General features: G+C 46.0%; 95 protein-coding genes (1 of these 95 cut by a window edge). 38 read left to right on the top strand and 57 right to left on the bottom strand.

Going from position 1 to position 88,956, the window contains the following annotated elements:
* Positions 1 to 527: 527 nt before the first annotated feature.
* The 7 genes from L1D31_RS19485 to dusA all read right to left on the bottom strand — a co-directional run bounded on the left by L1D31_RS19485 (position 528) and on the right by dusA (position 7,543).
* Positions 528 to 1,304, bottom strand: coding sequence for a phosphoadenylyl-sulfate reductase (locus tag L1D31_RS19485; protein WP_239838679.1), 777 nt, complete (start codon positions 1,302 to 1,304; stop codon positions 528 to 530).
* Complete coding sequence (gene cysI / locus L1D31_RS19480) at positions 1,297 to 3,033, bottom strand: assimilatory sulfite reductase (NADPH) hemoprotein subunit (protein WP_239838678.1); 1,737 nt, start codon at positions 3,031 to 3,033, stop codon at positions 1,297 to 1,299. Before cysI ends, L1D31_RS19485 begins: the two co-directional genes overlap by 8 nt.
* Positions 3,033 to 4,892, bottom strand: coding sequence for an assimilatory sulfite reductase (NADPH) flavoprotein subunit (locus L1D31_RS19475; RefSeq protein ID WP_239838677.1), 1,860 nt, complete (start codon positions 4,890 to 4,892; stop codon positions 3,033 to 3,035). The genes cysI and L1D31_RS19475 overlap by 1 nt, the downstream gene beginning before the upstream one ends.
* Before the next feature lie 126 nt (positions 4,893 to 5,018).
* Complete coding sequence (locus L1D31_RS19470) at positions 5,019 to 5,249, bottom strand: hypothetical protein (protein WP_239838676.1); 231 nt, start codon at positions 5,247 to 5,249, stop codon at positions 5,019 to 5,021.
* A 146-nt stretch (positions 5,250 to 5,395) separates the two neighbouring features.
* Positions 5,396 to 6,070 (bottom strand): TIGR04219 family outer membrane beta-barrel protein, encoded by a 675-nt coding sequence (locus tag L1D31_RS19465; protein ID WP_239838675.1) that lies wholly within the window; start codon positions 6,068 to 6,070, stop codon positions 5,396 to 5,398.
* A gap of 90 nt (positions 6,071 to 6,160) precedes the next feature.
* Complete coding sequence (gene pspG / locus L1D31_RS19460) at positions 6,161 to 6,370, bottom strand: envelope stress response protein PspG (RefSeq protein ID WP_006963183.1); 210 nt, start codon at positions 6,368 to 6,370, stop codon at positions 6,161 to 6,163.
* Between the two features lie 171 nt (positions 6,371 to 6,541).
* Entirely contained in the window at positions 6,542 to 7,543 is a 1,002-nt protein-coding gene (dusA, locus tag L1D31_RS19455; protein WP_239838674.1) for a tRNA dihydrouridine(20/20a) synthase DusA, read from the bottom strand.
* 996 nt (positions 7,544 to 8,539) lie between these two features.
* On the opposite strand from dusA, the gene L1D31_RS19450 reads away from it, so the two are divergent.
* The 4 genes from L1D31_RS19450 (at position 8,540) to L1D31_RS19435 (ending at position 14,318) form a co-directional block, all read left to right on the top strand.
* A complete protein-coding gene (locus L1D31_RS19450; RefSeq protein ID WP_239838673.1) occupies positions 8,540 to 9,577 on the top strand; it encodes a two-component system response regulator in 1,038 nt (345 codons plus the stop codon).
* A 21-nt stretch (positions 9,578 to 9,598) separates the two neighbouring features.
* On the top strand, positions 9,599 to 13,216 hold the full coding sequence (locus tag L1D31_RS19445; protein WP_239838672.1) for a response regulator: 3,618 nt from the start codon (positions 9,599 to 9,601) through the stop codon (positions 13,214 to 13,216).
* Between the two features lie 166 nt (positions 13,217 to 13,382).
* Entirely contained in the window at positions 13,383 to 13,841 is a 459-nt protein-coding gene (zur, locus tag L1D31_RS19440) for a zinc uptake transcriptional repressor Zur (protein WP_239838671.1), read from the top strand.
* A 15-nt stretch (positions 13,842 to 13,856) separates the two neighbouring features.
* Positions 13,857 to 14,318, top strand: a complete 462-nt coding sequence (locus L1D31_RS19435) for a chemotaxis protein CheX (protein WP_006963190.1) — start codon at positions 13,857 to 13,859, stop codon at positions 14,316 to 14,318.
* A gap of 49 nt (positions 14,319 to 14,367) precedes the next feature.
* Here the strand turns inward: L1D31_RS19435 and cysC are convergent, their stop codons facing one another.
* From cysC to cobA, 5 genes are read right to left on the bottom strand one after another with little or no spacing between them, the layout of a single operon-like run.
* Positions 14,368 to 14,985, bottom strand: coding sequence for an adenylyl-sulfate kinase (gene cysC, locus L1D31_RS19430; protein ID WP_239838670.1), 618 nt, complete (start codon positions 14,983 to 14,985; stop codon positions 14,368 to 14,370).
* A gap of 10 nt (positions 14,986 to 14,995) precedes the next feature.
* Entirely contained in the window at positions 14,996 to 16,720 is a 1,725-nt protein-coding gene (locus L1D31_RS19425) for an SLC13 family permease (RefSeq protein WP_239838682.1), read from the bottom strand.
* 23 nt (positions 16,721 to 16,743) lie between these two features.
* Positions 16,744 to 18,156, bottom strand: a complete 1,413-nt coding sequence (gene cysN / locus L1D31_RS19420) for a sulfate adenylyltransferase subunit CysN (RefSeq protein ID WP_239838669.1) — start codon at positions 18,154 to 18,156, stop codon at positions 16,744 to 16,746.
* Positions 18,157 to 18,173: 17 nt separating this feature from the next.
* Positions 18,174 to 19,106, bottom strand: a complete 933-nt coding sequence (gene cysD, locus L1D31_RS19415) for a sulfate adenylyltransferase subunit CysD (protein WP_227495665.1) — start codon at positions 19,104 to 19,106, stop codon at positions 18,174 to 18,176.
* Between the two features lie 34 nt (positions 19,107 to 19,140).
* Positions 19,141 to 20,007, bottom strand: coding sequence for a uroporphyrinogen-III C-methyltransferase (cobA, locus tag L1D31_RS19410; RefSeq protein WP_239838681.1), 867 nt, complete (start codon positions 20,005 to 20,007; stop codon positions 19,141 to 19,143).
* A gap of 262 nt (positions 20,008 to 20,269) precedes the next feature.
* Here cobA and cpdB point away from each other — a divergent pair, with 262 nt between their 5' ends.
* The 4 genes from cpdB to L1D31_RS19390 all read left to right on the top strand — a co-directional run bounded on the left by cpdB (position 20,270) and on the right by L1D31_RS19390 (position 24,308).
* Positions 20,270 to 22,231, top strand: coding sequence for a 2',3'-cyclic-nucleotide 2'-phosphodiesterase (gene cpdB / locus L1D31_RS19405; RefSeq protein WP_239838668.1), 1,962 nt, complete (start codon positions 20,270 to 20,272; stop codon positions 22,229 to 22,231).
* Positions 22,232 to 22,370: 139 nt separating this feature from the next.
* Positions 22,371 to 22,919, top strand: coding sequence for a Crp/Fnr family transcriptional regulator (locus L1D31_RS19400; protein WP_086026975.1), 549 nt, complete (start codon positions 22,371 to 22,373; stop codon positions 22,917 to 22,919).
* A 70-nt stretch (positions 22,920 to 22,989) separates the two neighbouring features.
* Complete coding sequence (locus L1D31_RS19395) at positions 22,990 to 23,442, top strand: GNAT family N-acetyltransferase (protein ID WP_239838667.1); 453 nt, start codon at positions 22,990 to 22,992, stop codon at positions 23,440 to 23,442.
* A 2-nt stretch (positions 23,443 to 23,444) separates the two neighbouring features.
* Positions 23,445 to 24,308 carry a DMT family transporter gene (locus tag L1D31_RS19390; RefSeq protein ID WP_239838666.1) on the top strand — a complete coding sequence of 288 codons (864 nt, stop codon included), beginning with the start codon at positions 23,445 to 23,447 and terminating at the stop codon, positions 24,306 to 24,308.
* On the opposite strand, the gene L1D31_RS19385 is transcribed toward L1D31_RS19390, so the two are convergent.
* Positions 24,309 to 24,878, bottom strand: a complete 570-nt coding sequence (locus L1D31_RS19385) for a LysM-like peptidoglycan-binding domain-containing protein (protein WP_239838665.1) — start codon at positions 24,876 to 24,878, stop codon at positions 24,309 to 24,311.
* A gap of 234 nt (positions 24,879 to 25,112) precedes the next feature.
* On the opposite strand from L1D31_RS19385, the gene L1D31_RS19380 reads away from it, so the two are divergent.
* Positions 25,113 to 25,733: an FKBP-type peptidyl-prolyl cis-trans isomerase gene (locus tag L1D31_RS19380; RefSeq protein ID WP_239838664.1), complete on the top strand. Its 621-nt coding sequence runs from the start codon at positions 25,113 to 25,115 to the stop codon at positions 25,731 to 25,733.
* A gap of 96 nt (positions 25,734 to 25,829) precedes the next feature.
* Complete coding sequence (locus tag L1D31_RS19375) at positions 25,830 to 26,309, top strand: DUF2780 domain-containing protein (protein WP_239838663.1); 480 nt, start codon at positions 25,830 to 25,832, stop codon at positions 26,307 to 26,309.
* A gap of 71 nt (positions 26,310 to 26,380) precedes the next feature.
* Here L1D31_RS19375 and rplQ read toward each other — a convergent pair whose 3' ends face one another.
* The 30 genes from rplQ to rnr form a co-directional block, all read right to left on the bottom strand.
* Positions 26,381 to 26,761, bottom strand: coding sequence for a 50S ribosomal protein L17 (gene rplQ, locus L1D31_RS19370; protein ID WP_005383141.1), 381 nt, complete (start codon positions 26,759 to 26,761; stop codon positions 26,381 to 26,383).
* A gap of 26 nt (positions 26,762 to 26,787) precedes the next feature.
* Complete coding sequence (gene rpoA / locus L1D31_RS19365) at positions 26,788 to 27,780, bottom strand: DNA-directed RNA polymerase subunit alpha (protein WP_004410407.1); 993 nt, start codon at positions 27,778 to 27,780, stop codon at positions 26,788 to 26,790.
* A gap of 24 nt (positions 27,781 to 27,804) precedes the next feature.
* Complete coding sequence (rpsD, locus tag L1D31_RS19360; RefSeq protein WP_006963204.1) at positions 27,805 to 28,425, bottom strand: 30S ribosomal protein S4; 621 nt, start codon at positions 28,423 to 28,425, stop codon at positions 27,805 to 27,807.
* 27 nt (positions 28,426 to 28,452) lie between these two features.
* Entirely contained in the window at positions 28,453 to 28,842 is a 390-nt protein-coding gene (rpsK, locus tag L1D31_RS19355; protein WP_001118870.1) for a 30S ribosomal protein S11, read from the bottom strand.
* An 18-nt stretch (positions 28,843 to 28,860) separates the two neighbouring features.
* Complete coding sequence (rpsM, locus tag L1D31_RS19350; RefSeq protein WP_005383154.1) at positions 28,861 to 29,217, bottom strand: 30S ribosomal protein S13; 357 nt, start codon at positions 29,215 to 29,217, stop codon at positions 28,861 to 28,863.
* Positions 29,218 to 29,366: 149 nt separating this feature from the next.
* On the bottom strand, positions 29,367 to 29,480 hold the full coding sequence (gene rpmJ / locus L1D31_RS19345; protein ID WP_000868186.1) for a 50S ribosomal protein L36: 114 nt from the start codon (positions 29,478 to 29,480) through the stop codon (positions 29,367 to 29,369).
* A gap of 27 nt (positions 29,481 to 29,507) precedes the next feature.
* Entirely contained in the window at positions 29,508 to 30,842 is a 1,335-nt protein-coding gene (gene secY, locus L1D31_RS19340; RefSeq protein ID WP_239838662.1) for a preprotein translocase subunit SecY, read from the bottom strand.
* 20 nt (positions 30,843 to 30,862) lie between these two features.
* Positions 30,863 to 31,297, bottom strand: coding sequence for a 50S ribosomal protein L15 (gene rplO / locus L1D31_RS19335; RefSeq protein ID WP_006963206.1), 435 nt, complete (start codon positions 31,295 to 31,297; stop codon positions 30,863 to 30,865).
* 5 nt (positions 31,298 to 31,302) lie between these two features.
* Positions 31,303 to 31,479, bottom strand: a complete 177-nt coding sequence (gene rpmD / locus L1D31_RS19330; RefSeq protein ID WP_006963207.1) for a 50S ribosomal protein L30 — start codon at positions 31,477 to 31,479, stop codon at positions 31,303 to 31,305.
* A gap of 7 nt (positions 31,480 to 31,486) precedes the next feature.
* A complete protein-coding gene (rpsE, locus tag L1D31_RS19325; RefSeq protein WP_004745894.1) occupies positions 31,487 to 31,990 on the bottom strand; it encodes a 30S ribosomal protein S5 in 504 nt (167 codons plus the stop codon).
* Between the two features lie 14 nt (positions 31,991 to 32,004).
* The gene (gene rplR, locus L1D31_RS19320) at positions 32,005 to 32,358 is read right to left on the bottom strand and encodes a 50S ribosomal protein L18 (protein WP_045974706.1); all 354 of its coding nucleotides are present in this window, start codon (positions 32,356 to 32,358) and stop codon (positions 32,005 to 32,007) included.
* A 9-nt stretch (positions 32,359 to 32,367) separates the two neighbouring features.
* Entirely contained in the window at positions 32,368 to 32,901 is a 534-nt protein-coding gene (gene rplF / locus L1D31_RS19315; protein WP_045974707.1) for a 50S ribosomal protein L6, read from the bottom strand.
* Positions 32,902 to 32,913: 12 nt separating this feature from the next.
* On the bottom strand, positions 32,914 to 33,306 hold the full coding sequence (gene rpsH / locus L1D31_RS19310; protein WP_045974708.1) for a 30S ribosomal protein S8: 393 nt from the start codon (positions 33,304 to 33,306) through the stop codon (positions 32,914 to 32,916).
* A 29-nt stretch (positions 33,307 to 33,335) separates the two neighbouring features.
* On the bottom strand, positions 33,336 to 33,641 hold the full coding sequence (gene rpsN, locus L1D31_RS19305) for a 30S ribosomal protein S14 (protein WP_006963211.1): 306 nt from the start codon (positions 33,639 to 33,641) through the stop codon (positions 33,336 to 33,338).
* Positions 33,642 to 33,658: 17 nt separating this feature from the next.
* Positions 33,659 to 34,198: a 50S ribosomal protein L5 gene (gene rplE, locus L1D31_RS19300; RefSeq protein WP_008072340.1), complete on the bottom strand. Its 540-nt coding sequence runs from the start codon at positions 34,196 to 34,198 to the stop codon at positions 33,659 to 33,661.
* Positions 34,199 to 34,221: 23 nt separating this feature from the next.
* Complete coding sequence (gene rplX / locus L1D31_RS19295) at positions 34,222 to 34,539, bottom strand: 50S ribosomal protein L24 (RefSeq protein ID WP_239838661.1); 318 nt, start codon at positions 34,537 to 34,539, stop codon at positions 34,222 to 34,224.
* Positions 34,540 to 34,552: 13 nt separating this feature from the next.
* On the bottom strand, positions 34,553 to 34,924 hold the full coding sequence (rplN, locus tag L1D31_RS19290) for a 50S ribosomal protein L14 (protein ID WP_004745883.1): 372 nt from the start codon (positions 34,922 to 34,924) through the stop codon (positions 34,553 to 34,555).
* A gap of 164 nt (positions 34,925 to 35,088) precedes the next feature.
* Entirely contained in the window at positions 35,089 to 35,343 is a 255-nt protein-coding gene (gene rpsQ / locus L1D31_RS19285) for a 30S ribosomal protein S17 (RefSeq protein ID WP_206371606.1), read from the bottom strand.
* Entirely contained in the window at positions 35,343 to 35,534 is a 192-nt protein-coding gene (rpmC, locus tag L1D31_RS19280; protein WP_004410456.1) for a 50S ribosomal protein L29, read from the bottom strand. The genes rpsQ and rpmC overlap by 1 nt, the downstream gene beginning before the upstream one ends.
* Positions 35,534 to 35,944 (bottom strand): 50S ribosomal protein L16, encoded by a 411-nt coding sequence (gene rplP, locus L1D31_RS19275; RefSeq protein ID WP_004410459.1) that lies wholly within the window; start codon positions 35,942 to 35,944, stop codon positions 35,534 to 35,536. The genes rpmC and rplP overlap by 1 nt, the downstream gene beginning before the upstream one ends.
* 11 nt (positions 35,945 to 35,955) lie before the next feature.
* Complete coding sequence (gene rpsC / locus L1D31_RS19270; protein ID WP_005471060.1) at positions 35,956 to 36,654, bottom strand: 30S ribosomal protein S3; 699 nt, start codon at positions 36,652 to 36,654, stop codon at positions 35,956 to 35,958.
* Positions 36,655 to 36,673: 19 nt separating this feature from the next.
* Entirely contained in the window at positions 36,674 to 37,006 is a 333-nt protein-coding gene (rplV, locus tag L1D31_RS19265; protein WP_006963216.1) for a 50S ribosomal protein L22, read from the bottom strand.
* 10 nt (positions 37,007 to 37,016) lie between these two features.
* Positions 37,017 to 37,295, bottom strand: a complete 279-nt coding sequence (gene rpsS / locus L1D31_RS19260) for a 30S ribosomal protein S19 (protein WP_004745876.1) — start codon at positions 37,293 to 37,295, stop codon at positions 37,017 to 37,019.
* 21 nt (positions 37,296 to 37,316) lie between these two features.
* Complete coding sequence (gene rplB, locus L1D31_RS19255) at positions 37,317 to 38,141, bottom strand: 50S ribosomal protein L2 (protein ID WP_006963217.1); 825 nt, start codon at positions 38,139 to 38,141, stop codon at positions 37,317 to 37,319.
* A 16-nt stretch (positions 38,142 to 38,157) separates the two neighbouring features.
* Positions 38,158 to 38,460 (bottom strand): 50S ribosomal protein L23, encoded by a 303-nt coding sequence (rplW, locus tag L1D31_RS19250; RefSeq protein ID WP_093278415.1) that lies wholly within the window; start codon positions 38,458 to 38,460, stop codon positions 38,158 to 38,160.
* Entirely contained in the window at positions 38,457 to 39,059 is a 603-nt protein-coding gene (rplD, locus tag L1D31_RS19245; RefSeq protein WP_006963218.1) for a 50S ribosomal protein L4, read from the bottom strand. The genes rplW and rplD overlap by 4 nt, the downstream gene beginning before the upstream one ends.
* Positions 39,060 to 39,076: 17 nt before the next feature.
* On the bottom strand, positions 39,077 to 39,706 hold the full coding sequence (gene rplC / locus L1D31_RS19240) for a 50S ribosomal protein L3 (protein WP_006963219.1): 630 nt from the start codon (positions 39,704 to 39,706) through the stop codon (positions 39,077 to 39,079).
* 14 nt (positions 39,707 to 39,720) lie between these two features.
* Entirely contained in the window at positions 39,721 to 40,032 is a 312-nt protein-coding gene (gene rpsJ / locus L1D31_RS19235) for a 30S ribosomal protein S10 (protein WP_001181007.1), read from the bottom strand.
* A gap of 445 nt (positions 40,033 to 40,477) precedes the next feature.
* Positions 40,478 to 41,215: a 23S rRNA (guanosine(2251)-2'-O)-methyltransferase RlmB gene (rlmB, locus tag L1D31_RS19230; RefSeq protein WP_239838660.1), complete on the bottom strand. Its 738-nt coding sequence runs from the start codon at positions 41,213 to 41,215 to the stop codon at positions 40,478 to 40,480.
* Between the two features lie 12 nt (positions 41,216 to 41,227).
* A complete protein-coding gene (rnr, locus tag L1D31_RS19225) occupies positions 41,228 to 43,684 on the bottom strand; it encodes a ribonuclease R (protein WP_239838659.1) in 2,457 nt (818 codons plus the stop codon).
* Positions 43,685 to 43,937: 253 nt separating this feature from the next.
* On the opposite strand from rnr, the gene L1D31_RS19220 reads away from it, so the two are divergent.
* On the top strand, positions 43,938 to 45,341 hold the full coding sequence (locus tag L1D31_RS19220; protein WP_239838658.1) for an amidohydrolase: 1,404 nt from the start codon (positions 43,938 to 43,940) through the stop codon (positions 45,339 to 45,341).
* Positions 45,342 to 45,425: 84 nt separating this feature from the next.
* Here the strand turns inward: L1D31_RS19220 and L1D31_RS19215 are convergent, their stop codons facing one another.
* The 7 genes from L1D31_RS19215 to kefG form a co-directional block, all read right to left on the bottom strand.
* Complete coding sequence (locus L1D31_RS19215; RefSeq protein ID WP_239838657.1) at positions 45,426 to 46,064, bottom strand: tetratricopeptide repeat protein; 639 nt, start codon at positions 46,062 to 46,064, stop codon at positions 45,426 to 45,428.
* A gap of 271 nt (positions 46,065 to 46,335) precedes the next feature.
* Entirely contained in the window at positions 46,336 to 47,652 is a 1,317-nt protein-coding gene (locus tag L1D31_RS19210; RefSeq protein WP_239838656.1) for an adenylosuccinate synthase, read from the bottom strand.
* A 133-nt stretch (positions 47,653 to 47,785) separates the two neighbouring features.
* Entirely contained in the window at positions 47,786 to 48,727 is a 942-nt protein-coding gene (locus L1D31_RS19205; RefSeq protein WP_239838655.1) for an isoaspartyl peptidase/L-asparaginase, read from the bottom strand.
* A gap of 125 nt (positions 48,728 to 48,852) precedes the next feature.
* Complete coding sequence (gene slyD / locus L1D31_RS19200; RefSeq protein ID WP_239838654.1) at positions 48,853 to 49,419, bottom strand: peptidylprolyl isomerase; 567 nt, start codon at positions 49,417 to 49,419, stop codon at positions 48,853 to 48,855.
* A 96-nt stretch (positions 49,420 to 49,515) separates the two neighbouring features.
* The gene (locus L1D31_RS19195; RefSeq protein WP_239838653.1) at positions 49,516 to 49,710 is read right to left on the bottom strand and encodes a YheV family putative zinc ribbon protein; all 195 of its coding nucleotides are present in this window, start codon (positions 49,708 to 49,710) and stop codon (positions 49,516 to 49,518) included.
* A gap of 63 nt (positions 49,711 to 49,773) precedes the next feature.
* Positions 49,774 to 51,570, bottom strand: coding sequence for a glutathione-regulated potassium-efflux system protein KefB (gene kefB / locus L1D31_RS19190; protein WP_239838652.1), 1,797 nt, complete (start codon positions 51,568 to 51,570; stop codon positions 49,774 to 49,776).
* The gene (gene kefG, locus L1D31_RS19185; RefSeq protein WP_239838651.1) at positions 51,560 to 52,153 is read right to left on the bottom strand and encodes a glutathione-regulated potassium-efflux system ancillary protein KefG; all 594 of its coding nucleotides are present in this window, start codon (positions 52,151 to 52,153) and stop codon (positions 51,560 to 51,562) included. The genes kefB and kefG overlap by 11 nt, the downstream gene beginning before the upstream one ends.
* Positions 52,154 to 52,319: 166 nt before the next feature.
* Here kefG and L1D31_RS19180 point away from each other — a divergent pair, with 166 nt between their 5' ends.
* The 11 genes from L1D31_RS19180 (at position 52,320) to L1D31_RS19130 (ending at position 65,563) form a co-directional block, all read left to right on the top strand.
* Positions 52,320 to 54,242, top strand: a complete 1,923-nt coding sequence (locus tag L1D31_RS19180; protein WP_239838650.1) for an ABC transporter ATP-binding protein — start codon at positions 52,320 to 52,322, stop codon at positions 54,240 to 54,242.
* Complete coding sequence (locus L1D31_RS19175) at positions 54,239 to 54,715, top strand: TIGR02444 family protein (protein WP_239838649.1); 477 nt, start codon at positions 54,239 to 54,241, stop codon at positions 54,713 to 54,715. The genes L1D31_RS19180 and L1D31_RS19175 overlap by 4 nt, the downstream gene beginning before the upstream one ends.
* 11 nt (positions 54,716 to 54,726) lie before the next feature.
* Positions 54,727 to 55,704, top strand: a complete 978-nt coding sequence (locus L1D31_RS19170; protein WP_239838648.1) for a hydrolase — start codon at positions 54,727 to 54,729, stop codon at positions 55,702 to 55,704.
* Positions 55,705 to 55,743: 39 nt separating this feature from the next.
* Complete coding sequence (locus L1D31_RS19165) at positions 55,744 to 55,962, top strand: YheU family protein (RefSeq protein ID WP_239838647.1); 219 nt, start codon at positions 55,744 to 55,746, stop codon at positions 55,960 to 55,962.
* Positions 55,963 to 56,044: 82 nt separating this feature from the next.
* The gene (locus tag L1D31_RS19160; protein ID WP_019276788.1) at positions 56,045 to 56,914 is read left to right on the top strand and encodes a phosphoribulokinase; all 870 of its coding nucleotides are present in this window, start codon (positions 56,045 to 56,047) and stop codon (positions 56,912 to 56,914) included.
* A 242-nt stretch (positions 56,915 to 57,156) separates the two neighbouring features.
* The gene (gene crp / locus L1D31_RS19155; protein WP_004410522.1) at positions 57,157 to 57,789 is read left to right on the top strand and encodes a cAMP-activated global transcriptional regulator CRP; all 633 of its coding nucleotides are present in this window, start codon (positions 57,157 to 57,159) and stop codon (positions 57,787 to 57,789) included.
* Positions 57,790 to 57,969: 180 nt separating this feature from the next.
* Positions 57,970 to 59,385: an SLC13 family permease gene (locus L1D31_RS19150; RefSeq protein ID WP_239838646.1), complete on the top strand. Its 1,416-nt coding sequence runs from the start codon at positions 57,970 to 57,972 to the stop codon at positions 59,383 to 59,385.
* Between the two features lie 267 nt (positions 59,386 to 59,652).
* Positions 59,653 to 61,533, top strand: a complete 1,881-nt coding sequence (locus L1D31_RS19145) for a methyl-accepting chemotaxis protein (protein ID WP_239838645.1) — start codon at positions 59,653 to 59,655, stop codon at positions 61,531 to 61,533.
* A gap of 71 nt (positions 61,534 to 61,604) precedes the next feature.
* Positions 61,605 to 62,492, top strand: coding sequence for a DMT family transporter (locus L1D31_RS19140; protein ID WP_239838644.1), 888 nt, complete (start codon positions 61,605 to 61,607; stop codon positions 62,490 to 62,492).
* A 237-nt stretch (positions 62,493 to 62,729) separates the two neighbouring features.
* The gene (gpmM, locus tag L1D31_RS19135; RefSeq protein WP_239838643.1) at positions 62,730 to 64,262 is read left to right on the top strand and encodes a 2,3-bisphosphoglycerate-independent phosphoglycerate mutase; all 1,533 of its coding nucleotides are present in this window, start codon (positions 62,730 to 62,732) and stop codon (positions 64,260 to 64,262) included.
* Between the two features lie 155 nt (positions 64,263 to 64,417).
* A complete protein-coding gene (locus L1D31_RS19130) occupies positions 64,418 to 65,563 on the top strand; it encodes a peptidoglycan DD-metalloendopeptidase family protein (RefSeq protein ID WP_239838642.1) in 1,146 nt (381 codons plus the stop codon).
* A 28-nt stretch (positions 65,564 to 65,591) separates the two neighbouring features.
* Here L1D31_RS19130 and L1D31_RS19125 read toward each other — a convergent pair whose 3' ends face one another.
* The 4 genes from L1D31_RS19125 to nudC all read right to left on the bottom strand — a co-directional run bounded on the left by L1D31_RS19125 (position 65,592) and on the right by nudC (position 69,479).
* Entirely contained in the window at positions 65,592 to 66,548 is a 957-nt protein-coding gene (locus L1D31_RS19125) for a DHH family phosphoesterase (protein WP_239838641.1), read from the bottom strand.
* 74 nt (positions 66,549 to 66,622) lie between these two features.
* Positions 66,623 to 67,258, bottom strand: a complete 636-nt coding sequence (locus tag L1D31_RS19120) for a TetR/AcrR family transcriptional regulator (RefSeq protein ID WP_239838640.1) — start codon at positions 67,256 to 67,258, stop codon at positions 66,623 to 66,625.
* A 105-nt stretch (positions 67,259 to 67,363) separates the two neighbouring features.
* The gene (hemE, locus tag L1D31_RS19115) at positions 67,364 to 68,431 is read right to left on the bottom strand and encodes a uroporphyrinogen decarboxylase (protein ID WP_239838639.1); all 1,068 of its coding nucleotides are present in this window, start codon (positions 68,429 to 68,431) and stop codon (positions 67,364 to 67,366) included.
* Between the two features lie 271 nt (positions 68,432 to 68,702).
* The gene (gene nudC / locus L1D31_RS19110) at positions 68,703 to 69,479 is read right to left on the bottom strand and encodes an NAD(+) diphosphatase (protein ID WP_239838638.1); all 777 of its coding nucleotides are present in this window, start codon (positions 69,477 to 69,479) and stop codon (positions 68,703 to 68,705) included.
* Between the two features lie 178 nt (positions 69,480 to 69,657).
* On the opposite strand from nudC, the gene rsd reads away from it, so the two are divergent.
* The 14 genes from rsd (at position 69,658) to L1D31_RS19040 (ending at position 85,050) form a co-directional block, all read left to right on the top strand.
* Positions 69,658 to 70,152 (top strand): sigma D regulator, encoded by a 495-nt coding sequence (gene rsd, locus L1D31_RS19105; protein ID WP_239838637.1) that lies wholly within the window; start codon positions 69,658 to 69,660, stop codon positions 70,150 to 70,152.
* Between the two features lie 540 nt (positions 70,153 to 70,692).
* The gene (locus L1D31_RS19100) at positions 70,693 to 72,141 is read left to right on the top strand and encodes a YfcC family protein (RefSeq protein ID WP_239838636.1); all 1,449 of its coding nucleotides are present in this window, start codon (positions 70,693 to 70,695) and stop codon (positions 72,139 to 72,141) included.
* A 607-nt stretch (positions 72,142 to 72,748) separates the two neighbouring features.
* Positions 72,749 to 73,969 carry an arginine deiminase gene (arcA, locus tag L1D31_RS19095; protein ID WP_239838635.1) on the top strand — a complete coding sequence of 407 codons (1,221 nt, stop codon included), beginning with the start codon at positions 72,749 to 72,751 and terminating at the stop codon, positions 73,967 to 73,969.
* A 59-nt stretch (positions 73,970 to 74,028) separates the two neighbouring features.
* Positions 74,029 to 74,940 carry a carbamate kinase gene (gene arcC, locus L1D31_RS19090; RefSeq protein WP_239838634.1) on the top strand — a complete coding sequence of 304 codons (912 nt, stop codon included), beginning with the start codon at positions 74,029 to 74,031 and terminating at the stop codon, positions 74,938 to 74,940.
* 124 nt (positions 74,941 to 75,064) lie between these two features.
* Complete coding sequence (locus L1D31_RS19085; protein WP_006963254.1) at positions 75,065 to 76,075, top strand: ornithine carbamoyltransferase; 1,011 nt, start codon at positions 75,065 to 75,067, stop codon at positions 76,073 to 76,075.
* A 488-nt stretch (positions 76,076 to 76,563) separates the two neighbouring features.
* Positions 76,564 to 77,493 carry an aspartate carbamoyltransferase gene (gene pyrB / locus L1D31_RS19080; protein WP_239838633.1) on the top strand — a complete coding sequence of 310 codons (930 nt, stop codon included), beginning with the start codon at positions 76,564 to 76,566 and terminating at the stop codon, positions 77,491 to 77,493.
* Between the two features lie 16 nt (positions 77,494 to 77,509).
* Positions 77,510 to 77,974 (top strand): aspartate carbamoyltransferase regulatory subunit, encoded by a 465-nt coding sequence (gene pyrI / locus L1D31_RS19075; protein ID WP_239838632.1) that lies wholly within the window; start codon positions 77,510 to 77,512, stop codon positions 77,972 to 77,974.
* Positions 77,975 to 78,262: 288 nt separating this feature from the next.
* Positions 78,263 to 78,751: an arginine repressor gene (locus L1D31_RS19070; RefSeq protein WP_239838631.1), complete on the top strand. Its 489-nt coding sequence runs from the start codon at positions 78,263 to 78,265 to the stop codon at positions 78,749 to 78,751.
* 149 nt (positions 78,752 to 78,900) lie between these two features.
* Positions 78,901 to 80,691, top strand: a complete 1,791-nt coding sequence (locus L1D31_RS19065) for a protein-disulfide reductase DsbD (RefSeq protein WP_239838630.1) — start codon at positions 78,901 to 78,903, stop codon at positions 80,689 to 80,691.
* 177 nt (positions 80,692 to 80,868) lie between these two features.
* Positions 80,869 to 81,504, top strand: a complete 636-nt coding sequence (locus L1D31_RS19060) for a response regulator transcription factor (RefSeq protein WP_239838629.1) — start codon at positions 80,869 to 80,871, stop codon at positions 81,502 to 81,504.
* Positions 81,505 to 81,610: 106 nt separating this feature from the next.
* The gene (locus L1D31_RS19055) at positions 81,611 to 82,237 is read left to right on the top strand and encodes a MarC family protein (protein ID WP_006963262.1); all 627 of its coding nucleotides are present in this window, start codon (positions 81,611 to 81,613) and stop codon (positions 82,235 to 82,237) included.
* 219 nt (positions 82,238 to 82,456) lie between these two features.
* Positions 82,457 to 82,720, top strand: coding sequence for a DUF4212 domain-containing protein (locus tag L1D31_RS19050; protein WP_006963263.1), 264 nt, complete (start codon positions 82,457 to 82,459; stop codon positions 82,718 to 82,720).
* 12 nt (positions 82,721 to 82,732) lie between these two features.
* Complete coding sequence (locus tag L1D31_RS19045) at positions 82,733 to 84,460, top strand: sodium:solute symporter family protein (RefSeq protein WP_239838628.1); 1,728 nt, start codon at positions 82,733 to 82,735, stop codon at positions 84,458 to 84,460.
* 107 nt (positions 84,461 to 84,567) lie between these two features.
* Positions 84,568 to 85,050: a hypothetical protein gene (locus L1D31_RS19040; protein ID WP_239838627.1), complete on the top strand. Its 483-nt coding sequence runs from the start codon at positions 84,568 to 84,570 to the stop codon at positions 85,048 to 85,050.
* A 74-nt stretch (positions 85,051 to 85,124) separates the two neighbouring features.
* Here the strand turns inward: L1D31_RS19040 and L1D31_RS19035 are convergent, their stop codons facing one another.
* Positions 85,125 to 85,550, bottom strand: a complete 426-nt coding sequence (locus L1D31_RS19035) for a DUF805 domain-containing protein (protein ID WP_239838626.1) — start codon at positions 85,548 to 85,550, stop codon at positions 85,125 to 85,127.
* Positions 85,551 to 85,577: 27 nt separating this feature from the next.
* Positions 85,578 to 85,925, bottom strand: coding sequence for a 5-carboxymethyl-2-hydroxymuconate isomerase (locus L1D31_RS19030; protein ID WP_239838625.1), 348 nt, complete (start codon positions 85,923 to 85,925; stop codon positions 85,578 to 85,580).
* Positions 85,926 to 86,208: 283 nt separating this feature from the next.
* Between L1D31_RS19030 and tpiA the strand changes: the two genes are divergently transcribed.
* Positions 86,209 to 86,979: a triose-phosphate isomerase gene (gene tpiA / locus L1D31_RS19025; RefSeq protein WP_239838624.1), complete on the top strand. Its 771-nt coding sequence runs from the start codon at positions 86,209 to 86,211 to the stop codon at positions 86,977 to 86,979.
* A gap of 118 nt (positions 86,980 to 87,097) precedes the next feature.
* Complete coding sequence (locus L1D31_RS19020) at positions 87,098 to 88,441, top strand: MATE family efflux transporter (RefSeq protein WP_239838623.1); 1,344 nt, start codon at positions 87,098 to 87,100, stop codon at positions 88,439 to 88,441.
* Between the two features lie 38 nt (positions 88,442 to 88,479).
* Here L1D31_RS19020 and rraA read toward each other — a convergent pair whose 3' ends face one another.
* A protein-coding gene (rraA, locus tag L1D31_RS19015) for a ribonuclease E activity regulator RraA (protein WP_239838622.1) crosses the window boundary here: on the bottom strand, positions 88,480 to 88,956 show its 3' portion. 45 nt of this gene lie beyond the right edge of the window; only the last 477 of its 522 coding nucleotides appear in the window; its start codon lies off the right edge, out of view; the stop codon is at positions 88,480 to 88,482.

Genomic DNA, 88,956 nt, shown 5'->3' with positions numbered 1-88,956 from the left:
ATAACGTAATGTTTGAATTGACTGTGCTGAATCCGAAGATTCAATGGTCACTTCGTTTCATTGAAACCTAATTTGAAGCCGAAGCTTCTAATTGGATTATCATCAACGAGTGCCCACACAGATTGATAGGTTTATATTGTTAAAGAGCTTTTCTTCTTGTGGCTCTCACCACTTCGGAAGAGGCGGCTATTCTAGCGTTTTAAGTTTTAGTGTCAACCACTTTTTTTCAAACTTTTTTCTTAAGCGTTTCCGCTTGGCTAGTTAACCTGTCGATTTCGCTTGAACCCTTGTGAGCCCTTGCCCTGTCGACGAGGAGGCATTATAGAGATCGCGCTCACATTGGCAAGCGTTATTTTGAAAAAATTGCAAAAATAACGTTTAACAGGCTAACTTTCGCCCAAAGCCTTATTTATCCAACTTTACCCCAATTAAGCCAACAAAATATTCACAGAGTTATACACACTCTCTGTTTTTCACGCAAAAAAAGGCCGCTCTCGCGACCTTTTATCTATATATAGAAGGAAAAACTAAATCCCCGAACCATCTTGCTCACTATCGTCTTCGTGAAGACCACATTCACGCTTCAGTCCAAAGAAACGAGTTTCTTCTTCACTCATACCCGGCTCCCACTTTTTGCTTGTATGGGTATCACCAACAGATAGATAACCTTCATCTCTTAGGGGATGATAAGAAAGTCCATTTTGCTCTAGGTAATAATGAACGTCTTTATTCGTCCAATCGATCACAGGCAAGAACTTAAACACACCATTTTGAATCGATAAAATTGGCAAGCTTGCGCGTGATTTAGATTGCTCACGACGTAAACCTGAAAACCAAGTCCCTACCTCAAGCTCATCTAAAGCTCGCCTCATCGGTTCGACTTTATTTAGTTTGTTGTATTTCTCTATTCCCTCTATACCTTGTTCCCACAACTTGCCATAGCGCGCCTCCTGCCAGTTGGCACTTTCTTTTGCGCGATAGACCTTGAGGTTTAGCGTCAACTGCTCACTCAGCTGATCTATAAAACGATAGGTTTCTGGAAACAGATAGCCAGTATCAGTCAAGATAACGGGGATATCAGGCTTTTGCTCAGTAACTAGGTGCAACATAACCGCTGCCTGAATACCGAAACTAGAAGAAACAGCAAATTGACCTTCTAGGTTTTCAAGAGCCCAAGCTACTCTTTGCTGTGCAGTTAGCTGCTCTAACTCTGCATTAATTTGGCCAAGCTGGAGTACCTGTTCCGTCTTAGTTAATGAGAGAAGTTTCGCTAACTGAGGTTTAGAAGCGACAGAATCAAGCATGTAAATCCCTCATCGATACTTTTACCTCTTGGATGATTCCAGCACGAATTGCAAAATCACCAAACCCTTCACCCATTTCACGTTCTTGCGCCCAACGACCAACCAGTTGATCGATCTCTTCAAGAATCTGCTTATCGGTAATGTTCTCTTTGTACATCTTTGGAATGCGTGTACCCGCTCGGTTACCACCTAGGTGGAGGTTATAACGTCCGGGAGCTTTACCGACTAAACCAATTTCAGCCAACATAGCGCGGCCACAGCCATTTGGACAGCCCGTCACACGTAAAATGATGTTGTCTTCTTCTGGTAAACCGTGCTTTTCAAGGATAGCTTCTACATCAGTGACAAACTGAGGTAAAAAACGTTCGGCTTCAGCCATCGCAAGTGGGCAAGTTGGGAAAGCGACACACGCCATTGAGTTTTTGCGCTGTTCACTCACACTATCATCAATTAAACCGTGTTCGCGGGCAATCTTCTCGATCTTGGCTTTTTGGCTTTTAGCCACACCCGCAACAATTAAGTTTTGGTTGGCCGTCATGCGGAAGTCACCTTTATGGATCTTGGCAATTTCAGCAACCCCTGTCTTAAGAGGCTTACCCGGGAAGTCCAGTAGACGACCGTTTTCGATAAATAGTGCTAAGTGATGTTTACCATCGATACCTTCAACCCAACCGATACGATCGCCGCGGTCAGTAAATTCATAAGGTCTACTTTCAGCAAACTTAATACCAGCGCGCTTTTCTACTTCAGCTTTAAACACATCAATACCGACGCGATCTAAGGTGTACTTGGTTTTCGCATTCTTACGATTCGAACGGTTACCCCAGTCACGCTGAGTGGTAACGACTGCCGCTGCAACATCAAGCGTTTTGTCTAGCGGAACAAACCCAAAGTCATCGGCACGACGGGCATAAGTGGAAGTATCACCGTGGGTCATTGCAAGACCACCCCCAACTAACACATTAAAGCCCACCAGCTTGCCATTCTCACCAATCGCGACAAAGTTAAGATCATTTGCATGAACATCAACATCGTTCTGTGGAGGAATCACAACCGTGGTTTTGAACTTACGAGGAAGATAAGTCTTACCTAGGATTGGCTCGTCACCTTCTGTTGTCTCTACTTTCTCGCCATCCAGCCAAATTTCGGCGTATGCCTTAGTCTTAGGTAGTAAATGCTCACTGATTTTCTTCGCCCACTCATAGGCTTCTTGATGTAGCTCTGATTCAATAGGGTTTGTCGTACACAAGACGTTACGGTTAACATCACCCGCTGTGGCAATCGAATCAATACCAATACTGTTTAGAGTTTGGTGCATCAACTTAATATTCGGCTTAAGAACCCCGTGAAACTGAAAGGTTTGGCGAGTAGTCAGGCGAATACTGCCGTAAAGAGAGTGCTCAGTTGCGAACTTATCAATCGCTAGCCATTGATCCGGTTTGATAATGCCGCCCGGCATACGAGCACGCAGCATAACATTATGCAGAGGCTCAAGCTTTTGCTTTGCACGTTCATTACGAATGTCACGATCATCCTGCTGATACATACCGTGGAAACGAATCAGCTGAAAGTTGTCGGCAGTAAAACCACCTGTAATTCTGTCTTGTAGATCTTGCTCAATGGTACCGCGTAAGAAGTTGCTTTGCGTTTTTAGACGCTCGTTATCAGAAAGCTTTCCTAACTCTTCGCCTAATACAAGCTGCTTATTATTCTCAGTAGAAAAAGTCATTAGTACACATCCCTTTGATAACGTTTCGCTTTACGTAGTTCGTTGATAAATTCTTCCGCATCATCGCGTGATAGCTGGCCTTGTTGCTCCGCAACATGAATCAAGGCTTCGTGCACATCTTTCGCCATGCGTGTTGCATCGCCACACACATAGAGGTAAGCGCCTTCTTGGATCCACTGCCAAACTTGTTCAGCTTTTTCCAGAATACGATGTTGGACATAAACTTTCTCTGCTTGGTCACGACTGAATGCCACATCAAGACGATTTAGCACTCCAGACTTAAGGTACTTCTGCCACTCGACCTGATAAAGGAAATCTTGCGTAAAGGTACGGTCACCGAAGAACAGCCAATTTTTACCTTCAGCATCTCGGTTATCTCGTTCTTGAATAAAGCTGCGGAAAGGTGCGATACCTGTACCTGGGCCAATCATAATCATTGGGGTATTGCCATCTTGAGGTAGCTTGAAGTTATTGTTGTGCTCAACAAACACTTTCACTTCACCACCTTCTTCTAAACGATGAGAAAGGAAGCTAGACGCGCCACCAAAACGCTTTTCATCTCCCTTGTCATATTCAACAACGCCTACTGTAAGATGGACTTCTTCATCCACTTCACTTTGACTAGAAGCAATAGAATAGAGGCGAGGTGTCAATCGGCGCAGCAAGCCAACAAGTTCCTCAGCGGATAGTTTGGTTTTCTTTTCCGCCAGAACATCAACCACTTGAGTGTTAGTTGCGTATTCGCGTAACTTGTCTTTATCTTCCAATAATTTGAGTAATTTCTTGCTACCTGATAGCTCTGCAAACTTGCTCACAAGCTGGGGGTTTGCAGAAGTGATTTCGTACTTACTTACCAGCGCACTGTGGATGGAAATACTCTCACCATCAACATCAACACTTTCAACACCAGACAACCCAACTTTCGCCAAGATAGCATTTGCAAGAGCCGAGCTGTTTTCAAACCAAACCCCAAGGGCATCTCCGGGCTGATATGTTAAACCCGAGCCTTCAAGATCGATCTCTACGTGGCGTACATCTTTGCCTGAATCACGCCCTGTAATTTTTTGGTTCGTAAGCAGCGTCGCTGTATAAGGATGTTGCTTGTTATATGGAGAATGACCTAGTGCAGCCTGACCCACTGGAAGCTGTACAACTTCAGCCTCAGAATTAGAAGAGAGCGCTTCTTTGACCTTCTCTAGCGCTGATGCCCGCCACTCAGCAGCGAGCGCTTCATAGTCCACATCAAGATCGACTCGTTCAATAAACGATGTCGCGCCAAGTTTAGATAGGTAAGAATCGAAATCTTTACCCGTCTGACAGAAGAATTCATAACTCGAGTCACCCAGACCAATCACACCGTATTTCAGGTTGGGTAATTTAGGTGCCTTCTTAGACTGAAGGAATTCATGCAGCTCAATCGCATTATCTGGAGCTTCACCTTCACCGTTGGTGGAGGCAACAATAATGACGTGCGTTTCCTTCGCCAGATTTTTTCCTTTGTAATCACTAGCATCAAACATCTCGACAGCAATGCCTTGAGCTTTTGCTTCTTGCTCGAGCGCTTCAGCAACGCCCTTGGCGTTCCCCGTCTGAGAGGCAAAGATAATAGAAAGCTTGCCTGCTGGTTTTGCAGCTACAGCCGCAGCAGCCTGACTAATAGGTGCTGCAGCGCCTGCTGTTTGAGGTTGAACTTGTGATAGCCCCCAAAAATAACCACTGACCCACGCCAACTGTTGAGGTGACAGTTCTGAGACGGTTTGTTGTAGCGTATTCAGTTGTTGATCATTTAAAGGAGAAGCGACTGACGGTAATTCTTGTGGTGTGTTTCCTTGAGAGGACACGTTCTTGTTTAAAGACATGGTCTCGACATCCCTATTCATTGCGTGATGATAGATTAACCACTCCCTTTAATAACAAGAAAGAATAGAAATGAATGTTTTATAACTTTTGGAATTAAAGAAAGCCGAAAGTTTAAGCAGGCAAGTTTACTTCGCCTCAACGCGTACCTGTCTGAAACCGACAGCCATCGCAGACTTTGATGCTAGATCCAGATCCAAATAGTGACACTCTTCCCCATGGGAGTCGGTTAATAACACAAAGCCACCGCGAGCGTGGCGAAACTCGACAATCCACGTTCCTTCCTGAGCTGAAGGTTCAATGATGGCTTCAACTAACTGATTTTCTCGGTAAAGATTTCTAAGCTCATTGATAGTCATGAGAATCCTTCTCTAAAATTATTGATAAGAATCCTTAATAAGCATGGCCGAAAGACAAAAAACTGCTAAAAGAAAAGTGAAAATATAACTAATAGGCATAAAAAAACGCTGCGATATTACGCAGCGTTTTTAGAAAAATAATTCCGTTAGAAACTGTATTCAGCACCGACGAAGAAGCCGTTCGCCATCATGAAAGGTTTTCCTAAAGTACTCTCTTCCAACGTAGGTTTAAACTCATCGGACTCAAGATCAATAACACGATACCCTCCTCGGAAGGTGAGCGTGGAGTTATTCAATGGCATTCGATACTGCATACCCGCCATTAAGTCAGTACTTTTTACACCGCTACTATCACCGAAATTCATCTCACCGATAATATCAAAGTTCGTGTCTGGCACTGTAATTTCAGCGTAACCATAGAAGGCCCACAGCAACTCATTAAAATCTTTAGTTTGGCCTGTTTCTGCATTCTTGTACTTTGTATTACTCATATCACTGAACGTAATACCAGCATCAAAATGCATCAGCTCATGTTCCATCACTTGGTAATACAACGTGAGATCGAGCTTATCAAACGCCATAAACTCATTATCAACACTGGTGGTTCTGATTCGTGCATTCGGCACATATTTGATGTCGTGCTCGATCGCCGCATAAACGCTTGGAGTGACTTCTTTATCACGGCGGATTTCATTGACTTCTGTATCTACCCACCATGCTTCAGCCCCCACTTTTGCAACGACAGAACTTTCTGCCATTGCTGCTGAACTTGCCATCGATATCGCAGCGGCAGTGATCACTGCCAATGCAGATCTGTTCATCTATTTTAGCTCCCGAGCTCATTGAGGTTAGAGATATGAGAGCGATAGTAGCACACCCACACAACGGTTTATGTCAAATTACTGCGTGGATTAACGATGGCTGTACACGTAGTTTTTAAAGAACCAAATACCAACCGCGATAACAATCAACCACGGAATCAGTTTAATCACCGCACCGACCATACCGAGTAGCACCATGACCATCAAAGCAAACCCTGCCGCAGCAAAAACCGTGAACATGGTAAGACCTGTCACCAACAATGTTGCAATAAAGACCAATACAAAGATGAGTTCAAACATATCTTTCTCCTTAGTTAGCTTTCACTTAGCAGAAAGCAGGCCAAGTTAAAGAAAAACACATAAGCATCTGATTTTAATTAAAATAAAAAGAGACACCTCTTCAGGCGTCTCTTTTATTTGATTTTCTTAATTGGTGAAATAAACCAACTCAATACTATTAAGTGGTAAAATTTACACATTCAATTCTTTAGGAATTTTACTCAATGCTGTCTCAACAACCTCAATACCAGAGCCTGGCTTGTGAGCATTTTCACTGATATAACGACGCCATTGACGCGCCCCCGGCATATTCTGGAACAAACCCAACATATGACGAGTAATATGGCCAAGGTATGCCCCTTTCTCTAGCTGGCTTTCAATGTACGGGTACATCTCTTCCACAACTTGAGTGCGCTTCTTGACAGGCTTATCTAATCCAAAAATCTGCTGATCAACTTCCGCTAGAATATATGGATTCTGGTAAGCTTCACGGCCTACCATAACCCCATCAAGATGTGTCAAATGCTCCTTACTCTCTTCCAGTGTCTTAACACCGCCATTAATGGCAATCGTCAGGTGTGAAAAATCTTTCTTCAGCTGATAAGCACGTGGATAATCAAGCGGTGGGATCTCACGATTCTCTTTTGGGCTTAGACCAGAAAGCCAAGCTTTGCGCGCGTGAATAGTAAATTGCTCACAACCCCCCTTCTCGGAAACCATTGATACAAAATCGGTCAGAAACTCATAAGAGTCCTGATCATCAATACCAATACGAGTTTTTACCGTCACTGGCACATCCACGACATCGCGCATTGCAGCGACACATTCTGCCACCAGCTGTGGTTCTGCCATCAGACACGCACCAAAACGACCATTTTGCACACGATCAGACGGGCAACCAACGTTGAGGTTGATTTCATCGTAGCCGCGATCTTGCGCCAATTTCGCACACGTTGCCAAATCCTGAGGGTTTGAGCCACCTAACTGAAGTGCTACCGGATGTTCTTCCTGGTTATAGGCCAGAAAATCACCCTTACCATGAATAATCGCCCCCGTCGTCACCATCTCGGTATAAAGCAAAGTTTCGCTCGTTAGCAGTCGATGGAAGTAGCGACAATGTCTATCCGTCCAATCGAGCATGGGTGCAATGGAAAAGCGGTTAGCCGCGTATTTACTAGTATTGTCAGGTTTCATAAGGTGTTACTCGAAATCTTATACCACTGCTATGTATGAATATTCACTATCACAACTAATAGCAATTTTTGCCAGAGCGTGAGCTTCAAAGTGGCGTGGTCAAAAATAATCGGTGGATTATACACAGACAAGAAAAAACATTCAGGAAAAGAGTGTCTCAAAGTGAAGGGATAAGCGTTGTGCGGCGCTTTTCGGACTAGACGGTGACAGCATCAATATCGTTGAATTAATGTACCAGTTCTCATGATAAGGGGAAAACAAGTCAAGAATAGGAAGTAAACTTCAAAAAAAATGCTGGCTGAAAATGAATTGAAGGCCAGCACCGTTCCATGAAGCAAATGAAATGATTGACAAATTACCCATAGGGATCTTTATAGTAGTAAAATCAAATATGAGATCAATTTCATATTTGTTTTTTCGTTGTTCATCGCACGATTTTGCGTATTACACCTAGATTTAGAGTCGCGTCCCCACATAAACCACTTCGAATATGTGAATTCAATCATCTTGGATTACATAAGGTCCACGCAAAAAAAAGCTGACCCTTGGAGTTATCGGCCAGCATAAGTATCTGAATTAAATGAAAGATACATGAATGTTACAGTTTCATATCATCCCGTTCAGGGACGGAATCAACCATACGGTAAGAGAAATAAGAGCACAAGTGCATATATGGCTTAATTAAGCAAAAAGCTATGTTTTTACCTATTACACTACTCAGCACACAAATGAACACATATTAACTAACTGAAAACTCTAAACTAGTATTAATAAAACTACCTACATTTACATCTGAATACATCCCTTTAAGTTTATTTACCAGCAGGCTCACCATTCCTAACCCTGAGTCTGACTTTATCGGCAAACTTGTACATGCTTCACTGTTCATGAATTTGACTCATCTGATTGGTTAATTAACGCTGCAACTATTTATAAATATTCACTATTCTATCTATTGATACATATTAAGAGCGCATAGTAAAAGGATTTACTCTTATGACCTCTGAAGCATTAGACAAACCCATCATACTGGTGGTCGATGATATTCCAGACAATATCCATACTCTGTCTGGTATTCTTTCCGATGAATTTAAGATAAAGGCCGCCACCAGCGGTGCGAAAGCGCTCAAAATAGCCAATAGCTCTCCACGACCTCATTTGATCTTACTCGATATCATGATGCCAGAAATGGATGGCTATGAAGTGTGCTCGATTCTAAAGTCCAACCCACTCACTTGCGATATTCCCGTGATCTTTGTGACTGCTAAAGCGGAAGTGGTGGACGAGCAAAAAGGCTTTGAGATTGGTGCTGTTGACTACATTACCAAACCTGTCAGCCCGCCCATAGTCAAAGCTAGAGTAAAAACACACATCGCACTGTACGATCAAAATCTAGCGTTATCGGTTCAGGTGAAACAGCGGACCGAACAACTGGAGCGCAGTCGCCTTGAAATCATTCAACGCTTGGGCCGTGCCGCTGAATACAAAGACAATGAGACAGGCATGCACGTTGTCCGAATGAGTCATTACTCACGTATTCTGGCTGAGCAACTGGATGTCAGCAAACGCTGGGTAGAGCTGGTTTTTCAAGCTTCGCCAATGCACGACATCGGCAAAATTGGCATTCCTGATCATATTTTAGGTAAACCAGGGAAACTCGATGGTGATGAGTGGGCAGTCATGCAAAAGCACGTCAACTTCGGCGCTGACATTATTGGAGAGAGTGATTCGCTGTTGCTGCAAATGGCGAAAGAAATTGCCCTGTATCACCATGAGAAATGGGATGGCAGTGGTTACCCACATGGCACTCAAGGAGAAGCCATTCCTTTAAGTGCCCGAATTGTCGCGATTGCCGACGTGTTTGACGCTCTAACCAGTGAACGGCCCTACAAGAAAGCTTGGCCTGTTGAAGAGGCAGTGGCACTGCTTGAAGAAGGCGCTGGCGCGCATTTTGACCCCAATTTAGTGCCTATTTTCATCAGCCAACTAGATGAAATCCTAAAAATCAAAGAGTCCTTTAAAGACGAATTTTAAGCGCTTCGGCTAAGGTAGAGAATGAATCAAGTACAAGACTATGCGCTCGATTCTAAGCGCATTCTTACCGGTTTTGTCATTGCCTCTATCATGTTGCTGGTGGTCGGCAGCATTGGATGGATGAGCCTCAATCAACGCTTTGAGACCGTGGAGCAATATGCAGGTAATGCCCAGCTATTATCAACATTAGATAGCGTGAAAATGCTTGAACAGAGCTATATTCGCCTGCCTCAAGATGAGCTCTCTGATGATATTTACCACCAAGTAGATAAAGCACAGGCTTTATCAGAGAGCGCCATCGCCAATGGGATTGATGCACAAATTACAGATGCACTTGTCGATTATCGCCAAGATTTTACCCAGTACATCCAACTCAACCAAAGCGAAAACACCACACGTAAGGAAATGACAAGTGTCGCCGAGCAAGCAGCTGATGCCATCGATGCCCTGCAACAACTGCACGAAGAATTCGTAGAAAATGGCATCGTGAGTATTGAAGCGTTGCGCGATCAGGTCGATGAAGATTCTGATAACGCAATACGAGCACACTGGTTAGTCGGTTTAATTGCCAATTCACAAAACCATCAGAAGTCATACGTACTCAGTAAAGACCAGCAGGAGCTCAACCAAGCACAGTTTGAGCTGAAGAAGATCGACCAGCTTATTGCCCTACTGGAAGATAAACTGACCGAACAAACCAGTGTGAACAAACTAACACTGGTTAAAAACGCCAAAAACCGTTATTTAACGTCATTAGTCCAACTAAGAAGCTGGTCCAACATCGGCGACAAACTTCAACAAAGCATTCTCAGCCAAGTAAATCGCTCTGGTGATGAGATGGCGCGCTCAGCCACCGACTTGCGTAACCATCTTCAGGAGATCCTCAGAACATCGCAACAAGCGGTTTCTAGCACTCAAATAGCCATCAGTGAACGTCTGGCGGTGAGCTCTAATTTACTCGTTCTCCAGTCTTCGATCAGTGAAGCACAACAACTTGATCGCGACTATTCATTGTCACTTTCACCAGCACGTCAGCAAGCGATTGCTGACCAAGTGAATGATTATCTTGAGTATTCCCTGCATCTTCTCGATAACCTATCAGCTCAAATGCCGACCGATGAAGAAAAGATCAATATCGACCAGATACAAACACTGACTAACAGCTACTACACTCTGTTCAATCAATTAACTTCAGCGCGCAGTATTACCTCACAGCAAATCGCTCAGCTAGAAGAAACATACGAACGATTACAATCTTTCATTCAACCTGTCTATCAAGAGCAACTCAATACGGTGGAAAGTTCCGGTGCCATAGCCCGCTATCTGGCTATCGGTGGCGCTATCTTTGTAGTGACCTTACTGCTACTTGGCTTACTCGCCCACAAGTCGCATGCAGCACTAGAACGTTTCGCCGATAAATTGTCACTGGCAAGAGATGAAGCCGATGCGGCAAACAAAGCGAAATCGGACTTTCTCGCCAATATGAGTCACGAAATTCGCACACCCATGAATGCCATTATCGGAATGAGCTATCTCGCCCTGAAAACAGACCTTTCTAAAGCGCAACGTAACTATATCCAGAAAGTAAAACTTTCCGCTGATTCTCTTCTCGGTTTGATCAACGATATCTTGGACTTCTCAAAAATTGAAGCGGGTAAACTGGATATCGAAAACGTCGATTTCCATCTGGAAAATGTTCTCGACAATATTTCTAACCTCGTTGGTTTACGTGCCTCCGAGCGCGGACTGGAACTGTTAATCCATATTGATCGCGATGTGCCCACCGCCTTAGTGGGCGATCCTCTTCGTCTTGGGCAGATCCTGATTAATTTGGCTAACAACGCCGTCAAGTTTACCGAACAAGGTGAAATTAAAATCAGCATCACTCTAGCTAAAAAAGAGGGCGACAATATCACCCTCAAGTTCTCTGTGTCTGACAGTGGGATCGGCATGACATCGGAACAATGTAATAAACTGTTTAACAAGTTTACTCAGGCAGATAGCTCAACCACACGCAAATATGGAGGGACAGGTCTTGGCCTGGCTATCAGCAAAGAGCTTTGTCAGCTGATGGGCGGAGATATTGGTGTGGTCAGTGAGCAAGGTAAGGGCTCTACCTTCACCTTTACTGTCCAACTAGGCGTTAGTCATGCATTGAAGCAAGAACCATTATTAGTACCGAAAGAACTCGGCCAGTTGAAAATTCTGGTGGTTGATGACAATGCCAGCGCACGATTGATCGTAGAAGACATTCTTCAATCCCTTCAGTTTGAAGCCACCTGCGTCACCAATGTCGATAGCGCTCTGGATGAGTTAGAAACAGCGCTCACCAATGACCAACCTTATGATTTAGTGATTTCGGACTGGAAAATGCCTGTCAAGGACGGCATCGATTTAGCGGAAATCATGTGGGACAGACTAGCGGCGCCAGCTCAGCCAAAACTCTTAATGCTAACAGCCTATGGCCGCGAAGAGCTAACCGATGCTTTCATCCAGCGCCAGCTAACGCCACCATCAATTCTGGATAAACCAGTCACCTCCTCACATCTTTTCGATGCCATTGTGACGCTATACGGTGTTGAAGGCAGTCGTGTCAGCCGAAGCGATGTAGAAGAGCAGATACAGCTCGCCAATGCTCAACAACTGGCTGGAGCACAATTGCTGCTCGTCGAAGACAATGAGATTAACCAAGAGCTGGCCACTGAACTGCTTGAAGGCCAGCAAGTTCATGTCATGGTGGCTGAAAATGGGCAGGTTGCTGTCGATCTCTATAAGCGCCATAATTTCGATGGCATCCTGATGGATTGCCAAATGCCTGTGATGGATGGTTATGAAGCCACGGAGTTCATTCGTCAGAAGCTCGACGACCCACATATCCCCATTATCGCTATGACGGCTAACGTTATGGAGCGAGATAAAGAAAAAGCCAAAAATGCAGGCATGAATGACATTATCGCTAAACCTATCGATGTTGGCGCTATGTTCAGTACCCTAGCAAAATGGATTACACCTAAACATCCGCAACAGTTAGTGATGACAAAGGGGCAACCCACCAAGCAAGTCCCCGACATTACTGGACTCGATATAACATCGGGATTGACTCGTGCCAGCGGGAATGCAGATTTATACATCAGACTCATTCTGCGTTTTGCCAGTACTTATGCCGATCCCAAAGCGGTTGAAATTGCCATCTCTGATGCAGACAGCACGACACGACAACGCAATATTCATTCTTTGAAAGGCGTTGCTGGTAACATTGGAGCAACAACCCTGCATGAACTTTGTCAAGAACTCGAACAGGACAGCACAAATCGAGACTTACGCCAGCGTGTCATCAAAGTACTGGCTACCTTGGTCAACAATATCCATTCCAGCCAGCTAACAAGTGAAAAGCCAGCTCCCTCTTTAACTAAAGAGACGTTCAATGAATCACTATTTAACCAGCTCAAACAGGCCGTGGATGAAAACGACACCCACGCCCTTTCGATCATAAACGATATCACTTCAAGCTCATTAGTTGGGTTATCTGAATCTGATTTTACCCAGCTCAACAGTGCCTTGGAGGAGTTTGATTTCGAATTAGGACAGGAGATTTTATCCAACAGAGCGCACAAAGTCAGTAATGCCAATGCGCCGTAACAGTATCGTTTTATTAACAGATAAGGTAACTTATAGCACTTAAAGCAGATCCAGTTACCGTAACCGCAATTAGATAGGTTAACTCACTGACTGTATTATCAGAAAATGCCTCTTGATAAACGAAATCCGTCAAGAAATGGTATATTATTACTAAAGTCCAATGGTTATGGTGAAAGATTTGGACCACAAGCTAATAAAGCAGATTGAAGAAATGTGTGCATCACGAGGGGTTAGACTAACGCCTCAAAGAAAAAGGGTTTTTGAGCTCATTTGTTCAAGCCCCAAAGCATCAAGCGCATACGAGTTATTGGAAGAGCTAAAAAAGAGTGAACCGCAAGCGAAACCACCAACGGTGTATCGCGCACTCGACTTTCTTTTAGAGCAAGGGTTTATCCATCGTGTTGAATCGACCAATAGCTTTATTCAGTGCAGCTCTTGTAATGCTCATAAGCACTACTCACATTTACTGATTTGCGATAAATGCAGTAATGTTATTGAACTCCAAGATGAGAGCTTGATAGCTTTACTGGAAAATAACGCAGAAAAACATGGCTTTACGATCACAAACCACGTGATTGAATCTCATGGCATTTGTCAGTCATGTTCAAATGAACAGACGGAATAAGAATAGAAGAAGATTATGCGCGCTGAATTTGTAAACCCGTTTTTAGCTTCTCTGATGAACGTTCTAAAAACGATGGCTTCTCTGGAATTGAAGCCACAGAAACCTCGAGTAAAAAAAGATGAAATTGCTCGCGGTGATGTTTCAGGTTTAATTGGGATGGTAGGTCAGCAGACACGCGGTTCTATGTCTATCACATTTGATGAAAATCTGGCTCTAGAAATTATGCAAAACATGTTAGGTGAACGCCCTAACGGTTTGAATGACGAAATTACCGACATGGTGGGTGAAATCACTAACATGGTCGCTGGTGGTGCAAAACGTATCCTTTCCGAAAGCGGCTTCGATTTCGATATGGCAACACCAATCGTAGTATCAGGCAAGGGCCACACCATCCGCCACAAATGTGAAGGTGCGATCATCATCATGCCATTCACATCTCAATGGGGTAACGCGTTTATCGAAATTTGTTTCGAATAACTCACCCCTGACAGATAAAGAAAAAGCTTCCTTGGGAAGCTTTTTTGCTTTATGCAATGATGTTTCTCTGCTTAAGCGCGGTTAAGCAATCCTCTACCAGCGCATCGATGGATTTCTCACCCGAAAGCAAGTCAATCTCAGGGGCTAGTGGCGCTTCATACTCAGAATCAATCCCAGTGAAATTAGCGATCTCTCCCGCGCGAGCTTTTTTGTATAGTCCTTTAGGATCACGCTGTTCACACACTTCCAATGATGTATTGACGAAGACTTCCAGAAACTCTCCTTCTGGCAGTAAATCTCTTACCAATTGACGCTCAGCACGATGCGGGGAAATAAAAGCCGACAAAACAATTAAGCCCGCATCAGCCATCAGTTTGGCTAGCTCACCAATACGTCGGATGTTCTCACGGCGATCCTGCTCAGAGAAACCAAGATCACTACACAAACCATGACGCACATTGTCACCATCGAGTAGATAAGTGTGATAGCCCTGCTCTGCCAGTTTGTTTTCCAACGCTCCTGCAACCGTCGATTTCCCTGCGCCAGATAAACCTGTAAACCAAAGCACAACCGGTTTTTGTTGCTTTAGTTCGGCTCTGAAAGCCTTATCAATATTATGCTGATGCCAAACAATGTTTTCATCTTTGGTCGGCGTTTCCGTGATCATAATTCTGTCCTTAAAACGGGAAAAATTGAGGAATCAAAGCCAATACCAGCACCGAGTAAACGATGGAGACTGGAATACCGACTCTGATGTAATCTGCAAGCTTATAGTTGCCTACGCTGTAAACGAGTAAGTTGGTCTGATAACCATAAGGTGAAATAAAACTGGCACTGGCACCAAACAACACCGCCATAATGAATGGCATTGGGTCGACGCCATAGCCAATTGCCATACTGTAGCCAAGTGGAAACGCCAGTGCTGCAGCTGCATTATTGGTCACCAGCTCGGTCAGTATTAGAGTAAAGAGGTAAGTCGCTACCAAAGCGCCAAATGCCCCCCAACCATTGAAGGTTTCCATAAACATCGCGCCCAATGTGGCGGATAAGCCAGAGGACATCATCAGCTGGGCGATCGATAAAGCAGAGCCGACAATGACAACGATATCGACAGGAAAGCGACGTCTAAGCTCTCCCATCTGAATCACACCAAAAAACATCGCCGCAAGAAGAAATACCGACAAGCCTTTAATCAATGGAACAACATTCAGCAAAGCTGCACCAATCACGCCTGCAAACCCAAGTAGTACTAGGCTTGATTTATTCGCATCTAGACGAGCACTCGAATCCAGGTCATTGACTAAAACAAACTCTTTGCGGTGCGCCTTACGCTCCTGCTCGAAGCGTTTTCCCGGCGCTAACACCAAAGTATCACCGGCATTGAGTTCTATATTACCCAATCCACCCTGCAATCTTTCGTGGCCACGACGAATTGCGACGACAACCGCATCAAAGCGCTCACGAAAATGGCTGGACTTGAGAGTCTTATTGCAGAAGCTAGCCGAAGAACTCACCACCACTTCAACAAAGCTCTGGCCGTTGAGGTGATGTTGACCAAACAGCGTCAGGCCTTGAATTTCCTGAAGTGTCGCAACGCTTTCGATATCACCACAGAACAACAAGCGATCTTTGGCCTGTAAGACAAAATCCGGTTCCACTGATGCCATGGTTTTGCCACCACGTATCACTTCCGCTAGGAATAGTTTTCTCAATGCACGTAGGTTGTTTTCACTGATGCTCCGCCCAACCAAAGACGAACCTGGTTCAACAATCGTTTCCAGAAAATATGGCAACTCTTCCTGATGTTGATCTTCATAGTTTGGCAGTAAGTAACTCAACGGGATCAAGATCAACAAGCCCGCCACCAGTACAGATAGCCCGATCATGGTTGGCGTAAAAAAGCCAAGACTTGGCAATCCTGCATCTTCGACAAAGCTATTGATGATCAAGTTGGTTGACGTGCCGATCAAGGTCAGTGTGCCGCCAAGGATCGCCGCATAAGACAATGGGATAAGTAACTTTGATGGTGCATGAGTTTGATTGCGCTTGATGGCGCCGATCAAAGATACCACCACAGCGGTGTTGTTAGTAAACGACGAAAGCAATGCCGTCGATAAGCCCAACTTAGCGACAACAGCGCCAAGCTTACCTGTCGATAAGGAACGGCTGACCCAACTAATCAGCCGTGTTTTTTCCAACGCGCTGGAGGCAAGAATCAGCAACACCAGCGTTAACAGAGAGGAATTAGTAAAGTTAGTGGCAACATCGCCAAGTTCAATCATGCCAGCGAGAAACGCTATGAACGCCGCCCCTGCAAATATAAAACTTGGCTTAATTCGTGTTGTGATCAGGCACGTAACGATACCCAACAACACTGCCAACACGAATCCTTGCTGCCACATCATACTCTACCTGCTCCGCTCGGTTAGATTTTCGCATCCCACTCAGGGAAGTGCTTAAGAATCAGAGCTTTTAGCTCGTTTTCAAAAGCTCCCATTCGCTCCTGAGGAGAACGCTGACGCTCAGCCAGAGCATCACGCACCAAACCTGCACCTACGGTCACGTTAGTCAGGCGATCAATGATGATGAAACCACCGGTATCCTGCACGGCGTCGTAGTTGTCGATAGCGACCGACTCATTCAATGTCCACTCACACAAACCAATACCATTCAGCGGTAGCTCTTCTGCTTTGTGCATAGACAGGTTGTTGATGTCGTACTGGTGACGAATGGCTTCAACGCGACCTACAGTTTTCTTGCCCGCAATCTTCACATCGTAATCACGGCCGGCCTGCAATGGCTGTTCTGTCATCCACACCACATCAGCAAGCAGTCGGTTACTTGACTCAACTTGAGCATGTTCAAGTACGATCAAGTCACCACGACTGATATCGATCTCATCTTCCAATGTCAGCGTCACCGCTAGGCCCGCTTGGGCTTGAGCTAGGTCGCCATCAAAAGTCACAATACGCGCCACTTTCGAACTCTTACCTGAAGGCAGAGCTTTGATACGGTCGCCTACTTTGACATTGCCTGAAGCTATCGTGCCCGCAAAACCACGAAAGTCGAGGTTTGGACGATTCACATATTGAACAGGGAAACGGAAATCACCCTCTTCTTTGATCTGGTCAACATCGACATTTTCTAGAAGATCGAGTAGAGATGGCCCTTCAAACCAGCTCAGGTTATCACTCGCTTCCACCACATTGTCGCCCTCTAGCGCAGACAGTGGAATGATCTGAATATCGGTTTCACCTTGGAGGTTTTCTGAAAACGACAGGTACTCGTCACGGATCTCTTCAAAGCGTTGTTGCGAATACTCAACCAGATCCATCTTGTTGACTGCTACCACAAAATGCTTAAGGCCAAGCAAGTTTGAGATGAAAGAGTGACGGCGAGTTTGATCCAACACCCCTTTACGCGCATCAATCAAAATGACCGCAAGATCACAAGTCGAAGCGCCTGTCGCCATGTTGCGCGTGTACTGCTCATGCCCTGGCGTGTCGGCAATGATGAACTTACGCTTCTGGGTAGAGAAGTAGCGGTACGCGACATCAATCGTTATCCCCTGCTCACGCTCAGCTTGCAAGCCATCAACCAAAAGCGCTAGGTCTGGACGTTCACCGGTGGTACCGACACGCTGGCTATCCGAGTGAACGGCGGCCAACTGATCTTCATAAATTTGCTTTGAGTCGTGGAGTAGACGACCAATCAATGTACTTTTACCATCATCTACTGAACCACATGTGAGGAATCTAAGTAGCGATTTGTGTTGATGCTGAGTCAGGTAACCTTCGATACCAAGTTCAGCTAATTGAGCTTCAACTGCACTGTTCATAATCTTTCCTTAGATCCTTAGAAATAACCTTGTCGTTTCTTCAATTCCATCGAACCCGACTGATCGTGGTCGATCGCACGACCTTGTCGTTCACTCGATGTCGCAACCAGCATTTCTTCAATAATGCCCGTCAGTGTATTGGCGTCTGATTCGATCGCACCGGTCAGCGGGTAGCACCCTAAAGTACGGAAACGGACGTTTTTTTCTTCAATCACTTCACCTGGTTGTAGCTTCATTCGCTCATCGTCCACCATGATAAGCATGCCATCGCGCTCAACGACTGGGCGCTTATCAGCTAGGTAAAGCGGAACAATTTCGATGTTTTCCAAATAGATGTATTGCCAGATATCTAGCTCAGTCCAGTTGGATAGTGGGAACACACGGATGCTTTCACCTTTGTTGATCTGGCCGTTGTAAGTACGCCATAACTCAGGACGCTGATTCTTTGGATCCCATGTATGGTTCTTGTCACGGAAAGAATAGACACGCTCTTTCGCACGAGATTTCTCTTCATCGCGTCGCGCACCACCAAAAGCCGCATCAAAACCATACTTGTTCAACGCTTGTTTAAGACCTTGAGTTTTCATGATGTCAGTATGCTTGGACGAGCCATGTTCGAATGGGCTACATCCCATCGCAAGGCCTTCTGGGTTCTTATGAACCAAAAGCTCAAAGCCGTATTTTTCTGCTGTTTTGTCACGGAATTTGATCATCTCCTTAAACTTCCAGTCGGTATCGACGTGAAGTAGAGGAAACGGGATCTTACCTGGGTAAAAAGCCTTACGAGCAAGATGCAGCATGACTGAGGAGTCTTTACCGATGGAGTACATCATCACCGGATTATCAAACTCTGCGGCAACTTCGCGGATAATATGAATACTTTCCGCTTCTAGCTGCTTGAGATGGGTTAAACGTTCTTGGTCCATGTTAGTGCTTCCTTTGCGGCTCACTGGGAGCGTCTGACAAATTCTAAATAAATGGGCATTACGCGAATTGGCGCTGTTGTAATGGTTCTTGCTGTGTTCCAAACCACGTTAATTTTTCTGATAAAGACACGACTTCACCAATCACGATCAGTGACGGTGACTCAGCATCTTGAGCAAGGGTTGCCAACTGTGACAGCTGACCTTTAAAAACTTTCTGACAGGATTGTGTTCCGCGTTCGATGATCGCAATCGGAGTGTCTGGAGAGCGACCATGTTCAATCAACTGACCTTGAATGTATTCAGACTTCATCAGCCCCATATAAATCACCAAAGTCTGATTACCGCGAGCCAGCGTTGACCAATCCATTTGGTCACTTTCCGCTTTAAGGTGGCCTGTGATAAACATCGCCGTCTGCGCGTAATCACGATGCGTCAATGGGATGCCAGCATATGCGGTAGCACCAGCAGCAGCGGTAATGCCAGGCACAACGTGAAACGAAACGCCTGCATCGGCCAAGACTTCCAGTTCTTCACCACCACGGCCAAAGATAAATGGATCGCCACCTTTGATACGGACAACGCGATGTCCTTGTTGAGCGAAGTCCACCAGTAGCTGATTAGTTTTTTCTTGGGGAACACTATGATGTCCAGCACGCTTACCAACACAGACCAAAATCGTATCACTCGGTACCAATGCCATAATTTCATCGGAGACTAAATAGTCGTAGAGAACGACATCCGCCTGTTGTAAAAAGCGCAGCGCTTTAATGGTTAACAATTCGAGGTCACCCGGGCCAGCACCAATAAGCGCAACTTCACCTGAGTTCAATACACTCTTGCCAATACTCACTGAAGCAACAGCTTGGTCTTGCTCTGCTCGTGGGTTGTTGAGTGGAAATTGAGAAACTGTATCCTTGTTCGCCATCATGTAATTCCTTTCCTATCGCTGAAAGCATTATGGCGCTCTATATATATTACCTGAAATTCTAAAATTTCATTTTTTATACCTTTTTCTGATAAGACTAGAATGCAATATGGTTAATGCTGAGATACAGATGAGATCTACCAAGCAGAACGGCATAAAGTAATCGCTCTAGGTCACAGTTTATTAATGAGTGAAATATCCGTTGCACATCGTTTTGTTACATTATGCAGCGTCTCACAATAACGCTATCGGAGCTTATAAAATGAAAGTCGCAGTGAAACCTCTTTCGATTGCCGTACTGGGTGGCATGCTAACTATGGCTGGCCCTGCTATGGCTGAAACGATCAAATTACGCATCGTAGAAACCACGGATATTCACACTAACGTCATGGACTACGACTACTACAAAGATAAACCGACTCAGAAAACCGGTCTGACTCGTACAGCAACGCTGGTTAAGCAAGCTCAGGCCGAAGTAGAGAACAGCGTACTGGTTGATAATGGTGACCTTATCCAAGGCAGCCCTATGGGTGACTACATGGCCGACAAAGGCATCAAGCCAGGTGAAGTACACCCTGTTTACAAAGCGATGAACCAACTAAACTACGATGTCGGTAATATCGGCAACCACGAGTTTAACTATGGTCTTGAGTTCCTTGCAGAAACCATCAATGACGCTGACTTTCCTTACATCAGCGCAAACGTGTTTGATAAGACAACAGGCAAGCACTACTTCAAGCCTTACATCATCAAAACTCATGCTTTTAAAGATGTTGATGGCGTAGAACATGAAATCAAAGTGGGCTACATTGGTTTCGTCCCACCACAAATCATGGTTTGGGATAAGAAAAACCTAGAAGGCAAGGTATTTGCCAAGGACATCAAAGAGACTGCAGAAGAGCTTGTCCCTCAGATGAAAAAAGAAGGTGCGGATGTGATCGTTGCCATTCCACACTCTGGCGTCGCATCTGATCCTTACAAAGCAGGTGCAGAAAACTCAACTTACTACTTATCAGAAGTTGAAGGCATTGATGCGATCGCCTTTGGTCACTCGCATGCTGTCTTCCCAGGTAAAGGCTTTGACAACATCCAAGGTGTGGATAATCAACAAGGTACCATTAACGGCGTCGCTTCAGTCATGCCAGGCCGTTGGGGCAGCCACGTTGGCGTTATTGATTTAGAGTTAAAAGAAAAACAAGGAAAGTGGACCGTTGTTAAAGGTCAGTCTGAAGCTCGTCCTATCTATGACGAAGTGGCCAAAAAATCGCTGGCTAAAGCCGACCCTGACATGGTGAAAGCACTAGAAGCAGACCATAAAGGTACTCTGGGTTTCGTCAACCAGCCGATTGGTAAAGCTAATGATGTTATGTACAGCTTCCTAGCTCTGGTTCAAGATGACCCGACCGTACAAATTGTTAACCTAGCGCAAAAAGATTACGTTGAACGCTTCATTCAAGGCGACCCTGATCTTTCTGATATTCCAGTCCTTTCTGCCGCAGCGCCATTTAAAGCAGGTGGTCGTAAGAACGATCCAGCAAACTTTACTGAAGTCGAATCCGGCCAGCTGACCTTCCGTAATGCAGCAGACCTTTACCTTTACCCGAACACGCTTGTCGCAATGAAGGTCAAGGGTAAGGAAGTAAAAGAGTGGCTAGAGTGTACTGCTGGTCAATTCCAACAGATTGATGTTAACAGCACTGCACCACAGCAGCTGATCAATTGGGATGGCTTCCGTACTTATAACTTCGACGTCATTGACGGTGTTGAGTACCAGATTGATGTAACTCAGCCAGCGAAATACGATGGTGACTGTAAGCTAGTCAACGAAGGCGCTGAACGTATTGTTGGCTTAACTTACCAAGGTAAGCCAATCGATATGGAGCAAGACTTCCTAATCGCAACTAACAACTACCGAGCATACAGCAACAAATTCCCAGGTACTGGCAGTGAATTTGTCGCGTTTGATTCTCCGGATGAAAACCGCTCCGTTATTGCGTCTTACATTAGCCGAGTAAGTAAAGAAAAAGGCGAAGTCACACCAAGCGCAGACAACAACTGGACATTCGCTCCAATTAAGTCTGACAACAAACTGGACATCCGCTTTGAAACCTCACCAAGTGAGAAAGCTGCGGCCTTCATTGAGAAGAAAGGCCAGTACCCGATGAAACAAGTCGCAACTGACGATGTGGGTTTCGCGGTTTATCAGATCGACCTACAAAAGTAAGCATGTGATATAGCTTTTAAGCCGCGATGTCTATCGCGGCTTTTTTTCATCATAAGTTAGCGAATCACACTTGATCGGTTAGAATTCAAAGCATGTTTTAGTTGATGATAAAAAGTTCATGCAGCCCACCGAACGCTTTATGGAACAGCTCCAAGCCACAGGCTTCAATCACGATGAAATAGCCCAACTGCTTGACTCTGCTCAGCTTATTGAGCTCCCAACCCGACATATATTGCTTCATCAAGGTCAACTCGCCGACGAAATATTTTTCCTCATCGAAGGAATTTGCCATTCAGCCTACCTCACTGATAAAGGTAAAGAATTCAGCAAGGAATTTTACTGGGAACACGACTGGATCATCGGCTTTGAAAGTTTAATCAAGCAGCAACCTTCACCCTACCTGCTCGAGTCTCTGACCTCTTGTGTGCTCTTCTCACTTCCAGTAGAAACACTTCGTCAGTGGCGCAGTCAAAAACATAGCGTGTATCTCAAGCTGCTCGAAACTCAGTTGATGTACAAAGAGAACAAAGAACGCTTTATGTTGTTGTACACCCCAGAAGAACGTTATGAACTGTTCTGCCAGCATTACCCGCACTTACCTGAAAGGCTAACCGACTATCAGATAGCCGCGTACCTCGGTATTACGCCGATTAGCCTGAGCCGAATTAAAAAGCGAATGCAAAGTTAACATTTGTTAATGCTGCCGGGGTTCATCACTGTTAACTTAGGTCTTCATAAGAACCAAACCGAGCAACGTTATGATCACCTGGCAACTTCTTCCTTTTGACCAATTGTCTACCCCTCAGCTATACCAACTCCTCAAACTGCGTGTTGATGTGTTTGTCGTCGAACAAACCTGTCCCTACCCTGAACTGGATGGCAAAGATAGCTTAGAAAACGTGCATCATTTAATGGGCTACAAAGACGACGAACTGGTTGCTTACGCGCGACTTCTGCCGCAAAACGTCAGCTACCCTTCAGTTAGCATTGGGCGAGTGGCTACCGCGCAAGCCCATCGCGGTGACGGGTTAGGCCATCAGTTGCTCGAACAAGCGCTATTAGAGTGCGACAAGCTGTGGCCGGGACAAGATATTGAGATTGGTGCTCAGGAGCATCTAGAAACGTATTACAACCGCCATGGTTTTCAGCGCACCTCAGAAATGTACCTAGAGGACGATATTCCACACATCGACATGAAGTTTAGTCGGTAGTTATGACCGGGCTCTCTCCTCAAGCCATTGCTCTGTGGTTACTCATTGCAGGTAATCTCACTGCATCACTGTCAGATGTGATGGTCAAATTGCTTGATGGCAGCGTGAGCCCGTTTCAGTACATTTTTATTCGCCAGTTAATCTCAGTCGCGGTGATCTACCCGCTGTGGAGAAAAGAAACACAGGCCACACGCCAACTGCGCTCACCCGGCCTCAATATCTTTCGCGCTCATCTCGTTTTGATTGGCAGTGGTTGCATGGTGGTTGCCATTACTCATATGACATTAGCCAGTGCGAATGCCGTGTTCTATGCCGCACCTTTGTTAATGCTGCCCATCTCAGTGTTGATGATGAGCGAAAAGCCTTCTCGTTCCAAAGTGCTCGGCACACTATTAGGCTTTGTTGGTGTGCTGATTGTTCTCAGACCTTCACAATTTCATTGGGCTGCCTTTTTTGCACTCGGTACGGCAACCACGCTGGCGTTGTTTAATGTTTCAGCACGTAAACTGCCCGAGCAACAATCCATGATCAGTACCTTGTTTTGGACTTCACTGCTATCACTTCCCGTTGCGGGCATTCTGGCTGTTTGGTCATGGCAACCAATCAACGCCTCCCAGTTAGTATTAATCGCCGCCGGAGCACTTCTGATTCTTGTTTATAATGGTCTGGCTGTATTGGCTTACCGAAAAGCGCCAGCCGGGGAGATAGGTTTAGCAGAGTATTCTGGATTAGTGTTTGTCACTCTGTTTGGGATCTGGTGGTTTAACGAAATTCCGGATTGGATTACTACCATGGGTATCATGCTGATCATCGCCCCTTTATTACCAATAAGACGCCGATTTCGACAGCGTATTGTAAACAGTTAACTACTTACTACGTCCAAACCCACCATCAGACAAACGGAAGAACATCACCGACTTAGCGCTTTTCTCAAGTTGAAGAATGTCTAAGCTACCGTCATCTGCCAATTTAAAACGCACCAGTTGACCCGCTTTAATATAGCTCAGTGGCTTATCACTGCCTTCAACACGAACTAAAGCATTTAAATCCGCCATCGCTAAGTCATTATTGCGAAACACTTGAGCTAACGTATCACCTTTCTTAACCGTATATTCTTGCCAAACCTCAGACTTTAAGCTGTCCTGCTGCTTAGAAGACTGCTCACTCAAGCCTGTGGTATTGATATTCACTTGAACACGCTGTTTTGATGACGGCTCTGATTGTGGCTGATCAATTGTCGGCTCAGGAGTGGGAAGTATAAGCAAGAGGAAAACGACAGGGACCAAAATCATAAGCGCACGCTGGTGTAGTTTAGGCAAACGAGACCAAGCCTGCTTGGCTTGCTCAACCATACCTTTCCAATCCACCTGTGAGAATTTTTGCTGGATTATCTCAGCATAATCTACCTGTTTGGCTTTCTTCTTTCTGCGATTCACTGTACTAGGTCTCCCAAGATCTATGACTACAAGTATAAAAACGAAGCGCACTCTAGTATAGGAATTTTCAATGAGTTAGGTAATACGTAGGTTAAATTTGCCAATCTCAACCGAAAAGTAAGAGGTAAATCCCACATTGCAACACTTGTCGTTGCTTCAAAGCGAGCCCATTTCATCCCAGCACTAATGCTGGTATCCTGTGCCACCTTAATACATCAAAAATAGAGAGACATCATGTCTGAAGTTAAATTTGAAACTGTAGAACAGAAAGCAAGCTATGGCATTGGTCTACAGATGGGCCAACAACTGGCAGGTTCTGGTTTAGAAGGTCTTAATGTTGACGCTATCGCGGCAGGTATCGCAACGGCTCTAGTAGGCGACATGCCTGCAATTGAAATCGACGAGATCAACGCAGCACTTCAAGATCTGCATCAACGTGCTGAATCTGCTCGTCAAGAAGCAGCAAAAGCAGCAGCAGCTGATGGTGAAACCTTCCTAAAAGACAACGCTCTACGCCCAGAAGTCACGGTTCTAGAGTCAGGTCTACAGTATGAAATCCTTACAGAAGGTACTGGTGAAATCCCAACTTCAGACAAGCAAGTTCGTGTTCACTACCACGGTGAGCTAACAGACGGCACTGTATTCGACAGCTCTGTGTCTCGTGGTCAACCGGCTGAATTCCCAGTGACTGGCGTGATCAAAGGTTGGGTTGAAGCCCTGCAGCTAATGCCTGTTGGTTCTAAGTGGAAACTATACATCCCGCAAGACCTCGCATACGGAGAGCGTGGCGCTGGCGCAGCTATCCCTCCATTTGCTGCACTAGTATTCGAAGTAGAACTATTAGACATTCTGTAATTCAAAACGAATTCAGTATTCTTAATAAAGCGACGCATTGCGTCGCTTTTTTTGTCTACACTGGTAGTGTTTTGCTTTATCCCTCAAGGAATCACTATGAACAAAGCCTTAGTACTACTTCCAATTATCCTTTCAACAAGTTTCTCCAGTTACGCATTTCTCAATCTCGGAAAAGAAAACATCGACTCAAACGCGTTAACTGGCCTACTGAGCGAAAAAATGTCAGACACTCAAAGTCAATCACCATTGACTGACGCATTGGCAAGCAACCTATCGATCAGCGCAGAGCAAGCCGCAACAGGCTCGGCAGCGCTGCTATCTTTGGCTCAGAATCAACTGCCCACGAATCAAAGCGCTGAACTAACAGAATCTATACCAGGTCTATCGAGCTTGTCTTCGCTGGGCGGGATAACAGACCAAGTCCAATCAATAAGTGCAGTGAACGATATTTTTGCGAAAATAGGGCTAGATTCATCAATGATCAGCCAGTTCACGCCAATCATACTCGAGTACTTATCGGGACAAGGAGCCAGCTCCGGGTTAATGGCGTCTCTTGAAGAGCTGTGGAAAGAATAATAAGAGTCAAATAATCAGCAGATACAAAAAAGCCGAGCTAATGCTCGGCTTTTTCGTTCGTACGAACCTGATTACTCAGCAGCTTCTTCAGCAGCTGGGCGATCTACAAGCTCAATGTAAGCCATTGGAGCTTTATCACCAGCACGGAAACCAGCTTTTAGGATACGAGTGTAACCGCCCTGACGAGCAGCAAAACGTGGACCTAGTTCGTTAAATAGTTTTGCAACTACTTCGTTGTCACGAGTACGTGCAAACGCTAGACGACGGTTAGCAACACTGTCAGTCTTAGCTAGTGTAATCAAAGGCTCAACTACGCGACGTAGCTCTTTTGCTTTTGGCAATGTAGTCTTGATAACTTCATGACGTACTAGAGAGCTAGCCATATTGCTGAACATCGCTTTGCGATGTGAGCTGTTGCGGTTGAGTTGACGACCACTCTTACGATGGCGCATGACCTAATCCTTCTAACTAGTATCGATTAATCTTCAGCGATAGACGCTGGTGGCCAGTTCTCTAGGCGCATACCCAGAGACAGACCACGTGATGCAAGTACGTCTTTAATCTCAGTAAGAGATTTTTTACCAAGGTTAGGCGTTTTAAGTAACTCAACCTCAGTACGCTGTACAAGATCACCGATGTAGTGAATCGCTTCTGCTTTCAGACAGTTAGCAGAGCGAACTGTTAGTTCAAGATCGTCTACAGGACGCAGTAGGATCGGATCGAATTCTGGCTTCTCTTCCTTCTCCTCAGGTACACGTACATCGCGAAGATCTACGAACGCATCCAATTGCTCAGCTAGAATAGTAGCTGCGCGGCGGATTGCTTCCTCAGGGTCTAGAGTACCGTTCGTTTCCATGTCGATAACAAGCTTGTCTAGGTCTGTACGCTGCTCTACACGAGCCGCTTCTACAGAATAAGCAATTTTGTCTACTGGGCTGTACGTAGCGTCAACCAGTAGGCGACCAATTGGACGCTCATCTTCTTCAGTATGGATACGAGCGGAAGCTGGAACATAACCACGACCACGTTCAACTTTGATACGCATTGCGATCTCAGCATTGTCATCAGTAAGGTGACAAATAACGTGTTCAGGGTTAGCGATCTCTACATCACCATCATGGGTGATGTCACCTGCAACCACAGGGCCCGAGCCTGATTTGTTCAAAGTAATGAACACTTCATCTTTGCCTTCGGCAACACGTACAGCCAAACCTTTAAGGTTTAGTAGGATTTCAAGGATATCTTCTTGAACGCCTTCTTTTGTACTGTACTCATGAAGTACGCCCTCAATTTCTACTTCTGTTACAGCACAACCTGGCATAGAAGATAGAAGAATACGGCGAAGTGCATTACCAAGAGTATGGCCAAAACCACGCTCTAATGGCTCAAGAGTTACTTTTGCGTGAGTCGTGCTAACCTGTTCGATGTCAACAAGACGTGGCTTAAGAAATTCTGTTACAGAACCCTGCATTGTGTCCTCTCTTTAGTTTAAACCTTACTTAGAGTAAAGCTCGACGATCAATTGTTCGTTGATGTCAGCAGATAGATCTGAACGCTCAGGCAAACGCTTGAACGTACCTTCCATCTTACCACCATCTACTTCAATCCAAGTTGGTTTTTCACGTTGTTCTGCAACTTCTAGAGCCGCTTTGATACGAGACTGCTGTTTAGCTTTCTCGCGAATTGAAACAACGTCGTTAGCCGCAACTTTGAAAGAAGGAACGTTTACAACTTTACCGTTAACTAGGATAGCTTTGTGGCTAACTAGCTGACGTGCTTCTGCGCGAGTTGCACCAAAGCCCATGCGGTAAACTACGTTATCAAGACGACCTTCAAGAAGCTGAAGTAGGTTTTCACCAGTGTTGCCTTTAAGGCGAGCTGCTTCTTTGTAGTAGTTACGGAATTGTTTTTCTAGAACGCCGTACATACGACGAACTTTTTGCTTCTCACGAAGCTGAACGCCATACTCAGATAGACGACCGCGACGAGCGCCGTGTACACCTGGTGCGTTATCAATTTTACACTTGGTATCGATCGCGCGAACACCAGACTTAAGGAATAAGTCAGTGCCTTCACGACGGCTAAGCTTCAGCTTAGGACCCAAATATCTTGCCATGATCTTTCTCCAGTAATCTAAAAAACGTTATACGCGACGTTTCTTAGGTGGACGACAACCGTTATGAGGGATTGGTGTAGCATCAACGATGTTTGTGATGCGGAAACCAGCAGCGTTCAGTGCACGAACAGTAGATTCGCGACCTGGACCTGGACCCTTAACCATAACTTCCAAGTTCTTTAGACCGTACTCTTTAGCCATTTCAGCACAACGCTCAGCAGCAACCTGTGCAGCGAACGGAGTAGACTTACGAGAACCACGGAAACCTGAACCACCTGCAGTAGCCCACGCTAGAGCATTACCTTGACGGTCAGTAATAGTTACGATTGTGTTGTTGAAAGACGCATGGATGTGCGCAACGCCATCTGCAACTTGCTTGCGTACGCGCTTACGAGCGCGAGTTGGTTGTTTAGCCATTGTACTCTACCTTCCCGATTATTTTTTGATCGGCTTACGCGGACCCTTACGGGTGCGAGCATTGGTTTTAGTACGCTGTCCACGTAGTGGTAGACTGCGACGATGACGAAGACCACGGTAACAACCAAGGTCCATAAGACGCTTGATGTTCATTGATACTTCACGACGTAGATCACCTTCCACAGTGTACTTAGCTACACCATCACGCAGTTGATCGATCTGCTCTTCAGTTAGTTCACTGATCTTAACATTTTCAGCAATACCCACTTCAGCTAGGATAGCTTGAGAGCGAGTTTTACCAATACCGTAAATCGCTGTTAGAGCGATTACAGCATGCTTCTGATCAGGAATGTTAATGCCTGCTATACGGGCCATTATTCACTCCTAAGTGTTTCTATAAAAGAATTAGCCGCAGCAAAGCCCGTTATGGATACGCTGCGGAATACTACTTCTTTTGCACGCAAAAGGTAGGCCGAGGAATATACTCGACGCTACCTTATATTTCAAGTAAAAATTTCTGCTAATTAGCCTTGGCGCTGCTTGTGCTTTGGCTCACTGCAAATCACGCGAACAACACCGTTACGCTTGATAACTTTACAGTTACGGCAGATTTTTTTAACGGAAGCACGAACTTTCATTGCTAAACTCCGTAAATGAAACCTGAGTTATCGGCCGTAGCCTTTCAGGTTTGCCTTTTTCAACACAGAATCATACTGTTGAGACATCAGATGAGTCTGTACCTGTGCCATAAAGTCCATGATGACAACCACTACTATAAGTAGAGATGTACCGCCGAAGTAGAAACGTACGTTCCACGCGACCATCATAAACTCCGGAATCAGACAGATAAAGGTAATGTAAAGCGCACCAGCTAAGGTTAAACGCGTCATTACTTTATCAATATATTTCGCTGTCTGCTCACCTGGGCGGATGCCGGGTACGAATGCACCAGACTTCTTCAAGTTATCTGCTGTTTCACGCGGGTTGAATACCAACGCCGTGTAGAAGAAACAGAAGAAAATAATCGCTGCAGCATAAAGCATTACATACAGAGGTTGACCTGGGCTAAGAGCCAAAGACACGTCAGTTAACCAACCGAGCGCGCTGCTCTCACCATTCTGACCAAACCACTGCGCCAATGTTCCTGGGAACAAGATAATGCTTGACGCAAAGATTGCCGGAATAACACCTGCCATATTAATTTTAAGTGGCAAGTGAGTACTTTGTGCAGCAAATACTTTACGACCTTGTTGACGCTTCGCGTAGTTAACAACGATTCGACGTTGGCCACGCTCCATGAAAACAACGAAGTAAATTACTGCAAAAGCAAGTACAACAATCAACAGCAGAAGAAGTACATGCAATTCACCTTGACGCGCTTGCTCGATTGTTTGACCGATTGCTGAAGGCAATCCAGCAACAATACCTGCAAAAATCAGTAACGAAATACCGTTACCAATACCACGCTCTGTAATTTGTTCACCTAACCACATTAAGAACATGGTGCCGGTTACTAAACTTACGGTAGCAATTAGCGTAAACATGGTTTGGTTGATAACAACCAGATTGTCGACCATGTTTGGTAAGCCAGTTGCAATACCAATAGCCTGGAATGTTGCAAGTACAAGCGTGCCGTAGCGTGTATATTGGCTGATCTTACGACGGCCTGCTTCACCCTCTTTTTTGAGTTCAGCTAACGCTGGATGAACTACAGTTAGCAGTTGGACAACAATCGATGCCGAAATATACGGCATGATACCCAACGCTAATATAGATGCACGCTCAAGAGCACCACCGGAGAACATGTTAAACATTTCAACGATGGTACCTTTTTGCTGTTCGAACAAATCGGCAAGTACAGCTGCGTCAATACCAGGAATCGGCACAAAAGAGCCAGCTCGGAATACTAAAAGTGCACCAATTACGAATAACAAGCGCGACTTTAGTTCACTTAAGCCGCTCTGAGCACTACGAAAATCTTGTCCTGGTTTCTTAGCCATCTGTACCTCGTTCCTCGAGATTATTCCTCGATTTTACCGCCTGCAGCTTCGATTGCAGCTTTAGCGCCTTTAGTCACACGTAGACCTTTAACAGTCACTGCTTTGTTAATTTCACCAGATAGAACAACTTTTACAAATTCGATGTTCTTAGTGATAACGTTAGCAGCTTTAAGGCTGTTTAGGTCAACGACGTCACCAGTAACTTTCGCTAGCTCAGCTAGACGAACTTCAGCAGACACTAGGCTCTTACGAGAAGTGAAACCGAATTTTGGTAGACGTTGTTTCAGAGGCATTTGACCGCCTTCGAAACCTGGACGAACTGAACCGCCAGAACGTGACTTTTGACCTTTGTGGCCACGACCACCGGTTTTACCAAGGCCAGAACCGATACCACGACCTACGCGCTTCGCAGAAGGCTTAGAACCCGCAGCCGGTGATAGAGTATTCAAACGCATTCTGATTACTCCTCAACTTTAACCATGTAGAAAACCTTGTTGATCATGCCGCGTACACACGGAGTATCTTCAAGTTCTACAGTATGGTTGATTTTACGAAGGCCTAGCCCCTTTAAACACGCTTTGTGCTTAGGTAGACGACCGATTGAGCTTTTAGTTTGAGTAACTTTAATAGTTGCCATGGTGTTCTTACTCCGAAATAGATTCAACAGTTAGACCACGTTTAGCAGCAACCATTTCTGGCGACTTCATGCTACCTAGTGCATCGATCGTTGCACGAACGATGTTGATAGGGTTCGTAGAACCGTATGCTTTAGATAGTACGTTGTGTACACCTGCTACTTCTAGTACTGCACGCATCGCACCACCTGCGATTACACCCGTACCTTCAGCAGCTGGCTGCATGTAAACTTTAGAGCCCGAATGACGACCTTTCACCGGGTGGTGAAGAGTACCTTCGTTTAGAGCGATCGTAGTCATGTTACGACGCGCTTTTTCCATTGCTTTTTGGATCGCTGCAGGTACTTCACGTGCTTTGCCGTAACCGAAACCTACACGACCGTTACCGTCACCAACTACAGTTAGTGCAGTAAAGCTCATGATTCGACCACCTTTAACCGTTTTTGAAACACGGTTAACTGCGATTAGCTTTTCTTGCAAATCATTCGCTTGAACTTGTTGTTCTTTAGCCATCTTCCAACCCTACCTTAGAATTTCAGACCAGCTTCGCGAGCAGATTCTGCTAGCGCCGCCACTCGACCGTGGTATTGGAAACCAGAACGATCAAATGCAACTGAATCAACGCCTTTTTCAAGAGCGCGTTCTGCAACAGCTTTACCTACTGCTTTAGCTGCATCGATGTTACCAGTGTTCTTAATTTGCTCACGGATCGCTTTTTCTACAGTAGAAGCTGCTGCGATAACCTCAGAGCCGTTTGATGCGATAACCTGAGCGTACACGTGACGAGGAGTACGGTGTACTACTAGGCGAGTTGCACCCAGTTCTGCAATCTTACGACGTGCGCGTGTAGCACGACGGATGCGAGATGCTTTCTTATCCATAGTGTTACCTTACTTCTTCTTAGCTTCTTTAGTACGCACATTTTCATCTGCGTAACGAACACCTTTACCTTTATAAGGTTCAGGCTCACGGTAAGAACGAATGTCAGCCGCAACCTGACCAACAAGTTGTTTGTCACAACCAGTGATCACGATTTCAGTTTGGCTTGGACACTCAGCTTTAATACCCGCTGGCAATTCATGCTCAACTGGGTGAGAGAAGCCAAGAGTTAGGCCTACAGCGTTGCCTTTGATAGCAGCACGGTAACCAACACCCTTAAGAGTTAGCTTCTTAGTAAAGCCTTCAGTAACGCCAACAACCATGTTGTTAACTAGAGCGCGAGCAGTACCTGCTTGTGCCCATGCGTTAGCAACACCTTCGCGTGGACCGAAAGTAAGATTGTTTTCTTCCTGAGCAACAACTACCGCATCGTTAAGAACGCGAGATAGTTCGCCTTTAGCACCTTTTACAGTGATTTCTTGGCCGTTTAGTTTCACCTCTACGCCAGCTGGAATAGCGACAGGTGCTTTAGCAACACGAGACATAGTCTACTCCTATTAAGCTACGTAGCAGATGATTTCACCACCAAGACCTGCTTTACGTGCAGCGCGGTCTGACATAAGACCCTTGGAAGTTGAAACGATAGCAACACCAAGACCACCCATTACAGAAGGAAGTTCATCTTTCTTCTTGTAAACACGTAGACCTGGACGAGAAACACGTTTAAGTTGCTCGATTACTGGTTTAGCTTGGAAGTACTTAAGTGTAACTTCTAGCTCAGGTTTAGCTTCGCCTTCTACAGCGAAATCAGTGATGTAACCTTCAGCTTTTAGTAGTGCAGCAATTGCAACTTTAAGCTTTGAAGAAGGCATTTTAACAGCAACTTTGTTTGCTGCCTGACCGTTACGAACGCGGGTCAGCATATCCGAAATCGGATCTTGCATGCTCATATGATTTACTCCAAATGATTAAGTGGCAATTACCAGCTAGCCTTACGAAGTCCAGGAATCTCGCCTTTCATGCAAGCTTCACGAACTTTGATACGGCTTAGACCGAACTTACGTAGGTAACCGTGTGGACGACCAGTTTGGTTACAACGGTTGCGCTGACGTGATGCACTTGAATCACGTGGAAGAGATTGCAATTTAAGAACTGCGTTCCAACGATCTTCTTCAGATGCGTTTACATCGCTGATGATAGCTTTAAGCGCAGCGCGCTTTTCAGCGAACTTAGCTACTAGCTTCGCACGTTTTGCTTCACGTGCTTTCATTGAATTTTTAGCCATAACAGTAACCCTTCACCTTACTTACGGAATGGGAAGTTAAAGGCAGCCAGCAGAGCACGGCCTTCCTCATCAGTACCAGCAGACGTCGTAATAGTGATGTCTAGACCGCGTACTCGATCAACTTTATCAAAGTCGATTTCCGGGAAGATGATTTGCTCGCGAACGCCCATGCTGTAGTTACCGCGTCCGTCAAAAGACTTAGCGCTAACACCACGGAAGTCACGTACACGTGGAAGAGCGATGTTAATTAAACGCTCAAGAAAATCCCACATACGTTCGCCACGCAAGGTTACTTTACAACCGATAGGGTAGCCTTCGCGGATTTTGAAACCTGCAACAGATTTACGCGCTTTAGTGATAAGTGGCTTTTGACCTGAGATCGTTGCCATATCAGCAGCTGCGTTTTCTAGCAGTTTCTTATCGTTGATTGCTTCACCAACACCCATATTTAGGGTGATTTTCTCGATTCTAGGGACTTGCATGACGCTTGTGTAGCTGAACTCTTTGGTCAGTTCAGCGACTACAGACGACTTGTAGTAATCATGCAGTTTCGCCATAGTAGAACTCCAAATTACTTCTATTAGTTAGAAACGATTTCGTTGTTAGATTTAAAGAAACGTACTTTCTTACCATCTTCAAAACGGAAACCGATACGGTCAGCTTTACCAGTAGCTGAGTTAAAGATTGCAACGTTAGAAGCATCAATAGCTGCTTCTTGCTCAACGATGCCACCTTGTTGACCTAGAGCCGGAACCGGCTTTTGGTGCTTCTTAACAAGGTTGATACCTTCAACAACAACTTTACCAGTTGCTAGAACCTTAGTTACTTTACCTTTCTTGCCTTTGTCTTTACCAGCAAGAACGATTACTTCGTCGTTACGACGGATTTTAGCTGCCATTTCTACGTGCTCCTTACAGAACTTCTGGAGCCAGTGAAACGATCTTCATGAACTTATCGCCACGAAGTTCACGCGTCACAGGGCCAAAGATACGTGTACCGATTGGTTGCTCAGTGTTGTCGTTCAACAATACGCAAGCATTACGGTCGAAGCGAATGACAGAACCGTCTGGACGACGTACGCCTTTACGGGTGCGCACTACTACCGCCTTCAGAACGTCACCTTTCTTAACTTTACCGCGAGGAATTGCTTCCTTAACAGTAACTTTGATGACGTCACCGATATGTGCATAACGGCGGTGTGAGCCACCCAGGACCTTAATACACATTACCTTGCGCGCGCCAGAGTTATCAGCTGCGTCAAGTGTACTTTGCATTTGGATCATTGTTAGTGCTCCGCTAAATATTAATAACTAGACCCATCACGGGTCGGGCTGCCTCTTTAAAAGGGACGCGAATTGTACCACCCTTTTCTGTGATTGGGTAGTCAAAAAATAAACGGCCCCAAAATAATTTTGGAGCCGTTTTTTTGTTTATAGAATAGTGAAGATTAGATCTTCGCCTTTTCTACAACTTTAACCAAAGTCCAAGACTTAGTCTTAGACAGTGGACGACATTCACGAATTTCAACAGTATCGCCTAGGCCACACTCGTTGTTCTCGTCATGTGCGTGAACTTTAGTCGTGCGCTTTACGAACTTGCCGTAAATTGGGTGTTTAACCATGCGCTCGATAGCAACAGTGATAGACTTGTCTGCTTTGTTGCTAACTACACGACCAAATGAAGTACGAATTTTGTCGCTCATTATGCGCCTGCCTTCTCAGTCAATACGGTTTTCACACGTGCGATATCACGACGTACAGCTTTCAGAGTATGAGTTTGCTGTAGCTGACCAGTTGCAGCTTGCATGCGCAAGTTGAACTGTTCGCGTAGCAAATTCAATAGCTCAGCGTTAAGCTCTTCAACGCTTTTTTCGCGTAGATCTTGTGCTTTCATCACATCACCTGCTTAGTTACAAACGTAGTTTTGAATGGCAGTTTACGCGCCGCTAGACGGAACGCTTCACGAGCCAATTCTTCAGGTACACCACCCATTTCGTACATAACCTTACCAGGTTGGATTTGGGCTACCCAGTACTCAACGTTACCTTTACCCTTACCTTGACGAACTTCAAGTGGTTTTTCTGTGATAGGTTTGTCTGGGAACACACGGATCCAGATTTTACCTTGACGCTTAACGTGACGTGTCATTGCACGACGTGCCGCTTCGATTTGACGAGCAGTTAGACGGCCACGGCCAGTTGCTTTAAGACCGAATTCGCCGAAGCTTACATCAGTACCTTTAGCTAGACCACGGTTACGACCAGTCTGAACCTTACGGAACTTAGTACGTTTAGGTTGTAGCATCTGTCGACTCCTTACTTACGGCCTTTGCGCTGCTTCTTAGGCTTGTCGCCTTTAGGCTCTACAGCGTTAGCTGCTGGCATACCGCCTAGGATCTCACCTTTGAAGATCCAAACTTTAATGCCGATTACACCGTATTGAGTGTGAGCCGAAGAAGTTGCGTAATCAATGTCAGCACGTAGAGTGTGTAGAGGTACACGACCTTCACGGTACCACTCTGAACGTGCGATTTCAGCGCCGCCTAGACGACCACTTACTTCTACTTTGATACCTTTAGCACCTAGACGCATAGCGTTTTGTACCGCGCGCTTCATAGCACGACGGAACATCACACGACGCTCTAGCTGAGACGCGATGCTGTCACCAACAAGTTGCGCATCTAGTTCAGGCTTACGTACTTCAGCGATGTTAATTTGCGCTGGTACACCTGCAATTTTAGCTACTGCTGCGCGTAGCTTCTCAACGTCTTCACCTTTCTTACCGATAACAACGCCTGGACGAGCAGTGTGAATAGTCACACGGATACTCTTAGCAGGACGCTCGATAACGATGCGTGATAGAGACGCTTTTTTCAGTTCACTTGTAAGGAACTGACGTACCTTGAAGTCGCCGTCTAGGTTGTCAGCGAAATCTTTGGTGTTAGCAAACCATGTAGCATTCCAAGGCTTAACGATGCCAAGACGAATACCATTTGGATGTACTTTCTGACCCATTGCTTACTCTCCTAGTCTCTTAGCGATCTGCTACAACAACAGTGATGTGGCTTGAACGCTTCAAGATACGATCCGCACGACCTTTAGCACGAGGCATAATACGCTTCATGATAGGGCCTTCATCTACGAAGATCTTTGCGACACTTAGATCGTCAATATCTGCACCTTCGTTGTGCTCCGCGTTCGCGATAGCTGACTCAAGAACTTTCTTAACTAGGTCAGCAGCTTTTTTGTTGCTGAAAGTTAGGATTTCTAGAGCTTGGTCAACTGATTTACCACGGATTTGATCCGCAACTAAGCGAGCTTTCTGAGGCGAAATGCGAGCAAAGTTATGTTTAGCTAGTGCTTCCATCATCTACTCCTTAACGCTTCTTAGCTTTCTTATCCACGACGTGGCCGCGGTAAGTACGAGTTGGTGCAAATTCACCCAGTTTGTGACCGATCATTTCTTCGGTAACGAAAACTGGTACGTGCTGACGACCATTATGGACAGCGATGGTCAAACCGATCATCGTAGGGATGATCATTGAACGACGGGACCAAGTCTTAATAGGCTTTTTGTCTCCGCTTTCCACCGCTTTCTCTACCTTCTTCAGCAAGTGTAGGTCAATAAATGGACCTTTCTTGAGAGAACGTGGCATGGCGATTCCTCTTTATATAGATTACTTGTTACGACGACGTACGATGTACTTGTCGGTGCGTTTGTTCTTACGAGTCTTGAAGCCTTTAGTTGGCTGACCCCATGGTGAAACTGGGTGACGACCACCAGAAGTACGGCCTTCACCACCACCGTGTGGGTGGTCTACTGGGTTCATCACAACACCACGAACGGTTGGACGAACACCACGCCAGCGGCTAGCACCAGCTTTACCAAGTTCACGTAGCATGTGCTCAGAGTTACCAACTTCACCGATTGTTGCACGGCCTTCAGAAAGTACTTTGCGCATTTCGCCAGAACGTAGACGGATAGTTACGTATGCACCGTCGCGAGCAACGATTTGAGCATATGCACCAGCCGAACGAGCTAGCTGACCACCTTTACCAGGCTTAAGTTCAACGTTGTGTACAGTTGAACCTACTGGGATGTTACGCATTGGAAGTGCGTTACCAGCTTTGATTGGTGCGTCTGCACCAGACTGGATAGCATCACCAGCTTGAACACCTTTAGGTGCTAGGATGTAACGACGCTCACCGTCTGCATACAGAACTAGAGCGATGTTAGCGCTACGGTTTGGATCGTATTCTAGACGCTCAACTTTCGCTGGGATACCGTCTTTAGTACGTTTGAAGTCAATGACACGGTAGTGGTGCTTGTGACCACCGCCGATGTGACGTACTGTAATACGACCGTTGTTGTTACGACCACCGTTCTTAGAGTTTTTCTCTAGAAGAGGTGCGTATGGCTTGCCCTTGTGTAGGTCAGCGTTAACAACTTTAACAACGTGACGACGACCAGGGGAAGTCGGCTTACATTTAACAATAGCCATTTCTCAACTACTCCTGTTATTCCGCGCCGCCAACGAAGTCAAGATCTTGACCTTCTTTCAAAGTAACGTACGCTTTCTTAACGTCGCTGCGGCGACCTTGGCGTAGACCTTGACGTTTGGTCTTACCCTTATTGATAAGAGTATTTACAGACTTAACTTCAACTTCAAATAGCTTTTCTACAGCTGCTTTGATCTCTTTTTTAGTAGCATCTTTAGCTACTTTGAAAACGATAGTGTTCGCTTTCTCAGCTGCCATAGTTGCTTTTTCAGAGATGTGCGGTGCACGTAGAACTTTTAGGATACGCTCTTCAGTGATCATGCTAGCATCTCCTCTACTTGCTTAACTGCTTCAGCAGTAATTACAACCTTGTCAAACGCAATTAGCGATACTGGGTCGATACCAGCAACGTCACGTGCGTCAACTTTGTATAGGTTACGAGCAGCTAGGAATAGATTCTCATCTACTTCGCTAGTCACGATAAGCGCGTCAGTTAGCTCAAGCTCTTTAAGCTTAGCTACAAGCTCTTTAGTTTTAGGTGCTTCTACTGAGAAGTTATCAACAACGATTAGACGCTCTTGACGAACAAGCTCAGAAAGAATGCTCTTCATAGCACCACGGTACATTTTTTTGTTTACTTTTTGGCTGTGATCTTGTGGTTTCGCAGCAAAAGTAACACCACCTGTACGCCAGATTGGGCTACGGATTGTACCAGCACGTGCACGGCCAGTACCTTTTTGACGCCATGGCTTAGCGCCACCGCCTGCAACTTCTGAACGTGTTTTTTGAGCACGAGTACCTTGACGAGCACCTGCTGCATACGCAACAACTACTTGGTGTACAAGAGCTTCGTTAAACTCACGTCCGAAAGTAGTTTCGGAAACAGTTAGTGCATCAGCACCTTTAACCATTAGTTCCATTACTTACTCCTGAGACGTTATGCTTTAACAGCTGGTTTAACGATCACGTTACCGCCTGTTGCGCCAGGGACTGCACCTTTAATAAGAAGCAGGTTGCGCTCAGCGTCAACACGTACGATCTCTAGGTTTTGAGTCGTTACACGCTCAGCACCCATGTGACCTGCCATTTTCTTGCCTTTAAATACGCGACCTGGAGTCTGACATTGACCGATAGAACCAGGAGCACGGTGAGACAATGAGTTACCGTGAGTCATATCTTGAGTAGAGAAGTTCCAACGCTTAACAGCGCCTTGGAAGCCTTTACCTTTAGATGTACCAGTAACGTCTACTTTCTTAGTTTCGTTGAACAGTTCAACAGTTAGTTCAGCACCAACTTCAAACTCTTCACCGTTTTCCAAACGGAATTCCCAAAGACCGCGACCAGCTTCAACACCTGCTTTCGCAAAGTGGCCAGCTTCTGGCTTAGAAACACGGTTAGCTTTCTTAGCGCCAGTAGTTACCTGGATTGCTGCGTAGCCGTCAGTTTCAAGTGTACGCACTTGAGAAACACGGTTAGCTTCAACCTCAACAACTGTTACTGGGATAGAAACGCCTTCTTCAGTAAATACGCGGGTCATGCCCACTTTACGACCGATTAGACCAATCATTCTTCTAATCTCCCTTAACCTAGGCTAATTTGTACGTCAACGCCCGCAGCAAGGTCTAGACGCATCAGAGCATCAACAGTTTTGTCTGTTGGCTCAACGATGTCGATTAGACGTTTGTGAGTACGGATTTCGTACTGATCACGAGCATCTTTGTTAACGTGTGGAGAGATAAGAACTGTGAAACGCTCTTTACGAGTAGGTAGTGGGATTGGACCACGAACCTGTGCGCCAGTGCGCTTAGCTGTTTCAACGATTTCCGCTGTAGAAGCATCGATCAGTTTGTAATCGAAAGCTTTTAGGCGGATACGGATACGTTGGTTCTGCATGAGACAGAGCTCCAAAATTAAATATTACACAAACAATATCGCCACTCAAACTCGCAAAAGCGAGAGAATGTCGATTGATTTATGTGAAACCGTAGCATCCAAGATTAGGACGCATTGTCAGTTAATTTTCGATTAACTACCCCTACATGCCAAAGTCACCTTTGGGGATAGTTTTTCCGAAGAAAAGATAGCTAATTGTATTAACCGCGAACATAAGCTGAGTTTACATTACCTTGCAAATCAATCTGATTTGCTCGCTCCTCATTGCTCATTGGTTCACAACTGGCTTAACCAGTGCGACGCATTATACAGATCACAATTTTATGTGCAAGGGTTGTTTGAAAAATAAACTAGAACAGATATGAAGATGGATTTCAGAAGCAAAAACGCAGACGGTGCTAGCCGTCTGCGTTTTGTTATTAGGAAGGTAGTCCTATGGGTAAAGTCAAACGAGTCGTTGACGCACCGCTTCAAATAAACACACCCCAGAAGCAACAGAAACGTTCAAGCTCGACACACTGCCTGCCATTGGGATTTTAATCAGGTCATCACAGGTTTCACGTGTCAGGCGACGCATGCCATCACCTTCCGCTCCCATGACGATAGCAAGAGGCCCAGTTAACTTAGCTTGGTAGATGTCATGTGTCGCTTCCCCGGCCGTGCCGACAAACCAGATCCCCTGCTCTTGCAACGCACGCATAGTCCGAGCAAGGTTGGTTACGCGAACCAAAGGCACCGTTTCTGCTGCGCCACAAGCAACTTTGCTGACTGTCGCGTTAATGTTTGCTGATTTATCTTTAGGGACGATCACCGCAGCCACACCAGCCGCATCGGCATTTCGTAAACACGCGCCGAGGTTATGCGGATCGGTGACTCCATCCAGTACCAGCAATAATGGTGCAGAATGTTGGGCAAGGATGTCATCGAGATCATTTTCATTTAGCTGCTTGGCCGGCTTCACCTTGGCCATAATGCCCTGGTGGTTAGCGCCACGAGCTTTATCATCAAGAGTCTTACGTGTCATTTGTTGAATCGACACGCCACACATCTGGAGCTCATTTAGGATTGGCATTAAACGGTCATCTTGACGACCTTTTAATACAAAGGCTTCAACAAAGCGCTCTGGCTCTTTTGCCAATACCGCTTTTACTGCGTGAATCCCGTAAATAAATTCGTTACTCATTACTTTATCCGATTACTGTTTCTTGCTACGTGCTTTCTTAGCTTTATTACGTGGCTTTTTCTTACGTGCTTTATCTGACTGCTTCACGGCTTTTTTACCTTCTTCGGGGCCTGCGTCTGGGCGTTTGGTTGGTTCAACCAAAGGTTTGGCCTTATCAACTGAACGTCGACCAGTCGCAGCCGCATTCTTTTTCGCTTTGGCTTTTTTCTGCGCCTCAGCAGCACGCTTCTTAGCGGTTTTTCCTTTGCCGCGTAGCTTACGATTTGTTTCGATCAATTCAAAGTCTATTTGTCGATCATCGAGGTTGACGGAAAGTACTTTGACTTTAACAGCATCACCAAGCCGATAAATAGCGCCAAAGCTTTCACCAATAAGTCTTTGGCCAATAGGGTCAAATTGATAATAGTCATTAGCAAGCGTCGAAATATGCACCAATCCGTCAATATGTAACTCTGTCAGACGCACGAAGAAACCAAAACCGGTGACATTGGCTATAACACCATCCAGCTCTTCTCCGACATGATCTTGCATATATTCACACTTAAGCCAGTCAGACACTTCACGCGTCGCATCATCGGCACGACGCTCTGTCATCGAACACTGCTCACCATAGAAGTCCATATCATCAAAGGAGTAATGGAAGCCACCTGTAGGTGTCCAACGATCTTTCAGCGTGCCATTCTCTTTTGCAATCAGGTATTTGATTGCCCGATGAAGCAAGAGATCCGGATAGCGACGAATAGGGGAAGTAAAGTGCGCGTAGCGTTTTAATGCCAAACCAAAGTGACCACAGTTATCGGCGTTGTACACCGCCTGCTTCATTGAGCGAAGCAACATGGTTTGAATCAACTCTTTATCCGCACGTTCACCAATCTGCTTGACCAAATCTGCATAGTCTGTCGGTGAAGGCTCTAAACCACCATTGAGATGTAAACCTAATTCGCCTAAGAAGTCACGGAAACCTTGTAATCTCAGCTCACCCGGAGATTCGTGAATGCGATACAGTGCTGGCTCTTTTGCTTTTTCAACCAAGGAAGCAGAAGCAATATTGGCAAGAATCATACATTCTTCGATAATCTTATGCGCATCATTACGGATTACCGGTTCGATGCTGTCAATCTTACGCTCAGCATTAAAGATGAACTTAGTCTCGACCGTTTCAAACTCGATAGCGCCACGATTATCTCGAGCGTGCTTAAGCACTTTATACATCTTATGCAGCTCTTCCAAGTGCGGAACTAATGGCTCATATCTTTGACGCAGTTCCTCATCTCCTTCAAGGATATCGTTCACCTTGTTGTAAGTCAGACGAGCATGTGAGTTCATCACCGCTTCGTAGTGCTTATAGCCAGATAACTTACCCGTCTCAGAGATGGTCATCTCACACACCATACATAAGCGATCAACTTGCGGGTTAAGAGAACATAAGCCGTTAGACAATACTTCCGGAAGCATAGGCACCACTTGCGATGGGAAGTAAACCGAGTTACCGCGGTTAATCGCTTCTTTATCTAAAGCGCTATCGGGGCGGACATAATAACTCACATCGGCAATCGCCACCCATAGGCGCCAACCGCCACTTTTCTTTTTCTGACAGAAAACTGCATCATCGAAATCACGCGCGTCTTCACCATCGATAGTCACTAGTGGTAGTTCACGAAGATCAACACGGCCTTGTTTCGCCTCTTCTGGAACCTCTTCACCCAGTCCCTCAATTTGCTTGTCGACAGCTTCAGGCCACTCATGGGGAATTTGGTGAGTGCGGATTGCGATTTGTGTTTCCATACCTGGTGCCATATTTTCACCTAGCACCTCAATGACTTTCCCCATCATGCCGCGAGAGCGAGAGCCACGATCAGTGATTTCAATCACCACAACGTTCCCCATACGAGCCCCGGCACGCTGTTCATTTGGAATCAGAATATCTTGGCTGATACGTGAATCATCAGGAACAACGTATGAGTAGCCATACTCAAGGAAGAAACGACCCACAATCTGCGTTGCTCGCTCTTCTAAAACACGAACAAGTCGCCCTTCCTTTCGCCCTCGCTTAGAGTTGTCCGTTGGTTGCACCAGTACATAGTCACCATGAATGATGTTCTTCATCTGATGATGTGGCAACACTATGTCATTATCTTTACCAACACTGCCTTCTGGACGAACCCAACCGTGGCCGTCCTTGTGGCCAATCACGTAGCCTTTGACCATTTCGAGCTTTTCCGGCAAGGCGTAGCATTGACGACGCGTAAACACCAATTGACCATCACGCTCCATCGCTCTCAGTCTACGACGTAAACCTTCATACTGCTCTTCGCCCTCTAAATGTAGGGCTTCAAACAAGTCATTGCGATTCAAGGGGACACCCGCCTGTGCGAGAAACTCAAGAATGAACTCCCGGCTTGGAACAGGGTTTTCATAATTTTCTGATTCACGAGCTGCAAACGGATCGTTTGGTGTGCTTTCTGACATAGGCGCGCCTAATTAAACAAGGAAGGTAATTAAAGCTAGTATATCCGACTCACTTACTAAGCTACAGGATAGATAGATTAAAAAGCCAAATTCTATTGTGTTTTCATCTGTTAACATCTTTGATCACGATCTTTTACAACAAAATTCAAAGATCACACTTTTATGAAAATGACAAAGCAAACGATTGCAAAAGTGAAATTTCACTCTATTATCCAGTCAAATTTTACTTTTTATATTTTATTTAGGTTTCGTTATGAGTATTAAGCGTACTTTACTTTCCGCTGCAGTCGCAGGGTTATGTTCCTTATCCGTTTCTGCCGCCGAGAAAGTCGATCTGATGATCACAGATGCGATGGTATTAACCATGAATCATGACAAGCAGGTGTATGAAAAAGGCACCGTTGTGATCAAAGATAATAAAATTTTGGCCGTTGGTGACCAATCGCTTGAATCACAATACCAAGCTAAGAAAACACTCGATGTTGATGGTGATATCGTGATGCCAGGCCTGATTAACACGCACACTCACGTATCAATGACTGTCTTTCGTTCGCTAGCGGACGATGTTCCTGACCGACTACACCGTTATATCTTCCCGCTTGAAGCTAAGCTCGTCTCCCGTGATATGGTACGCATTGGTGCCAACCTAGGTAACGTCGAAATGGTCAAAGGGGGCGTGACGACTTATGCCGACATGTACTACTTTGAAGACGAAGTGGCTAAAACTGTCGATAAAATCGGCATGCGAGCCATTCTTGGCGAAACAGTGATTAAATTCCCAGTTGCTGATGCAGCCAATGCAGAAGAAGGTATTCAGTACGCGCTCAACTTTATTGAAGAGTACAAAGACCACCCTCGCATTACACCCGCATTCGCCCCGCATGCACCTTACACCAATACAACAGAAACTCTGCAGAAAATTGCCAAACTATCACTGGAGAAGGATGTTCCAGTCATGATTCACCTTGCAGAATCGCATCGTGAAGAAGAAAAAATCGCTGAGCGTGCTGAAGGAATGTCTCCCGTTGAGTACATGGATAGCATTGGCGCACTCAACAAAAACTTAGTTGGCGCACATATGATTCTCGTCGATGACAAAGACATTGAATTGGTCAAACAATCGGATATGGGCGTTGCCCATAACATGAGTGCCAACATTAAGTCAGCGAAAGGCGTATCACCAGCGCTTAAGATGTACGATCAAGGCGTTCGTATTGGTTTAGGCACTGATGGTCCAATGTCTGGTAACACACTAAGCACCATTGATGAATTCAATCAGGTCGCTAAAGTGCATAAGCTGGTTAACAAAGACCGTGCTGCTATGCCACCGATTAAAGTGATCGATATGGCGACCATGGGCGCAGCAAAAGCACTGCATATGGAAGACAAAATCGGCTCACTAGAGGAAGGAAAGCTAGCGGATATCATCGTTGTCGATACCAAAGCACCAAACATGGTGCCCGTATACAACCCATACTCTGCATTGGTTTATTCTGCAAATTCTGGCAACGTCCGCCATTCCATTGTTGACGGAAAAATCCTGATGGAAGATCGCAAGATGCTAACCGTAAATGAAGCAGCGATTCGTAAAGAAGCGCTTGAGTTTACAGAAGTCGTACGAGAGACCGTGATTGAATCAGGGGAAGTCGTACAATAATCCCCCTGTCTTAAAGCAGCAATGCCCAGCAAGTGCTGGGCATTTTCTTTTCATTCACGCTCTGAGTGCAGTCAGGTCGATGAGTTACCAGAAGGTATCGCGTTTTTTGGCTCTGGCAATAATATTTTGTGGCATTCTCCGCTCTAAGCCTTGGCGCAGAATCGAAATACGTTTGTGCGTGCGCTGATCAGCTGTCACTGAGTTGTATAGCCAGCGATAGGCATCTTCGTAATCCAGCGGACTGCCATAGTCACGCAGTAACAGCTCCGCTAAGTGAATACGTGCCTTAAGGTTACCCATTGCAGCCGCTTCACGCAAATAGGGGATCGCACGCTCTTTGTCCTGCTGAACTAAGGTACCGCGCGAATAATAACGCCCGAGCTGTTCCAGTGCTGCTGGCAAGCCCTGATGCGCTGCATTTTCCATATAGTACAAGCCCAGTTCGACATCCTGCTCGACACAGACACCCCACGCTAACATATCCCCATACAAAAATTCGTACGATGGCAGGCTGATCCTCGTTGCACGAGCAACAATGTCTTCAACCAATTGGCAACTGTCTGCTTTGACCTGTTCTAAATGTTTATTTTCGTTGATCAGTTTAATCAGTTCAGCTTCGGTATAGATGGGAATCGGCTCACCAATCTCAGTAAGTTCATTGGCATTAGCCATGGAGGCCCCAAACAAAAATACCATCGAAGCAGCTAACTTTCTTAGCTTCATTGTCTGCACTCTTTGACTTCGATAATGTCTCCACCTGTCTACTCACCACGACAGGCAATACAAGCTGGGTTCTTAGCAACCTGTATATTGAGGATTAACCGTACAAACGGCAATCTTGATACCTGTATCGGCAATGACTGCTAACTCTTTAATCAAAATTGCCGAAGACTGGCAAAAACTTGCCACTGTCTGTATAGATAATGCATAAATATTGAGCATAAAAAAACCAGCGTTTCCACGCTGGTTTTTAAATCACAGAAAGCGACCAGAATTAAGCTTTGTAAGGGTGAACCTTGATGATTGTCTCGTTACGGTCTGGACCTGTAGAGATAATGTCTACCGGAACACCCGTAAGTTCTTCAATACGCTTGATGTAATCCAGAGCTGCTTGTGGAAGCGCCTCTAAAGATTTAGCACCAAAGGTTGTCTCAGACCAACCTGGCATAGTTTCGTAGATTGGCGTTGCTTCTTCGAATGACTCTGCAGCCATTGGAGAAACTTCTAGGATAGAGCCATCTTTCATCTTGTAACCAGTACAGATCTTGATCTCTTTCAGACCATCAAGAACGTCTAGCTTAGTTAGGCACATACCTGTTAGCGAGTTGATTTGGATTGCGCGGCGCATTGCCACTGCATCGAACCAACCTGTACGACGTAGACGACCCGTTGTTGCGCCAAACTCATGACCGACATCACCTAGGTGCTTACCTACTGGGTCTTGCTTGTCTTGACCATCGTAAAGCTCAGTTGGGAATGGACCTGAACCAACACGAGTACAGTAAGCCTTAGTAATACCAAGGATGTAACCGATGTGACGAGGACCGAAACCAGAACCCGCAGCAACACCACCAGCCGTCGTGTTAGAAGACGTTACGTATGGGTAAGTACCGTGGTCGATATCAAGTAGCGTACCTTGAGCGCCTTCGAACATAATCTTGTCGCCGCGCTTACGTGCTGCGTCTAACTCGTCAGTGACGTCGATAACCATTGAAGTAAGAAGATTTGCGTAGCTCATGCATTGCTCAAGTACTTCTTCGTAGCTCACTGTTTCAGCTTTGTAGAAGTGCTCTAGCTGGAAGTTATGGAAGGCCATAACTTCTTTTAACTTCTCAGCAAACATCTCTTTATCGAACAGGTCACCAACGCGTAGACCACGACGAGCAACTTTGTCTTCGTAAGCAGGACCAATACCGCGACCTGTTGTACCAATAGCTTTCGCGCCACGAGCGATTTCACGCGCGTTGTCGATAGCGATGTGGTAAGGAAGAATTAGAGGACAAGCTTCAGACACGAAAAGACGCTCGCGTACTGGAATACCGCGCTCTTCAAGAGGCTTCATTTCTTTAAGGAGAGCTTCAGGCGATAGTACTACGCCATTACCGATAACACATTTTACGTTATCGCGAAGAATACCTGATGGAATTAAGTGAAGAACGGTTTTTTCACCGTCAATGACTAGAGTGTGACCTGCGTTGTGACCGCCTTGGTAGCGAACCACGTATTTTGCATCTTCAGTTAAAAGGTCTACGATTTTACCTTTACCTTCGTCACCCCATTGGGTGCCCAGAACGACTACGTTATTTCCCATCTTTCCAAGTCTGATTGCTAGTTAAAAATGGATTCTAGCACTGAATCACACTTCTTGCAGTCATTTTTTAATCATAGAAGTGTAATGAAGCACTAACCTCTTGTTAGTGCTACTATTAGGGGTCGTTTTGCCCCTAATCATCCGCATAAATCTTCACTAACAGGCTGCCATCTGTGCCAATACTCGCTCGATACATGCCGCTGCTGTTCATCGCAAAGTGAACACGTCCATCACCGTCAATGGCGATCAGACCACCTTCGCCTCCCATAGCCTTCAACTCGCCTTGAATTACAGTCTCGCAGGCCGTATGCACATCTTCCTTGAGATAACGCATTCGCGCTGCCACATCACTCGCGACAGTCTTGCGAATAAAGTATTCCCCCATTCCGGTAGTCGATACCGCCACATTACCATTTTCGGCAAACGTACCCGCACCAATGATGGAAGAGTCCCCCACTCGGCCGTACTTTTTGTTAGTCACACCACCAGTACTGGTGGCTGCCGCTAAATTGCCTTGCTTGTCTAGAGCAACAGCGCCGACTGTGCCGTATTTCTTGTCATCCGGATATTTCGACTCGGATAAGGCAAATAAGCCTTTCTCTTTCATCGACTGCAACTGGTCATAGCGTCGGTCAGTGAAGAAGTAATCTTGTTCGGTGTATTGATGACCCTGCTCAAAGGCAAACTCTTCGGCCCCATCTCCGATCAACAGTACATGGTTACTGTCTGTCATCACATCACGAGCCAACTCAATCGGGTTACGAATGTGGCGCACGCCAGCCACTGCTCCTGCATTTGCTTCTTTACCGTGCATGACAGAGGCATCCATCTCAACAATTTCCTTGTGCGTTAACACTGAGCCTCGACCAGCATTAAAGTTGACCGAATCCTCCAGCACCTTCACTGCGGCAACGACGGCATCCATAGCATCACCGCCACGAGCAAGAACCTCATGACCAGAACGAACGGACTTTTCTAAATCGTTGAGAATCTCCGCTTTTAGATCGTCACTCATCTGTTCACGTAAAATTGTCCCCGCACCGCCATGAATCGCGATTGAAAATGATTTACTCACGTCCTACTCCTTTGAGTGTGCTTTGCTCTCATCACACCTTAGATAAACAAAAAGCGCAAGCTAATCACTTAGCTTGCGCTTTAAAATCGACACCTGAGCACAATACTCAGGTGGTCTTTTCTCTGTTAGTGAGAACCGCAGCTACCGCCACCACAGCAGCCGTCTTTCTTCTCTTCAGCGTGGTCATGATCGCCGCCACAACAACCGCCTTCGTGATCGTGTGCACCAGCTTGGTGAACATGGCCGTGCTCAACTTCTTCTGCTGTTGCTTCACGTACCGCTACAACTTCAACGTCAAAAGTTAGCGTCTGACCAGCAAGCATATGGTTGCCGTCCACCACAACTTCGTCACCATCAACCTCAGTCACTTCAACTGGGATTGGACCTTGGTCAGTATCTGCTAGGAAACGCATACCCACTTCAATCTGATCAACACCTTGGAAAACATTTGCCGGTACACGTTGAACCAGTGCGTCGTTGTGCTCACCGTAAGCTTCTTCTGGAGAAACAGTTACAGAGAAGTTAGCGCCCGCTTCTTTACCTTCTAGTGCCGTTTCAAGACCTGTGATCAGGTTGTTGTTGCCGTGTAAGTAGTCAAGTGGTGCTTCTGCTGTTGACTGATCAACCACTGCGCCATCTTCCAGTTTCACCTGGTAGGCAAGGCTTACTACTACGTTCTTTTCAATTTTCATAATGACTCCAAGGAGATAAAGAAACGGAGCAAGTAGCTTGCTCCGAATAACTATTTTCTATGTAGGGTATTATGGGGATCAAACACAGAAACTCAATCAATCCGGCTTAAAAATACCAATCATCTCTTGCTGTGAGTGTTCAGTTTTCTCTACGGATTGCGGTTTGCGCTGATCCTGATAATGACATTCCACACACTCTACCAGCTCAATATTATTTTCTATCCACCAGCGCAGCGTATCTTGCTGGGAACATTTAGGACAGCTCGCTCCCGCGATAAATCTTTTTTTCATTTTTCATTCCACAACGTAAACCTTCCAAAACAGAATATGCTTCCTGATCTGGGAAGATTAGGTTTAATCCCAGAAGTTCTTTGATTGCTGATCTTTTTCCATCTCACGACCGAAGATTTCTTCCAGTTCTTTTCGGGCTTCTTTGGCTCTCATGGCCAATTGCTTGTCTTCGTGATGCTGAGGTAAGAGCTCTTTCAGCATCGCATTATCTAATTTTCGAAAGTGTGCTTCGGCACGCTTGGCCTGATACGGATGCATACCGAGCTCAGTTAACGCTTGACGGCCTAAGTCCAACGCTCCGAGGAAAGTTTCCCTTGAGTAGTTATCCACCCCATGACTTAAGAGCTGGTAAGCTTCAACCCGACTTCGGGCACGCGCTAGCAACTTAAGGTGTGGGAAGTGATACTGGCACAAATCGACAATTTTCATAATTTCATCAGGCGAATCGGTACAGATCACCATGGCTTCCGCTTTATCTGCTCCAGCGGCACGCAGCAAGTCTAGCTGAGTCGCATCACCATAAAAAACCTTATAGCCGTATTTCCTTAATAGCTGGATCTGGCTGGCATCACTTTCAAGGACAGTGACTCGAATTTTATTGGCGTACATTAAACGCCCAACAATCTGACCAAAACGACCGAATCCAGCAATAATGACTCTTGGCTCACGGTTAACAACGTCAGTATGGAGCACGCCTGATTCATCAAAGTTCAAACCACGGGCATACCACTTACTTTGTGCCATCAATAACAGCGGAGTGGTGACCATCGACAAACTCACCACCACGAGTAGGAAGGCAGTTTGATTCTGCGCCAGCAAACCTTCTGCACTCGCTGCCGTGAAGATAACAAAGGCAAATTCACCACCCTGACTAAGAATCGCTGCCATTTTACTTCGGGCTTTGGGCTTACTCCCTGCCAAACGGGCAAGGAAGTAAAGAATGACCGCCTTGACGGCCACTAAGCCAAACACCGCCATCAGTACATTCCATGGCTCCAGTGCCAGCAAGCCTAAGTTCACCGCCATCCCGACCGCAATAAAGAACAGGCCTAGTAGTAGCCCTTTAAATGGTTCGATGGCTATTTCCAGCTCATGGCGATACTCACTCTCTGCCAATAACACACCCGCGAGAAAAGTACCCAGTGCCATAGACAGCCCGAGTTGCTGCATTAACAACGCAATCCCAATGACCAATAGCAATGCCGCCACGGTAAACAACTCGCGAACCCCGCTGAGCACCACATAGCGGAACAAGGGGCGCAATAAGAAATGGCCACCGACCAAAAGGCCGATTACACCGCCGAGCATCCACATGGCATCGAGCCAGTCACCTGCGGTGTTTCCTGCCAGAACGGGCAGAATTGCCAACATGGGGATGACCGCAATATCCTGAAACAGCAACACAGCAAACCCAGACTGACCAGCTTCGCTGCCTGCCAGCCCCTGTTCTTCAATCACTTTCAGCGCAATCGCGGTCGATGACAACGCTAAGCCCATACCAATCACTAAACTGGTTTGCCAACTGACCCCAGCGAGATTAGTCACGCTGGCCAACACCGCCGTCGTAATCACAACTTGGGCGCCGCCGAGTCCAAGAATAGGCCCTTTCATCTGCAACAACTTTTTGGGGTTCAGCTCTAAGCCGATCAAAAACAGTAGTAACACGACACCAAATTCAGCGAAGTGCAGAATCGCTTCAACGTCGCTAATCAGACCCAACCCCCAAGGACCGATAGCAATACCCGCCAGCAGATAACCCAGCACTGAGCCGAGACCTAAGCGTTGGGCTAATGGCACTGCAACGACCGCGGCGGTAAGAAAGATCACGCTACTCTGAAGAAAGTCATTTTCAAGTGCCATGAATTTCTCCCGAGGTTGACGTCATGATCGGATTTTGCAACCACTGGCGATACTTCTCTGCGTGCTGGTAGCGATCCATATCTGAAACATTGCGTGCCCAGTAAAGCACCAGAGGTTCAATCCATGCCATTTGACACAAGGCTGCTGTTAACTCAAATGGCTGAAGAATCTCTGACAACGGGTACTTGTTGTAGCCTTCACTACCAAACGCCTCTTCATTACCGCCCGTGGTGATGACACTGCGCCAATATTTCCCTTTTAATTCCTCACCTTTACCGTAAGCAAACCCTTTACCCAACACTCGATCCATCCACTCTTTGAGTAACGCGGGACAAGAATACATGTATAGAGGGTGCTGAAAGACGATCACATCGTGATCAAGCAAACGCTGCTGCTCCGCGTCCACATCAATAAAAAAGTCGGGGTAATAGGCATAGAGATCATGCACAGTAACGTGATCAAGCGCGGTTATCTTCTTGATCATCACTTGGTTTGCGACAGAGCTTTGCGATTCAGGGTGAGCATAAATCACCAGCACTTTCGGTTTTTCAGGTGACTCAATATTTAAATCGTTTACAGCCATTCCGTAAGCAGCCATCCTTTTGTTTTCAATACCTAAGCTGGGCTTAGGTACAATTTTATCGTTATCAGTTTGTTATACGTTGTTGTTAAGCATAACGCAATGATCGACATTTTATCTCATTCCCCCTACTATTCGACGCGACACGAGCAAGAATAAGCACAAGATTATGATTACCTTTTCTGACATCCAGTTACTGCGTGGTGGCAAACCATTATTGGATCAAACCTCAGCAACGATTCACCCTGGCGACAAGGTCGGCCTAGTCGGTAAAAATGGCTGTGGCAAGTCGACCCTGTTTGCCTTAATTAAAGATGAGTTGTCAATTGATGCCGGTAACTTCAGTAAGCCTTCACATTGGGAGCTCGCTTGGGTTGCGCAGGAAACACCTGCACTAGAGTGTCCGGCACAGGAATACGTCATTGATGGTGATCGTGAATACCGAGCGTTAGAAGCTCAGCTTCTTCAAGCCGAACAAGCAGACAATGGTACTCTGGTTGCTGAACTGCATGGAAAGATTGAGACCATTGGCGGATACAGCATCCGCGCTCGTGCGGCTGAATTGCTTGATGGTTTAGGCTTTAGCCAAGACCAGATGAATTGGAACCTGACTCAGTTCTCAGGTGGTTGGCGTATGCGTCTCAACCTTGCCCAAGCCCTACTGTGCCGCTCAGACCTACTGCTACTCGATGAGCCAACCAACCACTTAGATCTGGATGCCGTGATGTGGTTAGAACGCTGGCTACAAAACTATCCGGGTACGCTGGTTTTGATCTCTCACGACCGTGATTTTCTTGATCCAATCGTTGGCCGTATCATTCACATTGAGAATCAGCAAATGAATGAATACACCGGCAACTACTCATCGTTCGAAGATCAACGGGCGCAAAAGCTGCTCCTACAACAAGCGCAATATCAGAAGCAGCAGAAACAGATGGCGCACATGCAGAAGTACATTGATCGCTTCCGTTATAAAGCCTCGAAAGCCCGTCAAGCACAAAGCCGAATCAAGGCATTGGATCGCATGGAAAAAGTGCTGCCTGCGCAATTTGATAACCCATTCAGCTTTGAGTTTCGTGATCCCGATGCGTTACCCAACCCAATTATTATGATGGATGAGGTCTCTGCAGGTTATGGTGGTAGCCTGATCTTAGAGAAAATTCGTCTCAATCTGGTCCCCGGTAGCCGTATAGGCCTACTTGGACGTAACGGCGCAGGTAAATCAACTCTGATCAAACTGCTTTCCCGTGAATTGAACTCTCAAGATGGCGAACTGACTTACTCGCAAGGCGTTAAAATCGGTTACTTTGCTCAGCACCAGCTTGAAACTTTGCACCCTGAAGAAACGCCTCTTCAGCACATGATGCAAATTGCGCCCGACAAGAACGAACTTGAACTACGCAACTATCTGGGTAGCTTTGGATTCCAAGGTGACAAAGCGCTAGAAAAAGTGGCTCCTTTCTCTGGGGGCGAGAAAGCTCGCCTCGTGTTGGCGTTGATTGTGTGGCAAAAACCCAACTTGCTGCTGCTCGACGAACCCACCAACCACTTGGACTTGGACATGCGCCAAGCCCTGACGCTGGCGCTACAAACATTCGAAGGCGCAATGGTGATTGTCTCGCACGACCGTTACTTGCTGCGAGCGACCACTGATGACCTCTATTTGGTGCATGATCGTCAGGTCGCACCGTTTGATGGCGATCTCAATGATTACTACAAGTGGCTGACAGAGCAGCAGAAAGCTGAACGCCGCGAAGCACAATCTGCGCAACCAGACAAGATCACTACCAACAGTGCTGCCGCCAAGAAAGAGCAGAAACGCCGTGAAGCAGAATTCCGTAAACAGACGGCACCTGTACGCAAAACACTCACCAAGCTTGAAGCTAAGATGGAGACCCTAGGTAATCAATTAGCGGAAGCAGAAACGCAATTATCTGATAACTCACTGTATGAAGCGGAAAATAAAGCTAAACTTAATCAGGTATTAACCGCTCAGAGTCAGGCTAAAGCCGAACTGGAAGAGGTCGAAATGGAATGGATGGCACTGCAGGAGAAGCTGGAGCAGATGGAACAGGAGTTTAACGGTCAATGAGCTCAAAGCACGTATCAGTTTCGCTAACCCTAGAACGCTTATGGCAGTTCAGCCTGCAATATTACAGTGTTCGAGAAGTGAAAGATGCGTGCCTCAATTTACAAAACCAGTTCAAAGGCAATGTAAACCTGCTGTTGCTGCTGAAATGGCTTGATGAGCAGCAGGCTGCCTTTCTCGATGAGGACTGGCACAAAGTTGAAGAGTGTTTAGGTCGTTCAGAAACCCTGTTACACAGCTATCGAGACCTACGCCGTAAACTCAAATCCCACGTCCCAGACACCCTCTACAGAGAATCCTTGCAATTCGAATTGCAACTCGAAAAACAGCAGCAGTCTGATCTGGTCGATTGCATCAACAGTATAGAATTACAGACTAACCAAGCTGAGCCGCTGACGTTGAGATATTGTCGTCAGCTTGGCGGAGAACATTTGCACGACATTTTTACCCATTCAATCGATGACCTCACCCACTGATAGGCGTTCTTATGACTCAATTTATTGCTGCCAAAGGATTAGCCAATCCGCATCTGCAAACTTTGGCACCGCGTTTCATTCGTAAGAAAGCACTGTTTGAACCGCTTTGGCAGACCCTGAATACTCCGGATGGTGATTTTCTCGATCTCGCTTGGAGTGAAGACTGGCAAACTGAGCAAGCTAAGAAAAAACCTGTTTTTGTCTTGTTTCATGGGCTAGAAGGCTGCTTTTACAGCCCTTATGCCAATGGCCTGATGCACGCATTTTCTCAACATGGCTGGCTATCTGTGATGATGCATTTTCGCGGTTGCAGCGGCAAACCGAACCACCGTGCGCGAGCCTATCACTCGGGGGAAGTAGAAGATGCACGCTTGTTCCTTGAGCAGCTACATCAACAACTACCAAATCAAACCAAAGTCGCGGTAGGGATTTCTCTTGGTGGCAACATGCTGGCCAACTATCTGGCCCAGTACAATCAAGAGCCCCTACTATCTGCGGCGACCATCGTCTCGGCACCGCTCGATCTATCAGCCTGTTCAGAGCGCATCGAGAAAGGCTTTTCCAAAGTGTACAAAACGTACCTGCTCTCATCTTTGAAGAAAAATGCTTTGCGTAAACATCACCTAATTAAAGGCGAGCTCGATGTCTCTTACCAGAGCATTAAGCGTGTCACTAAGCTGTTTGAATTTGACGATTTGATTACCGCTCCTTTACATGGCTTTAAAGACGCACAGGATTACTATCAAAGGTGCTCCGGTATTCATCGACTCAAAGACATTCGCATACCGACACAAATCATTCATGCCAAAGACGACCCTTTCATGACAGATGCCGTGATCCCTAAGTATGTCCTCCCTGACAACATCGACTATCGACTGTTCGAACAAGGCGGACATGTTGGCTTCTTAACCGGCAGCGCGTTCAAACCGAGATTCTGGCTAGAAGAAGCGTTACCAGCCTACTACCAAAGTCTGGTGGTTTCTGGATAATAGCCGTCAATTTTTCGAGCATAAAAGACAGAGGTATTTATGATCGTTCCATGGCAACAAATTGACCCAGACACACTGGACAACCTGATTCGTGAATTCGTCCTGCGCGAAGGCACAGACTACGGCGAACTAGAAATTTCCCTGCAAGACAAAGTCGATCAAATCAAAAACCAGCTCGAAACAGGTGAAGCTGTTGTGGTTTTTTCTGAGCTTCACGAGACCGTCGACATTCAGCTCAAACAAAAGTTTTCTTTTTAAAACACAGCATACAGTCTCTTCCCATTAAAGCGTGTTATAGTGGCATGCAACAAGGGACAGTTATTTACAGACAAGGTTTGTCATGTCAGCAAAACATCCGATTATTGCCGTCACTGGTTCATCTGGTGCAGGCACCACAACGACATCTGAAGCGTTCCGCAAAATGTTCAACATGATGAACGTCAAGCCCGCTTGGGTCGAAGGTGATAGTTTTCACCGCTTTACGCGCCCAGAGATGGATGTCGAAATTCGCAAAGCTCGCGAACAGGGGCGACACATCAGCTACTTTGGTCCACAAGCCAACGACTTCCCAGCACTCGCTGAGTTTTTCCGTAAATACGGAAATGAAGGAACAGGTCAGGTACGCCGTTATCTGCACACCTTTGATGAAGCCGTACCGTACAATCAGATGCCGGGTACCTTTACGCCATGGCAAGAACTGCCAGAGAACTCTGATGTATTGTTTTATGAAGGCTTGCACGGTGGCGTCGTTGATGGCGATGTTAACGTCGCTCAGCACGTCGACTTTCTGATTGGCATGGTCCCCATTGTTAACTTGGAATGGATCCAAAAGTTCGTTCGAGATACCCGAGATCGTGGCCACTCTCGAGAGGCCGTGATGGACTCTATTGTCCGTTCAATGGACGACTACCTAAACTACATTACTCCCCAGTTCTCGCGAACTCATATTAACTTCCAGCGTGTTCCGACCGTCGATACTTCTAACCCATTAAATGCCAAAGGTATACCAAGCTTAGATGAAAGCTTTGTCGTGATTCGTCTTCGTGGTATCAAAAACGTCGACTTCCCTTACCTACTGGCGATGATTGACGGCTCATTTATGTCACGTCATAACACGCTCGTGGTGCCTGGGGGGAAAATGAGTTTCGCGGTCGAGCTAATTGTGCGCCCTATTTTGCAACAACTGATCGAAACCGGAAAAATCGGTTAACAACCACCGGATAAGCACGATTACTTTTCATACCGTGATCATGTGCACATTTTTGCGTACAAAATCGTAAGGTGTACCCGATTAAAATCAAGAAATCGATTTCAAAAAAAGATACTATTTGAAACCGAAACAAAGATGGCTTGCAGCATTTGAAAAGTGCTCTTATCCTAGTAGGTCTTGATTCAAGGCTTAGCTAAAACATGGAAAGCAGCAAGCGTACCCTGCAGAGGAAGTGAGATATTATGGTTCTAGGTAAACCTCAAACCGATCCAACATTAGAGTGGTTCCTTTCACACTGTCATATTCATAAGTACCCATCAAAAAGCACGCTGATCCACGCGGGCGAAAAAGCAGAAACTCTTTATTACATTGTTAAAGGTTCTGTGGCAGTACTTATCAAAGACGAAGAAGGTAAGGAAATGATCCTTTCTTACCTAAACCAAGGCGACTTTATCGGTGAACTTGGTTTATTCGAAGAAGACCAAGAGCGTACGGCATGGGTTCGTGCCAAATCTCCTTGTGAAGTAGCAGAAATTTCATTCAAGAAATTCCGTCAGCTAATCCAAGTTAACCCTGACATCCTGATGCGTCTGTCCGCACAAATGGCAAGCCGTCTACAGGTCACTAGTCAGAAAGTGGGTGACTTGGCATTCCTAGACGTAACCGGCCGCATCGCACAAACCCTGCTTAATCTGGCGAAACAGCCAGATGCAATGACACACCCAGACGGTATGCAGATCAAGATCACTCGTCAGGAAATCGGTCAGATTGTTGGCTGTTCTCGTGAGACAGTAGGTCGTATCTTGAAGATGCTAGAAGAGCAGAACTTAATTTCTGCCCACGGTAAGACAATTGTTGTTTACGGTACTCGTTAATTACCGCGACATAAAAGATTGAACAAACCACCAATGGCAACATTGGTGGTTTTTTTTGACCAAAAACAACCTTGCTTAACATTTCTTGATTACATATAAAAACTTCCACCTTAGTCTAAGACCTTCATTTAGTTATTCTTTATTCTTATCCGCAGAGTTTCGCTTTGAGGTCAAGCCCTTATGCCCAACATTGATCGAACCATAGTCATTAAGTTACTGATTTGCTTTGGTTTGCCAATTGCCGTGTTGTTTATGCCAATTGATGCCATCCCCATTGATGATCTGACTTTAATTCAACATCGTTTACTGGCTATCTTTCTGCTCGCCGCCCTATTATGGGTACTGGAGCCTGTTCCCGTTTTCGCCACTTCGATTTTGATCATCGCACTTGAATTGGTCATGATTTCAAACAAAGGTCTGCATCTCTTTCGCACTCCTCCAGCAGGACATGACCTGGGAGAGTTGATGAAATACACCGATATCTTCAGCGCCTTCTCCTCACCCATTATTATTCTATTTATGGGTGGGTTTGCGCTGGCCATCGCTGCATCAAAATACGAACTCGATAACAACCTTGCTCGAGTTTTGCTGCGTCCTTTTGGCCACCAGCCAAAATTTATCATGCTCGGCTTAATGTTGATTACTGCAGTGTTTTCAATGTTTATGTCTAATACCGCAACAACAGTGATGATGCTGGCACTACTTGGCCCGATTGTAGCCTCAGCCCCCAAAGGCGATTTAGGGGTAAAAGCACTGGTTTTGTGTATTCCCATTGCCGCTAATACAGGGGGGATTGCCACTCCGATCGGAACCCCACCTAATGCCATCGCTCTACAATACTTAACGGGTGAAAACAGCATCGACTTTCTCAGCTGGATGATGATGGGTTTGCCTTTTGTGATAGTCCAACTCACCTTTGCTTGGTTCCTACTTCAAAAGCTGTTCCCTTCCTCGCATCAAACCATGACACTGAAGCTCGACGGCCAGTTTCAGCGTAGCTGGCGTGCCATGATAGTCTATATCACCTTCGCGGCTACCATATTGTTATGGATGACGACAAAGCTGCATGGAATGAACACCTACGTGGTATCCATTATCCCTCTCGCGGTCTTCACATTGACAGGTATCATGGGCAAAGCAGAGCTCAAACAGATCAACTGGGATGTGCTGTGGTTAGTCGCTGGGGGCATTGCAATAGGAATTGGCCTAGATAAAACCGGATTGGCCGCTGCGCTGGCACACGCGATTGATTACGAGGCCTTGTCCCCAGTTGCTGTGGTGCTCACCCTTTCTATGGTGTGTTGGTTAATGGCGAACTTCATGTCCAACACCGCAACGGCAAACTTATTGATGCCGATCGCTGCAGCGATTGGGGCATCGATGGACAGCCTAGCTTCAGTCGGAGGATTGCAAGGCTTACTGGTCGTGGTAGCTTTCTCAGCATCACTTGGCATGATATTGCCCGTTTCTACTCCCCCTAACTCCCTCGCCTACTCAACTGGGCTTATCGAAAGTAAAGACATGGCAAAAACAGGGGTCATTATTGGTCTCGTTGGTTTAGCGATTGTCTATATGGCAGCTCTATTTTTAACCTAGATATTAGGTTGTGGCTTCTTGTTTCATTAATGGGCAAGAAGTCACAATTCAGTCAAAAGGTCCCTCTTCATCGATATTCCACTTCCTGAATATCCATATAGATCAAATCTATATTTTAATAACTTCTATAACATCAGCCTGTTAAACCAATATTCATAGCTATTTCAGCAGTTCCTACGTGAACTTCCGCACTAACAGGGTGTAACCACTAATTCAAACTCACACACCCTGATTTTCGATAGGTTGTCTAAGTATTAAGGAAGGGCAATGAGAAACACAATTAAATTAAAGATTCAGATCGCCATCGCGATCATTATTGCAATTGTCTCAGGAGTCCAGGCATGGATCTCTGTCAGTCAATTAAAACAAGAAACCACTTCCGCACTGAATAGTGAAATGGCTAACGTCAGCCATGCCACCTCTCGTTATATCAGTGACTGGCTCTCCATTCGAAGCGATATGATGCTGGCAAATGAAGTGAGCATTCTCAACACTGACAATGCCGATAGAGAGATGCTTATCACTAAACGAGCCGGAGGGTTCTTGTCAGTCTATGCTGGTTTTGATGATGGTTCTATCGCTTATGGAGATAAAAGCGAGGATTGGCCTGCAGATTACGATCCTCGCACCCGACCTTGGTATAAAGATGCCATGGCAACCAATGGCCTGATCGTCACCGAGCCCTATCAAGACTTCGATGGCAGTATCGTGGTCAGCTTTGCTAAAGCATTTAGCGGCAGTAAAAATGGCGTCTTAGCCGCAGATTTGACCGTGACGAATATCATCGAAGAGGTGCTCAATGTCAGCTTAGACAACGAGGGTTTTTCGTTTTTGGTTGATGGTAATAACAACATTGTTGCTTACCAAGATGAGAAGCTGAGCCAGCAACCTCTGACTGAGCTCAATCCGGTCTTATCAGCCGATAAAGTTCATCAACTGGTTAATACCTCTTTCATTTCCACTATCAGCTGGCCACAGCAAGGCGATAAGCTGATCTTTGCGACTAATGTACCCAATACTGATTGGTCACTAGGCATTGTGGTAGATAAAGACATGGCGTACGCCTCGGTAGCCGAACAAATTCAATTCACCGCGATCGCATCGATTTTCCTCTACATTGTGATTGCTTCAATCAGCACTTATGTAATTACTCGCTTACTTCAGCCTCTACAAACCTTATCAGCAGCACTTTCACAGCTCTCTCAGGGTGAAGGGGATTTAACTCAACGAATAGACATTCGTCGTATGGATGAAATCGGAGAACTGGCGCAGCACGTCAATCAGTTCCTCAGTCAAATGCAATCTATGCTCAGCGGTATCATTCATCACAGTAGAGATCTGGCCGTCCAAGCTGAACAAGCGAACCTACTAGCACAACAATCTTCCCAGCAAGTCGAAGCACAGCAAAATGATGTTAATCAAATAGCGACTGCGATTCATGAAATGTCAGCAACAGCGGCTGAAGTAGCCAGTCACGCTGAGTTGACCGCGAACGCTTCTCAAGGTTCAGCATCCGCGTGTGAAGACGGCCAGCAAGTGATCGAAAAAAACCGCCAAGCTATTGTTGAGCTAGCCGATCAGGTGACCGCAGCCTCTGGGGTGATCTCAGAACTGGAGAGCAACACACAGAGCATCAATCAAATTCTCTCTACCATTCGCGAAATTGCAGAGCAAACCAATTTACTGGCCCTTAATGCTGCGATCGAAGCTGCTCGTGCGGGTGAGCAAGGCCGTGGTTTTGCCGTCGTAGCGGACGAAGTCAGAGTGTTGAGCCAACGCACACATGGCTCAACCGAAGAGATCCGCAATATGATTGAAACACTGCAGAACAATACCAAGCTCGCCGTCAACAGTATGGAAAGCAGCACGGCACTAGCAGGGACTAGTGTGGATTACGCTCAACAAGCATATCAGAGCCTGAATACCATCACCTCTGCGATTACAGAAATTAACGATATGGCGCTTCAGATAGCCAGTGCTGCGGAAGAGCAACGTGCCGTCAGCGAAGACATCAGTCGCAATACTCAAGGTATTAAAGATGCGTCAGATATTCTGTCAGAACAGGCGATGCGCAGTAGTGATAGTGCGACTAACATGTTTAACTCAGCCAACACGGTACGCGCTGAGGTAGAACGCTTTAAAGTTTAAGCTTTGTTTCCAACGCTATTTCATGCATATTGTCAGCCTATTGATTTCTTTGTTCACAGGACGAACAGCTTATGGGATTCGAATGGCTGGCACTGGCTGCAGCTTTTCTCTGGGCGGTAGCCAGTTTACTCTCTGTTGGACCAGCACAGCACCTTGGTACCTTTGCGTACAGCCGCTGGCGCATGGGATGCACCTCTGTCATTCTCGCCTCAATGGCATTGTTTACGGGCGGCTGGGCAACGGTTGAAACCAGCGCCATTTCAGCCATGGCCTTATCTGGTTTGATAGGCATTTTTGTTGGCGATACAGCTCTGTTCGCTTGCTTAAATCGGATGGGGCCTCGCCAAGCTGGCCTTCTGTTTTCTTGCCACGCTGTGTTTTCCGCCATACTGGGCTACTTCCTGTTTAGCGAAACCATGACAAACATTGAGCTTATAGGTTCAGCTTTGGTTTTTTCTGGGGTTCTCACTGCTATCTTTTTTGGCCGTAAAGGGCAAAGCACTAATCACTTGGAGTCGGTGAAAGGCAGTATCTGGTTTGGTATCTCCTTAGGACTGGTTGCGGCGCAGTGTCAGGCACTTGGTGGCATTATCGCTAAACCCGTAATGCAGACCGCTATCGACCCCGTGGCAGCATCAGCTATACGTATGATGGCAGCCTTTGCTGCACACTGCCTGTTTTTCTTAAGTGGTGCTAAGCTCGCGAAAGCAACACTACCCATGAATCTTCGCTTATTCGCCATCACCGCTCTCAACGGCTTTCTCGCGATGGCTGTTGGTATGACGCTTATCCTCTATGCACTTCAAGAAGGGAATGTCGGTATGGTTGCCCTACTTTCTTCTACCACGCCAATCATGTTGCTGCCTATACTTTGGATTTATACCAAAAAACGCCCCAATCGATTTGCATGGCTAGGCGCGATTTTGGCGGTGGTAGGTACTGGGCTGTTAGTCAGTTAACCGCTATTAGAACAATAGTTAATACCTGCTTTATCTTTCCTCTGTATGAGTGAAAATGAAGTCAACGAGACAGGAAATCTACCCCCATTCAGTCGTTACGCTCAATATGAGGTGAAATATAACAACGATATTTAGCCAACAATATTTGATCTTAGCCTACAGTTTTGGGTAAAAAGTGTAGTAAAATTACGCTAATTTTGTTTCTAAAGTTACTTTGAATTTGACGAGGACATCACTATGTCAGCTAAGAAGCCATTGGCTCTGGTTATTCTTGACGGTTACGGTCACCGTGAAGAGACAGCAAGCAACGCAATCGCAAATGCGAAAACGCCCGTAATCGACGGCCTGCTTGCCAACAATCCACACACTCTCATCTCAGCATCAGGCCTAGATGTGGGTCTGCCTGACGGCCAGATGGGTAACTCTGAAGTTGGCCACACGAACATTGGTGCAGGCCGTGTGGTCTATCAGGATCTGACTCGTATTACTAAATCCATCGCTGATGGTGAGTTTGCTGAGACACCAGCACTTGTCGAAGCGATTGACTCGGCGGTTAAAGCAGGTAAAGCGGTTCACCTAATGGGCCTGATGTCTCCAGGTGGCGTCCACTCTCACGAAGATCACATCTATGCCGCAGTTGAAATTGCAGCAGCACGTGGCGCAGAAAAGATTTACCTACACTGCTTCCTTGACGGTCGTGACACACCACCACGCAGCGCAGCAAACTCACTGCAGCGCTTCCAAGATCTCTTTGCGACATTAGGTAAAGGCCGTATCGCCTCTTTAGTGGGCCGTTATTATGCAATGGATCGTGACAACAACTGGGATCGCGTTCAAGTTGCTTACGATCTTCTCACTCAAGCCAAAGCTGAGTTCAGAGCAGAAACAGCAGTTGCAGGCCTAGAAGCCGCGTACGCGCGTGAAGAAAACGACGAGTTCGTTAAAGCGACAGCAATCCAAGCAGAAGGCCAAGAAGATGCCATCATGCAAGATGGCGATGCGGTTATCTTCATGAACTACCGTGCTGACCGTGCACGTCAAATCACTCGTGCATTCGTTCCTGCATTTGACGGCTTCGAGCGTGCTGCATTCCCAGCCATCAACTTCGTGATGCTGACTCAATACGCTGCTGATATCCCTCTAGCTATCGCCTTCCCACCTGCATCTCTAGAAAACACTTACGGTGAGTGGCTATCTAAACAAGGTCAAACTCAGCTACGTATCTCTGAAACAGAGAAATACGCGCACGTGACTTTCTTCTTCAACGGTGGGGTTGAAAGTGAATTTGAAGGCGAGGAGCGTCAACTTGTAGCGTCACCAAAAGTGGCCACATACGACCTTCAACCAGAGATGAGCTCCCCAGAGTTGACAGAGAAAATGGTTGCGGCGATCAAGTCGGGTAAATACGATGCCATCATCTGTAACTACCCAAATGCCGACATGGTTGGCCACACCGGTGTCTATGAAGCGGCAGAGAAAGCCATCGAAGCACTCGACGAAAGCGTTGGTAAGGTAGTGGAAGCCATCAAGGAAGTGGGTGGTCAGCTCCTTATCACAGCAGACCACGGTAACGCCGAAATGATGGTAGACCCAGAAACAGGCGGTACTCACACGGCACACACCAATCTGCCAGTACCACTAATTTATGTCGGTGAAAAAGCAGTGGAATTCAAAGAAGGCGGAAAACTGTCCGATCTTGCGCCAACCATGCTATCTCTGGCTGGCCTAGAAATTCCAGCAGAAATGTCAGGTGAAGTTCTAGTCAAATAGGCACGCTTGACGGCGACATCGCTTACATCGAAAAGCTCAGGTGAATACCTGAGCTTTTTTATTTCCTCATCAACAAGTTTTGACATTACTCTTTCTTCGAAGGAATGTGTTTGGGTATACTGACTTTCTCTCAAAGACTTAGGACAGATTCTTCGATGGCAACACAGCAACAAGGACGACTGATCGCCACCTCTACGCTCTCAGCATGGGTATTGATTGTTGCCTCAACCCTAGCCTTTCCTAGTTGGTCTGCCTCCCCCAATGAATTAAAAGGGGTCAGTAGTGAGATATCTCGTCAAAAGCAGGCATTAAGTTCTCAGCAAAAGAAACTCGACTCCCTGCAGAAGTCACTCAAGGCGCAAGAACTGAGTATTGTCCGTTTAGAGAAAGAGATTAAAGAGGCCAAAGAGGCCCTAAATAAAACCAACCACAGTATTGCCACGTTAGAAAAGCGCATTACTTCACTTCGACAGCAGAAACAACAACAAAGCGAAAAGCTCGCTGAGCTATTGCAAACCTATTACGTCACTCAACGAGCGAAATCATCCGCGAGCCTTCTTAATCAAGGAGTGGAAGAGGACAGGATCAGCCAATATTTCCAGCACTTGGCGAAACAACGTACCATCACGATTGAAAAGCTGGAAACAACCGTAGAACAGCTTTCAGAAAGTGAAAATCAACTCAAGCTTGAACAGCAACAAATCACTAAGCTCCTCGCTCAACAGAACCAAAAGCGTCAACAATTGAGTAAAGAACAATCGAAGCGTAAAGGTACCGTTACCAGCATTAAGAAAAGCATTTCCAGTGATAAGGTTTACCTGACTGAGCTACAGCGCAATGAAACACGCTTAAAAGCGGAAATAGCCAAGGCAGCCAAAGCCGCCAAGCTCAATGCCGTTCCTATGGATGGCTTAGCCAAACGCAAAGGTCGATTACCTTGGCCACTGAAAGGTAAAGTTTTACATAATTATGGCTCACGTCAGACAGGCCAGATCAACTGGAAAGGTATGGTCATTGATGCCAATTACGGCCAATCAGTGAAAGCCGTGTATTCGGGCACCGTTGTTTTTTCTGATTATTTAAGGGGCTATGGTTTGGTAATCCTGCTCGATCACGGTAAAGGTGATATGACCTTATACGGTTTTAATCAGAGCCTGTTGAAAAAAGAAGGGGATAAAGTCGCTGCAGGTGAAACCATTGCACTCGCAGGCGATACTGGTGGTCAACCTCAAGCTTCCCTGTACTTCGAAATCCGTAGAAACAGCAAAACACAAAATCCGAAGCGCTGGCTAACAAGGTAATCTCGTTACCTCATTAGCCGACGAGTATTTAAGCGTAATATGCTTCCACTGTCGTAATAAAGACGCCAACCTGCGCCTTATCGAGTGAATTAATTCCAGCGGCGGCAGCGCGTCCTCCCCCCGTTGCAAACTGTGAACAGATATCACCTGCTCCTTGCTTATTATTCAGCGGTGCCCGTAGTGAGACGGTATAACTCCCATCCGCATTTTCTGAAAGTACAGCATGTGCACAGTTCGGGGCTTGGTTCGCCAACCAGTTACCATAAACACCACTGATACGTCGTGAAGAAGCCTGATTAGGCAACTCAAACACAGCCAATACATCACTTTGATGAGAAGCCTTAATAGCGAGAGCTTTATCCAGATCACTTTGATACGCTGATGTAAGAGTGTGATAAGCCGAGTTTGGATCAGCAATAACTGCAAAAGGATCATCATAGGCCAAAAGGTGTTCAAACAGCAGAGCGGGGGCAAAATGTAAATCCGCCAACTCTGCCCCATAGCCATTGTAGTTAATGAGTATCCCCAGCTCTTTCAACTGTTCTTTCTGTTCATCGGTAAGGCCTGCTCTGTCAGCCAACTCATCCGCTTTTGCAATCAAGTTATCACCGTATGCAGCAGTAATAGCCCATAAGTGAAAACGACCTTGCAGCAGCTCATCCACAATCAAAGCGGTGCATGTATTGGCGTCTAAACAAATATGAGCATTAAGGTTTGAATGCTGTGGAATATCACCTGACTTGTGGTGATCGGCATAAAATACCTGAGCACCAGTGGCAAGAATCGCTTCTAAGCTCGCTTTATTTTTCTCCATCGAGATATCCAATACGGTCAGCGAGTCATCCGCTTGGCACTGGAGAGAAGTTAACAGTGCGATGTCACGTTTCACACCCGTAATCAATGTCGATTCTTTAGGTTCAGCTAAGCGAAGCTGAAGGAGAGAGATGATGCCATCCGCATCACCGTTGAACACATCGTAGTGCATAAACAAAACCCCTTAAAATATCTTTAGATACTTTAAGGGGTTAGAGAAAACTTCACAATCGCGTTTAGTTATGGCTAAGCATGAATGGCTTTAACACCATCTTCCAATAACTGCAGTTGTTCTAGCCCCTGCTCCGTCGCTTTCGGCTTGACGACCGCTATCATCTGCAGCATACCTTGATGAATGACCTGTTCGGTGATCTGAGTTTTTGGCGACATCGCCGCTTGGTAACCTAGCCAACTACATGCGATAAGATGTAGTGTTGTGACCAGTGACTTCATTTCGCTGTCTTCGACAGACACCAGCTCCAAATCAACAAATGCGCGCATAATGTTGATCAAGTTAGTCTGCAACTTTTCTTGCACCTGAATGTAATCGTCATGTAGCTGCTCATCACGTTGAAGAATCTCAGGCAGGTTGGCGTAGAAAAAGCGGTATTTCCACATCAAATTGAAAATTGAATCAAGGTAGTGCTTAAGCAATACCAAACTCTCTTGCTGACCATGAATAGGAGAGAACCTCTCCAATAACTCATTCGAATAGAGGGTAAAGATTTCGCGGACGATTTCTTGTTTGTTGCGGAAGTGGTAGTAAAGGTTGCCCGGACTTATGTCTATATGTGCAGCAATGTGGTTGGTGGTGATATTACGCTCACCATGTTCATTAAAGAGATCCAATGCGGCAAGCACTATTTTGTCGCGTGTCTTCATTCGTTTTCCATACCCTCTTCCATTAATATCATCAGTATAACTGAGTATATTAACCAATAACAAAAAAGCGCCTGATTAGACCAGGCGCTTTCATTGGTTTCTTAGTTATTTGTGGTATGGCTTAGATAACTCATGAACCGCTTCAACAAATACTCCCGCATTTTCAGGCGGCACATCAAGGTGAATACCATGGCCAAGGTTAAAGACATGACCTGTACCGGCATCACCATAGCCTTCTAGGATGGTCGCAACCTCCTCACGAATACGTTCTGGTGAAGCGTAAAGCATCGATGGATCCATATTGCCTTGCAGCGCCACTTTATCACCTACACGCTTAACGGCATCTTGAATGTTGATCGTCCAATCCAAACCAACAGCATCACAGCCAGTTGCCGCAATTTGCTCTAGCCACATGCCACCGTTCTTAGTAAACAGAGTCACAGGAACACGGCGGCCATTGTTCTCACGAATCAAGCCATCGACGATTTTGTGCATGTATTGTAAGGAGAACAGGTTGTAATCACGTGGCGTTAAAACACCACCCCATGTATCAAAGACCATCACAGATTGTGCACCTGCCTTGATTTGCGCATTTAGGTACTCAATCACACTGTCTGCAAGCTTATCCAACAACAAGTGTAGTGTTTGTGGCTCTGCGTACATCATCTTTTTGATCTTAGTGAATGCTTTAGAGCTACTACCTTCAACCATATAAGTTGCCAGAGTCCACGGGCTACCAGAGAAACCAATCAGTGGAACATCACCATTCAGATCTTTACGAATCTGGCGCACGGCATTCATCACATATTTCAGCTCACCTTCCGGATCAGGAATACCAATCTTTTCAACGTCAGCTTTACAAGTGATAGGCTTATCGAAAACCGGACCTTCACCTGCTGCAAAACGAAGCTCAAGTCCCATCGCATCAGGGATAGTTAAGATATCCGAAAACAGAATAGCAGCATCTAGAGGGAAACGACGAAGTGGTTGTAGCGTGACCTCTGACGCGAGTTCTGCGTTCTTACACAAAGACATGAAGTCGCCCGCTTCAGCACGGGTCGCTTTATACTCAGGTAGGTAACGCCCTGCCTGACGCATCATCCATACTGGCGTGTAATCTACAGGCTGCTTTAAAAGCGCACGTAGATAGCGATCATTTTTTAATTCAGTCATTCCGTCTTTCCAACTATTCGGCTTCTATTTAGGGGCGCTATTCTAACACTGTTTTCCATGCAAAAGCGGTGTGCTTTGCAACCTAGATCAAGTTATTAACTTTTAAATCAGTGCTTAATTTGCACCCAAACTACAAGAGTGTTAAAAATTTGTGTGCTAGCGAAAACAACAATTATAACCTGAGTACTCGCGACTCAGCATCTCATAACGACATCTTACTTACCCCCTCCTCTCGGAGGGTTTTTTTTATCTATCAAATCAAAATATTGCTTCATTGCATTTCATTGATTGTCCGTTCGATCAATGCTCTCGCAATCGTGCCTTGAGGAGCAACAGGAGGCATATTCTGCGCAGTGAACCACTGGGCATCACTCAGTTCGCTGTAATCAGGTTTTAACTCCCCACCTTGATAATCAGCCAAAAAGCCCATCATTAAACTGGAAGGGAATGCCCAAGGCTGACTGCCAAAATAACGAATGTTTGTCACATCAATACCTGTCTCTTCTTTGACCTCACGAGCTACACACTGCTCAAGCGTTTCCCCCACTTCCACAAACCCTGCAATGACGGTGTACATACCGTTACGATGACGCGGGTGCTGGGCCAATAGAATTTGCTCACCATGACGAACGGCAACAATGATACACGGAAAAATTCTCGGGTAATGTAAAGTACGACAATCACCACACTGCATAGCAACTTGATTGTGGTTGAGGTGGTTACGACCACCGCAAATTGGGCAAAAGCGCAGGGTCTGTGTCATGTGGCTATATTGCACCGCCTTGCTGATCAACAAAAACAGCGGCTCAGCCAATCCCAAACATTCTCGTAATGAAGTCAATGGCAACGTCTGTTCGACATCATGTGCGTTGAGCCACATAACTGGCAACCCATTGTAATCACCTATCTTTATCGCATTTTCCTCCGGTAGAGCAAATGCCTGGGCTGAACCACAAGGTAACGCATGCTCCTCCAGCCAAACCTCACTACCTGATACAACGCACCAGTAAGCATTGCTCGTACGGTTTGTGTCACTGTTCTTAAACATTCCCCTTCCTCTCTGCTTGCAGTTCATCCATTTTACTGGCAATCTAATTTCATACCAGAGTTTGTAGTGGAACAATTTTCTGGCTATAAATTCTAGTAAGGACAAGAGGTTAAACTCTAGAATGGCTTTGCACCGCAAAGCGTAATGATCACCGGAACTGTGATCCGATCATGAGGGCATGGTCATGCTAAATAAATTCAAACGAACGCAAGACCAGTGGGGTGGCTCCAGTGAAGTCATCGATCATTGGTTAGAGACTCGACAGGCACTGATTGTCGAATATTGTCGATTGGGCTCACTTCAGCCAGCGAATGGACACGCTAACGTTGTTGAACTTCCTTCCCCGAAACAAATCCGCTCTTTTTGTGACCATGTGGTTGATTACATTTCAGAAGGTCATTTCAAAATTTACGACATGGTAATGGAGAAATGGCAGGCCACTGGCTTTAAATCAAATAACGAGATCGATGCTACTTACGCAAAAATTGTGTTAACCACAGAGCCTTTGCTTGAGTTTAACGATAAATATATCAACGTAAGTGCCGATGATGAACTCCCCGATTTTGAGGTGGATATGTCAAAGGTTGGCGAACTACTCGAAGTGCGTTTTGAAGTCGAAGACCACCTGATACAGCTTATTGCTGATAGCTTGGCCATTCCTCCAGGCGCTTAGCCGACACGAGAAAATGTAAAGGCTGATGTGAGAATATCAGCCTTTTTGCTATTCATAATGACCAACACTCTTGGCTATACCAGACACACTCATCATGTATCTCTTTATCCTCCAAAGGGAAATGAACCTTCTATAGCATATTATTTTTGACTTTAATCAAAAGATCTGCCAAAAAAAATACCTGAATGAAAATCCGTATCAATGCATAAAATTCCTTGTTTTATTTCCACACAAGTAAATACTGTCTAAATAACTTACTCTTACCTATCACGAAAGAATAGAAATCCGTTTTATTTAAACAATTACCCTAGCTATTCATCGCCATTTAAAATCCAATTAAATAACACTGAATATTTTTGTGAAGATCAACAAAGTTAGATGCCCTATCAATAATTAAACTAACAACTAAGAGCTGTGATTAAGAAGCTCAAATTAATTATCACTATTCCAATAACTTAGTCTTTGTAAGTTTTATTTTATAACTCTAGTCGCGGATTCACTTTTATTTGTTATTCAGCAAGTAAAAGTAAGGAGAACACCATGACCACCCAAACTGTACCTACCGAAGAAAAAAAAGGCGGCTTCTTTGCCAACTTTAAATTCCCTTCCGCTTATACGATTCTGTTTATCCTCATTGCACTGGTTGCGATGCTGACTTGGATCGTACCTGCTGGCCAGTATCAGCGAACAATGAATGAAGATTTAGGGCGAGAAGTGCCTGTCACAGGCACTTACCAAGCTGTTGAAGGCAACCCTCAAGGTGTCATTGACGTACTACTAGCACCGATTGACGGCTTCTATGACCACAATAGCTATGAAGCCGCCGCAATTGACGTTTCTCTGTTTATCCTTGTCATTGGTGGATTCCTCGGGCTGGTGACAAAAACGGGGGCCATAGACGCTGGGATTGAACGCGTAACGCATCGCCTGCAAGGGCGAGAAGAAATGATGATTCCCATCCTAATGGCGCTGTTTGCTGCCGGGGGAACCGTCTACGGCATGGCCGAAGAATCCTTGCCATTCTACACCCTGTTAGTGCCAGTGATGATGGCTGCTCGCTTCGACCCATTGGTTGCCGCAGCGACCGTATTGCTCGGCGCTGGTATTGGCGTATTGGGATCCACCATCAACCCATTTGCGACTGTGATTGCCGCCAACGCTTCTGGCATTCCCTTTACGGATGGCATCATGCTGCGCGCGCTAATGCTGGTGATTGGCTGGGTCATTTGTGTTGCCTACGTGATGCGCTATGCTCGTATGGTGCGTGAAGACCAGAGCAAATCGATTGTTTACGATAAATACGAAGAGAACAAAGCGCATTTCCTTGGTAATCAAACTGGTGAATCTCTTGAGTTCACTACCACACGTAAAGTCATTTTAACCATCTTCGGCGGCTCATTCGGCGTGATGATCTACGGTGTTTCTGTCGCTGGCTGGTGGATGGCAGAAATCTCAGCCATGTTCTTAGCGGCAACGATTTTAGTCGGACTCGTGGCACGTATGAGCGAAGAAGAGTTTACTAACAGTTTTATTGATGGGGCTCGTGACCTACTCGGTGTAGCGCTGATCATTGGTATTGCGCGCGGGATTGTAGTGGTTATGGACCGCGGCATGATCACTGATACCATCTTGTACTCAGCAGAACAGATGGTAACCGGACTATCGTCGGTAGTATTCATTAACGTCATGTTCTTCCTTGAGATTTTGTTATCTTTCCTTGTGCCTTCAACCTCTGGTCTAGCGGTACTGACCATGCCAATTATGGCCCCACTCGCAGACTTTGCGGGGGTTGGACGCGACCTAGTCATCACGGCTTATCAATCGGCTTCTGGTTTAGTAAACCTCATCACTCCCACTTCGGCAGTCGTTATGGGCGGCCTTGCCATTGCCCGTGTGCCTTATGTGCGCTGGGTGAAATGGGTGGCACCATTGCTAGCCATTCTGACACTATTCTGTGTTGTGATGATCAGTATTGGCGCACTTATCTAACCTGCTCTTTTCCTTACACTCGCTCACAAGATGTGAGCCCCAAAAGCCGCCTTAGTGCGGCTTTTCTTTTATCTGCTCAGCTGAAAATTAGAAAAACTATTCCTATCTATCATCTTCATTTATCCAATATTAATTCTCTCAAACAATCCTAAGAATTTAATATGTGATCGACATTAAATTTATTATCAAAAGTTTTGTTATAAAACGAATAGTTAAACACTTAAAAGCAATTATCTAGAAAGTTAGAGTGCATAATTTCAATCTAATATACCCTTTGTAAATAATTTAAATTTGAATATTTTTCCTTCGTAATAATATTCATCAGACACTCAACCTCAACTTATGCATAAACTTCCCTCTTAAATGGTTAAATAGGAGGTTCACATACCAATAACAACTGCATAGATATTGTTAAAACCCTTGAAAACACTGGCTTTAGGCATAAAAAATGAACTGTGACTGACCTCTAAGATTCCTCCTCAGACAAGCGTAATATGAATTACAGAAACAAAATAAGTGAATAAATAAATTCGCTCTTCTATTCCCTACAAATTAAATATTAGTTTTCAAGTTTTAAACTAATTAAAAATATAAGAGAGATACGATCATGAGTAAGTTATACGTAGGTTCTGAAATCGGTCAATTACGTCGTGTTCTAGTTCATCGTCCAAGACGAGCACTGACTCACCTGACACCTTCCAACTGCCACGATCTGCTATTCGATGACGTCCTTGCTGTTGAGCGTGCAGGTAAAGAACACGATGTGTTCACTCAAACTCTGCGCGACCAAGGTGTGGAAGTCTTACTTCTGACGTCCTTGCTTGCAGATACGCTGGCGGTAGCAGAAGCTAAAGAGTGGCTGCTCAGCCGTCAAGTGTCGGATTACCGTTTGGGCAAAACCTTTGCTAATGATGTTCGCTGCTACCTAAGTGACTTACCTAATATAGAACTAGCTAAGATCCTTACCGGCGGCCTTTCTTACGCAGAAATGCCGATGAAGTCTTCATCAATGATGCAAGGACTTCATGCGCCAACTGATTTCATCATTGAACCATTACCTAACCACCTATTTACCCGCGATACCTCTTGCTGGGTCTATGGCGGCGTTTCTATCAACCCAATGGCCAAACCTGCTCGCCAACGTGAAACCAACCATGTTCGTGCAATCTACCGCTGGCATCCAAGCTTTGCTGGTCAGGATTTCATTAAGTACTTCGGTGATGAAGAGAAGCTCTACGACAACTCGACCATTGAAGGCGGCGATGTGTTAGTCATTGGTAAAGGTGCCGTGCTGATTGGTATGTCAGAGCGCACAACCGCTCAAGGTGTTGAACACCTTGCTGCTGGCTTGTTCAAACATGGTCAAGCGAAACAAGTGATTGCAATGGAGCTACCAAAACATCGCTCTTGCATGCACTTAGACACAGTCATGACTCATATGCGTGAAGACACCTTCTCTGTTTACCCAGAAGTCATGCGCAAAGATGTCAAGTGCTGGAGCCTGACTGGCGATGCGTCTGGCGCAGTGAATGTCAAAGAAGAAGGTTACTTTGTGACGGCTATCGAGAAAGCTCTTGGCGTCGACCAGCTCAACCTTATCACCACTGGCGGTGACAACTTCAACGCGGAACGTGAGCAGTGGAACGATGCTAACAACGTTCTCACCGTTAAGCCTGGTGTCGTGATCGGATACGAAGGCAACACCTACACCAACGAGAAGTACGACAAAGCGGGCATCACAGTATTGCCGATTCCTGGCGATGAATTGGGCCGTGGCCGCGGTGGTGCACGCTGCATGAGCTGCCCGATCGAACGTGATGGTATTTAACTAACGGATAAGTTGGCGAGAGCAACTTAGCTTTCGCCCTCAGCAGAGAGATAAAAGCAATGACAAAACAAACTGTAGTTGTCGCACTTGGCGGAAACGCCCTACTTCGCCGCGGTGAGCCATTGGAAGCCGAAGTACAACGTCAGAACATCGAAATTGCCGTCAAAACCATTTCGGAAATTGCTCAGGAATACAACGTCGTACTGGTACACGGTAATGGCCCACAGGTTGGCTTATTGGCATTACAAGGCTTGGAGTACAAGAAGGTAGCACCATACCCACTCGATGTTCTGGGCAGTGAAACGCAAGGCATGATTGGTTACATGTTGATGCAAGAGTTCAAAAACCAAATGCCGAACGTCAACGCCACTTGCATGTTAACGCAGATGACAGTGGATCCTAATGACCCTGCATTTGCCGATCCAACCAAACCCATCGGCCCAGTTTATGAAGAAGCCGAGGCTCGTGAACTGGCTGAGAAATACCATTGGACCATCAAACCAGATGGTCAGCACTTCCGTCGCGTCGTACCTAGCCCACAACCAACAGGCATCATCGAGCACGAAGCGATCACTAAGCTCATCGACGAAGCCCACTTAGTGATTTGTACTGGCGGTGGTGGCATTCCGGTCAAACACGAAAACGGCAAGCTGGTCGGTGTTGAAGCCGTGATTGATAAGGACATGTCTGCTGCTTTCCTTGCTAAACAGCTAAATGCAGACGCCCTGCTCATCCTCACTGACGCGGATGCGGTTTATCTCGATTGGGGCAAACCAACTCAACATGCGCTGCGCAGCACTAACCCAACTGAATTGGCGCAGTACCAATTTGATGCTGGCTCAATGGGGCCAAAAATCGAAGCGTCATGCGAGTTCGTCAAGCAAGGTGGCAAAGTGGTCGGTATCGGCTCACTGGAAGATGGTTTACGCATTCTTCAGGGCACGGCAGGCACCAATATCACCAAAGGCTAATTACCAGCTGTCCTGACTTTAGTCAGGGCTGAGATGAAACAAACAATCACTCAAATTCATTACTGCACTTTCTTACCTCTTTCCCTGCAACGAGAAAGTGCACATCGATAAGAAGGAAAACATCATGGCTTTCAACCTACGCAACCGTAACTTCCTAAAATTATTAGACTTTACTCCGCGTGAGATTCAACACATGTTGGACCTATCCGTGGAGTTGAAAAAAGCGAAATACAACGGCTATGAGCAACCTCGTCTCAAAGGCAAAAACATCGCTCTGATCTTCGAGAAAACGTCGACTCGTACCCGTTGTGCCTTTGAAGTTGCGGCTTTTGACCAAGGCGCTCAAGTTTCTTACTTAGGCCCAACAGGCTCTCAGATTGGTCACAAAGAATCGATGAAAGATACTGCACGCGTTTTAGGCCGCATGTACGATGGCATCGAGTACCGCGGATTTGGTCAGGAAATTGTCGAAGAGCTAGGCGCTTACGCAGGTGTACCGGTATGGAATGGTCTGACCGATGAGTTCCACCCGACGCAAATTCTCGCTGACTTCCTGACTATGATGGAACATGGCCGTGGCAAACAGCTACACGAAATGAAGTTTGCCTACCTAGGCGATGCGCGCAACAACATGGGCAACTCTCTGATGGTTGGCGCCGCTAAGATGGGCATGGATATTCGTCTCGTCGCGCCTAAGCAGTTCTGGCCAGAAGAAGCCCTTGTCGCGCAGTGCCGTGAGATTGCTGAAACAACCGGTGCGAAAATTACACTGACTGAAGATGTTCAAGAAGGCGTTCAAGGTTGTGACTACCTGTACACGGATGTGTGGGTATCGATGGGTGAAGCAAAAGAAGCATGGGCAGAGCGTATCAACCTCATGCTGCCTTACCAAGTCAACATGGAAATGATCAAAGCCACAGGTAATCCTCATGTGAAATTCATGCACTGCCTACCTGCTTTCCACGGCGAAGATACCACGGTAGGTAAACAGCTTGCTGAGGAATACCCAATGCTTAAAAACGGCTGTGAGGTGACCGATGAAGTGGTTGAATCTGACTACTCTATTGTGTTCGACGAAGCTGAAAACCGTATGCACACCATCAAAGCGGTGATGGTAGCTACACTAGGTGACTAATATCATCGATTAAAAGTAATCATACTCAAATTAGACTGAGTATTGTTTGCAGGGAAATGCGGGCGGCTCTCATCATGTATCAAAAACATGCTGAATAAAGCCCGCATTTTTTTTCACACTTAAGGACTCATCATCGCTCTCAATGCAAGACAGCACAACCACTGCAAACGTGTCGCTAAAATGGGCGAAATACGCATAAAAATCCAATTTATGAATACTTTTCGCAAACGCTTGTGTTGGCTTTTTTTGTCCGTATAATCCTCCGCAATTTGTCTTCGGAGGATCAAAATGAACCTGTCAGCAACCACTCAATGTTGGCTTAACTTATGCCCTGACTCAGGGACATGTGTGGTTTCATTTTATTCTATCGATCCTTTTCAAGCCTCCTATTTAGGAGGCTTTTTTTTGTCTGAAATTTACATCAACCCATGGATTAGCAATCTACAAGGGTTGGACAAACTCACCCATTGAGACGAGGAAACACTGCTATGGCGCATTCGTTATTTAACAAGCACATTATCTCCATTCCTGAGCTCAGCCGCAGCGAGCTAGAGCTTATCGTCGACACCGCGGCTAGACTCAAAGCCGAGCCAAACCCGACACTGCTTAAAAACAAAGTGGTGGCCAGTTGCTTCTTTGAACCTTCCACTCGCACAAGGTTGTCATTTGAAACCGCTGTGCAGCGTCTTGGCGGCACAATTATTGGCTTCGACAATGGTGGCAACACGTCACTGGCGAAAAAGGGTGAGACACTGGCCGACTCAGTTCAGGTGATTGCTTCTTATGTCGACGCCTTTGTGATGCGCCATCCACAAGAAGGCGCAGCGCGTTTGGCGTCCGAATTTTCCAATGGCGTACCTGTGGTCAACGGCGGTGATGGCGCGAATCAGCATCCAACTCAGACTCTGCTGGACTTGTTTTCTATCTACGAAACCCAAGGCACGCTCGACAACCTCAATGTCGCGTTTGTAGGTGACCTTAAATACGGTCGTACTGTCCACTCTCTGACTCAGGCACTGGCTAAGTTCAATAACGTGCGTTTCTTCTTTATCGCACCTGAAGCATTGGCGATGCCTGATTACATCTGTGAAGAACTCGAAGAAGCGGGCATCAAATTCAGCATGCACAACAACATCGAAGATGTCGTACCGGAACTTGATGTCCTGTATATGACACGCGTACAGAAAGAACGCTTTGATGAGTCCGAATACGCCCACATTAAGTCAGCGTTTATTCTCACCGCCGACACGCTGAAAGAGGCGCGTGAGAATCTGAAGGTTCTTCACCCATTACCACGCGTCGATGAGATCACAACAGACGTCGATAGAACACCACACGCTTACTACTTTGAACAGGCAGAAAACGGTGTCTATGCGCGTGAAGCCTTACTTGCCCTTGTTCTTAGTGAAACCCTTTAATTGCAGGAGAATTATCATGGTGAAAGAAACTCAACTACAAGTAGAAGCCATTCGTAACGGCAGCGTGATTGACCATATTCCTGCGAACGTTGGCATTAAAGTGCTCAAACTTTTTAAAATGCACAAGACCAATCAACGCATTACTATTGGTCTCAACTTACCCTCTTCGGCGCTCGGTGAAAAAGACCTCATCAAGATTGAAAATGTCTATTTAACCAAAGAGCAGGCTAACCAATTGGCTTTGTATGCGCCGAAAGCGACCGTGAACCAGATCGAAGAATATCAGGTGGTCAACAAACTGACTTTAGCGCTCCCAGAGCATATTCAGAGCGTCTTTGAGTGCCCGAACAGCAATTGCATCTCACACGGTGAACCGGTCGAAAGCCAATTCAAAGTGCAACAGAAACAGCATCAGGTTCAGCTCAAATGCCATTACTGTGAAAAAGTATTCTCACGTGAAATCATGGCAGAAGCGCGTTAATCCGCTCTGCCTGTCACTCTTATAAAACAACCGTGGATATTTATTCCCACTGAGGAATAAATATCCACTTTCAACAGAATTATTCACCAATAAAATCGCAAATTAATAGTCTTTGATTGGTGATCCCTTTCAAAAAGCCACACTTTATTTGGTGGTAAGATACCTACGAATCAAACCTTTAAGTCACCACAGAAGTGACCGCTCAATATCTGAAGACGCTACTAGGGAATGAAGTGTCGAAGGTCGCAAGGACGAATTATCTCTACGTCATGTTTTAAAGGAGTTCGCATGAGTGAAACTCTAAATCTCGCTTCGGTGGATTACACTGAAGACAAAACCCTGACCGCAGCCTGTAAACGCCTGCTTCAACAACAGAGCTTTACCACTCAGAATGAGTTGCGCGAAGCATTGGTTGATATCGGCTTTGAAGGTATCAGCCAATCTACGGTCTCGCGTCTGCTGTCTCAGCTCGGGGTGGTTAAGGTCCAGAATGCCTGTGGTAAAAAGGTGTATTGCATTACCGTTGAAACCGCACCTGTGCGTGTTGAGTCATCGATTTCCTCGCAGATAGAATTTATTACTCATAATCAAGCGATGGTAGTGGTTAAAACTCACCCTGGTAGTGCTCAGCTCGTCGCACGATTGGTCGATATCGACCCACACACTGAAATCCTAGGTACCGTCGGGGGTAACGACACCGTCTTAGTGATCCCGAAAGATACTGAACATATTGATGCTTGTGAGCGAGTGGTTCGAGCTCGACTGGGGGTGGCTTAAGCTTTTCTGACACCCTCTCGGCTTAAGTCAGGCATCGACCTGACTTAAGCGTCTGAATTGACGATATTTGTCGGAGTATGAAACTTATTCCCCCTTTCCCCTGTCTGATTGAGTTAAAATGAGCAAAACTAAACTCAAGTGACTTTTCTATGCGTGCCGTCTTTTCACTGATTCTCTTATTTCTGACTGTGGCTTCTACCCCTGCTTTGGCACTTTTCGAGCAGTCTAATTCTGCGCCAAGCTTCGGAAATCAGAGCAATACTTTTGTCCCTGTCGATCAAGCTTTCCCGTTTAACGCCTATCAGCAAGGCGATAAGGTTTTCCTCGACTGGCAAGTCAAACAGGATTACTACCTCTACCAGCACCGTTTATCGGTCAGTGGTGAAAATATCACGGTTGGCGAGCTCAAAATGGAAGACGGCCACCCCTACCAAGACGAGTTTTTCGGTGAGGTCAACATCTATACCACGCCTCTGTTTGTCGAAGTGCCTTTAGCCGATTATCAGGATGACGCACGTCTGATTGTCCAGTATCAGGGCTGTGCAAAAGCCGGCTTTTGCTACCCACCAGAGACTCGCGTCGTTGATTTAACCCGTTTCCAATCCAGCGCTGGTGACAAATTGGTTCCATCAGGCAGCACAAGTGCCGTACTGACAGATACTCCAGATAAACCATCTCAGCCGCTTTCTCAGGAATCGAGCCTAGCTTCCAGCCTCAGTGATAACTGGTGGACACCCTTACTGTTTTTAGCGCTGGGTGTCGGCCTTGCGTTTACGCCATGCGTGCTGCCGATGTATCCGATTTTGACCAGTATTGTGCTTGGCAGTGGCAAACTGAGCCACGGCCGAGCATTAGGCTTAGCGTTTATTTACGTTCAAGGGATGGCACTCACCTACACCTTATTGGGATTGGTTGTCGCCTCTGCGGGTATGCAGTTTCAGGCCGCCATGCAACACCCTTATGTCCTGATTGGTTTGAGCGTCATGTTTGTCGCCCTAGCGCTGTCGATGTTTGGTGCCTACACCATTCAGCTGCCAAGTGCGGTACAGACATGGCTGAATAATTTGAGCAACAAACAACAAGGCGGCAGCTCGCTCGGCGTGTTTGCCATGGGTGCGATTTCTGGATTGGTTTGTTCCCCTTGCACCACAGCACCGCTTTCAGGTGCGCTACTCTATGTCGCACAAAGCGGTGACTTGCTCACAGGCGGCGTCGCACTGTACGCTCTCGCGCTGGGCATGGGCATTCCACTGATGCTGGTTGCGGTATTTGGCAACAAACTGCTGCCAAAAGCCGGTAACTGGATGGACAGAGTAAAAGCCCTGTTTGGCTTTATTCTGCTTGCGGCGCCAATCTTCTTACTTGAACGTATCCTGCCAGAAACGTGGGCGACCGGATTGTGGTCCGTACTTGGTCTAGCCACTTTTGGCTGGTTATACCATGTTAAAAACTCACTGCCATTTGGTGGCTGGAAACAAAGTGCGGTCGGTATCATTGCGGTTCTTGGCTTATTTGCCTCAGCGCAACCCGCACTGAATTACTGGTTTGGTGGTCATACAGAACAAGCGCAGCCCAGTATTCAATTTACACGCATTACCACCGTGGATGACCTCAACAGCCAGTTGGAGCAAGCTAAGCTGGCGGGCAAACCTGTGATGCTCGACTTCTATGCTGACTGGTGTGTGGCGTGTAAAGAGTTCGAAAAATACACCTTCCACCAGCCTGATGTGGAAGCGAAGCTACGTAATTTTGTGCTGTTACAAGCCGATGTCACCAAGAACCTGCCGCAAGATATCGAGCTGCTGAAAGAGATGAATGTACTTGGCCTGCCAACAATTGAGTTTTGGGATGCCAGCGGCCAACATGTCTCCAATGCCAGAGTCACCGGATTTATGCAGGCAGAGCCGTTTTTGCAACATATTAATGCCAATAGCTTATAGCCAACTTAAGCTTCACTTTACGCCAGTCATCAGACTGGCGTTTTTGTCTGTTGTTTATATATATGCAATTTGGTGATAAAACCCGATACAGTTCAGACTTTTAGGGTATGAATATTGTCCATACTCTCAAAGGTGACAATAATTCCATTAAGCAAACTTTCAAAAGCAGTTAACGTCATGGACTCGACTTACACCATTATCATCGCCGACGATCACCCTTTATTTCGTAATGCACTGTTTCAGTCTGTGCATATGGCGGTTAGTGGTGCCAATTTATTGGAAGCGGATTCCCTTGAAGCCCTTTTGGCCGTCCTTGCCAAGGAAGACGAGCCTGACCTTCTGCTGCTTGATCTAAAAATGCCCGGTGCTAATGGAATGTCTGGATTGATTCAGCTACGGGCAGAGTACCCAGATATGCCGATTGTGGTCGTATCGGCCAGTGAAGAGCCTTCCGTCGTCACTCAGGTCAAAAGCCATGGCGCGTTTGGTTTTATCCCTAAGTCGAGTGACATGCGCGAATTGGTCAGCGCATTGAATCAGGTCTTGAATGGCGAGCCTTTCTTTCCAGAAGGCTCCATCACTAACAACGCGGCTTGCAATGACTTAGCAGAGAAAATTGCCACTTTAACGCCACAACAATACAAAGTACTCGGAATGCTATCTGATGGTTTGCTAAACAAGCAGATTGCTTATGAGTTAAATGTTTCTGAAGCAACGATAAAAGCCCACATGACCGCGATCTTTAGAAAGTTAGGTGTTAAAAACCGTACTCAGGCTGTGATTTTACTTCAGCAGCTAGAATCTGAATCTTAATTTTCTTTTTCACCCTATCTCGATCATTTATCTGCTAAGATAGTCAAGTCGGTCACCTGATCGACTTATTCATCCCTCTGTTTCACTAACTCTGGGAGTCAAATCATTGCTTAGCGTATTGATCACTCAATTTGTCGTTCTCTGGGCCGTCATCGATCCGATTGGTTCCGTTCCGGTCTATCTATCCCAAACTCAACACCTTACTGCCAAGCAACGCCGTTTAGTGGCGCTCAAAGCGGTAGGTATCTCAACAGGCGTACTTCTGTTCTTCCTCATTGCCGGTCAGCTGCTGCTGGATGCAATGCAGATTCCTCTACCTGCATTTCAGGCAGCCGGTGGCTTAGTACTCTTGCTGTTCGCTCTAACAATGATTTTTGGTGAATCTAAACCTGAACAGGAAACTAAGCTTTCTGAAGAAGTCAGCCACTCCGATCTGGCTGACTTAGCCGTCTACCCACTCGCGATCCCTTCAATTGCCTCTCCCGGCGCAATGATGGCGATCGTGATGCTGACCGACAACCACCGTTATTCCTTGGTCGACCAAGGCATAACTGCAGCGGTGATGGTGAGTGTTCTGTTGATCACCTTACTCCTGCTGCTTGGTGCGACACATATCCAGAAATGGATTGGCAATGTCGGCGCTGCGATCATCAGCCGAGTCATGGGGTTGATCCTTGCAGCAGTGGCTTTAAACAACCTGTTATTGGGCATCAAAGACTTCTACCTTGGTTGAATTGTTTTATAAAGTCATCAACACATCATTAGACCTTAGGCTAATTTAACACCATATTAACATCACAGAAATCTATCATTAAATGTTAAGCGCCTGATTTTTAGGCGCTTTTTGTTTTTTCTCACGCGACTAAAGTTGAAAAGAGTTCTTGCCAGCACCTTGCTAATGTAAATGGTGAAACATTTATTTAACAACGAAACCAATCGTAAGGAGGCGGCAATGGCGTTTGAAAGTCAGGAACGAGCCAAAGCCTACTGGGACAAAAACGTAAAACTGATGATCAGCTTGATGGTTATCTGGTTTGTCGTTTCTTTTGGCTGCGGCATTCTATTTGTCGACGAGCTTAACCAATTTCAGATAGGTGGTTACAAACTGGGCTTCTGGTTTGCACAACAAGGTTCCATCTATACCTTTCTAGGCATTATTTTCTACTACGCGTGGAAAATGCGCCAAATCGATCGCGAATTTGATGTGGACGAGTAAGGAGCAGTTCAGATGGATTTGAAAACAATCACTTACCTCGTTGTCGGTGCCACTTTTGTTCTTTATATCGGTATCGCTATTTGGGCTCGTGCGGGGTCAACCAAAGAGTTCTATGTCGCCGGTGGTGGCGTTAACCCGATTGCCAACGGCATGGCAACCGCTGCGGACTGGATGTCAGCAGCTTCCTTCATTTCAATGGCAGGCCTTATCGCCTTCATGGGCTACGGTGGTTCCGTATTCCTGATGGGCTGGACAGGCGGCTATGTACTACTCGCTCTGCTTTTAGCACCATACCTACGTAAATTTGGCAAGTTCACAGTACCTGAGTTCGTTGGTGAGCGTTTCTACTCCAATGCGGCACGTATTGTTGCGGTTGTGTGTCTGATTATCGCGTCAGTGACTTACGTAATCGGTCAGATGAAAGGGGTCGGTGTTGCCTTCGGTCGATTCCTTGAAGTAGATTACTCAACAGGTCTACTGATCGGTATGTGTATTGTATTCATGTACGCGGTAATGGGCGGCATGAAAGGCATTACCTACACGCAGATTGCTCAGTACTGTGTACTTATTCTGGCGTACACCATTCCTGCTATCTTTATCTCGCTACAGCTAACAGGAAACCCAATTCCACAAATGGGCCTAGGTAGCACCATGGCCGGAACAGACGTCTATCTGCTCGATCGGCTTGATCAGGTGGTGACTGAGCTCGGATTTAGCGAGTACACGACTCAGGTGCGCGGTGATACCTTGAACATGTTTGTTTACACCATGTCTCTGATGATTGGTACTGCGGGTCTACCGCACGTTATCATCCGTTTCTTCACAGTACCGAAAGTACGTGATGCACGCACTTCAGCAGGCTGGGCGCTCGTCTTTATCGCGATTCTATACACCACTGCACCTGCGGTATCTGCAATGGCACGTCTAAACCTAATGGATACAGTTAACCCGGCTCCGGGTCAGAACCTTGCTTACGATGAGCGTCCTGACTGGTTCAAAAACTGGGAAAAAACTGGCCTACTTGGCTTTGATGATAAGAACGGCGATGGCAACATCCAATACACCTCAAATGCTGAAACCAACGAGCTGAAAGTCGACCGTGACATCATGGTTCTGGCGAACCCAGAAATAGCCAAGCTACCTAACTGGGTTATTGCACTGGTTGCTGCGGGTGGTTTAGCCGCCGCTCTGTCTACCGCTGCAGGTCTGCTACTCGCGATATCGTCAGCAATATCTCATGACTTAATCAAAGGTGTGATAAATCCGAACATCTCTGAGAAGAAAGAGTTACTGGCCAGTCGGATATCCATGGCAGTCGCGATTGCTGTCGCCGGTTATCTGGGGCTCAATCCGCCTGGCTTTGCCGCAGGTACGGTGGCACTGGCCTTCGGTCTGGCCGCCTCGTCCATCTTCCCAGCCTTGATGATGGGTATTTTCAGTAAGAGCATCAACAAGGAAGGCGCGATTGCCGGCATGATCGCAGGTATCACCATCACTCTATTCTACGTATTCCAGCACAAAGGCATCCTGTTCATCGCTGACTGGAAGTACCTAGAAAGCTGGGGCAGCAACTGGTTCCTAGGTATCGAACCTAATGCCTTCGGTGCTATCGGTGCGCTATTCAACTTCCTAGTGGCATTCGCGGTATCGAAAGTTACGGCAGAAACACCACAAGAAGTGAAAGATTTGGTCGAACACGTTCGTGTTCCAGCAGGCGCTGGAGATGCGGTAGATCACTAATCTACACTTAATGACTAAAGCCCCTCACGGGACGACCCGTCCGGGGCTTTTTTATTGCTCTTAATTCAGTTACCGTAGTTTCGAAATGTTGTCGCAAGGAAGCCAAGATGTTCAAAAATAAGCACTTTATTGTCGCTCTTTTGATTGCACCGATTCTGTCCATTATTGCCTATTTCGGCACTGATATGGCAGTCAGCGAAAAACCCCATGCCGCCAAAGAAGGCCAGAGCTACAAACTGGTCAGCAAATCAAACTGTCGCTACACCAGTGGTTTGTGCGATATGGAAAATGGAGACTTTAAGGTCAAGTTCCGCTCAGAAAAGCTCACCGATAAAAATCTTGAGTTATCACTTCATTCAGCCCATTCTCTCGAAGGCGTTAAGCTTTCTTTGGTCGACAGCCAAGAGCAGAACGCGCAACCAATCAATATGGAGCCAGCCGATCAAGCAGGGCAAAACTGGTATATCACGTTACCTAAACCCACATCAGCAGACAGCTGGCTGAGAGTGGCGATTCAATCTGACGGCACGCTGTATTATGGGGAAACACAAACCGCATTTGTGAAATACGAAACACTGTTTACAGAATAGAGAATCGCGAGACGATGATCAGGGTTGATGTCATGGCATCATCCCTGATTCTAGCCTTTTCTCTTATTCATGTTCTATTTAGGCTCTACACCATACTGGTTATTGCCTTGGTTTCCCTTGAGGAAACCGCACTCCACAAGAATCCAAACACCACACACTAAGGCCGCTAAAGAACTCACGGCTTGTAATGTGGTTGGTTGCGTCATCTGAGCCGGGTCTCCTGCTGGGACTGTCATGCGGCCAATGATTAATGGCACATTCAGTAATAACCACCAACTTGATTTGCCTCTGTCATGCCAACGTTTGGCAGTAATAGCGAGATCTGGGAGCAAGACTACAATCAAAAATAACGGCAACAGCAAATGCGCCATACTTGGCAACAAGGCATTCACTCCGGCAGCAAAGCCAACAATTAACACGTAATATATGATATTCCACATCCAGTAGGTTTTGCGCCCTACTCGACCTTGAAACGAAAGCAGCAACTCTTTCATTGACATGATGACTTACCTAAACCGCCAAAACTATTAATTGACCACTTTTTGAAAACATTCTTTATCCATATCTCGGATATTGACTGTCAAACTATGCACATGGCTTGCTTGCTCTTGCAGAACTCCCATCAGCTGACGTGATAGCTCACGCTTTTGCTCCGCCGTTCGTCCACCAAGTAAATCAAAGCTGATATGTATGAAGTCGACATTATCACCAGCCTCTCCCACTAGCCAATGATGACATCGCAAAGCTCGAGACTTCACCGAAGAGGCATCGAACAACCCACTGTGAAGGGCGACCTGATGCAGATCTTCCAATAATCCCTGTACGTTAACTCGTTCATCAACAGAGTTAGAGTATTCCATCACTAGATTTGGCATAGCTGTCCTCAAATGTAAGAGAGTTTCAAATAATCATTAAAAATACTCAGACACTATTACCAATTTCCGCTGCTGTTTCCGAGCGTAAAACCAGCATAATGCTTTATGGATCACTCAGTACAGCAAAGCTTATACCAATTATGAGTTGTCACAGCGGCATCCAATCATCCAGAACCGAACAAGACATGATACTAGTCATGATTTGGTTGGTGTAATCTGTTATATTCCTACGAAGATTTTTTACATTAATGAACTTACATTAAATACAAAGGGAGATATTCCTATGCGTCGTCCTGTAGTGATGGGTAACTGGAAACTTAACGGCAGTAAAGCAATGGTAAAAGAGTTGCTAACTGGCCTGAACGCAGAACTTGAAGGTGTGGAAGGTGTTGACGTAGCAGTAGCTCCACCAGCGCTTTACATCGATCTAGCTGAACGTGTTATCGCTGAAGGCGGTAACAAGATCATCCTAGGTGCTCAAAACACTGACCTAAACAACAGCGGTGCATTCACTGGCGATATGTCTCCAGAAATGCTGAAGGATTTCGGTGCTTCTCACATCATCATCGGCCACTCTGAGCGTCGTGAATACCACAACGAATCTGACGAGTTCATCGCGAAGAAATTTGCTTTCCTAAAAGAGAACGGCCTGAAGCCAGTTTTCTGTATCGGTGAATCTGAAGCTCAAAACGAAGCGGGCGAAACTGAAGCAGTTTGTGCACGTCAAATCAACGCAGTAATCGACGCATACGGTGTTGAAGCGCTAAACGACGCGATCATCGCATACGAGCCAATCTGGGCTATCGGTACTGGTAAAGCAGCAACAGCTGAAGATGCACAGCGCATCCACGCTTCTATCCGCGCTCTAATCGCAGAAAAAGACGCTGCAGTGGCTGAGCAAGTAATAATTCAATACGGTGGTTCTGTTAAGCCAGAGAACGCTGAAGCATACTTCTCACAACCAGACATCGACGGTGCTCTAGTGGGCGGTGCATCTCTAGATGCGAAGAGCTTCGCAGCCATCGCGAAAGCGGCAGCAGCAGCTAAAGCGTAATTTTTCCTTTTTTCCTTTAGGAAATCGCTTATTGAGGTCAGCGCAAGCTGGCCTTTTTTGTGTCTCACACATCAATCAAGTATCCTACGCTTTTCCGCCCCAAGAGTAGTTGTACCGAATGCAGGATAAGCACGGCCTTTTAACTGGCCCCATCCCTCTCGTGCTCCGTCAGATGACCATTCCGATGACTTTCGGCATGGTGGCCATTCTGATGTTCAACTTGGTGGATACCTTCTTTATTTCTCTTTTGGGGACAGAAGCGCTAGCCGCCATCAGCTACACTTTCCCTGTCACATTCGCTGTTAACTGTATCACTATGGGAATAGGAATGGGATTATCGACCAATATCGGCCGCTTGCTGGGCCAAGGTCAGTCTATTATCGCGGCACGATTTTCTTCTCATGGATTATTGTTAGCCGTGTTACTTGTCGCCCTCGCCTCCACACTTGGGCTATTTAGCATCGAACCACTCTTCCTTTTTCTTGGTGCACAGCAAACCCTACTGCCTTTAATTCATCAGTATATGGATATCTGGTATCTGACCATCCCTCTTTTGGTCGTTCCTATGGCAGGAAACAGTGCGATTCGAGCCACAGGTGACACTAAGACGCCAGCTAAAATCATGATGCTAGCGGGTCTAATTAATGGTGTGCTCGACCCCTTACTCATCTTTGGTTATGGTCCATTCCCCGAGTTAGGCATTCAGGGAGCGGCCATTGCCAGTGCGATGAGCTGGTTTGGCGCGTTAATCGGATCCCTATATGTACTGATAAAAAGAGAGAAACTCCTAGCGTGGCCATGTTTTAAAACCCTTGGGGTAGATTGGCAGCAAATTTTAAAAATAGGCACACCTGCCGCTTTATCGAATGCAATGAATCCAATCTCAGGCGCTATCCTAATGATGTTGCTTTCCCGTCATGGCACCGCTGCAGTGGCCGCTTACGGTGCAGCTCAACGAGTGGAGTCCATTCTCATCATAGTATTGATGTCATTAACCTCAACCTTAACCCCATTCATCGCTCAAAACGTTGGCGCAAATAACCCTCAACGTAGTTTTGCCGGGTTATTCCTCAGCATGCGTTTCTCACTGCTATTCCAGTTCGGCATTTTTATTATGATGGTTCCACTGAGCATCCCACTGGCAGCACTTTTTTCTCAAGAGCAAGCGGTGAGTGATCTGCTATGGCACTATTTGCTAGTTGTGCCATTCAGTTACGGGTTTCAGGGAATCGTAATGATGCTGGTGTCCGGCCTAAACGCACTCCATGAGCCGCTCAAGGCATTCCAATGGAGCTTTATGCGCCTATTCATCTTTACCTTACCTTGTGCTTGGCTCGGTAGTCATTGGTATGACATAGAAGGGCTATTTGCGGGTATCGCAGTGGGGAACATTCTCGGAGGCATTCTGGGGTATCTTTATGCTCTTAAGCTTAGGCGTCAATATTTGGCTCAAACTATATAGCAAAACACCGACGGGACAGTCGGTGTTTTTGGATTCTGTTATTCGTCTACGTTGAGTTCATCGTCTTCGGTATCTAGGTCCACATCAAGCGGCTCTTGCGACAAAATCACTCCTGTATTATCTGCATATAGATAATCTTCGGGCAAGAAAGTGACCCCGCCAAAGTTCACCGCGACGTCCACTTCTCCAATTGCTTGGGAAGTTGCTCCAGCCGGAATTGAAGCTAGGGCTTGGATTCCGATGCTCACATCTTCCAGTTCATCGACTTCACGTACACATCCGTAGACGATTAAGCCCTCCCACTCATTTTCTTCAGCCTGTGAAGCTAGCTCAGCATCAATTAATGCACGGCGCAATGAGCCACCACCATCAATGAGTAATATGCGGCCTAAACCATCCTGTTCGAGGACTTCTCGAATCAGACCGTTGTCTTCAAAACACTTCACCGTCGTGATCTGTCCAGCAAACGAGGCACTGCCACCAAAGTTGCTAAACATTGGTTCTACTACATCCAC

It is taken from the genome of Vibrio sp. Isolate23 (genome assembly GCF_022398095.1).
GTDB lineage: Bacteria > Pseudomonadota > Gammaproteobacteria > Enterobacterales > Vibrionaceae > Vibrio > Vibrio coralliilyticus_A.
The sequence above is the reverse complement of the archived record's forward strand: the minus strand, read 5'-3'. Positions and strand labels throughout refer to the sequence as shown.

Coding starts and splice junctions, on each gene's coding strand:
- L1D31_RS19485 (WP_239838679.1), bottom strand. CDS start 1,304: ATGCTTGATTCTGTCGCTTCTAAACCTCAGTTAGCGAAACTTCTCTCA.
- cysI (WP_239838678.1), bottom strand. CDS start 3,033: ATGACTTTTTCTACTGAGAATAATAAGCAGCTTGTATTAGGCGAAGAG.
- L1D31_RS19475 (WP_239838677.1), bottom strand. CDS start 4,892: ATGTCTTTAAACAAGAACGTGTCCTCTCAAGGAAACACACCACAAGAA.
- L1D31_RS19470 (WP_239838676.1), bottom strand. CDS start 5,249: ATGACTATCAATGAGCTTAGAAATCTTTACCGAGAAAATCAGTTAGTT.
- L1D31_RS19465 (WP_239838675.1), bottom strand. CDS start 6,070: ATGAACAGATCTGCATTGGCAGTGATCACTGCCGCTGCGATATCGATG.
- pspG (WP_006963183.1), bottom strand. CDS start 6,370: ATGTTTGAACTCATCTTTGTATTGGTCTTTATTGCAACATTGTTGGTG.
- dusA (WP_239838674.1), bottom strand. CDS start 7,543: ATGAAACCTGACAATACTAGTAAATACGCGGCTAACCGCTTTTCCATT.
- L1D31_RS19450 (WP_239838673.1), top strand. CDS start 8,540: ATGACCTCTGAAGCATTAGACAAACCCATCATACTGGTGGTCGATGAT.
- L1D31_RS19445 (WP_239838672.1), top strand. CDS start 9,599: ATGAATCAAGTACAAGACTATGCGCTCGATTCTAAGCGCATTCTTACC.
- zur (WP_239838671.1), top strand. CDS start 13,383: ATGGTGAAAGATTTGGACCACAAGCTAATAAAGCAGATTGAAGAAATG.
- L1D31_RS19435 (WP_006963190.1), top strand. CDS start 13,857: ATGCGCGCTGAATTTGTAAACCCGTTTTTAGCTTCTCTGATGAACGTT.
- cysC (WP_239838670.1), bottom strand. CDS start 14,985: ATGATCACGGAAACGCCGACCAAAGATGAAAACATTGTTTGGCATCAG.
- L1D31_RS19425 (WP_239838682.1), bottom strand. CDS start 16,720: ATGTGGCAGCAAGGATTCGTGTTGGCAGTGTTGTTGGGTATCGTTACG.
- cysN (WP_239838669.1), bottom strand. CDS start 18,156: ATGAACAGTGCAGTTGAAGCTCAATTAGCTGAACTTGGTATCGAAGGT.
- cobA (WP_239838681.1), bottom strand. CDS start 20,007: ATGGCGAACAAGGATACAGTTTCTCAATTTCCACTCAACAACCCACGA.
- cpdB (WP_239838668.1), top strand. CDS start 20,270: ATGAAAGTCGCAGTGAAACCTCTTTCGATTGCCGTACTGGGTGGCATG.
- L1D31_RS19400 (WP_086026975.1), top strand. CDS start 22,371: ATGGAACAGCTCCAAGCCACAGGCTTCAATCACGATGAAATAGCCCAA.
- L1D31_RS19395 (WP_239838667.1), top strand. CDS start 22,990: ATGATCACCTGGCAACTTCTTCCTTTTGACCAATTGTCTACCCCTCAG.
- L1D31_RS19390 (WP_239838666.1), top strand. CDS start 23,445: ATGACCGGGCTCTCTCCTCAAGCCATTGCTCTGTGGTTACTCATTGCA.
- L1D31_RS19380 (WP_239838664.1), top strand. CDS start 25,113: ATGTCTGAAGTTAAATTTGAAACTGTAGAACAGAAAGCAAGCTATGGC.
- L1D31_RS19375 (WP_239838663.1), top strand. CDS start 25,830: ATGAACAAAGCCTTAGTACTACTTCCAATTATCCTTTCAACAAGTTTC.
- rplQ (WP_005383141.1), bottom strand. CDS start 26,761: ATGCGCCATCGTAAGAGTGGTCGTCAACTCAACCGCAACAGCTCACAT.
- rpoA (WP_004410407.1), bottom strand. CDS start 27,780: ATGCAGGGTTCTGTAACAGAATTTCTTAAGCCACGTCTTGTTGACATC.
- rpsD (WP_006963204.1), bottom strand. CDS start 28,425: ATGGCAAGATATTTGGGTCCTAAGCTGAAGCTTAGCCGTCGTGAAGGC.
- rpsK (WP_001118870.1), bottom strand. CDS start 28,842: ATGGCTAAACAACCAACTCGCGCTCGTAAGCGCGTACGCAAGCAAGTT.
- rpsM (WP_005383154.1), bottom strand. CDS start 29,217: ATGGCCCGTATAGCAGGCATTAACATTCCTGATCAGAAGCATGCTGTA.
- rpmJ (WP_000868186.1), bottom strand. CDS start 29,480: ATGAAAGTTCGTGCTTCCGTTAAAAAAATCTGCCGTAACTGTAAAGTT.
- secY (WP_239838662.1), bottom strand. CDS start 30,842: ATGGCTAAGAAACCAGGACAAGATTTTCGTAGTGCTCAGAGCGGCTTA.
- rplO (WP_006963206.1), bottom strand. CDS start 31,297: ATGCGTTTGAATACTCTATCACCGGCTGCGGGTTCTAAGCCTTCTGCG.
- rpmD (WP_006963207.1), bottom strand. CDS start 31,479: ATGGCAACTATTAAAGTTACTCAAACTAAAAGCTCAATCGGTCGTCTA.
- rpsE (WP_004745894.1), bottom strand. CDS start 31,990: ATGGCTAAAGAACAACAAGTTCAAGCGAATGATTTGCAAGAAAAGCTA.
- rplR (WP_045974706.1), bottom strand. CDS start 32,358: ATGGATAAGAAAGCATCTCGCATCCGTCGTGCTACACGCGCACGTCGT.
- rplF (WP_045974707.1), bottom strand. CDS start 32,901: ATGTCTCGTGTTGCTAAAGCACCTGTCGCTATTCCAGCTGGCGTAGAG.
- rpsH (WP_045974708.1), bottom strand. CDS start 33,306: ATGAGCATGCAAGATCCGATTTCGGATATGCTGACCCGCGTTCGTAAC.
- rpsN (WP_006963211.1), bottom strand. CDS start 33,641: ATGGCTAAAAATTCAATGAAAGCACGTGAAGCAAAACGTGCGAAGCTA.
- rplE (WP_008072340.1), bottom strand. CDS start 34,198: ATGGCGAAACTGCATGATTACTACAAGTCGTCTGTAGTCGCTGAACTG.
- rplX (WP_239838661.1), bottom strand. CDS start 34,539: ATGGCAGCTAAAATCCGTCGTAACGACGAAGTAATCGTTCTTGCTGGT.
- rplN (WP_004745883.1), bottom strand. CDS start 34,924: ATGATCCAAATGCAAAGTACACTTGACGCAGCTGATAACTCTGGCGCG.
- rpsQ (WP_206371606.1), bottom strand. CDS start 35,343: ATGAGCGACAAAATTCGTACTTCATTTGGTCGTGTAGTTAGCAACAAA.
- rpmC (WP_004410456.1), bottom strand. CDS start 35,534: ATGAAAGCACAAGATCTACGCGAAAAAAGCGTTGAAGAGCTTAACGCT.
- rplP (WP_004410459.1), bottom strand. CDS start 35,944: ATGCTACAACCTAAACGTACTAAGTTCCGTAAGGTTCAGACTGGTCGT.
- rpsC (WP_005471060.1), bottom strand. CDS start 36,654: ATGGGTCAGAAAGTACATCCAAATGGTATTCGTCTTGGCATCGTTAAG.
- rplV (WP_006963216.1), bottom strand. CDS start 37,006: ATGGAAGCACTAGCTAAACATAACTTTGCTCGCATTTCGCCTCAGAAA.
- rpsS (WP_004745876.1), bottom strand. CDS start 37,295: ATGCCACGTTCTCTCAAGAAAGGTCCATTTATTGACCTACACTTGCTG.
- rplB (WP_006963217.1), bottom strand. CDS start 38,141: ATGGCTATTGTTAAATGTAAGCCGACTTCCCCTGGTCGTCGTCACGTT.
- rplW (WP_093278415.1), bottom strand. CDS start 38,460: ATGATCACTGAAGAGCGTATCCTAAAAGTTCTACGTGCACCGCACATC.
- rplD (WP_006963218.1), bottom strand. CDS start 39,059: ATGGAACTAATGGTTAAAGGTGCTGATGCACTAACTGTTTCCGAAACT.
- rplC (WP_006963219.1), bottom strand. CDS start 39,706: ATGATTGGTCTAATCGGTCGTAAAGTGGGCATGACCCGCGTATTTACT.
- rpsJ (WP_001181007.1), bottom strand. CDS start 40,032: ATGCAGAACCAACGTATCCGTATCCGCCTAAAAGCTTTCGATTACAAA.
- rlmB (WP_239838660.1), bottom strand. CDS start 41,215: ATGAGTAACGAATTTATTTACGGGATTCACGCAGTAAAAGCGGTATTG.
- rnr (WP_239838659.1), bottom strand. CDS start 43,684: ATGTCAGAAAGCACACCAAACGATCCGTTTGCAGCTCGTGAATCAGAA.
- L1D31_RS19220 (WP_239838658.1), top strand. CDS start 43,938: ATGAGTATTAAGCGTACTTTACTTTCCGCTGCAGTCGCAGGGTTATGT.
- L1D31_RS19215 (WP_239838657.1), bottom strand. CDS start 46,064: ATGAAGCTAAGAAAGTTAGCTGCTTCGATGGTATTTTTGTTTGGGGCC.
- L1D31_RS19210 (WP_239838656.1), bottom strand. CDS start 47,652: ATGGGAAATAACGTAGTCGTTCTGGGCACCCAATGGGGTGACGAAGGT.
- slyD (WP_239838654.1), bottom strand. CDS start 49,419: ATGAAAATTGAAAAGAACGTAGTAGTAAGCCTTGCCTACCAGGTGAAA.
- L1D31_RS19195 (WP_239838653.1), bottom strand. CDS start 49,710: ATGAAAAAAAGATTTATCGCGGGAGCGAGCTGTCCTAAATGTTCCCAG.
- kefB (WP_239838652.1), bottom strand. CDS start 51,570: ATGGCACTTGAAAATGACTTTCTTCAGAGTAGCGTGATCTTTCTTACC.
- kefG (WP_239838651.1), bottom strand. CDS start 52,153: ATGGCTGTAAACGATTTAAATATTGAGTCACCTGAAAAACCGAAAGTG.
- L1D31_RS19180 (WP_239838650.1), top strand. CDS start 52,320: ATGATTACCTTTTCTGACATCCAGTTACTGCGTGGTGGCAAACCATTA.
- L1D31_RS19175 (WP_239838649.1), top strand. CDS start 54,239: ATGAGCTCAAAGCACGTATCAGTTTCGCTAACCCTAGAACGCTTATGG.
- L1D31_RS19170 (WP_239838648.1), top strand. CDS start 54,727: ATGACTCAATTTATTGCTGCCAAAGGATTAGCCAATCCGCATCTGCAA.
- L1D31_RS19165 (WP_239838647.1), top strand. CDS start 55,744: ATGATCGTTCCATGGCAACAAATTGACCCAGACACACTGGACAACCTG.
- L1D31_RS19160 (WP_019276788.1), top strand. CDS start 56,045: ATGTCAGCAAAACATCCGATTATTGCCGTCACTGGTTCATCTGGTGCA.
- crp (WP_004410522.1), top strand. CDS start 57,157: ATGGTTCTAGGTAAACCTCAAACCGATCCAACATTAGAGTGGTTCCTT.
- L1D31_RS19150 (WP_239838646.1), top strand. CDS start 57,970: ATGCCCAACATTGATCGAACCATAGTCATTAAGTTACTGATTTGCTTT.
- L1D31_RS19145 (WP_239838645.1), top strand. CDS start 59,653: ATGAGAAACACAATTAAATTAAAGATTCAGATCGCCATCGCGATCATT.
- L1D31_RS19140 (WP_239838644.1), top strand. CDS start 61,605: ATGGGATTCGAATGGCTGGCACTGGCTGCAGCTTTTCTCTGGGCGGTA.
- gpmM (WP_239838643.1), top strand. CDS start 62,730: ATGTCAGCTAAGAAGCCATTGGCTCTGGTTATTCTTGACGGTTACGGT.
- L1D31_RS19130 (WP_239838642.1), top strand. CDS start 64,418: ATGGCAACACAGCAACAAGGACGACTGATCGCCACCTCTACGCTCTCA.
- L1D31_RS19125 (WP_239838641.1), bottom strand. CDS start 66,548: ATGCACTACGATGTGTTCAACGGTGATGCGGATGGCATCATCTCTCTC.
- L1D31_RS19120 (WP_239838640.1), bottom strand. CDS start 67,258: ATGAAGACACGCGACAAAATAGTGCTTGCCGCATTGGATCTCTTTAAT.
- hemE (WP_239838639.1), bottom strand. CDS start 68,431: ATGACTGAATTAAAAAATGATCGCTATCTACGTGCGCTTTTAAAGCAG.
- nudC (WP_239838638.1), bottom strand. CDS start 69,479: ATGTTTAAGAACAGTGACACAAACCGTACGAGCAATGCTTACTGGTGC.
- rsd (WP_239838637.1), top strand. CDS start 69,658: ATGGTCATGCTAAATAAATTCAAACGAACGCAAGACCAGTGGGGTGGC.
- L1D31_RS19100 (WP_239838636.1), top strand. CDS start 70,693: ATGACCACCCAAACTGTACCTACCGAAGAAAAAAAAGGCGGCTTCTTT.
- arcA (WP_239838635.1), top strand. CDS start 72,749: ATGAGTAAGTTATACGTAGGTTCTGAAATCGGTCAATTACGTCGTGTT.
- arcC (WP_239838634.1), top strand. CDS start 74,029: ATGACAAAACAAACTGTAGTTGTCGCACTTGGCGGAAACGCCCTACTT.
- L1D31_RS19085 (WP_006963254.1), top strand. CDS start 75,065: ATGGCTTTCAACCTACGCAACCGTAACTTCCTAAAATTATTAGACTTT.
- pyrB (WP_239838633.1), top strand. CDS start 76,564: ATGGCGCATTCGTTATTTAACAAGCACATTATCTCCATTCCTGAGCTC.
- pyrI (WP_239838632.1), top strand. CDS start 77,510: ATGGTGAAAGAAACTCAACTACAAGTAGAAGCCATTCGTAACGGCAGC.
- L1D31_RS19070 (WP_239838631.1), top strand. CDS start 78,263: ATGAGTGAAACTCTAAATCTCGCTTCGGTGGATTACACTGAAGACAAA.
- L1D31_RS19065 (WP_239838630.1), top strand. CDS start 78,901: ATGCGTGCCGTCTTTTCACTGATTCTCTTATTTCTGACTGTGGCTTCT.
- L1D31_RS19060 (WP_239838629.1), top strand. CDS start 80,869: ATGGACTCGACTTACACCATTATCATCGCCGACGATCACCCTTTATTT.
- L1D31_RS19050 (WP_006963263.1), top strand. CDS start 82,457: ATGGCGTTTGAAAGTCAGGAACGAGCCAAAGCCTACTGGGACAAAAAC.
- L1D31_RS19045 (WP_239838628.1), top strand. CDS start 82,733: ATGGATTTGAAAACAATCACTTACCTCGTTGTCGGTGCCACTTTTGTT.
- L1D31_RS19040 (WP_239838627.1), top strand. CDS start 84,568: ATGTTCAAAAATAAGCACTTTATTGTCGCTCTTTTGATTGCACCGATT.
- L1D31_RS19035 (WP_239838626.1), bottom strand. CDS start 85,550: ATGTCAATGAAAGAGTTGCTGCTTTCGTTTCAAGGTCGAGTAGGGCGC.
- L1D31_RS19030 (WP_239838625.1), bottom strand. CDS start 85,925: ATGCCAAATCTAGTGATGGAATACTCTAACTCTGTTGATGAACGAGTT.
- tpiA (WP_239838624.1), top strand. CDS start 86,209: ATGCGTCGTCCTGTAGTGATGGGTAACTGGAAACTTAACGGCAGTAAA.
- L1D31_RS19020 (WP_239838623.1), top strand. CDS start 87,098: ATGCAGGATAAGCACGGCCTTTTAACTGGCCCCATCCCTCTCGTGCTC.